Source organism: Planotetraspora silvatica (assembly GCF_016863315.1).
GTDB classification, from domain to species: domain Bacteria; phylum Actinomycetota; class Actinomycetes; order Streptosporangiales; family Streptosporangiaceae; genus Planotetraspora; species Planotetraspora silvatica.
The window spans coordinates 1-115,343 of the sequence record NZ_BOOQ01000026.1; the positions used below are offsets into that span (position 1 = coordinate 1).

Annotated in this window: 96 protein-coding genes (1 of these 96 running past the window's edge); 59 read left to right on the top strand and 37 right to left on the bottom strand. The window is 69.3% G+C overall.

What is annotated here, in order from left to right:
* Positions 1-142: 142 nt before the first annotated feature.
* From Psi02_RS19290 to Psi02_RS19300, 3 genes are all read right to left on the bottom strand, one after another.
* Positions 143-1,228 carry a Zn-dependent alcohol dehydrogenase gene (locus tag Psi02_RS19290; protein WP_203955701.1) on the bottom strand — a complete coding sequence of 362 codons (1,086 nt, stop codon included), beginning with the start codon at positions 1,226-1,228 and terminating at the stop codon, positions 143-145.
* Positions 1,229-1,278: 50 nt separating this feature from the next.
* On the bottom strand, positions 1,279-1,473 hold the full coding sequence (locus Psi02_RS19295; RefSeq protein WP_203976029.1) for a ferredoxin: 195 nt from the start codon (positions 1,471-1,473) through the stop codon (positions 1,279-1,281).
* 98 nt (positions 1,474-1,571) lie between these two features.
* On the bottom strand, positions 1,572-2,102 hold the full coding sequence (locus Psi02_RS19300) for a pyridoxamine 5'-phosphate oxidase family protein (protein ID WP_239094994.1): 531 nt from the start codon (positions 2,100-2,102) through the stop codon (positions 1,572-1,574).
* A gap of 148 nt (positions 2,103-2,250) precedes the next feature.
* On the opposite strand from Psi02_RS19300, the gene Psi02_RS19305 reads away from it, so the two are divergent.
* Positions 2,251-2,895, top strand: coding sequence for a class I SAM-dependent methyltransferase (locus Psi02_RS19305; RefSeq protein ID WP_203976031.1), 645 nt, complete (start codon positions 2,251-2,253; stop codon positions 2,893-2,895).
* Positions 2,896-3,156: 261 nt separating this feature from the next.
* Here Psi02_RS19305 and Psi02_RS19310 read toward each other — a convergent pair whose 3' ends face one another.
* The 3 genes from Psi02_RS19310 to Psi02_RS19320 form a co-directional block, all read right to left on the bottom strand.
* Complete coding sequence (locus Psi02_RS19310) at positions 3,157-4,218, bottom strand: glycoside hydrolase family 15 protein (RefSeq protein ID WP_203976033.1); 1,062 nt, start codon at positions 4,216-4,218, stop codon at positions 3,157-3,159.
* Positions 4,215-4,928: a class I SAM-dependent methyltransferase gene (locus Psi02_RS19315; RefSeq protein WP_203955697.1), complete on the bottom strand. Its 714-nt coding sequence runs from the start codon at positions 4,926-4,928 to the stop codon at positions 4,215-4,217. Before Psi02_RS19315 ends, Psi02_RS19310 begins: the two co-directional genes overlap by 4 nt.
* A 98-nt stretch (positions 4,929-5,026) precedes the next feature.
* On the bottom strand, positions 5,027-6,325 hold the full coding sequence (locus Psi02_RS19320; protein WP_203976035.1) for a glycosyltransferase family 4 protein: 1,299 nt from the start codon (positions 6,323-6,325) through the stop codon (positions 5,027-5,029).
* Between the two features lie 206 nt (positions 6,326-6,531).
* Between Psi02_RS19320 and Psi02_RS19325 the strand changes: the two genes are divergently transcribed.
* A complete protein-coding gene (locus Psi02_RS19325) occupies positions 6,532-7,557 on the top strand; it encodes a GDP-mannose 4,6-dehydratase (RefSeq protein ID WP_203976037.1) in 1,026 nt (341 codons plus the stop codon).
* Positions 7,558-7,770: 213 nt separating this feature from the next.
* On the opposite strand, the gene Psi02_RS19330 is transcribed toward Psi02_RS19325, so the two are convergent.
* Both Psi02_RS19330 and Psi02_RS19335 read right to left on the bottom strand, forming a co-directional pair.
* The gene (locus Psi02_RS19330) at positions 7,771-8,739 is read right to left on the bottom strand and encodes a type IV toxin-antitoxin system AbiEi family antitoxin (RefSeq protein WP_203976039.1); all 969 of its coding nucleotides are present in this window, start codon (positions 8,737-8,739) and stop codon (positions 7,771-7,773) included.
* 297 nt (positions 8,740-9,036) lie between these two features.
* Positions 9,037-10,239, bottom strand: coding sequence for a cytochrome P450 (locus Psi02_RS19335; RefSeq protein ID WP_203976041.1), 1,203 nt, complete (start codon positions 10,237-10,239; stop codon positions 9,037-9,039).
* Between the two features lie 256 nt (positions 10,240-10,495).
* Between Psi02_RS19335 and Psi02_RS19340 the strand changes: the two genes are divergently transcribed.
* From Psi02_RS19340 to Psi02_RS19365, 6 genes are read left to right on the top strand one after another with little or no spacing between them, the layout of a single operon-like run.
* Complete coding sequence (locus tag Psi02_RS19340; protein WP_203976043.1) at positions 10,496-11,353, top strand: fumarylacetoacetate hydrolase family protein; 858 nt, start codon at positions 10,496-10,498, stop codon at positions 11,351-11,353.
* Complete coding sequence (locus Psi02_RS19345) at positions 11,350-12,660, top strand: L-fuconate dehydratase (protein ID WP_203976046.1); 1,311 nt, start codon at positions 11,350-11,352, stop codon at positions 12,658-12,660. The genes Psi02_RS19340 and Psi02_RS19345 overlap by 4 nt, the downstream gene beginning before the upstream one ends.
* A 34-nt stretch (positions 12,661-12,694) precedes the next feature.
* Entirely contained in the window at positions 12,695-13,447 is a 753-nt protein-coding gene (locus Psi02_RS19350) for an SDR family NAD(P)-dependent oxidoreductase (RefSeq protein ID WP_203976048.1), read from the top strand.
* Between the two features lie 25 nt (positions 13,448-13,472).
* A complete protein-coding gene (locus Psi02_RS19355) occupies positions 13,473-13,778 on the top strand; it encodes an L-rhamnose mutarotase (protein WP_203976050.1) in 306 nt (101 codons plus the stop codon).
* Positions 13,775-14,689: an aldo/keto reductase gene (locus tag Psi02_RS19360; protein WP_203976052.1), complete on the top strand. Its 915-nt coding sequence runs from the start codon at positions 13,775-13,777 to the stop codon at positions 14,687-14,689. Before Psi02_RS19355 ends, Psi02_RS19360 begins: the two co-directional genes overlap by 4 nt.
* Before the next feature lie 44 nt (positions 14,690-14,733).
* Positions 14,734-15,606, top strand: coding sequence for an amidohydrolase family protein (locus Psi02_RS19365; protein ID WP_203976054.1), 873 nt, complete (start codon positions 14,734-14,736; stop codon positions 15,604-15,606).
* Here Psi02_RS19365 and Psi02_RS19370 read toward each other — a convergent pair.
* A complete protein-coding gene (locus Psi02_RS19370; protein WP_203976056.1) occupies positions 15,549-16,508 on the bottom strand; it encodes an AraC family transcriptional regulator in 960 nt (319 codons plus the stop codon). The genes Psi02_RS19365 and Psi02_RS19370 overlap by 58 nt on opposite strands.
* A gap of 106 nt (positions 16,509-16,614) precedes the next feature.
* Between Psi02_RS19370 and Psi02_RS19375 the strand changes: the two genes are divergently transcribed.
* Positions 16,615-17,655 carry an aldo/keto reductase gene (locus Psi02_RS19375; protein ID WP_275415213.1) on the top strand — a complete coding sequence of 347 codons (1,041 nt, stop codon included), beginning with the start codon at positions 16,615-16,617 and terminating at the stop codon, positions 17,653-17,655.
* A 3-nt stretch (positions 17,656-17,658) separates the two neighbouring features.
* Here Psi02_RS19375 and Psi02_RS19380 read toward each other — a convergent pair whose 3' ends face one another.
* Both Psi02_RS19380 and Psi02_RS19385 read right to left on the bottom strand, forming a co-directional pair.
* Complete coding sequence (locus Psi02_RS19380; protein WP_203955685.1) at positions 17,659-18,330, bottom strand: FadR/GntR family transcriptional regulator; 672 nt, start codon at positions 18,328-18,330, stop codon at positions 17,659-17,661.
* 158 nt (positions 18,331-18,488) lie between these two features.
* Positions 18,489-19,649 (bottom strand): steroid 3-ketoacyl-CoA thiolase, encoded by a 1,161-nt coding sequence (locus tag Psi02_RS19385; RefSeq protein ID WP_203976067.1) that lies wholly within the window; start codon positions 19,647-19,649, stop codon positions 18,489-18,491.
* A gap of 189 nt (positions 19,650-19,838) precedes the next feature.
* On the opposite strand from Psi02_RS19385, the gene speB reads away from it, so the two are divergent.
* Complete coding sequence (gene speB / locus Psi02_RS19390; protein WP_203976069.1) at positions 19,839-20,813, top strand: agmatinase; 975 nt, start codon at positions 19,839-19,841, stop codon at positions 20,811-20,813.
* 18 nt (positions 20,814-20,831) lie between these two features.
* Here the strand turns inward: speB and Psi02_RS19395 are convergent, their stop codons facing one another.
* The gene (locus tag Psi02_RS19395) at positions 20,832-21,434 is read right to left on the bottom strand and encodes a TetR family transcriptional regulator (protein ID WP_373317334.1); all 603 of its coding nucleotides are present in this window, start codon (positions 21,432-21,434) and stop codon (positions 20,832-20,834) included.
* Positions 21,435-21,746: 312 nt separating this feature from the next.
* On the opposite strand from Psi02_RS19395, the gene Psi02_RS19400 reads away from it, so the two are divergent.
* From Psi02_RS19400 to Psi02_RS19420, 5 genes are all read left to right on the top strand, one after another.
* Positions 21,747-22,817, top strand: a complete 1,071-nt coding sequence (locus tag Psi02_RS19400; protein WP_203976071.1) for an acyl-CoA dehydrogenase family protein — start codon at positions 21,747-21,749, stop codon at positions 22,815-22,817.
* On the top strand, positions 22,817-23,989 hold the full coding sequence (locus tag Psi02_RS19405) for an acyl-CoA dehydrogenase family protein (protein ID WP_203976073.1): 1,173 nt from the start codon (positions 22,817-22,819) through the stop codon (positions 23,987-23,989). Before Psi02_RS19400 ends, Psi02_RS19405 begins: the two co-directional genes overlap by 1 nt.
* 91 nt (positions 23,990-24,080) lie before the next feature.
* On the top strand, positions 24,081-25,004 hold the full coding sequence (locus Psi02_RS19410) for a Zn-ribbon domain-containing OB-fold protein (RefSeq protein ID WP_203976075.1): 924 nt from the start codon (positions 24,081-24,083) through the stop codon (positions 25,002-25,004).
* A complete protein-coding gene (locus Psi02_RS19415; RefSeq protein ID WP_203976077.1) occupies positions 25,004-25,429 on the top strand; it encodes a MaoC family dehydratase in 426 nt (141 codons plus the stop codon). Before Psi02_RS19410 ends, Psi02_RS19415 begins: the two co-directional genes overlap by 1 nt.
* Positions 25,430-25,556: 127 nt before the next feature.
* Positions 25,557-26,729, top strand: a complete 1,173-nt coding sequence (locus Psi02_RS19420; protein WP_203976079.1) for a lipid-transfer protein — start codon at positions 25,557-25,559, stop codon at positions 26,727-26,729.
* A 233-nt stretch (positions 26,730-26,962) separates the two neighbouring features.
* Here Psi02_RS19420 and Psi02_RS19425 read toward each other — a convergent pair whose 3' ends face one another.
* Entirely contained in the window at positions 26,963-28,216 is a 1,254-nt protein-coding gene (locus Psi02_RS19425) for an RNA polymerase sigma factor (protein WP_203976081.1), read from the bottom strand.
* Between the two features lie 323 nt (positions 28,217-28,539).
* Here Psi02_RS19425 and Psi02_RS19430 point away from each other — a divergent pair, with 323 nt between their 5' ends.
* The 5 genes from Psi02_RS19430 (at position 28,540) to Psi02_RS19450 (ending at position 32,780) form a co-directional block, all read left to right on the top strand.
* Entirely contained in the window at positions 28,540-29,616 is a 1,077-nt protein-coding gene (locus Psi02_RS19430) for an ABC transporter ATP-binding protein (protein ID WP_203976083.1), read from the top strand.
* Entirely contained in the window at positions 29,613-30,290 is a 678-nt protein-coding gene (locus tag Psi02_RS19435) for an ABC transporter permease (RefSeq protein ID WP_203955669.1), read from the top strand. Before Psi02_RS19430 ends, Psi02_RS19435 begins: the two co-directional genes overlap by 4 nt.
* Positions 30,287-30,949, top strand: coding sequence for an ABC transporter permease (locus tag Psi02_RS19440; RefSeq protein WP_203976085.1), 663 nt, complete (start codon positions 30,287-30,289; stop codon positions 30,947-30,949). Before Psi02_RS19435 ends, Psi02_RS19440 begins: the two co-directional genes overlap by 4 nt.
* A 36-nt stretch (positions 30,950-30,985) precedes the next feature.
* Entirely contained in the window at positions 30,986-31,900 is a 915-nt protein-coding gene (locus Psi02_RS19445) for an ABC transporter substrate-binding protein (RefSeq protein ID WP_203976087.1), read from the top strand.
* A 256-nt stretch (positions 31,901-32,156) separates the two neighbouring features.
* On the top strand, positions 32,157-32,780 hold the full coding sequence (locus Psi02_RS19450; RefSeq protein ID WP_239094996.1) for a flavin reductase family protein: 624 nt from the start codon (positions 32,157-32,159) through the stop codon (positions 32,778-32,780).
* A gap of 66 nt (positions 32,781-32,846) precedes the next feature.
* On the opposite strand, the gene Psi02_RS19455 is transcribed toward Psi02_RS19450, so the two are convergent.
* The 8 genes from Psi02_RS19455 to Psi02_RS19490 all read right to left on the bottom strand — a co-directional run bounded on the left by Psi02_RS19455 (position 32,847) and on the right by Psi02_RS19490 (position 44,396).
* Complete coding sequence (locus Psi02_RS19455; protein ID WP_203976089.1) at positions 32,847-33,698, bottom strand: hypothetical protein; 852 nt, start codon at positions 33,696-33,698, stop codon at positions 32,847-32,849.
* Positions 33,695-34,249 carry an RNA polymerase sigma factor gene (locus tag Psi02_RS19460; protein WP_203976091.1) on the bottom strand — a complete coding sequence of 185 codons (555 nt, stop codon included), beginning with the start codon at positions 34,247-34,249 and terminating at the stop codon, positions 33,695-33,697. Before Psi02_RS19460 ends, Psi02_RS19455 begins: the two co-directional genes overlap by 4 nt.
* A gap of 133 nt (positions 34,250-34,382) precedes the next feature.
* Positions 34,383-34,913: a GNAT family N-acetyltransferase gene (locus tag Psi02_RS19465; RefSeq protein ID WP_203976437.1), complete on the bottom strand. Its 531-nt coding sequence runs from the start codon at positions 34,911-34,913 to the stop codon at positions 34,383-34,385.
* A gap of 17 nt (positions 34,914-34,930) precedes the next feature.
* Positions 34,931-36,622, bottom strand: a complete 1,692-nt coding sequence (gene sppA / locus Psi02_RS19470; RefSeq protein ID WP_203976093.1) for a signal peptide peptidase SppA — start codon at positions 36,620-36,622, stop codon at positions 34,931-34,933.
* Between the two features lie 390 nt (positions 36,623-37,012).
* Positions 37,013-39,157, bottom strand: coding sequence for a 1,4-alpha-glucan branching protein GlgB (glgB, locus tag Psi02_RS19475; RefSeq protein ID WP_239094998.1), 2,145 nt, complete (start codon positions 39,155-39,157; stop codon positions 37,013-37,015).
* A 70-nt stretch (positions 39,158-39,227) separates the two neighbouring features.
* A complete protein-coding gene (locus Psi02_RS19480) occupies positions 39,228-40,577 on the bottom strand; it encodes a maltokinase N-terminal cap-like domain-containing protein (RefSeq protein WP_203976112.1) in 1,350 nt (449 codons plus the stop codon).
* Entirely contained in the window at positions 40,574-42,307 is a 1,734-nt protein-coding gene (gene treS, locus Psi02_RS19485; RefSeq protein WP_239094999.1) for a maltose alpha-D-glucosyltransferase, read from the bottom strand. The genes Psi02_RS19480 and treS overlap by 4 nt, the downstream gene beginning before the upstream one ends.
* 31 nt (positions 42,308-42,338) lie before the next feature.
* On the bottom strand, positions 42,339-44,396 hold the full coding sequence (locus tag Psi02_RS19490) for an alpha-1,4-glucan--maltose-1-phosphate maltosyltransferase (protein ID WP_203976114.1): 2,058 nt from the start codon (positions 44,394-44,396) through the stop codon (positions 42,339-42,341).
* A gap of 536 nt (positions 44,397-44,932) precedes the next feature.
* Here Psi02_RS19490 and glgP point away from each other — a divergent pair.
* The 15 genes from glgP (at position 44,933) to Psi02_RS19565 (ending at position 65,517) form a co-directional block, all read left to right on the top strand.
* Positions 44,933-47,530, top strand: coding sequence for an alpha-glucan family phosphorylase (gene glgP, locus Psi02_RS19495; RefSeq protein ID WP_203976116.1), 2,598 nt, complete (start codon positions 44,933-44,935; stop codon positions 47,528-47,530).
* A 1,105-nt stretch (positions 47,531-48,635) separates the two neighbouring features.
* Complete coding sequence (locus Psi02_RS19500) at positions 48,636-48,881, top strand: hypothetical protein (RefSeq protein ID WP_203976118.1); 246 nt, start codon at positions 48,636-48,638, stop codon at positions 48,879-48,881.
* Between the two features lie 16 nt (positions 48,882-48,897).
* Positions 48,898-50,418, top strand: a complete 1,521-nt coding sequence (locus Psi02_RS19505; protein WP_203976120.1) for an HNH endonuclease signature motif containing protein — start codon at positions 48,898-48,900, stop codon at positions 50,416-50,418.
* 557 nt (positions 50,419-50,975) lie between these two features.
* Positions 50,976-52,238: a glycosyltransferase family 4 protein gene (locus tag Psi02_RS19510; RefSeq protein ID WP_239095000.1), complete on the top strand. Its 1,263-nt coding sequence runs from the start codon at positions 50,976-50,978 to the stop codon at positions 52,236-52,238.
* A gap of 62 nt (positions 52,239-52,300) precedes the next feature.
* Positions 52,301-53,074, top strand: coding sequence for an enoyl-CoA hydratase/isomerase family protein (locus Psi02_RS19515; protein WP_203976121.1), 774 nt, complete (start codon positions 52,301-52,303; stop codon positions 53,072-53,074).
* 65 nt (positions 53,075-53,139) lie between these two features.
* A complete protein-coding gene (locus tag Psi02_RS19520; protein ID WP_203976122.1) occupies positions 53,140-53,637 on the top strand; it encodes a hypothetical protein in 498 nt (165 codons plus the stop codon).
* Between the two features lie 11 nt (positions 53,638-53,648).
* Positions 53,649-54,884 (top strand): DUF6395 domain-containing protein, encoded by a 1,236-nt coding sequence (locus Psi02_RS19525; RefSeq protein ID WP_203976123.1) that lies wholly within the window; start codon positions 53,649-53,651, stop codon positions 54,882-54,884.
* Positions 54,884-55,726 (top strand): M55 family metallopeptidase, encoded by an 843-nt coding sequence (locus Psi02_RS19530; RefSeq protein WP_203976124.1) that lies wholly within the window; start codon positions 54,884-54,886, stop codon positions 55,724-55,726. The genes Psi02_RS19525 and Psi02_RS19530 overlap by 1 nt, the downstream gene beginning before the upstream one ends.
* Before the next feature lie 155 nt (positions 55,727-55,881).
* Positions 55,882-57,447 (top strand): flavin monoamine oxidase family protein, encoded by a 1,566-nt coding sequence (locus Psi02_RS19535; RefSeq protein WP_239095001.1) that lies wholly within the window; start codon positions 55,882-55,884, stop codon positions 57,445-57,447.
* Between the two features lies 1 nt (position 57,448).
* A complete protein-coding gene (locus Psi02_RS19540; RefSeq protein WP_203976125.1) occupies positions 57,449-57,973 on the top strand; it encodes a YbaK/EbsC family protein in 525 nt (174 codons plus the stop codon).
* 105 nt (positions 57,974-58,078) lie between these two features.
* A complete protein-coding gene (locus Psi02_RS19545; protein WP_203976127.1) occupies positions 58,079-60,133 on the top strand; it encodes a serine/threonine protein kinase in 2,055 nt (684 codons plus the stop codon).
* Between the two features lie 11 nt (positions 60,134-60,144).
* Positions 60,145-62,112: a serine/threonine-protein kinase gene (locus tag Psi02_RS19550; protein WP_239095002.1), complete on the top strand. Its 1,968-nt coding sequence runs from the start codon at positions 60,145-60,147 to the stop codon at positions 62,110-62,112.
* Between the two features lie 36 nt (positions 62,113-62,148).
* Positions 62,149-63,489: a serine/threonine-protein kinase gene (locus Psi02_RS19555; RefSeq protein WP_203976130.1), complete on the top strand. Its 1,341-nt coding sequence runs from the start codon at positions 62,149-62,151 to the stop codon at positions 63,487-63,489.
* 283 nt (positions 63,490-63,772) lie between these two features.
* Complete coding sequence (locus tag Psi02_RS19560) at positions 63,773-64,552, top strand: electron transfer flavoprotein subunit beta/FixA family protein (RefSeq protein ID WP_203955650.1); 780 nt, start codon at positions 63,773-63,775, stop codon at positions 64,550-64,552.
* An 11-nt stretch (positions 64,553-64,563) separates the two neighbouring features.
* The gene (locus Psi02_RS19565) at positions 64,564-65,517 is read left to right on the top strand and encodes an electron transfer flavoprotein subunit alpha/FixB family protein (RefSeq protein ID WP_203976132.1); all 954 of its coding nucleotides are present in this window, start codon (positions 64,564-64,566) and stop codon (positions 65,515-65,517) included.
* A gap of 150 nt (positions 65,518-65,667) precedes the next feature.
* Here Psi02_RS19565 and Psi02_RS19570 read toward each other — a convergent pair whose 3' ends face one another.
* From Psi02_RS19570 to Psi02_RS19580, 3 genes are all read right to left on the bottom strand, one after another.
* Positions 65,668-66,393 (bottom strand): rhomboid family intramembrane serine protease, encoded by a 726-nt coding sequence (locus tag Psi02_RS19570; RefSeq protein ID WP_203976140.1) that lies wholly within the window; start codon positions 66,391-66,393, stop codon positions 65,668-65,670.
* Between the two features lie 75 nt (positions 66,394-66,468).
* Entirely contained in the window at positions 66,469-67,668 is a 1,200-nt protein-coding gene (locus tag Psi02_RS19575) for an MFS transporter (RefSeq protein WP_203976141.1), read from the bottom strand.
* A 152-nt stretch (positions 67,669-67,820) separates the two neighbouring features.
* The gene (locus tag Psi02_RS19580) at positions 67,821-68,312 is read right to left on the bottom strand and encodes a TetR/AcrR family transcriptional regulator (RefSeq protein WP_203976143.1); all 492 of its coding nucleotides are present in this window, start codon (positions 68,310-68,312) and stop codon (positions 67,821-67,823) included.
* A gap of 106 nt (positions 68,313-68,418) precedes the next feature.
* Between Psi02_RS19580 and Psi02_RS19585 the strand changes: the two genes are divergently transcribed.
* Entirely contained in the window at positions 68,419-69,588 is a 1,170-nt protein-coding gene (locus tag Psi02_RS19585) for a cysteine desulfurase family protein (RefSeq protein ID WP_203976145.1), read from the top strand.
* Positions 69,589-69,685: 97 nt separating this feature from the next.
* On the opposite strand, the gene Psi02_RS19590 is transcribed toward Psi02_RS19585, so the two are convergent.
* The gene (locus Psi02_RS19590; RefSeq protein WP_203976147.1) at positions 69,686-70,726 is read right to left on the bottom strand and encodes a DUF695 domain-containing protein; all 1,041 of its coding nucleotides are present in this window, start codon (positions 70,724-70,726) and stop codon (positions 69,686-69,688) included.
* A 102-nt stretch (positions 70,727-70,828) separates the two neighbouring features.
* Between Psi02_RS19590 and mnmA the strand changes: the two genes are divergently transcribed.
* The gene (mnmA, locus tag Psi02_RS19595; RefSeq protein WP_275415215.1) at positions 70,829-71,914 is read left to right on the top strand and encodes a tRNA 2-thiouridine(34) synthase MnmA; all 1,086 of its coding nucleotides are present in this window, start codon (positions 70,829-70,831) and stop codon (positions 71,912-71,914) included.
* A 24-nt stretch (positions 71,915-71,938) separates the two neighbouring features.
* Here mnmA and Psi02_RS19600 read toward each other — a convergent pair whose 3' ends face one another.
* Positions 71,939-72,571 (bottom strand): MBL fold metallo-hydrolase, encoded by a 633-nt coding sequence (locus Psi02_RS19600; protein WP_203976149.1) that lies wholly within the window; start codon positions 72,569-72,571, stop codon positions 71,939-71,941.
* 19 nt (positions 72,572-72,590) lie between these two features.
* Here Psi02_RS19600 and Psi02_RS19605 point away from each other — a divergent pair, with 19 nt between their 5' ends.
* From Psi02_RS19605 to Psi02_RS19645, 9 genes are all read left to right on the top strand, one after another.
* Positions 72,591-73,676, top strand: a complete 1,086-nt coding sequence (locus Psi02_RS19605) for a methionine synthase (protein WP_203976151.1) — start codon at positions 72,591-72,593, stop codon at positions 73,674-73,676.
* Between the two features lie 134 nt (positions 73,677-73,810).
* Entirely contained in the window at positions 73,811-76,000 is a 2,190-nt protein-coding gene (gene ligA, locus Psi02_RS19610; protein ID WP_239095003.1) for an NAD-dependent DNA ligase LigA, read from the top strand.
* A 273-nt stretch (positions 76,001-76,273) separates the two neighbouring features.
* A complete protein-coding gene (locus Psi02_RS19615) occupies positions 76,274-78,355 on the top strand; it encodes a putative bifunctional diguanylate cyclase/phosphodiesterase (protein ID WP_203976153.1) in 2,082 nt (693 codons plus the stop codon).
* A 105-nt stretch (positions 78,356-78,460) separates the two neighbouring features.
* Positions 78,461-78,760 (top strand): Asp-tRNA(Asn)/Glu-tRNA(Gln) amidotransferase subunit GatC, encoded by a 300-nt coding sequence (gatC, locus tag Psi02_RS19620; RefSeq protein WP_203976155.1) that lies wholly within the window; start codon positions 78,461-78,463, stop codon positions 78,758-78,760.
* Positions 78,757-80,247 carry an Asp-tRNA(Asn)/Glu-tRNA(Gln) amidotransferase subunit GatA gene (gatA, locus tag Psi02_RS19625; RefSeq protein WP_203976157.1) on the top strand — a complete coding sequence of 497 codons (1,491 nt, stop codon included), beginning with the start codon at positions 78,757-78,759 and terminating at the stop codon, positions 80,245-80,247. Before gatC ends, gatA begins: the two co-directional genes overlap by 4 nt.
* Positions 80,248-80,279: 32 nt before the next feature.
* A complete protein-coding gene (locus Psi02_RS19630; RefSeq protein WP_203976159.1) occupies positions 80,280-81,530 on the top strand; it encodes an AAA family ATPase in 1,251 nt (416 codons plus the stop codon).
* Positions 81,530-82,168 (top strand): DUF4276 family protein, encoded by a 639-nt coding sequence (locus Psi02_RS19635; protein ID WP_203976161.1) that lies wholly within the window; start codon positions 81,530-81,532, stop codon positions 82,166-82,168. Before Psi02_RS19630 ends, Psi02_RS19635 begins: the two co-directional genes overlap by 1 nt.
* Complete coding sequence (gatB, locus tag Psi02_RS19640) at positions 82,161-83,669, top strand: Asp-tRNA(Asn)/Glu-tRNA(Gln) amidotransferase subunit GatB (protein WP_239095004.1); 1,509 nt, start codon at positions 82,161-82,163, stop codon at positions 83,667-83,669. Before Psi02_RS19635 ends, gatB begins: the two co-directional genes overlap by 8 nt.
* Positions 83,670-83,920: 251 nt before the next feature.
* Positions 83,921-85,873: a VanW family protein gene (locus Psi02_RS19645; RefSeq protein ID WP_203976164.1), complete on the top strand. Its 1,953-nt coding sequence runs from the start codon at positions 83,921-83,923 to the stop codon at positions 85,871-85,873.
* 147 nt (positions 85,874-86,020) lie between these two features.
* Here Psi02_RS19645 and Psi02_RS19650 read toward each other — a convergent pair whose 3' ends face one another.
* Positions 86,021-87,184 carry a PQQ-dependent sugar dehydrogenase gene (locus Psi02_RS19650; RefSeq protein ID WP_203976166.1) on the bottom strand — a complete coding sequence of 388 codons (1,164 nt, stop codon included), beginning with the start codon at positions 87,182-87,184 and terminating at the stop codon, positions 86,021-86,023.
* A gap of 67 nt (positions 87,185-87,251) precedes the next feature.
* Here Psi02_RS19650 and Psi02_RS19655 point away from each other — a divergent pair, with 67 nt between their 5' ends.
* The 5 genes from Psi02_RS19655 to ilvC all read left to right on the top strand — a co-directional run bounded on the left by Psi02_RS19655 (position 87,252) and on the right by ilvC (position 94,953).
* Positions 87,252-88,184, top strand: coding sequence for a 2-hydroxyacid dehydrogenase (locus Psi02_RS19655; RefSeq protein WP_239095005.1), 933 nt, complete (start codon positions 87,252-87,254; stop codon positions 88,182-88,184).
* Positions 88,185-88,423: 239 nt separating this feature from the next.
* Positions 88,424-91,297: a putative bifunctional diguanylate cyclase/phosphodiesterase gene (locus tag Psi02_RS19660; protein WP_239095006.1), complete on the top strand. Its 2,874-nt coding sequence runs from the start codon at positions 88,424-88,426 to the stop codon at positions 91,295-91,297.
* A gap of 211 nt (positions 91,298-91,508) precedes the next feature.
* Positions 91,509-93,302 (top strand): acetolactate synthase large subunit, encoded by a 1,794-nt coding sequence (locus Psi02_RS19665; RefSeq protein WP_203976168.1) that lies wholly within the window; start codon positions 91,509-91,511, stop codon positions 93,300-93,302.
* Positions 93,303-93,351: 49 nt separating this feature from the next.
* Positions 93,352-93,876, top strand: a complete 525-nt coding sequence (ilvN, locus tag Psi02_RS19670; protein WP_203955636.1) for an acetolactate synthase small subunit — start codon at positions 93,352-93,354, stop codon at positions 93,874-93,876.
* A gap of 90 nt (positions 93,877-93,966) precedes the next feature.
* Entirely contained in the window at positions 93,967-94,953 is a 987-nt protein-coding gene (gene ilvC, locus Psi02_RS19675) for a ketol-acid reductoisomerase (RefSeq protein WP_203955710.1), read from the top strand.
* A gap of 105 nt (positions 94,954-95,058) precedes the next feature.
* Here ilvC and dacB read toward each other — a convergent pair whose 3' ends face one another.
* From dacB to Psi02_RS19690, 3 genes are all read right to left on the bottom strand, one after another.
* A complete protein-coding gene (gene dacB / locus Psi02_RS19680; RefSeq protein ID WP_203976455.1) occupies positions 95,059-96,606 on the bottom strand; it encodes a D-alanyl-D-alanine carboxypeptidase/D-alanyl-D-alanine endopeptidase in 1,548 nt (515 codons plus the stop codon).
* 96 nt (positions 96,607-96,702) lie between these two features.
* Positions 96,703-97,239, bottom strand: a complete 537-nt coding sequence (locus Psi02_RS19685) for an FHA domain-containing protein (protein WP_203976179.1) — start codon at positions 97,237-97,239, stop codon at positions 96,703-96,705.
* 86 nt (positions 97,240-97,325) lie between these two features.
* The gene (locus tag Psi02_RS19690) at positions 97,326-98,279 is read right to left on the bottom strand and encodes a CAP domain-containing protein (protein ID WP_203976181.1); all 954 of its coding nucleotides are present in this window, start codon (positions 98,277-98,279) and stop codon (positions 97,326-97,328) included.
* Between the two features lie 272 nt (positions 98,280-98,551).
* Here Psi02_RS19690 and Psi02_RS19695 point away from each other — a divergent pair, with 272 nt between their 5' ends.
* Genes Psi02_RS19695 through Psi02_RS19705 form a run of 3 tightly spaced genes read left to right on the top strand, consistent with a single transcriptional unit; the run spans position 98,552 to position 102,455 of the window.
* Positions 98,552-99,091 carry a PadR family transcriptional regulator gene (locus Psi02_RS19695; protein WP_203976183.1) on the top strand — a complete coding sequence of 180 codons (540 nt, stop codon included), beginning with the start codon at positions 98,552-98,554 and terminating at the stop codon, positions 99,089-99,091.
* Complete coding sequence (locus Psi02_RS19700) at positions 99,088-99,843, top strand: ABC transporter ATP-binding protein (RefSeq protein ID WP_203976186.1); 756 nt, start codon at positions 99,088-99,090, stop codon at positions 99,841-99,843. The genes Psi02_RS19695 and Psi02_RS19700 overlap by 4 nt, the downstream gene beginning before the upstream one ends.
* A complete protein-coding gene (locus Psi02_RS19705) occupies positions 99,840-102,455 on the top strand; it encodes an FtsX-like permease family protein (protein ID WP_203976187.1) in 2,616 nt (871 codons plus the stop codon). Before Psi02_RS19700 ends, Psi02_RS19705 begins: the two co-directional genes overlap by 4 nt.
* Positions 102,456-102,471: 16 nt before the next feature.
* Here Psi02_RS19705 and Psi02_RS19710 read toward each other — a convergent pair whose 3' ends face one another.
* Together Psi02_RS19710 and Psi02_RS19715 are read right to left on the bottom strand one after the other, a co-directional pair.
* Positions 102,472-103,857 (bottom strand): MFS transporter, encoded by a 1,386-nt coding sequence (locus Psi02_RS19710; RefSeq protein ID WP_203976189.1) that lies wholly within the window; start codon positions 103,855-103,857, stop codon positions 102,472-102,474.
* 76 nt (positions 103,858-103,933) lie between these two features.
* On the bottom strand, positions 103,934-104,797 hold the full coding sequence (locus tag Psi02_RS19715) for a hypothetical protein (protein WP_203976191.1): 864 nt from the start codon (positions 104,795-104,797) through the stop codon (positions 103,934-103,936).
* 312 nt (positions 104,798-105,109) lie between these two features.
* Between Psi02_RS19715 and serA the strand changes: the two genes are divergently transcribed.
* Complete coding sequence (gene serA / locus Psi02_RS19720; RefSeq protein WP_203976193.1) at positions 105,110-106,699, top strand: phosphoglycerate dehydrogenase; 1,590 nt, start codon at positions 105,110-105,112, stop codon at positions 106,697-106,699.
* A gap of 421 nt (positions 106,700-107,120) precedes the next feature.
* Positions 107,121-107,249, top strand: a complete 129-nt coding sequence (locus tag Psi02_RS40730; RefSeq protein ID WP_275409602.1) for a hypothetical protein — start codon at positions 107,121-107,123, stop codon at positions 107,247-107,249.
* A gap of 49 nt (positions 107,250-107,298) precedes the next feature.
* Here Psi02_RS40730 and Psi02_RS19725 read toward each other — a convergent pair whose 3' ends face one another.
* The 4 genes from Psi02_RS19725 to Psi02_RS19740 are packed head-to-tail and all read right to left on the bottom strand — an operon-like array spanning position 107,299 to position 111,355.
* A complete protein-coding gene (locus tag Psi02_RS19725) occupies positions 107,299-108,366 on the bottom strand; it encodes an ROK family protein (protein ID WP_203976195.1) in 1,068 nt (355 codons plus the stop codon).
* Positions 108,363-109,550, bottom strand: a complete 1,188-nt coding sequence (locus Psi02_RS19730; RefSeq protein WP_203976197.1) for a sugar ABC transporter permease — start codon at positions 109,548-109,550, stop codon at positions 108,363-108,365. The genes Psi02_RS19725 and Psi02_RS19730 overlap by 4 nt, the downstream gene beginning before the upstream one ends.
* Positions 109,547-110,266, bottom strand: coding sequence for an ATP-binding cassette domain-containing protein (locus Psi02_RS19735; protein WP_203976199.1), 720 nt, complete (start codon positions 110,264-110,266; stop codon positions 109,547-109,549). Before Psi02_RS19735 ends, Psi02_RS19730 begins: the two co-directional genes overlap by 4 nt.
* The gene (locus Psi02_RS19740; RefSeq protein ID WP_203976201.1) at positions 110,267-111,355 is read right to left on the bottom strand and encodes a sugar ABC transporter substrate-binding protein; all 1,089 of its coding nucleotides are present in this window, start codon (positions 111,353-111,355) and stop codon (positions 110,267-110,269) included.
* A gap of 433 nt (positions 111,356-111,788) precedes the next feature.
* Between Psi02_RS19740 and Psi02_RS19745 the strand changes: the two genes are divergently transcribed.
* The 3 genes from Psi02_RS19745 (at position 111,789) to Psi02_RS19755 (ending at position 115,057) form a co-directional block, all read left to right on the top strand.
* The gene (locus Psi02_RS19745; protein ID WP_373317637.1) at positions 111,789-112,727 is read left to right on the top strand and encodes an ROK family protein; all 939 of its coding nucleotides are present in this window, start codon (positions 111,789-111,791) and stop codon (positions 112,725-112,727) included.
* 46 nt (positions 112,728-112,773) lie between these two features.
* Entirely contained in the window at positions 112,774-113,820 is a 1,047-nt protein-coding gene (locus Psi02_RS19750; protein ID WP_203976212.1) for a 3-isopropylmalate dehydrogenase, read from the top strand.
* A gap of 145 nt (positions 113,821-113,965) precedes the next feature.
* The gene (locus Psi02_RS19755) at positions 113,966-115,057 is read left to right on the top strand and encodes a branched-chain amino acid aminotransferase (protein ID WP_203976214.1); all 1,092 of its coding nucleotides are present in this window, start codon (positions 113,966-113,968) and stop codon (positions 115,055-115,057) included.
* Positions 115,058-115,252: 195 nt separating this feature from the next.
* On the opposite strand, the gene Psi02_RS19760 is transcribed toward Psi02_RS19755, so the two are convergent.
* Positions 115,253-115,343, bottom strand: partial view of an O-methyltransferase gene (locus Psi02_RS19760; RefSeq protein WP_203976216.1) — the end only. It continues 563 nt past the right edge of the window; only the last 91 of its 654 coding nucleotides appear in the window; its start codon lies off the right edge, out of view — the gene reads right to left on this strand; its stop codon occupies positions 115,253-115,255.

Below are 115,343 nucleotides of genomic sequence, written 5' to 3' on the forward strand. Positions count from 1 at the left end.
AGTCCCGCTGGACCGAGGTGTGACCTCGGTCCAGAGCGTCACGGAGTGAGAAACGGCTCCGGTCCGGGTCCATCGGGACCCGGGCCGGAGCCGTTCTCATCGCTGCCGTGGGACGCGCCGGACGCCGGCACGTCGTACGGACTCAGTCGAACATGACGATCTGGCGGAGCACCTCACCGCTCTTGAGCGCCGCGACGGCGTCGTTGAGGTCGGCCAGCCGAATTCGCGAGCTGATCATGCTCTCGAGATCGAGCTTGCCTGCCTTGTAGAGGTTCGCGAAGAACGGGAAGTCCCTGCGGACGTCCGCGCCGCCGTACAGGGAGCTGAGGAGGTTCTTGCCCTCGAACAGCAGCCCGAAGGCGGTCAGCGGCACCTGGTCGTCCATCGCCCCCGCGCCCACGACGATGACGTCGCCGCCGCGCCGCGTGGCCTGCCAGGCGGTCATGATCGCGGCGGACTTGCCGACGACCTCGAAGCCGTAGTCGAAGCCCTGGCCGCCGGTGAGCGTGCCGATCGCGTCCATGAGCTGATCGGGCGTGCACGCGTGCGTCGCGCCGACCTTCTTGGCCAGCTCGTGCTTCGACTCGAGCGGGTCGATGGCGAGGATCGTCGTCGCCCCCGACACCCGGGCTCCCTGGATCACCGACAGGCCCACGCCGCCGCAGCCGACGACCGCGACCGTCGAGCCCGGCCGTACCTTCGCCGTGTTGATGACGGCGCCGACGCCCGTGGTGATGCCGCAGCCGATGAGCGCGGCGGCCTCGTAGGGGACCTCCGGGTCCACCTTGATGGCGCCCTGCCACGGGACGACGATCTCCTCGGCCCAGGTGCCGCAGCCCGCCATGCCGAACGCGGGCGTCTGGCCGCCGTAGAGGAAGCGGGCCTCCATGAAGCTCTTCATGACGTAGGTCGTGCAGAGATTGGGCTGGCCGACGATGCAGTTGGGGCAGTCCCCGCAGGCCGGAGTCCAGTTGATGATGACGTGGTCCCCTGGCTGGACGGAGGTCACGTGGTCCCCGACCTCGACGACCTCGCCCGCGCCCTCGTGGCCGGGGATCACCGGCAGCGGCATGGGCAGGACGCCTGTCAGGACGGAGAGGTCGGAGTGGCAGACACCCGTGGCCTTGATCTTCACTCGCACGTCGGACGGGCCGACGGGCGTGAGGGTGAAGTCGTCGCGGATGTCGAGTTTGTCGTCGCCGACCGCGTGCAAGAGAGCGCCGCGCATTGGACCTCCTGGGGGGTTACTCGTCTTCGAGTTATGAGTCTTCGAGCGACTTATGAGCCTTCGAGGGACAAGGCGGCCTTGGGGCACGACCGGACCGCGTGCCGCACCCGGTCCAGCATCTCGGCGGGGGGCTCCGGCAGCAGGACGTGCAACTGGTCGTCGTCGTCGACCTCGAACACCTCGGGCGCGAGGCCCATGCAAACGGCGTTCGCTTCGCAGATCAGATAGTCGACCTTGACCTTCATGTCCGGCTCTCCTTCGCACGGTGGCTCGTCCGCACTCTCAATCCGGCGGCCGGGATCGTGTCGTTCCACCGACCTCCCGCCGACCGGTGAGGTCGCGCTCACCCAACGCTAGCGCCGGGCAGCTTGCGATGATCCCATGAGACGACGCGGGACGGCTCGACGACATAGGCGATCCGCTTGCGGGCGGTGTGCGCGACGTACTCACGCAACGAGCCGTCCTCGCCGCCGTCGTTCTCGCCGGCGCCGTTCGAAGCCGTGCCGTCGGGGGCGGCCATGCCCGTCATCCGCCGGGTGACGTCCATCCCGACGTCGAGGACCTCTTCCGGGTCGTCGATGAGGCGGGCCGTGCCGTAGACCATGACACCGCGCAACTCGAAGTAGTCGTCGCCGGACTCGACGAGGCAGGTGACTCTTGAGTCGCGGTCGATGTTCTTCGCCTTCTGGGCCTTGCGGTACGTCCAGAAGGTGATCTTTCCGTCGCTCAGGCCGTAGAACATGGTGACGAGGTGGGGGGTGCCGTCGCCGTTGATCGTGGCAAGGTGGAGCTTGCGCGCGTCGCGCAGGAACCCGGCGAGCTCCTCGTCCTCCATCGCGATGCCTGCACGGCGGTTCACGCTGGGCTGGGTCACGCTGCAAAGTAGAACATGTTGCAGCAGTGCCGACAAGAGGCGAATGGAATGTTGTTCGGGTGCGTGTGCGGTGGTCGAGCGGGGGTCGGTAGGGTTCGACCGCGACGGCGAAACGGCCGTCCGCGATAGCCGTACAGAGGGACAGCACATGGCCGTCACGATGCCCGACGATCTTCGCCGCCTCGCCGAGGAGGCGAGGGGTTTCATGCCGCCCGCCGAAGGGCTGGCGCTGTTCGAGATCGCCGCCCAGTACGGCTCCCGCGGCCCGATCTGCGAGATCGGCACCTACTGCGGCAAGTCGGCCGTCTATCTGGGCGCGGGCGCGCGGGAGGCGGGCTCGGTGGTGTTCACCGTCGACCACCATCGCGGCTCCGAGGAGATCCAGCCGGGCTGGGAGCACCACGACGCCGACCTGATGGACCCCCGCTTCGGGAAGATGGACTCATTGCCGTTCTTCCGGCGGACCATCGCGGAGGCCGGGCTGGAGGACGAGGTCGTCGCGGTCGTGGGCGCCTCGGCGGCGGTGGCCCGATTCTGGACCACGCCACTGGCGATGCTCTTCATCGACGGCGGCCATTCCGAGGAGCCGGTCACGAGGGACTACGAGGGATGGGCACCCCACGTCCTGGTGGGAGGGGTCCTGGTGTTCCACGACATCTATCCCGACCCGGCCATGGGTGGCCAGGCTCCGTACCGCGTCTACCTGCGCGCGCTGGCCTCCGGAGCCTTCAAGGAGACCCGAGTGGTGGGCTCCCTCCGCGTCCTCGAACGCACCACCCCCTCCTTCGCGTGATCATGCACAGGTTCGGCGACACGCCGTCCTGCCTGCGCATCCTTCCCCCGTGATCATGCACAGGTTCGGGCACGTGCCGTCCCACCTGGGTGAACCACGAGCGTGATCATGCGCGGACTCGCGCACGTGCCGTCCCACCTGGGTGAACCGCGAGCATGATCATGCGCGGATTCGCGCGCACGCCCGATGACCTGCGGCTCGGCCGTACGTGATCAGGCAACCAGGCGATCACGCGATCACGGCGATCACGCGTGAGTGCGATCAGGCGTGAGCGCGCTCGCACCCGCACTCGCCGGTGATCCGCACCTGCTGGCTCCCCGCGTCGCGGAAGACGCCGGACCCGGGAGTGGTCCGCGAAAGGGCGTCGGCCGCGAGGATCACCGCGGCCGCGGTGTAGCCCGATCGCTCGTGCGGGAAGTGCTTGCCGTTCACGAACTGCCAGCCGGTCCAGTAGGACCCGTCCTCGTGCCGCAGATGCTGCATGTCCGCGAACACCGTCAGCGCCCGCTCGTCGTCCCCGAGCGCGTCGAGGGTCATGACCAGCTCGCACGACTCGGCCCCGGTGACCCACGGCTGATCGGACACGCAGCGCGCGCCGAGTCCGGGGACCACGAAGGTGTCCCACTCCAGATCGAGCCGCTGGACCGCCTGTGGGCCCCGTACGGCGCCACCCAGGATCGGGTAGTACCAGTCCATCGAGAAGCGGCTCTTGTCCGCGAACGCCTCGGGGTGCGCCGTCAGCACGTGCGCCAGCCGGTCGGCCGCCAACTCCCAGTCGGGTTGCGGATCGCCCAGCCGTTCCGCGAGCAGCACGCCGCAGCGCAGTCCCTGGTGGATGGACGAGGAGCCGGTGAGCAGGGCGTAGGGGGCGGGCTCGCCGGCGGTGTCCCGCTCCCACACGATCTCGCCCCGGGTGGTCTGGAGGTCGACGACGAAGTCGAGGGCCTTGGTGACCACGGGCCACATCGACCGGGCGAATTCCATGTCGCCCGTCACGAGGAGGTCGTGCCAGACGCCCACGGCGACGTAGGCGGCGTGGTTGGACTCCCCGCCCGTCTCGGCGGCCTCTCCGCCGACGAGCTTCATCGGCCAGGAGCCGTCGGGACGCTGGTGCCGTACGAGCCAGTCGTAGCCCCTGCGCGCCTCGTCGTGGAGCCCGGCCACGGTGAGGGCCATCAGACACTCGATGTGGTTCCAGGCGTCGACGTGACCCTCAGGCCAGGGGATGCCGCCGGTGGCGTCCTGGACCGCGGCGATGCTCCGCGCCGTCTGGACCACCTGCTCGGCGGTGATGACCCCCGGGACGGACGGCGCCGCCGTCATGCGGGCTTCCGGACGTAGACCACCACACTCTTCCCGATCAGAGGGTTGAGCACGGCTTCCGCGATCCGGGTGGCGGCGGGGCGCTTCATGATGTCCCACACCAGGAGTTCGTGGTACGCCTTGGCCAGCGGGTGGCCGTCGTTGTTCACGCCGACCGCGCATTTGATCCACCAGTACGGCGAATGCAGCCCGTGGGCGTGATGGTGCGGTCCGACCTCGAGGCCGGAGGACTTCAGCTTGGCCTGGAGCTCCGCCAACGTATAAATCCGGATATGTCCGCCAGGCGCTGTGTGGTAGTCCTCGGAAAGGGCCCAGCAGATGCGCTCGGGGATGAAGTTCGGGACCGTGATGGCCGCCTGTCCGCCCGGCTTGAGGACCCGGACGATCTCTCGCATGGCGGCCATGTCGTCGGGGATGTGCTCGAGGATCTCGGCGGCGATGACGCGGTCGAACGACGCGTCGGGGAACGGCATGCCGAGCGCGTCGCCGACGACCGTCTCCCCGGTGGCCCCTGCGGGGATCTGCCCTTCCTTGTCCATCGCCGCGAACATCGCGGCCACGCCCTCGAGCTCGGCGGCGTCCATGTCGAAGGCGACCACGTCCGCGCCCCTGCGCAGCACCTCGAAGGCATGCCGGCCCGCGCCGGCGCCGAGATCGAGAACGCGGTCACCCGGTCCGACGGGCAGCCGATCGAAGTCGACGGTCAGCACTCGCGCCACCTTTCGTATCGCAATGTCGTCTCGTATCGCAATGTTTTAGGCCGCCGCACGGCAGGGCCCCATGTTCAGCGGCCCGGTGGGGCCGGAGGTCAACTGGTGCGACCCGCGCGCGCTGCGATGGCCTCGCGGTAGGCCTCGACCGTGCGCTGGGCGACGACGGGCCAGGCGTAGCGCTCCATGGCCCGGTCGTAACCCTTGCGGCCCACGGCCTCGCGCTCCTCAGGGGAGTCCAGAAGGCGGCGCAGGACCGCGGCCAGTTCCTCGGGGTCGCCCGGCTCGACCTGGATCGCGGCGTCGCCGACGACCTCGGGGAGGGCGCCCGTCCTGGAGGCGACCAGCGGGGTGCCGGAGGCCATGTGCTCGACGGCGGGCAGTGAGAAGCCCTCGTACAGCGAGGGGACGACCGACACCTCCGAGGTGGCGATCAGCTCGGCGAGCGCCTCGTCCGAGATGCCGTGGACGAACGTGACGTGCTCACCCAGCGAGAGCTCGGAGACGAGCTTCTCCGTCGGTCCGCCGGGCGTCGGCTTGCTCACCACGGTGAGGTGGACGTCGCGCTCGGTGGCGAGCTTGGCGGTCGCCCGCAGCAGCGTCGCGACGCCCTTCATCGGGGAATCGGCGCTGGCCACGGCCACGATCGAGCCCGGTCGTTTGGGCAACTCCGGCCGGGGGTGGAAGAAGCGGGTGTCGACGCCGAGCGGGATCAGCCGCATGTTGGCCTCGGGAACGCCGAAGTCGCGGTGGATGTCGGCCAGCGACGACTCGCTGACGGTCAGAATCGGGCTCAGCCGCGGGGCGACGATGCTCTGCATGCGCACGAACCCATACCAGCGGCGCATGGAGAGCTTCTTCCAGCCCTTCGCGGCCTTGAGCTCGATCCGCCGGTCGACGCTGATGGGGTGGTGGATCGTGCCGACGACCGGGAAGAACTTCTTGATCCCGAGCACGCCGTACCCGAGGGTCTGGTTGTCCTGGACCACGTCGAAGTCGCCCTGGCGCTTCTCCAGCTCGCGGCGCGCGCGAAGGCTGAAGGTCAGCGGCTCGGGGAAGCCGGCCGTCCACATGGTGGCGACCTCCAGCACGTCGATCCAGTCGCGGTACTCGCGCAGCTTCGGCGTGCGGAACGGGTCGTCGTCGTTGTAGAGGTCCAGGCTGGGGACCTTGTTGAGGATCACGCCCTCGTCCAGCTCGGGGTACGGCTGGCCGGAGAAGACCTCGACGTGGTGGCCGAGGGCGACCAGTTCGCGGCTGATGTGGCGCAGGTACACCCCCTGGCCGCCGCAGGTGGGCTTGCTGCGATAGGACAGCAGCGCGACTCGCAGCCGTTCCGCCAAGGGGCACCTCTTTCCCGCTGTGCCCTCTAGGGGGCTGGCACCGAACCCTACCATTTGACCTTTGATGGGACAGCTGGGGTGGAATTGTTCCTCGCGTTGCCCGCACCACGCCGGAACTGCGAAGTTAGCTTACCCGAACGAGATTCGGTGTAACACGTTCTATCTAACGGCGGGCGACGATGGCATCCTGAGGCAGGCAGGGCGGTACATTCGCCTCGTATAGCTCTCATCGGGCTGGTCGGGCACAGCGAGGAGGACCGTTGGCCAAGCGCGCGCTTGTTACCGGCATCACCGGTCAGGACGGCTCTTATCTCGCCGAGCACCTGCTCAGTGAGGGCTACGAGGTCTGGGGTCTCGTCCGCGGCCAGGCCAACCCCCGTGTGTCGCGCGTACGGAAGCTCCTGCAGGATGTGCAACTCGTCCGGGGGGACCTGCTCGACCAGGGCTCGCTGATCTCGGCCGTCGAGAAGGTGCAGCCCGACGAGGTCTACAACCTGGGCGCGATCTCGTTCGTCCCGATGTCATGGGAGCAGGCGGAGCTCACGGCCGAGGTGACCGGCATGGGAGTGCTCCGGATGCTGGAGGCCATCCGGGTGTGTTCCGGGATCACCGGGTCACGGGGCTCGGCTGCTGACCAGATCCGCTTTTATCAGGCTTCGTCGTCTGAAATGTTCGGGCAGGTCAGGGAGACGCCGCAGACCGAGAGCACACCCTTCCACCCCCGCTCCCCGTACGGCGTCGCCAAGACGTACGGGCACTTCCTGACACAGAACTACCGGGAGTCGTACGGGATGTTCGCCGTGTCGGGCATCCTCTTCAACCACGAGTCGCCGCGCCGTGGCGCCGAGTTCGTCACCCGGAAGGTGACGCTCGGAGTGGCGCGGATCAAGCTCGGCCTCGCCACCGAGCTGCGCCTGGGCAACCTGGAGGCGCGGCGCGACTGGGGATACGCGGGGGACTACGCCCGTGCCATGCATCTGATGCTGACCGCGGCCGAACCCGAGGACTACGTGATCGGCACCGGGCGGACGAGGTCCGTACGGGAGCTGGTGGAGGCCGCGTTCACGGCCGCCGGGCTGGACTGGGAGCAGCACGTCGTCTGCGACCAGACCCTGCACCGGCCGGCGGAGGTCGACCTGCTGTGCGCGGATCCCAAGAAGGCCAGGACCCAGCTCGGCTGGGAACCGACGGTGTCGTTCGAAGAGCTCGTCACGATGATGGTCGAGGCCGATCTCCAACTCCTGGCGGACGGCCACGACCCCGATCACGACTCCTCCTGGCCCTGACCCCCCCTTTTCGGGCGTGATCATGCACAGGTTCGGTGATGTGCTGCACGACCTGCGCGTTTCTTGGGCGTGATCATGCACGGGTTCGGCGGCTTGCCGTACGAGCTGGGCTTTTCCCGGTCGTGATCATGCGCAGATTCGGAGAAACACCCTCCCAGCTGGGAAAACCTATTTCGTGATCATGCACTCGCGGACCACCGGCCTCGCTGGGCGTCACGCGGCATAACGGCGATGCCTTGCCTCGCGGTCGCGCAACATGCGCAGCTGCGTGAGGACGAACGTCATCTGCTCCCTGGATGGCCGCCACCCTCTGGAGAGGAGTTTCCCGGCCAAATCCTCCAGATACTCGGCGGGCCGTCCGAGAACATCGGATTTGCGGACGATGACGAGCTTCCAGCCGCACTCCCGAAGCTGAGCGCGCCGCCACGCGTCGTGGGCCCTGTCCTCGCTGCTGCTGTGATGTCTCGCCCCGTCGTATTCGACGCCGACCAGATGGCTCCGATAGCCCATGTCCACGAACACCTCCGCGCCCGACGGCAGGATGACGGGTATCTGCGTCTCAGGCCTCGGCAGCCCGGCGTCGATGATCAGCACACGGGTCCAGCTCTCGCTCGGAGCCTGCGCGCCCGCGTCGCCGAGTTTCAGGACCTCGCGCAGCCTCTTCGCGTTGCGCTGCCCGGCGAGCGCGAGGGCCCGGTCGTGCAGATGCTCGATCTCGACGCGTCGCCGGAGGAACTGGTCGAGCGCGGCCACGGCCTCCAGCCGCGGCAGATAGCGCGCGCAGTCGAGAGCCGTACGTTCCTGGGTGGTGATCGTCACGCCGCCCGCGTGCGTGAGGTCCGCGGCGGCGATCTCGGCCTCGTACCCCCGGCAGCCGGGACGCCGCGGCCGCGTCCTTTCGCCTGCGGCAACCAGGAGTTCCACCGGCCAGTCATGACTTTCTTTGCCCGGGGGCAGCACGTCGAGGCCCCACAACCACGCGGCCGTGCGGCGGCAGATGATCGCTGTCGGACCGCTCATCGCGGCGATGATCTGCGCTCGTACGGCCAGGGCACGCGGATGGTCGCCGGCGTAATAGGCCCCGAGCGCGAGCCGGTGAATCTCGCCCATGGCGACGAGCCTGGTGAGCTCGTCCTTGTCGATTCCCCGCGCCCTGGCGGCTGCCGTCGTTATGAGATCCATGGCCGCACAGCATGCGGCTTCGCGCGCAAGGCCGTACGCGATTCCGCCTGGCTGTGGATAACAAGGCACGCACCGACCCGGGGGCGGGGACGGCGCGTGCATGATCACGACGGGTGTCGATGCAGGTGGGCGGGTGTTGCGCCGAATCTGCGCATGATCACGAACAGCAAAAGGCCAGTTCGTACGGCATGCCGCCGAAACTGTGCATGATCACGCCCAAGGGTTGCGCTCACGCCGAAGGGTTGTGCTCACGCCGAAGGGTTGTGCTCACGCGGAAAGCGTCGGCGCCGAGGGGCGTTACAGGGTGACGGGGAGGGATTTGATGCCGTTGATGAAGCTGGACCGGAGGCGGGCGGCCTCGCCGGACTGCTGGAGGGTGGGGACCCGCTCCGCCAGGACCTCGAACAGGACCCTCAGCTCCAGCTTGGCCAGGTGGTTGCCGAGGCAGAAGTGGGCGCCGCCGCCGCCGAACCCGATCTGCGGGTTGGGGGTCCGGCCGATGTCGAAGACGTCCGGGGACTCGAACACGTCCGCGTCGCGGTTGGCCGAGGTGTAGAAGACGACGACCTTGTCGCCCTCGGCGATCTCCTGGCCCCGGATGACCGTGTCGGTCGTGGCCGTCCGCCGGAAGAGGTTGACCGGCGAGATCCACCGGACGATCTCGTCGGCCGCGGAGCCGGCCAGACCGCGGTCCGCGACCAGCCTGGCCCACTGATCGGGGTTCTCGAAGAGAGTGAGCATGCCGCCTGAGGCCGCGTTCCTCGTGGTCTCGTTGCCCGCCACGACGAGGAGCAGCACGAACAGGTCGAACTCGTCGACGGTCAGCGTCTCGCCGTTCTCGGCCGGCTGGAGCAGCTTGGTGACGATGTCGTCCTGCGGGTCGTCCTTGCGGGCCGCGGCCAGCGCGTTGGCGTAGGTGTAGACCTCCATGGCGGCGGTCTGGCCCTCGTCCGGGTCGGCGGCGTAGTCGGGGTCCTGGGCGCCGATCATCCGGTTGGACCACTCGAAGATCTTGTCCCGGTCCTCGATCGGAGCGCCGAGCAATTCGCAGATCACATACAGCGGCAGCGGGGCCGCGAAGTCCGTGACGAAGTCGACCGAGGACTTGGCCTTCGCCTCATCGACGAGCTGGTGGCAGATCTCCCTGATGTGCTCTTCCAGCTTGCCGATGGCGCGCGGGGTGAAACCGCGGTTGACCAGTGAACGGCGCCGGGTGTGCTCCGGCGGGTCCTGGTTGAGCATCATCATGCGCTGGAGCTCGCGCTGCGGCTCGGGCATCTCGTCGAACAGGGCGAGCTTCTTCGACGAGGAGAACAGGTCCGAGTGCCGGGACACGTGGACGACGTCCTCGTGCTTGGTGAGCGCCCAGAATCCGGGCCAGTTCCGCTCGGCGTCGCCCTCGTGCCAGAAGACCGGAGCGTTCTCGCGCAGCCAGCGGAGCTGGTCGTGCGGGGCCCCCTTGCTCGCGTACTGGTCCTGGTCGACGAGGTTGATATCCATGGGACCACCTAGTGTCGAGGGTGAGGCCGGGACTGGAAGATCGTTTATACACCAGCCGAATGACGAACCTCTTACTGAAACGTGTTCTATTACGGCTCCGGATCGTACGTCAAGGTGTGGCCGGGGTGGCCGGAGGGTGACAAGACGCACCTTCTCCCGCAGGTCATCCGATGTGTGTGCGGCCTCGCACTTGACATCGGCCCCAGCTGTCAGGAATCTTCTCCTTGAGAAAACATCGGATGTATGGGGGCCCCTTGTGAAGTTGCTCCGCGTTGGTGCGATAGGTGAGGAACGTCCGGCCGTGCTGGACGGCGAAGGCCGCGTCCGCGACCTGACCGGCCTGCTCGGGGGAGCGGACATCGACGGGCCGTTCCTGGCCGGTGGCGGCCTTGATCGGGTCCGCGCCGCGCTCGCCGGAGACGACCTGCCCGTCGTCGACACCGAGGGCCTGAGGATCGGGGCGCCCGTCGCCCGGCCGGAGAAGGTCGTCTGCATCGGCCTCAACTTCCGCGACCACGCCGCCGAGTCCGGCGCGGCCATTCCGGAGGAGCCGGTCGTCTTCATGAAGGCGCCGAACACAGTCGTCGGACCTTTTGACGAGGTGTTGGTTCCGAGAAAGAGCGTCAAGACCGACTGGGAGGTCGAGCTCGCGGTCGTGATCGGCAAGACCGCCCGCTACCTCGAGTCCCACGAGGAGGCGCTCTCCGTGATCGCGGGCTATGCGATCTCCAACGACGTCTCCGAGCGAGAGTTCCAGCTCGAGCGCGGCGGTCAGTGGGACAAGGGCAAGTCGTGCGAGACCTTCAACCCGCTCGGCCCGTGGCTGGTGACGGCCGACGAGGTCGCCGACCCCCAGGGCCTGGGCATGCGGCTGTGGGTCAACGGTGAGCTCCGCCAGGACGGCGACAGCAAGAGCATGATCTTCGGGGTGGCCGAGGTCATCCGGTACCTGAGCTGGTTCATGGTCCTCGAGCCCGGCGACGTGATCAACACCGGTACGCCGGCGGGGGTCGCCCTCGGCATGCCCGACCACCCGTACCTGCGCGAGGGCGACGTCATGGAGCTCGAGATCGACGGTCTGGGCCGCCAGCGCCAGCCGGTCGGCCAGGCATGACGGCCGAGCAGGTCGTCGCACGGGGCTCCTCTGTGATCACGGCGATGGAGACCCACGACATCCGCTTCCCGACGTCGAGAGAGCTCGACGGCTCGGACGCGATGAATCCCGACCCCGACTACTCGGCGGCCTACGTCGTGCTGCGTGACGGCGACGACGAGGGCCACGGGTTCGCCTTCACGATCGGCCGCGGCAACGACGTCCAGACCGCCGCCATCAAGGCGCTGGAGCCGTACGTCCTCGGGAAGAGCGTCGACGACCTCGGCGCGCTGTACCGCGACATGGTGGGCGACTCGCAGCTGCGCTGGCTGGGCCCGGAGAAGGGCGTCATGCACATGGCGATCTCCGCGGTCGTCAACGCCCTGTGGGACCTCAAGGCCAAGCGCGAGGGCAAGCCGGTCTGGCTGCTGCTGAGCGAGATGTCGCCCGAGGAGATCGTCGGCCTCGTCGACTTCCGCTATCTCTCGGACGCCCTCACGCGCGAGGAGGCCCTCGCCATCCTCCGCGCCGCCGAGCCGGGCCGCGCCGAGCGGATCGAGCGGCTCAAGGAGAGCGGCTACCCGGCGTACACCACCTCGCCCGGCTGGCTGGGCTACAGCGACGACAAGCTGCGCCGCCTCTGCAAGGAGGCCATCCAGGACGGCTTCACGCAGATCAAGCTGAAGGTCGGCGCCGACCTCGACGACGACGTCCGCCGCATGCGGATCGCCCGCGAGGTCTGCGGCCCCGGGTTCCGCATCGCCGTCGACGCCAACCAGCGGTGGGACGTCGGCGCGGCCGTCGCCTGGGTCAAGGCGCTCGCCGAGTTCGACCCGTGGTGGGTCGAGGAGCCCACGAGCCCCGACGACGTGCTCGGTCACGCCACCATCGCCCGAGAGATCGCACCCGTCAAGGTGGCGACGGGCGAGCACGTCCAGAACCGGGTGATCTTCAAGCAGCTGCTGCAGGCCGGCGCCATCTCCTACCTCCAGCTGGACGCCGCCCGCGTCGCCGGTGTGAACGAGAACATCGCGATCCTACTGCTCGCCGCCAAGTTCGGCGTCCCGGTCTGCCCGCACGCCGGTGGCGTCGGCCTGTGCGAGCTCGTGCAGCACCTGTCGATGTTCGACTACGTCGCGGTGAGCGGGTCCATGGACGACCGGGTCATCGAATACGTCGATCACCTTCACGAGCACTTCGTGACGCCCGTGGTGATCGAGAACGGCGCCTACCGGACGCCGCTCGCCCCCGGCTTCAGCGCCACCATGCACGCCGAGTCGATCGCGGACTACTCCTTCCCGGACGGGCCCGTCTGGAGATCCGCATGAGCCGCGCGGCCCACACACGTCAGGGATGTGACCGATGAGCACGGAATTCGACGGACTTACCGCACTCGTGACGGGAGGCGGCTCAGGGATCGGACTCGCCACGGCCACGCTGCTGGCCGAGCGGGGCGCCCGCGTGGCCTGCCTCGACGTCAACCCGCCGGGGGAGCCGTTCCTCGGGCTCAAGGCCGACGTCACCGACGACGCCTCCGTCCGTACGGCGGTGGCCGCGGCGGCCGAGCACTTCGGCGGGCTCGACATCGTCGTCAACAACGCCGGAATCGGGGCGGCGGGCACGATCGCGGACAACCCCGACGACGAGTGGCTGCGGGTCCTGGACATCAACGTCGTGGGCATGGTCCGGGTGGCCAGGGCGGCTCTGCCGTACCTGCGGCAGTCGAGTCACGCGGCCATCGTCAACACGTGCTCCATCGCCGCGACGGCGGGGCTGCCGAATCGCGCTCTCTACAGTGCCAGCAAGGGGGCCGTACTATCGTTGACCCTCGCGATGGCGGCGGACCATATCGAAGACGGCATCCGGGTCAACTGCGTCAACCCGGGCACGGCGGACACCCCGTGGGTGGGCCGGCTGCTCGACGCCGCGACCGACCCGGCGGCCGAGCGCGCCGCACTCGAGCAGCGCCAGCCGATGGGGCGGCTCGTGAGCGCGCAGGAGATCGCTCATGCCATCGCCTACCTGGCCAGTCCGCTCGGCTCCGCCACCACCGGTACGGCCATCGCCGTCGACGGTGGCATGCAGGGCCTGCGGCTCCGGCCCCGATCGAACTGACATCGAACCAGCAGGGAGTTCGCCCATGCAGAGGATCGCTCTGCGCACCCGGCTCAAGGCGGATGCCGTCGACGAGTACGAGAAGGTCCACGCGGTGATCCCGGAGGATCTGGACGCCGCCCTGCGAGAGGGCGGCGTGCACACCTGGCGGATCTGGCGTGACGGACTCGACCTGTTCCACTATGTGGAGGTCGACGACTACGAGAGCCTGCAGCGCTTCCTCCGGGACAGCCCCGCCGACCAGGCGTGGCAGGCCCGGATCAACCTGCTGCTCGACGCGGACTTCGACCCGGCGGCGACCGGCCTTCGCATGGTGTGGGAGCTTCCATGAACGTCACCCCCTACGGTTTCGGCTCCGCGCCGATCGGCAACCTCTTCACGGCCCTGTCCGACGAGGAGGCGGCCGCCGCGATCGACGCCGCGTGGGACGCCGGCATCCGCTACTTCGACACCGCCCCCCATTACGGCCTGGGCCTGTCGGAACGGCGGATCGGCGCGGCGCTGCGGGACCGCCCTCGGGAGGACTACGTCGTGTCCACGAAGGTGGGCCGCCTGCTCGAGCCGAGCTCGGCCGGCGGGCGTGACGACCAGGGCTTCGACGTGCCCGCGACTCACAGGCGTGTCTGGGACTTCTCCCGCGACGGCGTGCGGCGCTCGCTCGAGGAGTCCCTGGAGCGGCTCGGCCTCGACTCGGTCGACATCGCGCTCATGCACGACCCGGACGCCCATTACAAGGAAGCCCTCTCCGAGGCGTATCCCGCGCTGGCCGAGTTGCGCGCCCAGGGCGTCGTCAAGGCGATCGGCGCGGGGATGAACCAGACGCGGATGCTCGGCGACCTCGTCAGGGAGACCGACATCGACGTGGTGCTGCTGGCCGGGCGCTACTCGCTGCTCGACAGGTCGGGCGAGGAGGAGCTCCTGCCGCTGTGCCTGGATCGCGGCGTGTCCGTGTTCGTCGGGGGAGTGTTCAACAGCGGGCTGCTCGCCACCCACGACCCCGCCGGCACCTACGACTACGCGCCCGCACCTGCGGAGCTGCTGGAGCGGGCCAGGGCGATGGCCCGGGTGTGTGAACGGCACGGAGTCACGCTGCCGCAGGCGGCCCTGGCGTTCCCGCTCAGGCACCCGGCGGTGGCCTCGGTCGTCGTGGGCATGCGCTCGGCCGCGGAGGTCGAGCAGAACATGGCCCTGACCGACCTGTCCGTCCCCGACGACCTCTGGCCGGACCTCCTCTCCGTCTGACCGTCCGTCTGATCAAGCCGCGCACGACGACAAGGAGACGTGTCGTGATCGACGCGCACCACCACCTCTGGGACCCGTCCCGCCGGACCTACCCGTGGATGTCGGGGGAGGCCCTCGCGCCGGTGCGCAAGCCGTACGGGCTGGAGGATCTCAGGCGGGAGACGGCCGCGGCCGGGGTGAGCGGGACGGTTCTCGTGCAGACCGTCTCCGACCTCGGCGAGACGGTCGAGTTCCTCGGCACGGCCGGAGGGTCGGACGGGCTGATCGCCGGCGTCGTCGGGTGGGTGGACCTCACCGGCGGCGTGCCCGATCAGGTGGAGCGACTGCGCGGGTCGACCGGGGGAGAACTGCTCGTCGGCATCCGCCATCAGGTGCAGGACGAGGCGGACCCCGAGTGGATCGCCCGTTCCGACGTCCGCGCGGGGCTGCACGCGGTCGCCGCGGCGGGACTGGCGTACGACCTGCTGGTGCTGGTGCCGCAGATCCCGGCGGCCCTGTCCGTCGTGCGGGACATGCCCGGCCTGCGTTTCGTCCTCGACCACGCGGCCAAGCCGCCTGTCTCCTCCGGCGAGTTCGAGCCGTGGGCGAGCGGGCTCGCCGAGCTGGCCAAGCTGCCGAACGTCGCGTGCAAGCTCTCCGGGCTGGTGACCGAGGCGTCGTGGACGGACTGGGAGACCCCGCAGATCGCGCCTTACGCGGCCCACATCCTGGACTCCTTCGGCCCCGACCGGGTGATGTTCGGCTCCGACTGGCCGGTGTGCGAGCTCGCCGCGTCGTACGCGCAGGTGGTCGAGCTTGCGGGTGAGCTCACGTCGGGTCTGTCCGAGGCGGAGCGTGCGCGGGTCTTCGGCGGCACCGCTCAGGAGTGGTACGGACTGCCCGACATCGACGACCTGGACGCGTCCCTGCTCCGGTAGGCCCGGGGCGAGGTGCCCATGACCCGTTTGAACGCGTTGCTGAAGGAGCTCTCCGAGCCGTACCCCCAGTTGCCGGCGATCGCGTGCACGGTCCGGTCGGTCTCGCGCAACTCCCGCCCGGCCGCGTGCATGCGCCAGCGCATGAGGTAGTCGAGCGGGGAGGAACCGACGACGGCCTTGAACCTCTCCGCGAAGGTCGACCGTGACATGCCCACGGTGGTGGCGAGGTCGTCGACCGTCCACTTGCGTGCGGCGTCCTCGTGCATCAGCCGCAGCGCGCCCCCGATCTGGGGATCGAGCAGTGCGCTGAGCCAGCCGCCCGGCGACTCGCCGTCCGCCGCCATCGTGGCGGCGTAGGTGCGCAGGGCCTGCACGAACACCATGTGGACGATGCGTTCGGTCATGAAGGCGGAGCCGAGCGCGGGCGCGGCCGTCTCCTGGTTGAGCAGCCGCATCGCCATGTGCAGGACCTCCGCCTGATCGGTCGAGGCGGGGACGTGTACCAGCGGCGGCAGCACGTCGAGGAGCAGCTTGGCGTTGTTCTCGTCGAAGGTGAGGGCCCCGCCGAACAGAACGGTGTCGACGGTCGCGTCCCCGTACCGGACGCGGGCGACGCTCTCGGCCGCCAGGAACACCGGCACGGCGTCGACGACCCGCGTCTCCAGATCGCTGGACATGACGTACGGCCCGCCGCTGGTGACCATCCAGCAGTCCCCCTGCCGCAGCAGTGCCGGCGCGGCGTCCTTCGGCGAGATCCAGCAGGAGCCCGCGAGCACCACGCCGAACTTCGCGTACCGGTAGCCCCCCGGGAACCGCAGCGCCCAGGGGCCCCCGGCCTCGAAGCGGGAGGGCGCGGCGCTCTCGACGTTCAGCAGGGACAGGACGTGGGACAGGGCATCCACGGGGGAACTCCGGACGATCGATCAGGTAAATCGGACTTTCTCGCATAGATTGTCCGGATTTCCGTCTCTAGGGTGCAAGGGCAAGCTCGTAAAGACGGGGGAAATTATGAAATATCGCCTATTGGGTCGCACAGGGGTGCTCGTATCGGAGATCTGCCTGGGTGCGATGACCTTCGGCGGTGCCGAGGGTCCTCTCTACCGCATGCTGGGCAGCCTCGGGCAGGACCAGGTCGACCGCATCGTCGGCACCGCCCTCGACGCCGGGGTGAATTTTGTCGACACCGCGGACGTCTACTCGGCCGGCGAATCCGAGATCATGCTCGGCCAGGCGCTCAAGGGCCGCCGGGACGAGGTCGTTCTGGCGACCAAGCTGGCCGCCCGCGTGGGACCGGGGGTCAACGAGATCGGCCTGTCGCGCCTTCACACGGCGCGGGCCCTGGAGGACAGCCTGCGCCGGCTGGGGACCGATCACATCGATCTCTACCAGCTTCACAACGTCGACCCGCTGACGCCGATAGAGGAGACGCTGGGTGCACTGAACGACGCCGTACGGCAGGGCAAGATCCGATACATAGGATGTTCGAACCTCGCCGCGTGGCAGGTGGTCAAGGCGCTGGGTGTCTCGGCATTGCGTGACCTGGCGGGATTCGCATCGGTCCAGGCGTACTACTCCCTGGTCGGCCGGGACCTCGAGCACGAACTGCTGCCCATGATCGAGGAGTACGAGCTGGGCCTGATGGTGTGGGCGCCGCTCGCCGGAGGGTTCCTGTCCGGGAAGTTCGACCGTGCCGGAGCGTCCGACCCGGCCTCGCGGCACGCGCAGCAGGGCTACCCCGACTTCCCCCCGATCGACCGGACGCACGCCTACGACGTCATCGACGTGCTCAAGACCGTCGCCGCCCGCCACGAGGTCAGCGTCGCCCGCGTCGCGCTCGCGTGGGTCCTGGCGCGGCCTGCCGTCACCACGGTCATCGTGGGCGTCCGCAGGCCCGAGCAGCTCGCCGACAATCTCGCGGCGGCCGACCTGTCCCTCACCGAAGAGGATCTGGCTCGGCTCGACGAGGTGAGCCGGATCCCCGCGCCCTACCCCGCCTGGGTCCAGCGGAACAGCATCCTGGGGCGGGCGGCTCCCCAGCCGGTGAGGTAGGGCTCACAGGGCCTGGCGCAGCCACTCCTCGACCCCGGCCACGTGGACGGTCGCCCAGGCCATCGCGATGTCGGGCTGATGCGAGGCGATCGCCTCGTAGATGGCCACGTGTTGCTCGCGCGTCTTGCCCAGGGCGCCCTCCTGGGTGAGACCGCGCCACACCCGCGCCCGCGTGGTCGGCCCTGACAGGCTCTCGATCAGCGAGGCCAGGACGGCGTTACCCGAGCCGGCCGCGATCCGCTGGTGGAACTCCAGGTCGTTGGCCACGAGTTGCTCGACGCTCGGCTCCGCCGGGAGGGAGTCGAGGATCTTGCGCAGGTCCTCGATGTCCTCGCCGCCCATCTGGGTCGCCGCCATCGCCGTGGCCGCGGGCTCGAGGATCCTTCTCACCTGGAAGAACTGCAGGACCGTGTCGTCCAGGTGGAAGTCGACCACGAACGACAGCGCATCCAGCAGCAGATGGGGTTCCAGGCTCGTGACATAGGTGCCGTCGCCCTGCCGTACGTCGAGGACGTTGATCAGGGCGAGCGCGCGGACGGCCTCGCGGAGCGAGTTGCGGGACAGGCCGAGGCGCTCGGCCAGGTCGGCCTCCTTGGGCAGCCGGTCGCCGGGGGCCAGCTCGCCCGAAATGATCATGTCCTTGATGCTGTCGATCGCCGCGTCGGTGACTGCCACGCCATGCACTCCTTGGAGTCCTGTCAGCCGGGGCGATCCCTGCGTGCGTGGACTCTTAGACATCCGATGTCTAAGAGTGTATGACGCGAAGCCCTCCCGTAGATCCCGACCGGGGCCCCGACCTCCTGTGGATTCCCGGGTTTCGCCGGAGACGACTCTCAGACGCGCTCGAGAATGGTCGCGGTGGCCAGGGCTCCGCCGGCGCACATCGTGACGAGGGCGGTCGAGGAGTCCGACCGTTCCAGCTCGTGCAGCGCCGTCGTGACCAGCCGTGCACCCGTCGCGCCGACCGGGTGCCCCAGCGCGATCGCGCCGCCGTTCACGTTGACCCGGTCCATGTCGGGCCGGTGGACCGACGCCCACGACAACACGATGGCCGCGAACGCCTCGTTGACCTCGAACAGGTCGAGATCGCCGATCGACATCCCCGACCGGTCGAGCACCTTCGCCGTCGCGTCGACCGGCCCGTCGAGGTGGTAGTAGGGCTCTGAGCCGACCAGTGTCTGCGCGAGGATCCGGGCGCGGGGGCGCAGGCCGTGCCGTGCGGCCGCCTCCTCGCTCATCAGCAGCACCGCGGCCGCGCCGTCGGAGATCTGTGACGACGTGCCGGCCGTGTGCGCGGCGTTCTCTCCGAGGACCGGGCGCAACCGCGCGAGCCCCTCCGCGGTCGTCTCCCGCAGCCCCTGATCCCTGGTGACCGTACGGCTCTCGCCCGTCGGCTCGCCGTCCTCGCCGAGAACGGGAGCGGCCACGGGGAGCACCTCACGGCCGAACCTGCCGTCGGCCCACGCCTTGGCGGCCAACTGCTGCGAACGCGCGCCGAACGCGTCGAGGTCCTCGCGGGTGAGAGCGCGGCGGCCGGCGATCCGTTCGGCGGCGGTGAACTGGTCGGGCAGGTCGATCGACCAGTCGTCCGGCCGCGGTTTCGCGGGCAGCACGTTGCTGCCGAGCGGCTGGCGGCTCATGACCTCCACGCCGCACGCGATCCCGACGTCGATGACGCCCGCCTGGATCAGCGCGGCGACGAGATGCACGGCCTGCTGCGACGATCCGCACTGGGCGTCGACCGTCGTGACACCCGCCCCGTACGGCAGGCCCGCGTAGAGCCAGGCGTGCCGGCCCACATGACCGCCCTGCTCGCCCGCCTGGGTGACGCAGCCGGCGAAGACCTGCTCGACGGCCGTGGGATCGACGCCCGACCGGTCGACGAGCCCCTTCAGGGCGGCGCCGAGGAGAGCCTGCGGCTTGACGCCGGCGAGCAGGCCACCCCTCTTCCCGATCGGAGTCCGTACCGCTTCGACGATCACCGGGCTGCCCACGAGACCTCCGCCACGTCAGAACAATGTTCCAGCAAAATGTAACGCGTTCTACTCTCGTGGGGAAGATGAGGACGGGGACCCTCCCGGCGGCCGGCCCGGATGTACGGATCCGGGATGATGGCGACATCCACCCCAGTCTTCGCACCGGCCGACCGGTCTTCGCACCGCCTGACCGAAGGACGTATGACGATGCCCGAGCAAACCGACGGTGGCCCGATCGGCCCGGTCGACGCCTCTCTCGTGCCGCGATACGGCGGGGAGGCGACGTTCGCGCGGCTGCCGCGCCTCGACCAGGTCGCGCACGCCGACGTCGCCCTGCTGGGCGTGCCGTTCGACAGCGGGGTCAGCTACCGCCCGGGTGCGCGGTTCGGGCCGGGGCACATCCGTCAGTCGTCGCGGCTGCTCCGTCCGTTCGACCCCGCGTTGCGGGCGGAGCCGTTCGCCGAGCAGCAGGTCGTGGACGCGGGCGACGTGGTCTGCAACCCCTTCGACATCAAGGCCGCGATCGAGGCGATCGACCTGGCGGCGAGCGAACTGCTGGGCCGGGGCACGAAGGTGGTGGCCCTCGGCGGCGACCACACGATCGCGCTGGCGATGTTGCGCGCCCTGGCCCGGCGGCACGGGCCTGTGGCGGTCCTGCACTTCGACGCGCATCTGGACACGTGGGAGACCTACTTCGGCGAGCCGTACACCCATGGCACCCCGTTCCGCCGCGCGGCGGAGGAGGGCCTGCTCGACGAGCGGCGCTGCGCGCACGTGGGGATCCGCGGTCCCCTGTACAGCTCCCTCGATCTCGACCAGGACGAGCGGCTCGGCTTCCAGGTCTTCACGGCCGACGACGTCGAGGACCGGGGCGCCGCGGATGTGGCCCGCGGCGTCCGCGCGCGGCTCGAGGGCGGTCCGGTCTACGTCTCGATCGACATCGACGTGCTGGACCCCGCGCACGCGCCGGGAACGGGCACGCCCGAGGTCGGCGGCCTCAGCTCGCGTGAACTGCTGGTCATCCTGAGGAGGCTGGCCGGGCTGGAGATCGTCGGCGCCGACGTGGTCGAGGTCTCGCCGTCGTACGACCATGCCGAGATCACCGGCATCGCCGCGGCGAACGTCGCGTACACGTTGTTGTCCCTGCTGGCGCTGAACTCGCGGCAGGACTCCGGCGGCTGAACGCCTCCCGGGAGCGGGTCAGAAGTCGGAGAAGAGCCGGCCTGCGGCGATCTCGATCCTGCGCTGGACCTGCTCGTAGGTGCGGCGGCCGCGGAGCATCTCGAGCAACTCCTGCACCCAGACGCCGGACAACGACCCGGCCAGCGCGAACTGCTCCTCGGTCGCGCCCTCCATCGTCAGCCCGTCTCCCGCGACCCGCAGCAACAGCCCGGCCATCCGGTCGCCGAACGGTATGTCCACCTCGGCCATGATCAGCGAGCGGATCAGGGCGTCGGCGAGCTCCGGCTCACGCATCAGGCCCCGGGTGGCCCGCATCAGGATGTCGACGGCCCGGCCCGCGGGTGTGGCGGCGCTGGGCGGGCGGCGCTCGATGCTCGACTCCAGCGTGTCGATCTCCTCGCCGACCACGGCGACGACGAGATCCATCTTGGAGGGGAAGTAGCGGTAGAGGGTCCCGAGGGCGACGCCCGCACGCTCGGCGACGGTGCGCATCTGCATGGCCTCGACGCCGCCCCGTGAGGCGAGCGCGGCCGCCGCCTGGACGATGCGCTTGCGCCTTTGGTGCTGGCTCCGCGTCCGCACTCCCGGTGTGGGAGTGGGAGAGATCGGATGGCTGTCCACCACGGATGCCCCCTCGGAATGTGGCCCCGGGGCGTCCGCGCCGACAGGCGAGATACGCATAGGAACACGTTATCTGATTCCCGGTCTGACCCGGTGGTTACTCGCCAGTCACAAATACCGGGCCCCTTGCATGTCTTTTCATGTTTTATGGGGATGTGGGAGCCGGTCTGGGGGCTGCCCTATGGACACAGATTAGAATGTGTTCTAGTTTGCGGTTCTGCCAGGTGTGCGAGGAGGCGGGTCCGGGGCGTACGGCGACGCCCCGGGGGACAGCGCGGAAATCGGGACCGAGTTCGCCCTTCTGGAGGGCCAGTGGACTTCAATGTGGACGAGACCCAGGCAGAGCTGCGCACGCTTGCGTCGGACGTGCTCGACCGGGAGGCCGCGCAGGCGCGGATCGAGGCCCACGAAAAGGGCGGCCTGCCGTACGACGCGAAGACCTGGAAGGCGATGGCGCAGGCAGGCCTGCTGGGTGCGTGTCTTCCCGAGGAGGCCGGAGGGGCGGGCCTCGGAGCGGTCGAGATGGCGGTGATCCTCAGGGAGACCGGCGCCCGGGTGGCGCCCGTCCCCGTCCTGCCCAGCCTCGTCGCCGCCCTGACCGTCTCGCGGTACGGCACGGCCGCGCAGAAGGAGGCCCTCGCGCCGCTGGCCGAGGGGGAGGCGGTGCTCACGTTCGCCTTCAGGGAGCCGGGCGCGGATCCGGGCGAGCCGCCCACGGCCACGGCCGCCGGCGGAAGGATCACCGGGCGCACGGCCGTCGTCTCCCATGCCGCGGCGGCGTCGGGGATCCTCGTCCCGGCCCGGGTCGAAGGGGCGGGGGTCGGCCTCTTCCTCGTCGAACCGAGGGCCGTGGCCGTACAGGAGGTGACGCTGTCGACGGGCGAGCCGGGCGCGGTGATCACCATGGACGGCGCTCCCGGAGAGGCGGTCGGCGAGGCCGACGGTGCGGCGTGGGAGTCGCTCCGGTTGCACGCGCTCGCCGGCATCACCGCGACCGCGTCCGGCGTGCTGGCGGGGGCGCTCAAGCTGACGACCGAATACATCAGGACGCGCCGCCAGTTCGACCGGGTGCTGGCCGAGTTCCAGGCCGTGACCATGCAGATCGCCGACGTCTACATCGCGGGCAGGGCGCTCGACGTGGCCGTGTGGTCGGGCGCCTGGCGACTGGCCCAGGGGCTGCCCGCGGAGGAGGACCTGGCGATCGCCGCCTTCCACACCACCGATTCCGCCCTCAAGGCCCTCTACACCTGCCAGCACCTGCACGGAGGCATCGGCCTCGACGTGACCTATCCGCTGCACCGCTACTTCGCCTGGGGCAAGAACGCCGCCCACCTCCTCGGCGGCACGGAGGCCCAGCTCGACCTGATCGGAGCGCTGGTCTGATGTACATCGAACTGACCCCGGAGCAGCGGCGGCTCAGAGACGAGCTCAGGGAGTACTTCACGGCCTGCCTCACGGCCGAGGACCGGGCGAAGCTGGCCCAGGATCCGTTCGGCCAGGCGTACATGGAGCACTGCCGCAAACTGGGGCGGGACGGCAAGCTCGGGCTCGGCTGGCCGAAGGAGTACGGCGGCGGCGGGTTCGGGCCGCTGGAGCAGCAGATCTTCGCCAACGAGATCGCCAGGGCCGAGGTGCCCTACCCGATCATCACGCTGCAGACCGTGGGGCCGACGCTGATGCAGTACGGCACCCCCGAGCAGAAGGACTTCTTCCTGCCGCGCATCCTCGCGGGCGACTGCCACTTCGCGATCGGCTACAGCGAGCCGGGCGCGGGCACGGACCTCGCGTCGTTGCGGACGACGGCTGTGCGGGACGGCGACGACTACGTCGTGAACGGGCAGAAGATCTTCACGTCGGGGGCGCACCACGCCCAGTACATCTGGCTGGCCGCCCGGACCGACCCGAAGGCGAGCAAGCACCGCGGGATCACCATGATGATCGTGGACTGCGCGGACTCCGGCTTCTCCTGGACGCCGATCGTCACGATGGACGGGCGCCACCACACGAACTCGACGTACTACTCCGACGTCCGCGTCCCGGCGACCATGGTCGTCGGCACGGAGAACAAGGGCTGGGACCTCATCGTCAACCAGCTCAACCACGAACGGGTGACCCTCGGGCCCGCCGGCAACATCGCGCACACCCACGTCAGATTCGTGGCGTGGGCGAAGGGCAAGCCGGGCCGGGACGGCAGGCCGCTGTACGACAACCCGGCGGTCCGGCGGGCGATCGCCCAGGTCTACGCGTACTTCCGGACGAACGAGCTGCTGAACTGGCAGGTCGCCGCGAACATGGACCTCGGCTGGCTGGGTGCGCCCGACGCCTCCGCCACCAAGATCTACGGCTCTGAGCGCATGCAGGACGTGGGCCGGATCGTGGGCGACACCCTGGCCCGCTTCGGCGACCCCGGAGACGAGGAGACGCAGGACCTGATCGAGCGGGTCGACCGCGGCGTCAAGGGGGCGATCGTGCTCACGTTCGGGGGCGGCGTCAACGAGGTGCAGCGCGAGCTCATCGCCATGCTGGGTCTCCAGCTTCCGAAGCCGCCGCGATGAACCGACCGTCACGGGTCGGTTTCCGAAGGCCGGGACGAATCTGTTTTCGAAGGCCGGGACGGGTCTGTTTTCGAAGGGACGAGGAGGCGCGATGACCGAACTGCGGGACCATCTCATGGCGCTCGCGGACAAGGCGGTCGCGGCGGGGGACGGCCCCCGCCACCCGGCCCCCCACCCCGTGAACGCCATCATGACCAGCCACTGGACCGAGGCGATGGGGGACCGCAACCCCGCCTATACGGGCCAGGACGCGGTGGCCCCTCCGGCGATGATCCAGGTGTGGTCGATGGAGGGACTGAGCCGGGACCCGGCCAAGGAGTTCCGCAGGGCCATGGACGACGTCTTCGACGCGCTCGACCAGTCCGGATACACGGGCGTCGTGGCCACCAACTGCGAGCACACCTACCACCGCTATCTCTCGATGGGGGAGGAGCTGACCTCCAGCACCCGCATGCTGGACATGGTGGGGCCCAAGCGGACCGCGCTCGGAGAGGGCTACTTCGTCACCTGGAACGTCACATGGTTCTCGGGGGACGAACCGGTGGCCGAGATGATGTTCCGGCTGCTGAAGTTCCAGCCGCTTCGCCCGGTGGAGAAGGTGAAGCGGGAGCCGTACCCGCTGACGCCGGCCGTGAACGGCGACACCCGATTCTTCTGGGACGGCGTGCGGCAGGGTGAGCTGCGGATTCAGAAATGCGGCGCGTGCGGAGAGCTGAGGCACCCGCCGGGACCGGTCTGCCCGTCGTGCCGGTCGGCTGAGCGGACGCACATCGTGGCGGGCGGCACGGGGACGGTCTACAGCTACGTGGTGCACCACCATCCGGCCGTGCCCGGGCGGGAGACGCCGTTCGTGGTGGCCGTGGTGGAGCTTCCCGAAGGGGTACGGATGGTCGGAAATATCGTGCAATACCCCATCGAGGACGTGTATGTCGGCATGCCTGTGCGGGTGACCTATCAGGAGATGGACGACGAACTGACCCTGCCGATGTGGGTCCCGATCCAGGAGGCGGTGTGATGCAGGTCGTCGCCGGAAGCGCGCTGCCGCCCCTCACGATCGAGCTGACACCCACAGTCGTGATCTCGACCGCGATCGCGACCAGGGACTTCACGCCCGTCCACCACGACCCCGACCTCGCCAAGGCGCAGGGGTCGAAGGACATCTTCCTGAACATCCTCACGACGATCGGCCTGGTCGAGAGATATGTCAGCGACTGGGCCGGCCCCGAGGCCCTGTTCCGGGGCATCAAGGTGAAGCTCGGCGTACCCGCCTATGCGGGCGACACCCTGACCTTCTCCGGCACGGTGGCGACCGTCGAGGAGAACGAGGCCGTCATCGAGGTGACGGGCGCGGTGAGCCTCGGCCCCCACGTCACCGCCTCCGCCGTGATCATGCACAGGTTCGGAGAGTTGCCCGCCGACCTGGCCAACCCCCGCGCGTGATCATGCACAAGTTCGTGATCATGTCGCATGACCTGCGGCAACCCTCGCCGTGATCATGCACACTTTCGCGATCAACGTCATTGACCTGCACCGACCGTTTTCGTGATCATGCAGAAGGGGTGAGTCCATGAGCTCCCTGTCCGGCCGTACGGCTGTCGCGGGCATCGGCGCGACGGAGTTCTCCAAGGAGTCCGGGCGCTCGGAGTTGCAACTCGCCGCCGAAGCGGTGTTCGCCGCGCTCGACGACGCGGGGCTCTCGCCGTCCGATGTGGACGGCATGGTCACCTACACGCAGGACTCCAACGATGAGATCGCCGTCGCCCGCGAGGTGGGCATCGGCGATCTGTCCTTCTTCTCCCGAGTGCATTACGGCGGTGGCGCCGCCTGCGGCACGGTTCTGCATGCCGCAATGGCGGTCGCGACGGGGGCCGCCGAGGTCGTGGTCTGTTATCGCGCGTTCAACGAACGGTCGGGCCGGCGTTTCGGCCAGCCCAATGCGAGGCTCAGTGGCGAGCCGTCCTCTCAGGGGCTCGAAATGAGCTGGCACGTGCCGTACGGGCTGATAACGCCTGCGGCCTGGGTCGCCATGTTCGCGCGCCGGTATATGCACCAATATGGCGTTACGTCCGAAGATTTCGGCCGAGTGGCGGTGGCCATGCGGCGGCATGCTTCGACGAACCCGGCCGCCTGGTTCTATGGGCGTCCGATCACTTTGGCCGAGCATCAGGCATCGAAGTGGATCGTCGATCCGCTGCATCTGCTGGACTGCTGCCAGGAGAGCGACGGCGCCGTGGCCTTGGTGGTGACCGCCGCCGAGCGTGCCAGGGATCTTCGTCGCTCGCCCGCGGTGATCGCGGCGGCCGCCCAGGGGTCGGGTTCGGGGCAGATGATGATGACGAGCTATTACCGAGATGACATGAGCGGTCTTCCGGAAATGGGAGTAGTCGGCCGTAAATTATGGGAGAAATCCGGGCTTTCTCCATCAGAAATTCAGACGGCCATCATTTATGATCATTTCACGCCATTTGTTCTTAATCAGCTCGAGGAACTCGGATTCTGCGGCCACGGTGAGGCGAAGGATTTCATCCAGAACGGGGGCATCGAGATCGACGGCCATCTGCCCGTCAATCCGCATGGGGGCCAGCTCGGCGAGGCCTACATTCACGGCATGAACGGCATAGCGGAAGCTGTACGGCAAATCCGGGGGACCGCCGTAAATCAGGTCGCAGGCGTGCAGAACGTCCTCGTCACGGCCGGTACGGGGGTCCCCACGAGTGGCCTCATCCTGTCGCAGGGGTGAGGCGGCGGCGCGAAAGCCTTTCCGTGCATGATCACGAACATCATTGCCGCAGGTGCGGGGCCTTGATCGCGAACTTGTGCATGATCACGGCGGGTGTTAGCGCAGGTCATGTGACATGATCACGAAGCTGTGCATGATCACGCGTGGGGTTTGCGCAGGTCGGCGGGCAACTCTCCGAACCTGTGCATGATCACGCCGAGCTTGGATCGCGCTGGGCTTGGATCGCGCCGGGCTTAGTGGGTGACGATCGTGGGGACGCTGAAGAACACGATCAAGGCGATGGCCAGGCAGATCAGGAAGCCCACGAGCTCCCACAACCAGTCGTAGTGGCGTTCACCCGACTTGGCCTTCTTGCGCTTCTTGAGGCGAGCCCCGGGCTTGGTCGCCTGCTGCTCCGGTGTCTCGGCCTCCACGGTTGCCGCCGGCTCGTTTTCCGGCAGGTCCGTCTCGGCAGGGGCGGGGGGCGCCGGCGGCGCAGCCACCAGAGCCTCGGCCACCGGGGTATTCGAGATCTCGGTGTCCTGCGCGGCCTCCGGCTCGGCCGGGCGGAAGGCGTCGAAGGTCGCATCGGCCTGCACCGGGGCGGAAGCCGTCGGCACCGAGGCGGAAGCCGTCGGCGCCGGCTCGGGTGCCCGCCTCCGGCGCGTACGGCTGTCGCCGAGCGCGTTGAGGATCGACCCTCGCACCTTGGGCATGGGCTCGGTCATGGCCTCGTGCTTGGCCCTGCGCCTCGGCTCCGATGCCGGAGCCGGGTCGGTCTGCACCAGGACGGTGTCCGTCGCCTGGTTCGGGTTGCTCAGGGGCAACGGCCAGGTGGGAGTCGTGGGCCACAACTTCTTGGCGGACAGTTTGAGGGAGCCGTCGACCATGCCCGACTCTTCGAGGACCAGCGACGACAACACGCGGCCGCGTACGGCGGCGACCGGACGGCGCCAGGGCAGGCGGGCGAGGATGTCCGCGACGGGGGCCACCCCGATCGCGTCGTAGACCTCCGCCACGTCGGCGGCGACGTACGGGGCGGAGCGGGCGGCCGCCGTCGCGGTCTCGAGAGTCTGGACGAAGCGCCGCTGCGCCCCGAACGTGAGCTCCTCCGCGGTGTCGGCGGCGACGTCGAGGACGACGGCGATCTCAGGGGTGTCCAGCCCGCAGACGGCCGACAGCAGCAGCACCTCGCGCTGGTGGGGCCGGATGTCACGGAAGACCCGCTCGATCAGCGCGGTGGCCGGGTCGGCGACGGAGTCGACGGAAGGCAGGGCGTAGCTGACGTCCCTGCGGTAGATCTCGCGACGAGCCAGGGCGTACAGGGCGGCACGGGGTGGCGGTTCGGCCGTCGGGACGCCGGTGAACACCGCGACCACGGCGTCACCCGCGGATGTCGACTCGCCCAGCTGGTCGTGGCAGTACGCGAACAGCCCGGCGGCGTGACGCTCGTAGAGCTCGGCGATCAGCTCGCTCCGCGAGCGCTGACCGGTGAGCGATGAGGACACGACCGGCTCTCCTCTGATTCGTAGTGGAGGGGCTGGAGGGATTCTTGAGCGTAATCATGCCAAGACAACGTGGTCGAGCGCACTAATAGATGCCCTATTGATAGATATTCCGGTGTTGGAATTCTCATATTGATCATGTCGGTGAATCGTCGACTGGACGGGACAGATCGGACGAGTGCCCCGTAGGCTGACGGGCACGTCATGTGACCGGGCGGCACACGGTGGGCGCGGCGGCCGAGAAGGCCCACGGGAGTCGATCCCGGGAACACCGATGCCGCCCGGCCTGTTGTCGTGATCGCTTGCTGTCGAGGGACGAGGTACGTGTGATCACATTCGAAGGCGTGACCAAGCGCTACCCCGATGGAACGGTGGCGGTGGACGACCTCAGCCTCCAGGCGCCCACGGGCGCGATCACGGTCTTCGTCGGCCCGTCCGGATGCGGGAAGACCACCTCGCTCCGAATGATCAACCGCATGATCGACGCCACCTCGGGCCGGATCCTGCTCGACGACCAGGACGTCCGCGCGATCGATCCGCCGACGTTGCGCCGCGGCATCGGCTACGTCATCCAGCAGGCGGGGCTCTTCCCGCACCGCAAGATCGTCGACAACGTGGCGACCGTGCCGTACCTGCTGGGCTGGGACAAGAGGAAGGCCCGCGCGCGGGCGATGGAGCTGCTGGAGCTGGTCGGCCTCGACTCCAGGCTCGCCGGGCGCTATCCCTTCCAGCTGTCCGGAGGCCAGCAGCAGCGTGTCGGGGTCGCGCGCGCCCTGGCCGCCGATCCGCCCGTGCTGCTCATGGACGAGCCGTTCAGCGCCGTCGACCCCATCGTCAGGGCGAGCCTTCAGGAGGAACTGCTCCACCTCCAGTCGGAACTGCACAAGACGATCGTGTTCGTCACCCACGACATCGATGAGGCGATCAAGCTGGGGGACACGGTCGCCGTCCTCCGCGTCGGCGGGCACCTGGCCCAGATGGCCGGTCCGGCCACGCTGCTGAGCGAACCGGCCGACGACTTCGTCCGCGAGTTCCTCGGCAAGGACCGCGGCATCCGGCGGCTGTCGTTCGTGCCCGCCAAGGGGGTACGGCTCGGCTCCGCTCCCGCCGATCTCGTGGTGGACGACGACACCCGGCCTCTCGGATGGCGATCGAATGGCGGGCTCCTGCCGTACGGAATCTTCGACCCCGAGAGGGACTCGCTGCGCGCGGCGCTGGACGCGGCGCTGCTCTCGCCGAACGGCACGGCGATCGCCGTGGACGGCGACGGCCACGTGATCGGGGTGGCGACGCGGGACGCGCTGGACGAGGTCCTCCGCCGGCACGCCACAGGGCCGGACGAGCAGGCTCGCGAGTCTGACGGAGAGGTCCCGGTGACCGATCCGAGGCGGGCGGAGTCATGAACGACGAGCCGCTGGTCCGCTGGGACTGGATCGCCAGAAACTGGGACAACGGCGGCCCATCGGCCATCAAGACGCTTCTGGAGAGCCACGTCGTGATGGCATTGCTGCCGGTGGTGTTCGGGCTGCTGATCGCGCTGCCGCTCGGGGTCGCGTGCGCGCGGTGGCGCTGGCTCTACCAGCCGACGGCCGGGCTGATGAACGTCGTCTACTCCCTGCCGTCGCTCGTGTTGTTCTCGATCTTCCTGTCCGTCACCGGGCTCACGCAGTCGACGGTGATCATCCCGCTGACCTTCTTCACGCTGGCGGTTCTGATCCCCGCCGTGGTCGACGGGCTGGGCTCCGTGCCGGAGCATGTGCGGCAGTCGGCGGTGGCGATGGGCTTCCGGCCGCTGCGCCGCCTCCTCCAGGTCGAGTTGCCCGTCGCCGTGCCCGTGGTCCTCGGAGGCCTGCGCGTGGCGACGGTCTCCAGCATCAGCCTGGTGAGCGTGGGCGCGCTGATCGGCCAGGGTGGCCTGGGCAACCTCTTCATCGACGGATGGCAGCGGCAGTTCTACACGCCGATCGTCGTGGGGATCGTGCTCATCGTGCTGCTCGCCGTACTGTCCGACGGCCTGCTCGTGCTCGCGCAGCGGTTGCTCACCCCGTGGTCGCGGGCGAGGAGGAGGACGGCGTGAACTGGCTGATCGACTTCTTCGGCAACGCCGCCAACTGGTCCGGCTCCGACGGGATTCCCACGCGCATCCTCGAGCACCTCGAGTTCTCGGCCGCCGCGTTCCTCATCGCGGCGGTGATCGCCGCTCCGCTGGGTCTGCTGATCGGTCACACCGGCCGCGGCGCCTTCATCGTCGTGGTCTCGGCGAACGCCGCACGCGCCCTGCCCACGCTCGGACTCCTCGTGCTGGTCGTGCTGCTGATCGGGGTGGGGACCGTTCTGCCGGTCCTGATTCCTCTGGTCGTCCTGGCCGTCCCGCCGATTCTCGTCAACACCTACGAGGGCGTGCGGGGGGTCGACGCCGACCTGCGCGACGCGGCGTACGGCATGGGCCTGCGGGGGCGCCAGGTCCTGTTCAAAGTGCTGACTCCCAGCGCGCTGCCGCTGATCCTGCTGGGTCTGCGGCTGTCGGCCATCCAGGTGGTGTCGACCGCTTCCGTCGCGGCCTTCGTCGGCCTCGGCGGGCTCGGGCGGTTCATCATCGACGGGTTGGCGACCAAGACATATTCGGACGTGATCGGGGGAGCGGTACTCATCGCGCTCCTCGCGCTGGCCGTCCAGTTGGGCTTCACGCTGCTCAACCGGGTGGTCGTCTCCCCAGGAGTGCGACAGGTCCGCTAATCTCCCTATTACCTCCCGATTGTGAAGGGATTTTTGATGAAACGCATCCTCACCGCCGCCGTGGTCGCCGTGACCGCGGCGCTGACCCTATCCGCGTGTGGAGGTTCCGATCCGCTGACCTCCGCCACGCCGTCGAACGCGCCGGCGACTTCGGCCGGAACGTCGGCCAAGGTCGTCGTCGGCTCGTTCAACTTCCCCGAGAGCATCCTGCTCGGCTCGATCTACGCGCAGGCTCTCCAGGCCAAGGGCGTCACCGTCGAGGAGAAGCCCAACATCGGCACTCGTGAGGTCGTCTACGACCAGGTCAAGAGTGGCGGCCTGACGGTCGTGCCCGAGTACATCGGCTCGCTGCTGGCCTTCGTCGACAAGACGAGCACCGCGAAGACCAAGGACGAGATCGTCGCCGGGCTGCAGGCCAAGCTTCCGGCCGAGCTCGGGGTCCTCGACCCATCCGAGGCCCAGGACAACAACTCCCTGACGGTCACCAAGGAGACGGCGACCAAGGACAAGCTCACCACGATCGAGGACTTGGCCAAGGTGTCCAAGAACTACATCGTCGGCGGTCCGCCGGAGTTCAAGGAGCGGCAGGAGCAGAACTTCAAGGACGTCTACGGCCTGGAGTTCAAGGAGTGGAAGCCGACGGGTGACACCACCGCTGACGCGATCAAGAGCGGCACGATCCAGGTGGGCAACGTGTTCACCACCGACCCCAAGATCGTGCTGAACGACCTGGTCTCGCTGCAGGACACCAAGAACGCGTTCGGCTCCGACAACGTCACGCCCCTGGTCTACAAGGCCGGGGTCGACGGCACCGTCACCTCGACGCTCAACGCGGTCTCGGGCAAGCTCACCACGGACACCTTGTTGTCCCTGATGAAGCGGATCTCCGTGGACAAGGACGACCCGCCCGTGGTCGCCAAGGACTGGCTGACCCAGAACGGCCTTCTCTAACCGCACCCCTCCCTTTTTCCGCGTGATCATGCACAGGTTCGCGGAAAGGCGGCTTCACCTGCGTGAACACATTTCGTGATCATGCACGGATTCGTAAACTGGTCCGCCGACGTGGGGGAATGGCGTTCGTGATCATGCACTGTGCTGACAGTGCATGATCACGGGCACTGAAATCGCAGGCCGGGCCGTACGTCGCAGAACTTGCGCATGATCACGGACTGGAAATGCGCAGGCCGGGGCGCAAGTCTGCGAACATGTGCATGATCACGGCGCGGGTTCGGGCAGGTGGGAGTACATCCACCCGAACCTGTGCATGATCATCAACCTGTGGACCTGCACATCCATGAACCTGTGCATGATCACGACGGGAAGGGGCGGGGGTGTGTTCACCGAGGCCATGGGGCAGGTGCCCGCGGGGGTGGGGGTGGTCACCGTCAAGGACGGTCGCGACGACCTTGGCACCACCGTGGCCACGCTCCTGTCGGTGTCCCTCGCCCCGCCCCTCGTCCTGGTCAGCCTCGACTCCAGCAGCTACCTGACCGAGGTGCTGCTCCGCAACGACCGGTGGGCGGCCAGCCTCCTCGCGGACGGCCAGCAGGCGATCGCGTCGAGGTTCGCCACCCCCGGACGGCCCAGCGCCCGGCTGCTCCTCGCGAGCACTCCCCACCATCGCGGGGACCACAGCGAAGCCCTGGTCATCGATGGTGGAGTCACCGCGCTCGAGGTCGAGACCACGCGGGTCGTCCCGGCCGGCGACCACACGCTCTTCATCGGCCAGGTTCTCGGCGTCGCCTATGTCGACGTCTCGAAGGCCCCGCTGGTACGGCTCCGCGGCCGCTATCGGCCCGTGCCTGGGATCAAGGCCGCCCCGGAGGCCTAGCTCCGGAGCCCCAGCCCCGGAGGCCCAGCCCCGGAGCCCCAGCCCCGGAGCCCCAGCCCTGGAACCCTAGCCCTGGGGGTCGGGGCCGACGAAGATGATCACTTGGCCGTCGCTGCCCGCGAGCGCGTTGTGGACGTACCAGTCCTGCTCGACCTTGTCGGCCGGGATCCCGTTCGGGTACGGCTGGTCGGAGCCGTCCTCCTCGTAGCGGTACTCGATCCGGGTGATGTCCCGTCTGGCGGCCTCGGCGAGCACGTCGGCCACCGTGCGGCCCTGGACGTCGCTCAGTCCGACACCCTCACCGGGCACGTCTCCTTCGCCGGTGTTGTAGTGCTCGCCCGGCAGGGCGACCCGCCCGAAGACGACGCTGAAATGTCCCTTGAAGGACACCGGGATCTTGACGCCCACGCCACAGGTGTACGGCCCGCACGCGCCCTCCGCCGTGATCATCCGCACGTCGTTGCCTTCTTCGTCGCCCCCCATCATGAGCACCGAGCCGGCTCTGTTCGCGGAGGAGGGCTCCAGGGTGAGGTCGACGTCCAGTCCTCTTGCTGCGAACTCCCGCCGGTAGCGGGCCGGATCGGCGACCGGGTCCTTCACCTTCACGATCAGGTAGTCGCCATCGCGGCTGAACGACAGGGCCGCGGCCTGGGCGCTCGGCGGCCCGACCTGCAGGGGGCCGACCTTCTGGCCGGGGGTCGCGGAGGACGTCACGACGACCGCCGCGGCGGCCGTCACGCCCACCACGGCGACGCCCAGCAGCAGACGGCGCCGGGGCGACACTCTCCGGGGGGCCTCCTCGACGGTGGTGGCCATGATCCGTTCGGCCAGGTCCGTCCTCGTCAGAGGGCTGACCATGGTGGAGACCTCCTCGTCGGTCACGGGGGCGGCCTTTCTGATCAGCAGTTCGGGATTCATACGTGGTCTCCATTCGCCACCCGGACCTGGTGCATCGGCATTTCGAACAGGGCGCCGCGACGTTCCAGCTCGCGGGTGAAGCGCCGGCGGGCGCGGTGCAACCGGATCCGTACGGCGTTGCGCGAGCAGCCGAGCACCGTGGCGATCTGGCCGGCGTCCAGGTCCTCCCAGCCGACCAGCGTCAGGAGTTCCCGGTCGCGTTCGGGCAGGCAGTCCAGCGCCTCCATGATCGGGCGGAGGTCCGCGGGCACCTCGCCGGCATGCTCGTCGGCGAGATCGGACCTGAGCCGGTCGCCGAGCGCCAGGCGCCGTCGCTCGCCCCTTCGGTGATTGGCGAGCACACGCCGGGCCACGCCGTACAGCCATGGTCTGGTCTGCTCGTCAGGCGGCACGTCGTCCAGCCGCCGCCAGGCGGTCAGGAACGTCTCGGCGAGGACGTCGGCGGCGTCGTGGGGGTTGGCGGTGCGGCGTAACACGTACCCGAGCACCGGGTCGTGGTTGGCGGCGTAGATCGCCTCGAACCTGCGCCGTTTCTCATCAGGGGGCGGCATCTCTCTCCTTAGGCGTACGCCGGGTCACGGCGTCTCGCGCGGAAGCTGACACCGGGCACATGTCCGGCAGCCGGCGTGGCATTTCACCACCACGAAGCTGATCCCGCGCCGCGCGAAGGCCGAGGCCGCGGGGCTACCAGAGGTCGCCGTCCCGCCAGTCACACGTGAGATCGCCGGCCAGATCCGGTGCGACCGTCACCGGCAGGACGTAGACGCCGCCGTCGTTCTCCTCCGTCCGCCGGGCTCCGTCCGGCGTGAGCGCCCACGTCCGCCCGAGCCAGAGCCTCCAGCCGCGCGCGGCGTAGAAGCCGATGGCCTCGTCCGCGCTGCTCAGCGCACCCATGTCGTACGCGCCGCGGATCACCCGTTCCAGCGCGGCCATCACGGCCGCGCCGTACCCGTGCCTGCGCAGGTCCGCGCGTACGCCGACGGCCTCGACGTATCCCACGCGAAGTGCCCGGCCGCCGTGCATCAGGCGCCGTTGGACGACGGACCCGTGCGCGACCAGGTCCGTTCCCTCCCAGACCAGGGCGTGGACGCCGCCCAGGGAGTGATCCCAGTCGTGATCGTCCAGGTCTCCCTGGAAGACGTCGTCGAGGAGGGCGCGTGCCTCCCGCAGCGTGGCGGAGTCCAGGTCCGCGGTGTGTGTGGTGACGATCTTCATGGCACGCGGACGCCGGCTCAGCGGATCGTCCACCAGCCGGGAAGCACCAGCGGGCCGTAGGCCGGGAGGCCGAGTTCGCCCGCCAGACGGGCCATCGGGCCCCATGCCTCCAGCCGCACCTTGGCGAGCGCGGCGGACCTGTCCTCGCTGGACTCAGGCGGGCGCAGCCGCTCCAGCGGATGCATGCGCGGATATGTCCGTACTTGGGTGTCCTTCGACAACCCGGCCTTCTTACGGGCGAGGCTCAGCGCGTCCTCGACGCCGCCGAGCTCGTCCACCAGACCCGCTTCCCGCGCGTCGGCCCCCGTCCAGACCCTGCCCCTGGCGAGCTCGTGCGTCCGCTCCCTGGTCAGGCCGCGTCCCTGCGCCACCTTGCCGACGAAGTCGTCGTAGATCCGGTCCAGCCAGCTGTTGACCCTGGCCCACTGGGCGTCGGAGAACTCCCGTACCGGCGAGAACATGCCGGCGTTGGCGCCCTCGGAGACCGCCTCGGTGACCACGCCGAGCTTGCCCAGCAGCTCACCGACGACCGGCTTGCCGCCGAACACGCCGATCGAGCCGGTCAGCGTGCCCGGCTGCGCGACGATGACGTCCGCGCCCATCGCGACGAAGTACCCGCCCGAGGCGGCGACGTCGCCCATCGAGATGATCACCGGCTTGCCGGCCTGCCTGGCGAGGACGACCTCACGCCAGATCGCGTCCGAGGCGACGTACGACCCGCCGGGGCTGTCCACGCGGAACACGATGGCCTTGACCTTGTCGTCCCGGCGGGCGGAGCGGAGCGCCGCGCACATCGTGTCGGAGCCCATGGCGCCACCACCACCGAGCGGTGAACGGCCGCTGCGGCCGAGCCGGATGGCGCCGGTGCCGTGGACCAGCGCGATCACGTTCTCGCCGGGGTGGGGCAGCCGCTTGGCCAGCGCCGCCTTCGCGTACCTCGACACGTACAGCAGATGGGCGCCGTCCTTGACCGCCTCGGCGTACACCTCGTCGCGGTACTTGAGGGCGTCCACCAGGCCGGCCTCCACCGCCTCCGGTCCCAGGAACGGCCCCTGGTCGATGAGCTCGCGCACCCGCTGGGGTTCGAGCGAACGCGCCTCGGCGATGCCCGCCGTGATCTGCTCGGTCACCGACTCCGCGATGCGGGCCGTGGACTCGCGGTGCGCCTCGGTCATGCGGTTCTGCGTGAACATGTTGGCCGCGGTCTTGTACTCATGGCGCTGGCCGAGCTGATACTCCACCCCGGCCTTGGCGAGCGCGTCCCGCAGGAAGCGCTGTTCGAGTGCGATGCCGGTCAGGCCCACGTCGCCCGACGGCTGGAGGTACACCTTCTCGAACGCGCTGGCCAGGTAGTACGGAACGGTCCCGGCGCCGAACTCGCCGAACGTCTCCGCGAACGCGATGGTCAGCTTCCCCGCGGCCCTCAGCTTCAGTACGGCGGCGCGTAACTCCTGGACCATGCCCAGACCCAGCGGGTTGCCGCCGATCTTCACGATCAGGGCCTTGACCCGGGGGTCGGTTCGGGCGCGCCTGAGGCCGGACAACACGTCGGTCAGGCGGGCTCTGCGCATGGACAGCAAGGCGCCGAGCGGGTCGGCGGGCGGTCCCTCGGACAACCCCTCGGTGAGATCGAGCTCCAGCACGAGTGCCGCGGTACGGCGTTGCCGAAGCCTGTCGACGGTCTCCATGATGGCCTGTGTCGCGTCCATAAATGTCACCATAGGCGACGCCGCCGCCCCCGGCCTTGGTGGTGATCATGCACACATTCGTGGATCAGTGGCCGGACCTGGGCTTATCGCTTTCGTGATCATGCACGGATTCGCGTAGACCCTCCCTCGGCTGGGGTGACGCGTTCCGTGATCATGCACCCCGTTGTGTCGTGCATGATCACGTACGGCGAAGCGCCACGTCGGCCTGCCGCCCGCCGAATCCGTGCATGATCACCGCCAGGGTTTCCGCTGGTCGTACGGCATGCGCCCGAACTTGTGCATGATCACGGGCGGGGTTTCCGCTGATCGGACAGCATGTGCCCGAACCTGTGCATGATCACGCGGGAGGTTGGGGCTGGTCGGACGGGATGTGCCCGAACTTGTGCATGATCACGGGGTGGGGTGCTTCCTCAGCCAGACGGCGCCCAGTGGGGGGACACGCAGGCGGGCGGAGTACGGCAGGCCGTGGTGGGGGGTGTCCACGGCGTCCACGGTGCCGAGGTTTCCGACGCCGCTCCCCGCGTACTCGTAGGCGTCGGTGTTGACGATCTCCTCCCAGCGGCCGCCCACCGGGAGGCCGAGGTGGTAGTTCTCGTGTGCCCCACCGGAGAAGTTGGCGACGCAGGCCAGCATCGAGCCGTCCGTGCCGTACCGCAGGAAGGAGAAGACGTTGCCCGAGGCGTCGTCGGCGTCGATCCAGCGGAAGCCGTCCGGGGTGGCGTCCTGCGTGAACAGCGCGGGCGTGTCCCGGTAGACCCGGTTCAGGTCACGGACCAGGCGCTGCACACCCTTGTGGAAGTCGAAGTCGAGCACCCACCAGTCGAGCCCCTTCGACTCCGACCATTCCGCGCCCTGGCCGAACTCGCCGCCCATGAACAGCAGTTGCTTGCCGGGGTGGGCCCACATGAACGCGTAGAGCGCCCGGAGGTTGGCGAAACGCTGCCATTCGTCACCGGGCATCTTGCCCAGCAGCGACCCCTTCAGGTGCACCACCTCGTCGTGCGAGAGGGGCAGCACGAAGTTCTCCGAGTACGCGTACATGAGGGAGAAGGTCATCTGGTGATGGTGGTACTGCCGGAAGACCGGCTCGCGCGCCAGGTAGTTGAGGGTGTCGTGCATCCAGCCCATGTTCCACTTGAAGCCGAAGCCCAGCCCCCCGAGGTGGACAGGTCGTGACACACCGGGCCAGGCCGTCGACTCCTCGGCGATCGTCACGATCCCCGGCACCTCGCGGTAGCAGACGGCGTTCATCTCCTTGAGGAACTCGATCGCGTCGAGGTTCTCCCTGCCGCCGTGGATGTTGGGCGTCCACTCGCCCTCGCGGCGCGAGTAGTCCAGGTAGAGCATCGAGGCCACGGCGTCCACCCGCAGCCCGTCGATGTGGAACTCCCGCAGCCAGAACAGCGCGTTGGCGACCAGGAAGTTGCGGACCTCGCGGCGGCCGAAGTCGAAGACGTAGGTCCCCCAGTCGGGATGCTCGCCGCGCGCCGGGTCCGCGTGCTCGTAGAGCGGCGTGCCGTCGAAGCGCGCGAGCCCCCACTCGTCCATGGGGAAATGCGCGGGAACCCAGTCGACGATCACGCCGATGCCCGCCTGGTGCAGTTCGTCGACCAGATGGCGGAAGTCGTCGGGCGAGCCGAACCGCGACGTCGGGGCGTAGTAGGACGTCACCTGGTAGCCCCACGACCCCCCGAAGGGATGCTCGGCCACCGGCAGGAACTCCACGTGCGTGAAGCCCATGTCCTTCACATAGGAGACCAGCTCGGTGGCCAGTTCCCGGTAGGACAGGCCCGGCCGCCACGAGCCGAGGTGGACCTCGTAGGTGCTCATCGGCTCGGCCAGGGCGTCGCGGCCCGCGCGGTCGGCCAGCCACTCCTCGTCGCGCCAGGCGTAGTCCGGCTGCTCGACGATCGAGGCGGTCGCCGGGGGCACCTCGGTGCGGCGGGCCATCGGGTCGGCCTTCTCCCGCCACACGCCGTCCATCCCGAGGATCTGGAACTTGTAGCGGGAGCCCGTCCCGATGTCGGGGATGAACAGCTCCCACACGCCCGAACGGCCGAGCGAGCGCATCGGGTGCCCGCCGCCGTTCCAGTGGTTGAAGTCGCCGATCACCCGCACACCCTGGGCGTTGGGCGCCCATACGGCGAACGCCGTGCCGTCGGTGTCCTCGTGGCGCAGGACGCGCGCGCCCAGCACCTCCCACAGCCGCTCGTGGCGTCCCTCGCCGATGAGGTGCAGGTCGATCTCGCCCAGTGTCGGCCAGTGACGGTACGGATCACCCGTCTCGTACGGCTCGGCACCCGGATACGCGACCCGCAGCCGGTAGTCGGGGATCTTGTCCACACCGGGAAGCGTGACCTCGAAGACCCCGAAACTCGTGTGGTGCAGCTCGTGCGGCCGGCCGTCGATCAGCGCCTCGACCTTCTCGGCGAAGGGCCGGAGGGCCCTGATCGTCACGCCGTCCTGCTCGAGGTGCGCGCCGAGAATCGAGTGGGGGTCGTGGTGCGCCCCGCCGGCCAGCCGGTCCAAGTCCATTTCTTTACCCTGCCCTAGAACCATCCGAGGTCCCAACAAATCGGTAGATACGCAGAGATCCGTGACGATCTCAGCTGAACGCGGACAGGGGGATGGGCAACCACGAAGGACGGTTACGCGCCTCGTACACGACCTCGTACACGGCCTTGGTCAACTCGAGCGCCCGCAGGAAGACCGCGTCGTGGCCGCGGATCCCGCCGCCGGCCTCCGAGTAGCCCGCGAGGAACGCCGCCCGGTTCCGCGCCGCCCACTCCTGCGCCCGTCTCTCCAGGGAACCCGCGCGCGGGTGACCCGCCAGCAGGTGCCGGGCCGCGTATTCGAACGAGCGCAACATGCCCGCCACGTCGCGCAGGGGCGAGTCCAGAGCCCGGCGGTCGGCGAGCGGCTGGCCCGGCTCGCCCTCGAAGTCGAGCACCACCCAGTCGGCCGGCGTGCGCATGACCTGGCCGAGGTGATAGTCACCGTGCACCCGCTGGACCGGTATCTCCTGGTCGAGGTCGGCCAGCCGGTCGAACGCCTCGTAGGCCACGTGCGCGTGCCCGGCCAGCGCGGGCACCTCGACGACGGCCTTCTCCAGGCGCCGCCGGAAGCGCTCGGTCATCCGTTTGATCTCGGGAGGTTCGATCACTCCCGTGGGAAAGGCCCCGGCGAGCTCGGCGTGGACCTCCGCGGTCGCCGTCCCGAGGCGGAACGCCTCCGCGGCGAAGTCCCCGCCCGCGTCCTCCGCCGGCATGCCCTGCGCGGTGGCGTAGAGGTCGCGGACGCTGGTGAGCGCCATCGTCCAGCCCTCGTTGGCGTTGGACAGGTACTCCTGCATGATCGCCAGAGTCGTGGCCTCGCCGTCCAGCTCCGTCTCGATCCAGCCGTACGGCCTGGCGACGTGGGCCGATCCCGCTCCGGCGAGCGCGGTGATCACCTCGAGCTCGGGATTGAGGCCGGGCGTGATCTGGCGGAACAGCTTGAGGATGTACATGTCGCCGTAGACCAGCGACGTGTTGGACTGCTCGGCGGTCAGCACGAGGCTCCGCTGCGAGGTGTCGATCGAGGTGCCCGGCACCCGGTGGAACCCGAGCGGCCGCACCCGCAGCTCGGAGTCCATGCCGTTCAGCAGCCGGGACGTCAGCGACGCGTCGTGGGCGGCGTCGTAGGCGCACATCCGGCGGCCCTGCCAGTCGCACGACCCGATCAGGACGTGCTTCAGCCGGTCGGGCACCTGCGCCCGCAGGCCGAGCGGGATCTGGTACTGCGTGCTCCGCTCGCCCTGCCGTACGGACACGAGGGCGTGGACCAGCGCCGGGTCGCCCGGATCCAGCTCGGTCAGGGTGTCGACGGCCAGGTCATCGATCGCGCGCCCCTTGCCGGCGAACCACCGCTGTCCGGTGATCCAGCCGGCCAGGAGCTCCTGAAGTGAAGTCGTCACTCCTCCTTCGCGCCGACCGCCCTCGAAGGTACGGGCAGTGTGAACCAGTAGAACCCATGCCCCGGAAGCGTCAAAAGATACGGAAGCTCGCCAATCGGCGGGAAAGGAACTCCGCCCATGCACTCGACGGGCATCGATCCCTCGAACCTGCGCAGGTCGAGCTCCACCGGCTGCGGGAAGCGCGAGAGGTTGTTGACGCACAACACGCGGTCGTCCCCGAGCTCCCTGACGAACGCGAGCACGCTCGGGTTGGACGAATTGAGCTCGGTGAAGTCGCCCAGGCCGAACACCGGGTGGCGCTTGCGGATCTCGATCATGCGCTTGGTGAAGTGCAGCAGCGAGCTGGCGCTCTTCTGCTGGGCCTCGACGTTGATCGCCTGGTATCCGTATATCGGGTCCATGATGACCGGCAGGTAGAGGCGGCCGGGGTCGCAGTCGGAGAAGCCCGCGTTGCGGTCGGGGGTCCACTGCATCGGCGTGCGGACGCCGTCGCGGTCGCCCAGCCAGATGTTGTCGCCCATGCCGATCTCGTCGCCGTAGTAGAGCACGGGGGACCCGGGCAGGCTGAGCAGCAGGGCGGTGAACAGCTCGATCTGGTTGCGGTCGTTGTCGAGCAGCGGCGCCAGGCGGCGGCGGATGCCCACGTTCGCCCGCATGCGCGGGTCCTTGGCGTACTCCGAGTACATGTAGTCGCGCTCTTCGTCGGTGACCATCTCGAGCGTGAGCTCGTCGTGGTTCCTGAGGAAGATGCCCCACTGGCAGTTCTCGGGGATCTTCGGCGTCTGGGCCAGGATCTCCGAGATCGGGTAGCGGGACTCGCGCCGGACCGCCATGAAGATGCGGGGCATGAGCGGGAAGTGGAAGGCCATGTGGCACTCGTCGCCCCCGGTCACCGGGTCGCCGAAGTACTCCACCACGTCGGCGGGCCACTGGTTGGCCTCGGCCAGCAGCACGCGGTCGGGATAGAGCCGGTCGATCTCCGTGCGGACCCGCTTCAGGTAGGCGTGGGTCTCGGGCAGGTTCTCGCAGTTGGTCCCCTCCTGCTCGAACAGGTAGGGGATGGCGTCCATCCGGAAGCCGTCGATGCCGAGGTCCAGCCAGAAGCGCAGCACCTCCAGCATGGCCTCCTGCACGGCCGGGTTCTCGTAGTTGAGGTCCGGCTGGTGGTGGAAGAAGCGGTGCCAGTAGTACTGCTGCCGCACCGGGTCGTAGCTCCAGTTGGAGGACTCGGTGTCGATGAAGATGATCCGGGCGTCCTGGTACTTCTCGTCGGTGTCGCTCCAGACGTAGAAGTCGCCGTACGGGCCCTCGGGATCGTTGCGGGACGCCTGGAACCAGGGGTGCTGATCGCTCGTGTGGTTCATGACGAGGTCGGCGATCACGCGGATGCCGCGCTTGTGCGCCTCGTCGACCAGCCTGACGAAGTCGCCCAGGTCGCCGAAGTCAGGAAGGATCTTCATGAAGTCGGCGATGTCGTATCCGCCGTCACGGAGCGGGGACTCGTACAGCGGCAGGAGCCAGAGGCAGTCGACGCCGAGCCACTGGATGTAGTCCAGCTTGTCGATCAGCCCGCGGATGTCGCCGGTGCCGTCCCCGTTCGAGTCGGCGAAGCCGCGGATAAGCACCTCATAGAAGACAGCCCGTTTGTACCAGTACTGATCCCGCGGCTTCTCGTGCGTGAAGGTGTTCGGGATGGGCTGGTGCTGGCTGGGCTGAGGTGTCGAGCTCACCTGTGGACTCCCCGGATGTGCAGGGCCGCGCTCACGGGCGGAGCACTGACCCGTGGCGGAGCGTGAAGACGTGTGCGGGATTGACGTGCGGGTCGAGGCGCACGAAGTCGGCCTGCCCCCAGTGGTACGACTCGCCCGACAGTTCATCGTGGACGACGAACTGGTCCTGCCAGTCGAGACCGAGTGCGGGCATGTCCAGCCGGACAGTCGCCTCATGGGTGTTGTGCGGATCCAGATTGACGACGGCCAGTACCACATCGCCTATGCCGTGCCGTCGTGTGGCCGTGTCGTAGGCGCCGGGCAGTCGCTTGGAGAAGCAGATCAGATCCGGCTGGTCGACGCTATGAAACCGTAGGTTACGCAATTCCTGGAGTGCCGGGTGAGCTCTTCGCAACAAATTGAGTTGCGTGATGAACGGGGCAAGACTCCGTCCTTCACGCTCGGCCGCCGCCCAGTCCCGCACCTTGTACTGATATTTCTCACTATCGAGGTATTCCTCGCTGCCGGGCCGTACCGGGACGTTCTCGGCCAGCTCATAGCCAGAGTAGACGCCCCAGGTCGGCGCCATCAGCGCGCCCAGCACCGCCCTGATCTTGAAGGCGGGCATCCCGCCGTGTTGCAGGTACTCGTGCAGGATGTCCGGAGTGTTGACGAACAGGTTCGGGCGCAGGAAATGCGAGGTCTCGTGGGCGAGTTGCCCGAGGTAGTCCTCCACGTCGGTCTTGGAGTTCTTCCACGTGAAATAGGTGTACGACTGGTGGAACCCGATCTTGGCGAGCGTCTGCAGCATCGCGGGCCGGGTGAACGCCTCCGCGAGGAACAGCACGTCGGGGTCGGTGGCGTTGATGTCCGCCAGCAGCCGTTCCCAGAAGTTCACCGGCTTGGTGTGGGGGTTGTCCACGCGGAAGATCCGGACGCCGTGATCCATCCAGAGCCGTACCACCCGCTTGACCTCGGCGAAGATCCCCTCGGGGTCCTTGTCGAAGTTCAGCGGATAGATGTCCTGGTATTTCTTGGGCGGATTCTCGGCGTACGCGATCGTCCCGTCGGCCCGGATGTTGAACCATTCGGGATGCTCCTTCACCCAAGGGTGGTCGGGGGAGCACTGCAGCGCGAGGTCCAGGGCGATCTCCATGCCCAGATCCCTCGCCCTGGCCACGAAGTCGTCGAAGTCCTCGAACGTCCCGAGGTCCGGGTGGATCGCGTCGTGCCCGCCGTCCTCGGAGCCGATCGCCCACGGTGAGCCGGGGTCGTACTGCTCCGGAGTGAGGGTGTTGTTGCGTCCCTTGCGGAACTGCGTGCCGATCGGGTGGATCGGTGGCAGATAGACGATGTCGAACCCCATCTGGGCGACGGCCGGCAGTCGCTTCGCCGCACTCCGGAAATTTCCGGATTTGGGGGCGACCTTGGGGTCGCTGTCCCTTTCGGCCACCGCCCCCTCCGACCGGGGGAAGAACTCGTACCAGGATCCGAACAGCGCCCGACGCCTGTCCACCTGCACCCGGCCCCTGCTGGACCGTGAGACCAGGTCCCGCAGCGGATGCGCCGCGACCAGCGCGGCCGTCTCCGGCAGCTGCGCCACGGTGAAGCGCGCACGCGGATCGACGCGGTCGTCCCGCAGGCGTTCGGCGATCGCCAGCAGCGTGGCCCTGTGCCCACAGGGATCGGCCCCGGCCTCGTCTTTGCAGTCGACGGCGCGTACGGCTCTCGCCGCCCGCTCGAAGAGGCGGGCGCCCTCCTCGCACATGAGGTCCGCGTCCATGCCGCGCGGGATCTTGATCTCCGCGTCGTGCATCCACGTGGCGATGGGATCACTCCACGCCTCGACGCGGAACTGCCACAGGCCCTCGGCCGGCAGCGTCACCTCCACGCTCCACGTGTCGGTGCCCGGAGCGACCTCCCGCATGCGCAGCAGCCGCCTCGACGCCCCGCTCGGGTCGATCAGCACGACCCCGGCGGCCACGGCGTCGTGTCCCTCGCGGAACACGGTGGCGCTGATCTCGAAGGTCTCACCCGCGGCCGCCTTCGCGGGCCTGCGCCCGCAGTCGACGACGGGGTGGATGTCCTGGATTGGGATTCTTCCGATCATCGTCACTCACGTTAGCGACGGCACGCCCGGTGCCGCCGGATTTTCAAGATCTTCTCAATGGATCAATCAGGTCGATTTCCGGGGTTGCCCGAGCGTTCACGTGACGCGGCCGATCCGGCCGCGCGGGATCATTCTCAGGTGGTGCCGGGGTGGTGCGGTGTCCTGCTGGTCGTCCTGCTGGTCGTGCCGTCGCGCGCCTGTGCCGTCCGGAGGCGGCACATCGAGGAGCCCGTCACGGGGAACCTTCGCTCCTACAGGGAGTGCCCCAATAGTCCCCTCTTACCCCTGCCGACGGAAAGACTGCACGGCGTGTTCGGGTGGCCGCTCTGTGGTGAGCGAGCACACGTGGGCGGGCCGTAGCATCGCCGGTGGGATTCACCTGAGCCAGTGTAGTTTTGTGAGGTTTGAGCAGGTTTGTTAGTGGTGAGAGCGCTTATGCAAGAAACCCAGGGGAGTGTCGCGCCCGCGGGCATCCCCGCATCGGACAGAGTGTTTCGGTCGCGCGTCGTGGCGCTGAGTAACTAGGGTCTGGCCCCGTGAGAGCTATCCGCAGGTTCACCGTCCGCACCGTCCTTCCCTCGCAGCTCGAGCCGCTGGGCGAGCTGGTCCGGAATCTCCGCTGGTCCTGGCACCCGGAGACCATGGACCTGTTCGCCGAGGTGGACCCCGAGGTCTGGGAGCGAGTGGACCACGACCCCGTCGCCCTTCTCGGCGCGGTGGAGGCCGACCGGCTGCGCGAGCTCGCCCAGGACCGGCGCTTCCTCCGCCGGCTGGCCGACGCGGCCGACGACCTCCGTGAGTACATGACCGCTCCCCGGTGGTACCAGTCGCAGGAAGGCGGCCCCGCCGCCATCGGCTACTTCTCCCCCGAGTACGGCATCGCCGCCGCCCTTCCGCAGTACTCGGGCGGCCTGGGCATCCTGGCGGGCGACCACCTGAAGGCGGCGAGCGACCTCGGCGTGCCGATCCTCGGCGTCGGCCTGCTGTACCGCCACGGCTACTTCTCCCAGTCGCTCTCGCCCGAGGGGTGGCAGCAGGAGCACTACCCGTCGCTCGACCCCGGTGGCCTGCCGCTCACCCTGCTCAAGGAGGCGGACGGCACGCCCGCTCGGGTCGGGATCGGCCTGCCGGGCTCGCGCACGCTGCACGCCCAGATCTGGGTGGCCCAGGTCGGCAGGGTCCCGCTGCTCCTGCTGGACTCCGACATCTCCGACAACGACGCCGCGGCGAGGGACGTGACCGACCGTCTCTACGGCGGCGGCGGCGACCACCGGCTCATGCAGGAGCTGCTGCTCGGCGTGGGCGGCGTCCGCGCTCTGCGGGCGTACTGCCGGATCAGCGGCCACCCGGAGCCCGAGGTGTTCCACACCAACGAGGGCCACGCGGGATTCCTCGGCATCGAGCGGATCCGTGAGCTCACCGAGGCGCGCCTGTCCTTCGACGAGGCCCTCGAGGCCGTCAGGGCCGGCACCGTGTTCACCACGCACACGCCGGTCCCCGCCGGGATCGACAGGTTCCCGACCGAGATGATCGCCAGGCAGTTCGGCGGGTCCAACGCCTGGCCGACGGTGAGCGTCGACCGCATCCTCCAGCTCGGCGCCGAGCCCGAGGGCCCCGACTCCGACCCGGCCGTCTTCAACATGGCCGTCATGGGCATGCGACTCGCCCAGCGGGTCAACGGCGTCTCCGAGCTCCACGGCGAGGTCAGCCGGGAGATGTTCAAGGGCCTGTGGCCGGGCTTCGACGTCGAGGAGGTGCCGATCGGCTCGATCACCAACGGCGTCCACGCCCCAACCTGGGTCGGCCGCGAGGTCATGGAGCTCGCGGGCGACGAGCTGCCCTCCCTGATCGACATGTCGCAGGGCTGGGATGCCGTGCGGAAGCTCTCCGACGCCGACATCTGGTCGATCCGGGGCAGGCTCAGGGCCCACCTGGTGACAGAGGCCCGCAAGCGCATCAAGCAGTCCTGGCGGCAGCGGGGCGCCGCGGAGGCGGAGCTGGGCTGGGTCGACGAGGCGCTCGATCCCGACGCGCTGACGATCGGGTTCGCCCGCCGCGTGCCGTCCTACAAGCGGCTCACACTGATGTTGTCGGACCCGGAGAGGCTGAAGAGCCTGCTCCTCGACCCCGACAAGCCGGTCCAGATCGTGATCGCGGGCAAGGCCCACCCGGCCGACGAGGGCGGCAAGAAGTTCATCCAGCAGATGGTCCGGTTCGCCGACCAGGAGGACGTGCGGCACCGGATCGTCTTCCTGCCCGATTACGACATGACCCTCGGCCGGCTCATGGTCACCGGCTCCGACGTCTGGATGAACAACCCGCTGCGGCCGCTGGAGGCCTGCGGCACGTCCGGTATGAAGGCCGCGCTCAACGGCGGCCTCAACCTCTCCATCCGCGACGGATGGTGGGACGAGTGGTTCGACGGCAACAACGGATGGGCCATCCCCAGCGCCGACGGCGTCACCGACCCCGAGCGGCGCGACGAGCTGGAGGCGACGGCCCTGTACGACCTCATCGAGCGTGAGGTCGCCGACCGCTTCTACGACCGCGCCGCCGACGGCCTGCCCCGGCGGTGGCTGGAGATGGTCAAGCACACGCTCAGCTCGCTCGGGCCCAAGGTGCTCGCCGGCCGGATGTTGCACGACTACGTGGTCGGTCTGTACACGCCGGCCGCGAGCTCCGCCCGCGCGCTCGTGGCGGACGGGTACGAGAACGCCCGTCAGTTCGCCGCGTGGAAGCTGAGGCTCACCCAGGCGTGGCCCGGGATCCGCGTGGAGCACGTCGAGGCCGCGGGGATCGGGGACGCTCCCGAGCTCGGGGCGCGGCTGGAGTTGCGGGCGACCATCGCGCTGGGCGAGTTGTCCGCCGACGACGTCCAGGTGCAGGCGGCCTACGGCCGCGTCGGACCGCACGACGAGCTGATCTCGCCCACTTACGTGACCCTCAAGGCCGACTCGGTCGACGACGACGGCAGGGCGTACTACACCGGAGACCTGCCGCTGGACCGCACGGGGGCCTTCGGCTACACCGTCCGCGTGGTGCCCTTCCATCCGCTCATGGCGTCGCCCGCGGAACTCGGTCTCGTCTCCGCTCCGGAGGAGCCGGCGGGGATGACCAACGGAACCCTCCGCTAGAGGAGCAGATTCTGACCGCACGTCGGTCAGCGGCCGCCGTGTGACGTCGACGGGTGACCGGGTGGCGGGGCGGCGGTGCGTCGCCGGAGGTGGCGGTCTCGTCGTTGTGCGAGATCGCCACATCCGGTATGGGATGAGTTTGCGCGGGATCCGCCGTACCCGTGACCGGGGACGTCTATGCGAGCTCGCCGCACCTGTTCACCCGGGATGGGTTGTGGGGGATCGCCGTACCCGTCGCCGGGATGTCCATGCGAGATCGCCACACGTGCACATCGGGACGCTCACGCGAGATCGCCGCACCTGCTTACCAGGATGCTTGTGCGCGACCACCACACCTGCGACCGGGATGAATTTGTGCGGTATCCGCCGTACTCGACACCGGGATGCTCACGCGAGATCGCCGCACCAGCTCACTGAGGCGAATCGCCCATCACTGGCGCATGTTCCGGCTGGGCTCATACGTGCGGTTCCTTGCCGTGACGGATGAAGCCGCTTCGCGCCGTCCCCTCAACGGCGTGATCATGCACGAGCTCGCGTCTCACCGCCTCGACCGCACGCATCAGTGCCTGTATGCCAAGATCGACGCCTCGCAGTCGCGCCTGCGGCTATTGCCGCGCGCGGCCTCGATGGATGCGTGTCGACCAGTCGTAGCCGCGTTTGTGATCATGCGCGGCCCCGGCCGCATCCGAAGAGCGGTCGTTGTGCCCCGATGCGTCAATCGTGGACTCGCTAGACCCGGTCCATAATTCTCGGCCGTAGTCCGCTCCATCGGGCTGCACGTCGGGTCGTGTGCGTGCAGCCGTCCGACGACGGTGGCGAGCACGCCGAATCCCACCGCACTACCCGAACAAGCCGTCATCCACCAGATAGAAATTCTGTTCGAAAAATGTAGCCGAGCGATTACTCTCCGTGAGATTATTGGATCAGATTTTCGATTGCTGGAGGGGGTTGGCGTGGCTGAAACGCGAGGGGGGCACCCCTCATCTTCTTCCGGTGCAGGGGAAATGCCGTGCGGTTCGGAGTGGTGGGCCGAGGTGACGGCCCGGGCGAGGTCGTGGTCGTCCGACGGCAGTTCGGCATTGAGTTCCCCGCCGGTGACTGATCCGTGGCCGGATTCGGATGCCGCCGGCTCGTTCTTCTGGGACTCTCCCGGCTCCGACTCGACGGATTCGGAGCCGTCTGCGCCGGATCCTCCCGATGCGGTCTTTCCTGTGCCGGCCTCGTCGACCTCGGCCTCGTCCACCACCTCGGCCACCTCAAGCTCGTCTACCTCGGCCTCGGCCACCTCGAGCTCGCCCACCTCCGGCCCGGACCGCTCGTCCGACACGCGGGCTTCGGCTGCCGGATCTGAAGGGTCGGATGACCTTGTGGTCAGGGCTGTCGAAGTGTTGTCCGCGTTGGCGTTGGCTGAAGTGCCGGACTCGCCGTCGACCTGTCTGGAGCAATCACAGGAATTGCTTTTCGCGCGAGACCGATTGATTTCGGCGATCTCCGCCCGCGTGGGCCGGGTGCATCGTGCGGGCGAGGCCAAAGCTCATGGGCATGCCAGCACCCGGACCTGGCTTCAGGGAGCCTGCGGAACGAGCGTGGGATCGGCGTCCCACCTGGTCAAGCTTGCGACGGAACTGGCTCGTCTGCATGTGGTCCGAGTGAGATTCGCCGAGGGCAGTCTGTCGGAGGGGCAGGTCGGCGCGATCTGCGCCGCGACAAGTGGTCTCTCCGATGAGCAGGCGGAGATCGCCGAGTCGATCCTCGTCTCATTGGCGGACCGGGCGACCCCGGCCGAGGTGGCCAAGGCAGGCCGATATCTGCGGGAAATGCTGGACCCGGGGCAGGCAGGCAAGGAGAGGGACGCCGACTATGCGGGCCGGTATCTCCAGGTCCGTCCGACCGGTTCAGGCGGAATAGAAGGGGAGTTCCGGCTTCCCCGAGAGGCGGCGGCCCGGTTGCGGACCTGGCTGGACGCCTATGCCCAACCGAAGACCGATGATGATGACCGCCCGTTGCGGGTCCGCAATGCGGACGCCCTCATGGTCCTCCTCGAGAGCAAGATCACCACTGAGCTGCTCGTCCTGGTCAACGTGGAATCCCTCCCCAAGGATCACCCGTCTGACCCTGCCGCCGATCCCACTGGTGGTCCTGTTGGCAGACGAAAGGACGGCCCCGCAGACGGGCATGGCCATGGGGATGCTCCGCCGGCGGCTGATGCAGGCGACCCCGGAGAGATGAAGCCGTCTGGTTCCGCATTCAGGCATACACCTGGGGCCGCGTCTGGACGTGCCCCCGGAGGCGGTGCCACGAGCGGCTCTGGAGGCGGTGCCGGGAGTGGTCCTGGAGGTGAACGTGAATCTGGACCATGGCCGGCCCCTGGGGAGAGGCCATCGGGGCTGTCAGGTCTGGGGTGGGCGATGCCGGGGTTGCTTCTGGCCACGGGGGAGTTGTTGTCGTCTGATGATGTGGCTCGGCTCGCGCGGACCTCAGCACTGGTGCGGCTGGTGATGGATGCCGACGGTCAGGTCCTGGATATGGGTCGTACGGCGCGCCTGGCCAATTGGGCTCAGCGCAGAGCGGTCTTCGCCCGTTATGCCACTTGCTGGGTCGATGGCTGCCCGCTTCCGGCCACCATGTGCCAGATCGACCACGCTGACAACTGGATCGACGGCGGTAGGACGGACCTGCGGATGCTGGGTCCGGCCTGTCAGTTCCACAACCGTGATCGCTATCGCCGTCCTCACCGCTACGAGCGCCGTCCCGAAGGTAAGGACCGCTGGGCTTTCACCCGGACGGGACCTCGACACACCTCCCGCAGACCATCACCCGCACGAGCCGCATCCGCCGACGCCATGAACACCACAACGGCGGGCGCGCGCGGCCCGAACGCGCCTTGATCACGGGCATGGCGGGCTTCGCGTGCGCCGGCCCGCGCAGATCGGACACGCAGATCGGACACTAGGGCCAACCGGTGAGGTGGCGCTGTCATCGGCCGCCATCGTCCTGGGCCGCCATCGTCCTGGGCCGCCAGCGTCCCGGGCTAGCTCTGTGCTGGGCTAGCTCTGTGCTGGGCTGGCACCAGTCACCGAGGCCGCTCACATCGCTAGGCCTGCCCGGACGCCGCCCGTCCGGACGCCGCCTGTCGGATACCGCCCACCTGGATACCACCAGTCCGGACACCGTCCCGGACTGGCGCTGACCCCTGAGGCCCCCGACGCCACCGGGCCCACCCAGCCCACTCGCCCGCCCCCAGCTATCGCGGGTTCCCACTCACACGGCCCTTGTTTGGTCGGGCTCCGGTCCAGTGGGCCGCTGTGATCGTACGGATCTCCCTCTCCTTCGACCATGTCCGGGGCCTGACTTGGCGGCAAGGCGGGAACAAAGTGTGACGAAAGGGGCAAACGGTCTGATCTAGGGGGCGACCCCTTCTGCGGGGGCGGATTCTGGAGGCCCGATGGACTCGATAGACCCAATGGACCCGATAGACCAGATGGAGTTGATGGACCCGGACCCGATCGGCTCGGCCCAAGTTGGCTCGGCCCAAGTTGGCTCGGCCAAGGTCGTCGACTCGGCCCATGTCGACCCTCCGCGAATCGATCCTGCCGAAATCGACCCGGCGGAGCCGTCCGGTGCAGAGGGCAGCAACGAGGGCGGCGACGGGGGCGGGCTCCACATTGCGATGGTGGCGCCCCCCTGGTACGACATCCCGCCGAGAGGCTATGGCGGCATCGAGTCGATGACGGCCGACCTGGCGCGGGGCCTGACGCTGCGAGGCCACCGGGTAACGCTGATCGGCGCGGGTGCGGGCGTCGATCTGCGCACCTATGACGAGCCGCCGTCGGAGCGCATAGGAGAGGCGATCCCCGAGATGGTCCACGCGGCCCAGGCCGCACGGTTCCTCGACGACATCGAGGCCGACGTGATCCACGATCATTCGCTGGCCGGTCCTCTGGGCGCCCGTGGCAGAGGAGCACCGACGATCGTCACCTGTCATGGGGAGGTCACCGGTGAGTTCGGGCGGTTCTATCGCTCGCTGGCGACGACGGTCTCGCTCGTGGCCATCTCCTGGGCGCAGCGGGCCCTCGCGTCCGACCTGAACTGGATCGGCAGGGTCCACAACGCGGTCGACGTGAGCACGTTCCCCTATCGCGACCGCAAGGACGACTGGGTCCTGTGGCTGGGACGGTTCAACCCCGACAAGGGAGCCCACCTCGCGATCGAGGCCGCGCGGGCGGCCGGCCGCCGCATCCTGCTGGCCGGCAAGCGGACCGAGCGTGCGGAGCAGGCCTATTTCGACACCCACGTCGAGCCGCTTCTCGGTCCCGACGTCGAATACCTGGGGGAGGTGGGCGCGGAGCTCAAGCGAGAGTTGTTGTCCAAGGCCCACTGCCTGATCTTCCCTCTCCAGTGGGAGGAGCCGTTCGGCATGATCATGATCGAGGCCATGGCCTGCGGCACGCCCGTGGTGGCGCTGCGGCGAGGGTCGGTCCCCGAGATCGTGGTCGACGGCGTCACCGGATTCGTCCGGGACTCCCTGCAGGAGTTGCCCGCCGCGATCGAGGAGGCGGGCGGGCTGGACTTCGCCGTCGTCCGCGCCCATGCCGTGAGGCGTTTCGACGTCGCGATGATGGCTCGGGGATACGAGCGCATCTACCGCAGGGCCATCGCGCGTGCCCAGGCGCGTGAGCCCCAGCACCTGCTGCCGCTGGCCCGTTGATCTATGGTGTTACGGTCTCGGCGTCTGTTACAGGACCGGGCGGGCGGAAGGACGAGGGTGTCATGGGTGAGTTCGTCAGCGTGGAGATCGTGGACCGGATCGCGACCATTCGGCTCGACCGGCCGAAGATGAACGCCCTGAACCGGCAGGTTCAGGAGGAGATCGCCGAGTCGGCCCGGCTCGTCGACGCCGACCCCGGCGTGCACGCTGTGATCATCTACGGGGGCGAGCGGGTGTTCGCTGCGGGTGCGGACATCAAGGAGATGGCCGTCATGTCCTACGCGGACATGGCCGTTCACTCCAAGGTCCTCCAGAACTGCTTCACCGCGGTGGCCCGGATCGGCAAGCCCGTCATCGCCGCCATCACCGGATACGCCCTGGGCGGCGGTTGCGAGCTCGCCCTGTGCGCCGACTTCCGCGTGGCGGGGGAGAGCGCCAAACTCGGCCAGCCGGAGATCACCTTGGGCATCATCCCGGGCGCGGGAGGCACCCAGCGCCTGCCGCGGCTGATCGGTCCTTCGCGGGCCAAGGACTTGATCTTCACCGGACGGCACGTCGCCGCGGCCGAGGCCCTGTCCATCGGCCTGGTGGACCGGGTGGTGCCGGACGGCGAGGTCTACACGGCGGCTCTCGAGCTGGCCGCGACCTTCGCGGAGGGTCCCGTCGCGGCGGTGAGGGCGGCCAAACTGGCGGTCGACCACGGGCTGGAGACCGACCTCGACACCGGCCTGGAGATCGAGCGGCTCCAGTTCTCCGGGCTGTTCGCGACGGAGGACGCCAAGGAGGGGATGACCGCTTTCGCGGACAAGCGGAGGCCCACATTTACCGGCCGATAGACTCATTCGGTCGGATTTTCCCGTACGTGTGAGCGTGTGTGGTGATGGGTCTATCGTTGCGACCCATGATGCGGTTCGTTGGACGCGTTCTCGTCCCGGCCCGGGTTCGCCGGGCTTTTCTGTCTCGGCTGGACGCTCGATATGTCACGCAGGCCGACCATCGGCAGGACGTCAGAAACATCCGGGATGAGTTCCGGAGGCTCCATCGGGAGACCAAGGACGACCGCAGGGACGACGCGGCGGCGTACGCCACAAAAGAGTCCGCCAAGGACATTGCGAAGGCCATCGCGAAGGATGTCGTGAAGGACGTCGTCAGCGCGGCCGTCAAGGACGCTCAGCGGGAGAACCAGTCACTCCGCGAGGAGATCGTCGCACTGCGCGCCGAGGTTCGCGCGTTGAAGCAGCTCACGGCGACCGTCAACAAGGCCAACGATCAGGCGGTGAAGGGCCACCGGCTGGCTGAACGGACGGCGGAGGCGCTCGACCACGTCCTGCAGAACGAGGTGCGCGTGTGGCAGGCCATCGACGGCCTGTCCGCGCAGACCCCCGCCACAAATCTGTGAGGTAGAACCCTATGCGCGTCAAGTGGACCGTCGCCGACGGCATCTGGAACCTGACCTTCCTGCTCGACCCGGAAGATGACGTCACGGGCACCTGTACCGACGGGGCACGGCTGGAACTGCGCACCAACACCTGCCAGATACGGCTGCCCAAGGACAGGACGAGCGGCGCGGACGTCCATCCCGACCTCCTCGCCGTCGCCGCGTGGACCGTGGCCGCCCCGTGGACCAGGCAGAGGGTCACGTTCGACCGGCCGATCTCACCCGCGCTCGCGGAGGTGTTCCGTACCCACTGGAACGTGGACGCCGGCCCGGTCGGCGGGGACCCCCGATCGGGGACACGGCTGGCGGTCTCCTACAGCGGGGGCGCCGACTCGATGGCGGTGGCGGACGTCTTCCCGGACGCGCCGTTCGTCCACTTCCAGCGGATCAGGCACCCACGCGTGCCGAACCGGTGGTCCTTCTACCGCTCGGATGTGCTGGCGGGCCTCGCGGGGGAGACGGGGCGCGATGTCGCGATCGTCCAGTCGGATCTGGAGCTTCTCCTCCGCCTGCCCGGGCCGGGATATCCCGAACACCACGCCGTGACCGTCGGTGCCCTCCTTCTCGCGGACGAGATGGACTTGGGGGGGATCGCACTGGGTTATGAGCTCGGCTCACGCTGGCTCGGTGGCGGTCGGTACACCCACCACTTCACTCCCGACAACCCCATATGGTCGGGGCACGGCAAGTGGGGAAGCCTGTTCAAGGCAGTCGGGTTGCCGCTCGTGTTGCCCGTGGCGGGTATCAGCGAAGCCGTGACCATGCGGCTCGCCCTTGCGTCCGACCTTCGCGATCACGTCCGCTGGTGTCTGCGCGGATCCAAGGGCGGGGGGGCGTGCGGAGTCTGCGCGAAGTGCGTGTACAAGGAGCTGATTCAGGCAGCCATCGAAAGGCGCCCGCTCAACACGACGGTCACCGCTGACATGCCCATCGCCCGCAGGTGGCAGGAGCCGCCGCCGTACGGCGGACAGGAAATGATCGAGTACGGCGTCGCGCACGTGCCCGGCATCGAGCACACGATGTTCGCCAAGGCGGCCGCGTACCTCCAGGCGACGGAGGAGTCGACTCGCTGGCTGGAACACTGCTACGCGCCGGCGATCGACGAGGTCCCCGAACAGTGGCGCAAGCAGGTGGACGCCTACATGGTGGATAACGTCGGACTCATGACGGAGGACGAGGCGCGGCGGGTGGAAACCTGGGAGACGTGATGAAGATCTATGTGTCGGTGGACATGGAGGGTGTCTCCGGCCTGACCGATCCCGAGGAGATGCACGCCGGAGGCCGGGGCTACGAGCGCGGTTGCGAGCTGATGACCGGCGACGCGAACGCCGTCGTCGAGGGAGCCTTCGACGCCGGCGCCGACACGGTGCTGATCAACGACGCGCACGGGTCGACCAAGAACCTCAGGATCGATCTGATAGACCCGCGGGCCTCGCTGATCAGGGGGCCGGGCAAGCCGCACCGGATGGGGCAGGGCCTGTCGGGCGACTTCGCCGCGGCCTGCTTCGCCGGATATCACGCCCGGGCCGGTGTCCAGCACGGGGTGCTCAACCACACGTGGATGGGCAAGGAGATCCACGACGTCTACCTGAACGGCGAGATCTGCGGCGAGATACGCCTGGTCGCCGGCCTCGCGGGTTCCCTCGGAGTGCCCGTGGTCGTCGTCACCGGCGACGAGGCGGCGTGCGAGGAGGCTCGGGACCTGCTCGGCGACGTCGAAACGGTCGCCGTGAAGAAGGGGATCGACAGGTTCTCGGCCGAACTGCTGCCGCCGGGCGTCGCCCAGGCCCGCATCCGTGCGGCCACCGCCCGGGCGCTCGGCCGCCTGTCCGCCTTCCGTCCCTACGTGGTGAGCCCGCCGTACACGCTGGGTGTGGAGTGGAACTCCACCGACATCGCGGCGGGCTGTGCGATCGTCCCCGGGACCCGGTTGGTCGGGCCGAGGCACACCGAGTTCACCACAGACGACTATTGGGACATCATGGCCCTCTTCGGTATCTTCGCCACCATCGCCGGCCGGATCGCATGCGGCAGCGGGGTGTACGGCTGACCGCTGTGCATGATCACGTAACGCGTTGAGGCCGGTCGAATCTGGAAGGTTTGCATGATCACGCTTGCCGATGTGGCGGGTGGGACGGGATGTGCGAATTGCATGATCGCGTCCGACGATAGACCGGTTCAGGCGAGGCCCCCTGGAGTGCTCACATGAGCATGTCCAAGGGTGACGGGATCTCGCGAAGGGCCCTGCTGGTGGGGCTCGGCGTCGCCGGCGGGGCGGGGGCCATGTACGCGGCCATGGGCGCTCTCGGCCTCGCCCCCGATCGGCAGGAAAGCGACTACGCGCCGCCGCAGCGCTCCGACTTCGCCTTGAAGGGGAAGGCGGCCGCCAAGGTCGTGATCCTCGGCGGCGGCGTGGCGGGCCTGGCGACGGCCTACGAGCTCGGCAAGGCCGGCTACGACTGCACGGTGCTGGAGGCGCGCGACCGGGTGGGCGGGCGCAGTTTCACCATCAGGGGCGGCGACCGGGTATCTGAGCTGAACGGCGAGACGCAGGAGGCCCGATTCGGCGACGGCGTCTACTTCAACGCCGGTCCCGCGCGCATCGCCCAGTGGATGATCACGCTCGACTACTGTCGTGAGCTGGGCGTTCCCGTCGAGGTGTTCGTCAACGACAACCCCAACGCCTACATCTACAACCACACCATGAAGGCTCCCGTCCGGGCCCGCACGGCACGTGCCGACACCTACGGGTACGTCAGCGAGCTTCTGGCGAAGGCCACGAACACGGGCGCGCTCGACCGGACGGTGACCCGGGCGGACAGGGAGGTGCTTCTCGACTTCCTCTCGGAGTTCGGGGCGCTCGACGACGACCACGTCTACCGCGGGTCCTCCACGAGGGGTTACCGGACGAACCCCGGAGTCGACGCCGGAGTCGGCCTGGGCCCCGTGCCGTCCGTCTCCGAGGTGCTCCGCTACGGGCTCGGCCGCACGGTGGCCTTCACCTTCGACTACGACCAGTCCATGCCGATGTTCCAGCCCGTGGGCGGGATGGACGCCATCGCGCGCAAGCTCGCCGACGCCGTCGGACGGGACCGGATCACGACCTCGACCCAGGTCACGAAGATCACGAACGTGTCCGACGGCGTCGAAGTGGTCCACAGCGGCGGATCGATCACGGCGGACTACTGCGTCGCGGCCCTGCCGCCCCACATCCTCGCCCGGATCCCCGGCAATCTCGGCGCCGAGGTGCTCGGTGCGCTGCGGACCCCCAGGCCGTTGGCGGCGGGCAAGATCGGGCTCGAGTACCGCCGCCGATGGTGGGAGACCGACGACCGCATCTACGGGGGCATCACCGAGACCGATCTCGACATCTCGCACATCTGGTACCCGTCGTACGGGTTCCACGGTGCTCGGGGCCTGGTGGTGGGCTATTACAACCTCGATGCCGCCGCGAACTCCTACGCGGCGATGAAGCACGCGGACCGGCAGCGCCGGGCGATCGAGAACGGCGTGCGCATCCACGGGGACAAGTACCGGACCGAGGTGCTGAGCAGCGTCTCCATCGCGTGGCGCAGGCAATCGCACATCGAGGGTTCCTGGGTCGAGTGGCCCTCCTACGGCCCCCAGTTCAAGCTTCTTCAGGAGCCCGCCGGCCGGGTCTACTTCGCCGGGGACTGGCTCACCCACCTCATCGCCTGGCAGGCGGGCGCCCTCGGCTCCGCCCGTAAGGTGGTCACGGAACTGCACCAGCGCGTCTTGAAGGAGGGCTGAGATGCCGCTCGAGTGGACTCCTGCCGTGGACAGGCTCGACCTGGTCGCGGACCCGGTGGCCAAGGCGATCTCGGAGGCGAAGTCGCCGGGCTCGGCGCTCAGCGTCGCGGAGATCGATCCGGAACTGGCGGACACGGCCGCGTTCTGCGAGCGCTACGGCGTCGCCCTGGAGGACTCGGCCAACTGCGTGATCGTGGCGGCCAAACGGGGCGGCGAGACGCGATACGCCGCCGTCATGGTGCTGGCGACCGATCGTGCCGACGTGAACGGGGTCGTCCGGCGGCACCTGGACGCCCGCAAGGCGTCGTTCGCCCCGCAGGCGGACGCCGTGGCCATCACCGGGATGGAGTACGGAGGCATCACGCCCATCGGATTGCCCGCCGACTGGCCCGTCCTCGTTGATGAAAATGTGACTCGGCGCTCGTTCGTGGTGATCGGAAGCGGCGTTCGCCGCTCCAAGCTGGGGCTTTCCGGGGAGGCCCTGGTCGAGGCGACCGGCGCGGAGGTCATCGCCCTCACTCTGTGACCTTTCGTGGGAAACCACTTACCATTCTGTGGCGTTGTGCTTACTAGGAATGTGGCGCGATGGTTCACTCATGGACGGTGTTTTAGTCGGTATGGTGCTTAGGCCATGAATCAGGACGACCGACTGGGCCCATACCGGCTGCTGAAGCGGCTCGGAGAAGGCGGCATGGGTGTGGTTCACCTCGCCCTCGACGCCCGCGGCAGGCAGGTGGCCGTCAAGGTCCTGCGCCCAGAGGTGGCAGGCGACGACGTCGCGCGCAGGAGGCTGTCGCGCGAGGTCGAGACCATGCGCAGGGTGCGCGGCTCGCACATCGCCGAGGTCGTCGACGCCGACGTGACCGGGCGGCGGCCCTACATCGTCACCCGCTACGTCCCGGGCCGGGCCATCGACGAGATGGTCAAACAGGACGGCCCTTTCTCGCTCGACGTCCTGCTCAAGGTGGCCCGCGGTGTGGCGGAGGCCCTCGTCGCCGTGCACGCCGCCGGAGTGATCCATCGTGACCTGAAGCCCGGCAACGTGCTCATGCTCGACGACGAGCCGGTGCTGATCGACTTCGGCATCGCCCAGGCCGTCGACGCCACCCGGCTCACGCAGACCGGGATGTTCATCGGCACCCCCGGCTACCTGGCGCCCGAGATCATCGAAGGCCAGGAGGGCGGGTCCGAGGTCGACGTGCACGCCTGGGCCGGCACGCTGCTGTACGCCGCGACCGGCCAGCCGCCGTTCGGCAAGGGCACCCTGGAGATGATCTTCTTCAACATCACCTCCGGCAAGGCGAACGTGGAGGCCGCGCCCGAACTGCTCCGGCCCGTCCTGCGGGCCGCCTTCCACCGGGACCCCGCGAAGCGGCCGGCGGCGGCCGAACTGCTCCAGTGGATCGATCGTCTGACACCGCGTCGCACCGGGTTCACCCCTCCCGACGAGATCTCCACCGTGGCGGAGGTCGATGAGGGCCTGCCGTCAGGTGCATCCGGTCCTTCCGGGCGGCCCGGGCATGCGACCCCTCCTGCTCCCTCCGCTCACTCCGGTCACTCCGTCCCGTCAAGGCCGCGATGGTCACCGCCGTCGCCCTCGCAGCCCGGCGGGGAGTTCGTGTCGCTTCTCAACGACGGTCCAGCCGCCCAGCAGGGCGACCCGTTCCCCACCGTCCGGGTGACGGGGGAGGACCTGCGCAACGCCGGACTCCCGTCCGGCCCCTCGGGCAGGATTCCGGCCGAGGGTGACATCCCCACGAGGAGGGTCACCCCCGAGGAGCTCCGCGAGGCGGCCATGCCCAGCCAGGCCTTCTACGAGCAGGCTCCCGGCTCCAAGCCGGCGGAGACGCACGAACGGGCGCCCCGGGTCCAGCAGCACCCGGCGCCGTTCCCGCCGGCCGTCCGGGTCCCCCCGCACGAAGTGCCTCCCCATGGTGCCCCGCCCCATGGGGTTCCCCCGTACAGGGCGGCCCCGCACGTGGCGTCACCCGCCATGGGGGTCCTTCACGCGAGCACGCCGGGTACCCCGGGCACGATGCCGTCCGCCCGGGTGGCTCCGTCGACGGGCGGCGCGCTGCTGCAGCGACCCAAGGCGTACGGCGTGGCGAGCACGATGCTGCTGATCGCCATGACGGGCCTGGCGGTGATCGCGCCCGTGGCGGTGTGCCTGATCGCCCTGCCCGCGGTCGTCCTCCTGAGGGCCGCCGACCTCGCGCAGCCGCGCCTGAGCAGCCGCAGGCCCGCCGGCGCCGCCGCCGCGGACGTGGTCCGGGTGCTGGGCGAGCCGGCCTCGCTGATCAAGTCGATCGGCATCACGGCCCTGCTCGTGCCGCTCGCCGCGGTGCCGGGGACGTTCGTCACGGTGCTGCTCACCTTGATGGCGCGGTCGATGCCCGATTCCGCCGCGTGGGGCTGGGGCGTCGCCGTAGGCTTGCTGATCGTCTGCGCCGGGCCCGGAGTTCAGGGTCCCGGCCGGCAGATGCGGCGCACGCTCGCTTCGCTGGCGCCGGGCGGCGCGGCCGCGGTGAGGCTGGCCTGGGGCGCCGGCGTCCTCGCGGCCCTGGTGGGGCTGGTCGCGCTCACCAGTGTCATGGGTAGACCAATAGCAGGGCACTTGTGGGGTTCCGCCGACGTTCAACCTGTGGATCAACGCCTGACGGAGCTTCGCGGGACGGGGTATCGGTGACGGGGGACGACATGTCGGCTACTGAGGCTCCGGAACGGATCGGTCCCTATCGGCTGTTACGCCCGCTGGGCGAGGGCGGCATGGGAGTCGTCCACCTCGGGCTGGACGTCGAGGGCCGCGAGGTGGCCGTCAAGGTCCTGCATCCTCATGTGGCCTCCGACCTCAAGGCGCGCGACCGTCTCACCCGCGAGGTCGAGACCATGCGCCGCGTCCGCAGCAGGCGGGTGGCCGAGGTCCTCGACGCCGACCTGACCGGCGCCATGCCGTACATCGTCACCAGGTACGCGCCCGGCCGCACGCTGGAGCAGGCCGTGCAGGAGGACGGGCCGCTTCCGGACCGGGAGATCATCCGCCTCGCCCGGGGGCTGTGCGAGGCGCTCACGTCCATCCACGCGGCGGACGTCATCCATCGCGACCTGAAGCCCGCGAACGTGATGCTGGTCGGCGGCGAGCCGCTCGTCATCGACTTCGGCATCGCGCACCTGGTCAACGCCACCCGGCTCACGCAGACGGGGATGTTCGTCGGCACGCCCGGATATCTGGCCCCGGAGATCATCCGGGACTCGGAGATCACCCAGGCGGCCGACGTGCACGCTCTGGCGGCGACGGTGTTCTTCGCGGCGACGGGCAAGCCGCCGTTCGGCACGGGCACGTTCGAGGCGGTCTGCTTCCGCATCCTCGAGGGCAAGGCGAACGTCGACCAGGCGCCGGCGTGGTTGCGGGCCTGGCTCAGGCTCGCCCTGGCCACCGAGGTCGGAACCCGGCCGTCCGCGGGGTCGTTGCTCAGGCTCACCCAGACGCTCGACCCCTCCGTGACCGCGCTGCACGAGAACGCGCAGGACGGCGGCACCCGGGTGCTCGGGGCGGGTGGCAACGGGCGCGTCCCCGACGGCACGAGGATCCTCGACGACGACATCACCTGGCCGGGTCGTCCGGAGCGGCGTCAGGGGCCGGACGCCTCCGACGACAGTTACTCCGACCTGCTCCCTCCGGTGAACTACGTCAGGCAGGAGCGTCCGCGCCGTGAGCCGCCCGGGCCGCGCCAGGCCCCGCCCGGCTACGGAACGGCGCAGCCCCACCAGCCGCAGCCTCACCAAGCGCAGCCTCATCAGCCGCCTCCCTACCAGCCGGCGCCGTACCAGGCCGCGCCGTACCAGCCGGCCGCTTATCGGCCGTCGGCCGGTCAGCCGCCGCCACCGCAGCCCGACCAGCGAGTGGCCGGATACCCCGACCCGCAGGCGACCGTCCCGCCGCCCGGACAGGCGGGGGGCGGTGCGTCCACGCAGTCCCGGCCGCAGGCGGGTGAGCAGCACAAGACTCCCTACAGGGGCAGCCATCCGCTCGTGTCGGCGTCTCTGCTCGTCGCCCTGGTGGCTCTGGCCTGCATCCTCCCGGTGACCGCGGCCCTGGTCGCCGTCGCCCTGTCGGTGTGCCTGCGCGTGGCGCACTACCTCTTCGAAGGCGTCGCGGAGCGACGGTCGATCCGGGGCAGCAGCGGCGCCGACCCCCTTCTCGCCGTGGTCGGGGCGCCGTGGGCGCTGATCAAGGCCGCGCTCATGACCGTGGTCCAGGTGCCGCTCGCCGCGATGTTCGGCGTGTGCGTTTGGGGCGGCTTCTATTACCTCGGAGATCTCAGCACCGACCGATCGGCCGCGTACGCCGTCGCCGCCTTCGTGGCCGGGCTGTTCCTCCTACCCGGAGGTGGCGCGCCGCGCAAGGCCGTCGCGAGGACGCTGAGCTCCTCCATCCGCAGCCCGGGCGCCGCCATGGTCGTCACGATCGCCGTGGGCGCGCTGGCGTTCTTCGCCGTGCTGACGGCGATGTCCGCCAGCCCCGTCTGGACGCCGTGGCGGCCGCCGCACGAGGTCATCACCGAGCTGACCAGGCAGGGCAAGCAGACCGTCGCCAACCTCGTGGGCGGTCTCGTCGGGGATCTCCTGGACAAGCTCGGACTCGGGTTCCTGAGCTTCTGGAACTGACAAGACGGGACAGGACGCCGGCGCGAAGGGAGCGGGATGAGTTCGCAGGAAGACCTCGGCTCCTATCGTCTGCTCTCCCTGCTGGGCTCCGGCGGATTCGGCGAGGTGCACCTGGCGCTCGACCCCGGGGGGCACACCGTCGCGGTCAAGGTGCTCCATCCCCATGTCGCGTCCGACGCCTTCGCCCTCACCCGGCTCGCCCGCGAGGTCGAGACGATGCGCCGCGTGCGCGGACCCCACATCGCCGAGGTCCTCGACGCCTCGCTGACCGGGCCGCGACCCTACATCGTCACCCGCTACGTGCAGGGCCGCCCGCTCAACACGGTGATCGCGTCCGACGGGCCGGTCCGGGGCGACGAGCTCGTACGGCTCGCGCGGGGCCTGTCCGAGGCCCTCGGGTCGATCCACGCGGCGGGGGTCGTCCACCGGGATCTGAAGCCGGCCAATGTGATCATCGCCGACGGCGAGCCCTATGTGATCGACTTCGGGATCGCCTGCGCACTCGAGTCCGCCTCGGTCACGGCCTCGGGAGCCGTGATCGGCACACCGGGCTACCTGGCTCCCGAGGTGCTGGAGGGTCGCGACGCCGGCCCGGAGGCGGACGTCTTCGCCTGGGCCGCGACGCTGGCGTTCGCCGCGGCGGGGCGCCAGCCGTACGGGACGGGACCGGCGGCGGCGGTCGCCTACCGGGTGGTCCATCGCGAGCCGGACCTGTCCGGTGTCCCCTCCTGGCTCGGCCCGCTGCTCGCGGAGTGCCTGCGGACCGATCCGGACACCCGGCCGACCGCGCCGCAACTCGCCGCACGTCTCGGAGCGGCCGCGCCCGCGGTGGCCGAGCCGGCCGAGTCCCGTGGTGCGGGCAGGCGGCCGGCCCGGTCCGCCCCGTTGTACTCGGGCGAGCTTCCGTCCTTCCCCGGATACGCCGAGCCGGCCCCGCCGCGCGGACGGCACCCGCTCGACCACCGGGACGCCGAGGTGACCTCCGTCGGCGGGATCAACGATGCGCGGACCCAGGAGTGGCGGCCCACCGAGAAGAAGCGATCGATCGAGGACGCGCGAGCCCGGCACCGCCAGAAGCTGCACCGCCGCTGGGTGATCGGATCGAGTTTGGTCGTCGGGCTCTTCGCGGCGGCGGCCCGGCAGTACGTGCCCGAGGTCTCGCTCCTGATGCTCGTGCTGTACGGCATCGGGGTCGTCACCGACGCCGGGCTGGGGCTGCTCGCTCGATCGCGCTCCCGCGTGCTCGTGGACGTCATGGGCGGCGTCGGCGTCGTGGCCGTGTGGGCCCTGCTGAGCAGTTTGTTCAGCACGACGACGCTGCTGCTCGCCGTCGGCACGGTCCTGTTCCTGCTGATCGCCCTCGTCGTCGCCAGTTGACGGCTGCCGCGGGGGGGCGGCTTCAGCTTCTGGAATAAAGTTCGGTATCGTAGCGGGAGTGGACTTCCGGGTATGAGCACGGTCACGTCGCCCGTAGCCGGAGGTTTGCGACTAAGCTACCGATGGGTAACATGGCGTCTGGGGACCAGGGAGAACTCCGGGCCACCCGCTGTCATCGGGCTTGCGAGCTCCTGGCAGTCTGGCAAGACGTGCGCGTACCCCACGGGCGCGTCCGATAAATCGCGGCGTCAGCCGTACGGAAAGGGGAGGTCGGCTACCGGCCATGAACATCGTCGTCTGCGTGAAGCAGGTCCCCGACACGGCGACCGAGCGCAAGCTGAGGTCCGATGACAAGACGCTCGACCGCGACGCCGCCGACGGCGTCGTCAACGAGCTCGACGAGTACGCCGTCGAGGAGGCGCTGCGGCTCAAGGAGGCTCACGGGGGTGAGGTGACCGTCCTTTCCATGGGCCCGGCGAAGGCCACCGAGACCATCCGCAAGGCGCTCGCGATGGGCGCCGACAAGGCCGTCCACCTCAGCGATGACGCGCTGCGCGGGTCGGACGCCCTGTCGACCTCCTACGCCCTGGCGGAGACGCTCAAGAAGATCGGCTTCGACCTGGTGATCCTGGGTTCCGAGTCGACCGACGCCCGCACCGGCGTCCTCGCCGCGATGCTGGCCGAGCGGCTGGGCACGCCTCAGCTGACCCTCGCCAACAAGGTTGAGGTGGACGGATCGGCCATCGCGATCCAGCGGGTGACCGACTACGGCTACGACAAGGTGGAGGCCTCGCTGCCCGCCGTCGTGTCCGTGGTCGAGAAGATCAACGAGCCGCGGTACCCGTCCTTCAAGGGCATCATGGCCGCCAAGAAGAAGCCGGTCGAGACGCTCGCCATCGGCGACGCGGAGATCTCGGCCGACCAGGTCGGTCTGGCGAGCGCGTGGAGCGAGGTCGTGGACTTCGCGGCCGCGCCGCCCCGTGCGGCGGGCACCGTCGTCAAGGACGAGGGCGACGGCGGCGTCAAGGCCGCCGAGTTCCTCGCGTCGAAGAAGTTCGTCTGAGGGGCGTCGAGATGAGTGAGATTCTGGTGCTCGTCGAGCACGCCGACGGTGACGTCAAGAAGGTCACCCTCGAACTGCTGACCCTGGCACGGTCGCTGGGCGAACCGTCCGCCGTCTGGGCCGGCCCGGGTTACACGGACGCCGCGAAGGCCAAGCTCGCCGAATACGGCGCGGGCAAGATCTACGTGGCGGAGAGCGAGGAGATCGCCGGCTACGTCGTGGCTCCGAAGGCCGAGTTGCTGGCCAAGCTCGTGTCCGACGCCTCGCCGGCCGCGGTGCTCGTCGCCGCCACGGCCGAGGGCAAGGAGATCGCGGGCCGCCTGGCCATCAAGACCGACTCCGGTGTGATCACCGACGCGGTGGGTCTGGGCGAGGGCTTCGTGGCCGACCAGTCGATCTTCGGCGGTGGCGTCAACGTGCGCAGCCGCGTGACCAAGGGCACGCCGATCGTGGCGGTCCGCCCGAACTCCACCGCCCCCGTCGCCGAGCCCGGCGCGGGCGCCGAGGAGAAGGTCGAGATCGCCCTGTCGGACGCCGCTCGCGGAGCAAAGGTCGTCGAGCGGGTCAAGCAGGAGAGGGGCGCCCGTCCCGAGCTCACCGAGGCGGCGATCGTGGTCTCCGGTGGCCGCGGCGTCGGATCCGGCGAGAACTTCTCGATCATCGAGAAGCTGGCCGACTCGCTCGGCGCGGCGGTCGGCGCCTCGCGCGCCGCCACCGACGCGGGCTGGTATCCGCACCAGTTCCAGGTCGGGCAGACGGGCAAGACGGTGTCGCCGCAGCTTTACGTCGCGGCCGGCATCTCCGGCGCCATCCAGCACCGGGCGGGCATGCAGACCTCGAAGACCATCGTCGTGATCAACAAGGACTCCGAGGCCCCGATCTTCGAGATCGCCGACTTCGGCGTCGTGGGCGACCTCTTCCAGGTCGTCCCGCAGCTGACCGAAGAGATCGAGAAGCGCAAGTAGCCGGCGCGAATAGTCGGCGCGGATAGTCGGCGCGGATAGTCGGCGCGAGCAGGCGCAGGCACTGACGGGAACGGCGCCGCACGACATGTGCGGCGCCGTTTCCTCTTTCCCGGCCCATCCCGTACGGCTGTCGCCGTGCCAGGCCGTGCGTCAGCCCACCGCAGGGAGTTCCGGCCGCGTGGACCACACCCGGGTGAGGACGGCTCCGGCCGCCATGCCGCCCAGCAGCGCCGGGCCGTGGAGGTTGGACACGGCGGAAAGCCCGGCGCCCACCCCGAGCGCCACGAGAAGGAAGGCCCAGCGCGGCAGGCGGTCCCGATGGACGACGATCTGCGTTCCCGCCACGACGGCGACCGCACTGGTGACGATCCCGGCCGCCGAGTGGGTCACCGCGGTCGTCACGAGCACGAACGCCCAGAGCGCGGCCACCGACGCGGCGAGCCGGTCGGCCCGGGAGGTCGCCGACGCCGCGATGAGCCGGTCGGCTCGGAAGGTCGCCGACGCCACCACGAGCCCACCGGCGAGCCCGCAGACGGCGATCGAGTTGCCCGCCCCCGTCGTGCCGAACCACAGACCCGCCGCCTGCCCGGCTACGGCGCCGGCAAGATAGAGGGCGAGCATTCTCGCGGGACCGAGGGCGCGCTCCGCCAGGACGCCGAGCACGGCCAGGCCGGCGAGGTTGAACAGGGTCCCGATGACGCCGCCGTCCTGGAAGACGAGCGAGGTGCCCAACCGCCACCATTCGCCCGAGGCGATCTTCGAGGGATCTCGGGAGAAGGTGGCGAGCAGGGAGGGGAACATGAACTGCAGGATGCCGGGCACAGCGGTGACCACGAACAAGATCAGGGCAGCCGGGGGAATCGGTCTGACTTTCACATCGTCGATCGTCTCAAACCCCCGCCGGTGCCGGCAGGCGCATATGTCGTGCTTCTCCTAGGACGAATGTCATGGTCAGGCGGCGATCGCCATCGGCTCCTCCTCCAGCTCCGTCAGCGTCTCCGACCCGAGGACGACCGGGAGCGGCTTCGGCAGGAAGCGGGCGGCCCCGGCCACGAACAGGCCGAGCACGACCGCGGTCGCCATGGCGGCCCGCAGCGAGGTGAGCGAGGACAGCAAGCCGATCACGACCGGGCCGAGCAGCAGTCCCGCGTAGCCCATCGCCCCCGCCTGGGCGATCGCCGGACCGGGGTTCGCCGTCGCCGTGCCCGCGAGCGACAGGGCCATCGGCGAGATCGTCGCCACGGCCATGCCGACGAAGATCATGGCTCCTACGGCGGCGAGGGCGGACGGGGCGGCGACGACCAGCAGGAACGTGGTCGCGGTCGCTCCACCGGAGAACAGGATCAGCCCGCGTGCGCCGAACTTGCCGCGGAGCCGGTCTCCGGAGAGCCGGCCGAGCAGCATGCCCGCCTCGAACGCCGGGTAGCCGAGCGCGGCGAGAGCCTCCGGGGCGCGGAGCGTGTCGAGGAGGTAGAGCCCGTTCCAGTCGGCGACGATGCCTTCGATCATGAAGGCACCGAACGTGATCGCACCGAGAAGGTAGATCACACTGGGCAGCCTCTTGCGGGAGTGACCGGGCTCGGGCGCGCCGGCCGGGTCCGCCACGTAGGTGCGGCTCAGGACGGCCACGACGGGGAGCGAGATCAGCGCGATGACCGTCAGGTGGGCGGTGAGCGACAGGTCGGCCGCGATGGCGACGGTGCCGACGAGCCCCGCCGAGATCGCGCCCACGCACCAGCCCGCGTGCATGCCGCTCATCAGCGAGTGGCCGTATGCCTGCTCGACCGCCGAGCCCTGCGCGTTCATGGCGACGTCCACCGCGCCGAAGGCCATTCCGAAGGCGGCGGTGGCCAGCACCATGAGCGGGAAGGTGGGGGCGAAGGCGACGAGCATCAAAGTGACCGCGCAGACGGGCGCCGCGATCCTGAGGACCCCGCGGCTGCCGACTCTCGCCATGACCACCCGCATCGCCTGCATGCTCAGCAGCGCGCCGACGCCCCAGGCGAGCAGGGCCACGCCGACGGACGACTCCGGTAACCGGAGCCGTTCCGCCAACGCGGGAAGGCGCACGGTGAACGTTCCGCACATAAGGCCGGCCAGGACGAACGTGAGGACGGCACCGTAGCGGGCCTTCCTCAGGGCGCGGGTCATCACGGGTTCCTTTCCAGGGTTTCCGAGTCGGGTGAAGCGGGCAGACAAAAGCCGGTCGCCCTTACCGGCTGAACTGCCGGAAGGGGCGACCACCAAAAAGGGATCAGAAAACGGGCTCAGAAAAAGGGTCGGAGAAGGGTCGCAAACGGGGCTCAGAGCAGGGCGAGAAGTCCCTGCCGGACCGCGCCGTAGTCGACGATCGCGGGACAGTGGGTGGCGACCTCCCAGACGCCCTCGCACGCGAGCCGTACGATCTGGGACGTCTGCGGATGGGGCTCGTCGTCGAGGCCGTGCCGGTGCCAGCGGGCCATCGCCTCCCGCAGCGGTGCGAGGAGCGCCGGATCACCCGCCGCCCCCGTCACCACCGCCCAGCGTCTGAGCCTGCCGGTCTCGATGGCCTCGAAGGTCGCCTTCAGATAGGCCCGCGTGTACGTGCTCTCGCGCTGTGCCTCGATCATCGCGTCGAATTCGCCGATGAGGCGCTCGATCATGGCCTTGATCAGGGCTTCCTTGCCCGAGAAGTGATAGAGGAGGCCACCCTTGCTGACGCCGGCGCGCTCGGCCACGGCGGCCAGCGTGAGCCCCTGGGACCCCTGGTCCTCCAGCAGGCATTCCGCCGCGTCGAGTAGCTCGTCCCTCCTCATGGCCGTTACTGTACCGGCTGGACGGTTAAGTAGGCAAATCCGAGGATGGAGCGTCGCCGAACCCCGGATACGCTTGGTTGGCTGAGGTAAGGAATCTGGAGGGGCCGTGGGAACTGCGTATCTGGACCATGCCTCGACCACCCCGATGCTTCCCGAGGCGCTCGAGGCCATGACCACGCAGCTGGGACAGGTGGGCAACGCCTCCTCCCTGCACGCGACAGGCCGGCGCACCCGCCGCGTCGTGGAGGAGTCCAGGGAGACGATCGCGAGCGCGCTGGGGGCTCGGCCGAGCGAGGTCGTCTTCACCGCCGGCGGCACCGAGGCCGACAACCTGGCGATCAAGGGGTTGTTCTGGGCCAGGAAGCGGCCGAGGGTCCTCATCAGCGCGGTGGAGCATCACGCGGCGCTCGACCCCGCCCACTGGCTGGCCGACAACCACGGTGCGACGGCCGAACTCCTCGAGGTCGACGAGTACGGGCGCGTGCACCCCGACACTCTTCGCGCCGCCATCGAGCGCGACCCGGAGGGCGTCGCCCTGGTGAGCGTGATGTGGGCCAACAACGAGGTGGGAACCGTACAGCCGATCAAGGCGCTCGCCGCGATCGCGCACGAATACGGCATCCCGTTCCACACCGACGCCGTGCAGGCGGTCGCCCAGCTTCCCGTGTCGTTCGCGGAATCGGGCGTCGACGCGATGACGGTCTCCGGGCACAAGGTGGGCGGCCCCATCGGCGTCGGCGCGCTGCTGCTGGCACGCGGAGTCGACCCGGTGCCGGTGCTGCACGGCGGTGGGCAGGAACGCGACGTCAGGTCGGGCACGCTCGACGCTCCCGCCATCGCGGGGTTCGCGGCCGCCGTGCGCGCCGCCGTCGACCGCCGCGCCGACACCGCCGAGCGGCTGTCCATCCTGCGTGACGACCTGATCTGCCGGGTGCGGAAGGCCGTCCCCGACGTCATAGTGAACGGTCACCCCTCCGAGCGGCTGCCGGGGAACGCCCACTTCTCCTTCCCCGGCTGCGAGGGCGACGCGTTGCTCATGCTGCTCGACGCCAGGGGAGTGGAGTGCTCGACCGGGTCGGCCTGCTCGGCCGGCGTGGCGCAGCCGTCCCACGTGCTCCTGGCGATGGGTCAGGACGGCGCCCGCGCCCGCGGCTCGCTGCGGTTCTCCCTCGGCCACACCTCGACCGTGGCCGACGTGGAGCGGGTGGCCGAGGTCATCGGCATGGTCGTGGAGCGCGCCCGCCGCGCCGGGCTCACCTCGGTCTCCGGAGGCTGAGCCGGACCCAGGTCAGGGCGGACCAGATCAGGGCGGACCAGATCAGGGCGGACCAGATCGGGGCAGGCCAGATCGGGGCAGGCCAGATCGGGCCAGATCAGGTCAGGAAGTGCGCGACGGCGCTCCAGGACGGATCGTCGGACACGTCGACGCGCGCCCGGCCCTCCGTCCAGCTCAGGACGAGTTCTTTGATCACGAGTGCCGCGTCGCTCGACGGGTCGGCGTAGACGTGCAGCACACGCGTGCCCCCGGTGCTCAGATGCGCGGCCAGCACGGCCGAGCCGAGCTTGTCGAGCCGCTCGCCGAGACGCTCCTCGAAGGCGCGCAACGCCGGGAGGGACGCCCCGGACGGCTGTCCGTCCCCGTCCGCGTGTTCGTACGGCAGGCTGATCGCGATGTGCTGGTCGAAGAGCGGATGGTCGACGGGGCGCAGCGGGTAGCGGGCCGCCACCGTCAGGCGGGCGCCCTGTGCCGTCTGGCCTTCGAGCACCGCCCACTGGTCGGCCTTGAAGCCGTCGGCCACGTCGGCGACGACGGCGGGAAGGTGGATCGCGGGGATGGCGTCGATGGGTTCGAACTCGGCCGCGACGATGTCCCCCACCCAGCGGGCGACCTCGTCCTCGCCGAGGAGCCAGTCGAGGGCGAGGAGGGTCGTCTCCAGCCGGGTCTCGTCATCGATATCCGGAAATATCGGGTGGAAGGCGGAAACGTCGACCCGGGCCGTACCCGGCGGAACGCGCAGGCCCAGCACCAGCCGGTCGAGGCCGAATTCCCTGCCTGCGACGTCGACGGCCATCTCGGCCGCCCTCGGGTTGGCCTGGCGGGACGGGTGGAACTCCCAGAGATCGTCCGCCGGGGGCGCGGCCAGGGCCCACCTGTGCGCGAAGGAGCGCAACTCGGGATCGCCGGACGCGCTGACGACGAGGGCGTGTTGTGCCGTCCGGCCTGGTGCGATCTCCCAGATGAGGGCCGGATCAAGGGTGGTGACGGCGGCGCCGACGAGCTCGGAGAGCGCCTCGGTGTTCTCCGCCTCGATGTACGCGTCGATCTCGGGGCGGGTCTGCCGCCACCAGGTCCAGAAGTCCGCGATGGCCTCGGCCGGATCGACCGGCTGGCTCTTGCGCCCGAACAGTCGCATGACCCCGAATCCTCGCAGGTCGATCACCCGGGTGCCAACGCGGGCGCGAGAGCCGTCCACGGCGGCGGATCAGCCCTGCCGTACGGGTAATCTCGAAGTGTTATGAGTTCCACTCAGAGGCTTCGCGTGCTCGCCGCCATGTCCGGTGGCGTGGACTCCGCCGTGGCCGCCGCCAGGATCGCCGAGGCGGGGCACGACGTGACCGGCATCCACCTTGCGTTGTCGTCGAATCCCCAGTCCTATCGGACCGGGGCTCGCGGCTGCTGCACGCTCGAGGACTCCCGCGACGCCCGGCGGGCCGCCGATGTGATCGGCATCCCGTTCTACGTCTGGGACATGGCGGAGCGGTTCCACCACGACGTGGTGGAGGACTTCGTCAACGAGTACGCCGCGGGCCGCACGCCCAACCCGTGCCTGCGCTGCAACGAGAAGATCAAGTTCGAGGCGGTGCTCGACCGCGCGCTCGCCCTCGGATTCGACGCCGTCGCCACGGGCCATCACGCACGCCTTTCGGACGGGGTGCTCCGGCGCAGCGTCGACGAGGGCAAGGACCAGTCGTACGTGCTGGGGGTGCTCACGCGAAAGCAGCTCGCCCACGCGATCTTCCCTCTCGGTGACTCCACCAAGGCGGAGGTGCGGGCGGAGGCCGCGCGCCGGGGGCTGGCCGTGGCGGACAAGCCGGACAGCCACGACGTCTGTTTCATCGCCGACGGCGACACCCGCGCGTTCCTGTCCGAGCGCCTGGGCGCGTCGGAGGGGCCGATCGTCGACGCGCTCACGGGCCAGGTCGTCGGGAGCCACGAGGGGGCCTTCGGATTCACCATCGGCCAGCGCAAGGGGCTGCACATCGACCGCCCGGCCGGCGACGGACGGCCGCGTTACGTGTTGTCGATCGAGCCGGTCTCCAACACGGTCACGGTCGGTCCCCGGACCTCCCTGGAGGTGCGCGGCATCGTGGGCGAGCGGCCGGTGTGGAACGGGCCCGTGCCCGAGCCGTACGAGCCGATCCGCTGCATGGTCCAGCTGCGCGCGCACGGCGAGGTGTACGGCTGCCGAGCCCAGCTGTCCGGCGACCTGCTGCACATCGAGCTCGACGCCCCGGCCACGGGTGTCGCGCCGGGCCAGGGCGCCGTGCTCTACGACGGCGACACCGTGATCGGGTCGGCCACGATCGCCTCGGCCGTCTAGGACGGCTCGACTAGGAAAGCTCGACTAGGAAAGCTCGACCGACTCGCCGACGGGGATGCGGCGGATGTCGGCCTTCTGGCTGTCGGCCTCCATGCCCAGGAAGTTGTCGATCAGCATCAGGCCGATGTCGTTGGCAAGGCCGTCGTGCGTGGAGTACGCGCGGCCGGGACGCACGTCGCGGAGATACTGGACCGTCTCGGCGAGCTTGACCCAAGGTCCGGTCGTCGGCACGAGCAGCGTGGGCACGTCGACTCCGGGAACGGTCAGCGCGTCACCGGGGTAGAAGACCTCCTCGTCCACCAGGAAACCGACGTTCTGGATGGGATCCACGCCGGGCAGGTTGACGGCGTGCCACTCGCCGATCACCTTCACGTCGAACCCGGCGGTGCTGAAGGCGTCGGTGTTCCGCACGACCTGGACCTTCGCCGGGATGTCGCCGAGTTGGTCGGCGACCGCCTGGCAGGTCCAGATCTCGAGGCCGGCCGGTGCGCCCTTCAGCAGCTTCTCGTCGACGTGGTCGAAGTGCTCGTGGGTGATCAGAACCGCGTCGGCTCCGTCGAGCAGGCCCTCTCCGCTGAAAGATCCCGGGTCGATGACGACCGTCGAACCGTCCTTCTCCAACCGCCAGCACGCATGGCCCAATTTGGTGAGTTTCATAGTCCCTAAGCTAGTCCTCGTGAATGACTATCCGTGGGGCGAGGCCACGGCCACAGGCGTGGGGTCGTATCCCGAAGAGGATCACCTCGCAGCCCTTCGTGTGGCCTTCGACGAGTTGCCCATGCCGTATCTGCCCGAGCTTCCCGCGAGGGGCGTCGGCGCGGACATGATCGGCAGGGGTGCCGCGCTCCTGGTGGAGATGCCCGTCGAGGTGCAGCCCTCGGGATGGCGGTTCGCCGACAGGCCGGGGCGGGATTCGAAGCGCGCCCGCGACCATCTGATCCGTGACCTCGACGGGCTCGAGGAGTCCACCCAGGGGTACGAGGGCCCCCTGAAGATCCAGGTATGCGGGCCGTGGACCCTCGCGGGGGCGATCGAGCTCAGGTACGGGGACAAGGTGCTCGCGGACGCGGGAGCCGTACGGGATCTCACCGACTCCTTGGCGGAAGGGCTGGCCAGGCACGTCGCCGACATCCGCGGCCGGGTGCCGGGGGCGCGCCTCGTCGTCCAGGTCGACGAGCCGGGGCTGCCCGGAGTGCTCGCGGGAACCGTGCCGACGGCGTCGGGGTTCGGCCGTCTCCGCGCCGTGGAGCCGATGATCGCCCGCGAGCGGCTCGCCACCGTCCTGTCGGCCGTCGCGCCCAGCCCGCCGCGCCCCGGCACGCAGGCGTGGCTCGAAGGCCCGCGGACGGAGGAGACGCCGGAGGGCGAGACGGGTTCCGGGGTCTTCCCGATCGTGCACTGCTGCGCGCCGGGCACGCCTTTCGAGCTGCTCCGTACGGCGGGCGCGCGCGGCGTGTCCGTGGACATGTCGTTGTTGCGCCACCGGGACGAGGACGCGATCGGCGAGGCGATCGAGGCCGGCACGGCGCTGTTCCTGGGAGTCGTGCCCGGCACCGACACCCGTATCCCCGATGCGGGGGTGATCGCCAAGCCGGCGATCGAGCTGTGGCGGCGGCTCGGGTTCGATCCCACGCTGCTCGCCGGGCAGGTCGTGCTCACGCCCGCGTGCGGGCTCGCCGGAGCCTCGCCGCGGTACGCCAGGGCGGCCCTGGCCGCGTGCCGGGAGGCGGCCAAGGTGCTCAGGGACGATCCGCAGCAATAGGAGCAACAGCCGCGCGGCGCGTCCGCCGTGCCCGGGTCTGGCGATGACGCGCGTGCCGATGGAGGATGCCTGGGGAGATGTCGGTGGTCGGCGATACGGTTTCCACGGGTCGTTGACGAGGGGAGACGGGCGACGTGACCGATCAGGTGAACGAGGCGGCAGGCGCCCCCTCACAGGCGCGCGAGCGGCACGCTCAGCTCACGGAGCTGATCGAGGACGCCAACTGGCGCTACCACGTGCTCGACTCGCCGACGGTGAGTGACGCGGAGTACGACGGGTGGATGCGGGAGATCAGGGCGCTCGAAGAGGAGCATCCGGACCTGCGCACCCCCGACTCGCCCACGCAGAAGATCGGCGCGCCGATCTCCACCGAGTTCGCCGCCGTCGCGCATCTGCAGCGGATGGAGAGCCTCGACAACGCCTTCAACGACGCCGATCTGGCGGGCTGGCAGGCGAGGGCCGAGCGGCTCGCCGAGACCGACCCCGCGCCCTACCTCTGCGAACTGAAGATCGACGGGCTGGCCATCGCGCTCGTCTACGAGAAGGGGCGCCTGACCAGGGCGGCCACCCGGGGAGACGGCCGCACGGGTGAGGACGTGACGCCCAACGTGCGCACGATCGGCGACGTGCCCCAGCGGCTGGCCGGCGACGATGTCCCCGACCTGCTCGAGGTGCGGGGCGAGGTCTTCCTGCCCGTCGAGGGGTTCAAGAGGCTCAACGAGCAACTCCTGGACGCGGGGAGGGCGCCGTTCGCCAATCCGCGCAACTCCGCCGCCGGATCGCTGCGGCAGAAGGATCCGCGGATCACCGCCCAGCGGCCGCTCCGGATGATCGTGCACGGGGTCGGCAAGTGGGAGGGGACGGAGCCGCCGAAGACCCAGTCGGACACCTACGACCGGCTCGCGGCCTTCGGGCTTCCCGTCAGCGACCGCTACAAGGTCGTCGGGACGCTCGATGAGATCGCCGGCTTCATCGCCTATTACAACGAGCATCGCCACGACCCGGCGTACGAGATCGACGGCGTGGTCGTGAAGGTCGACCGGATCGTCGTGCAGCGCCAGCTGGGCTCCACGAGCAAGGCCCCCCGGTGGGCGATCGCGTTCAAGTACCCCCCGGAGGAGGTCACGACCAAACTCCTCGACATCCAGGTCGGCGTGGGCCGGACGGGGCGCGTGACACCGTACGGCGTGATGAGGCCGGTCGTGGTCGCGGGGTCGACGGTGGAGCGGGCCACGCTGCACAACGGCTCGGAGGTGGTCCGCAAGGGCGTGCTGATCGGGGACACCATCGTGTTGCGCAAGGCGGGCGACGTCATCCCGGAGATCGTGGGCCCGGTGGCCGACCTCAGGGACGGGTCGGAGCATGCCTTCGTCATGCCGACCCACTGCCCCGAGTGCGGCACCGAGCTCGCCTACGAGCGTGAGGGCGACGCCGACCTGCGCTGCCCCAATGCCCGGGCCTGCCCCGCGCAACTGCGCGAGCGCATCTTCTTCGCCGCCGGGCGCAACGCCTTCGACATCGAAGGGCTGGGATACGTCGCCGCCACGGCTCTCACACAGCCGCTTCCCCCGCAGGAGCCGCCGGTCCGGACCGAGGCCGACCTGTTCGATCTCACGATGGACCGGCTGCTCCCGATCAAGTCGGTGGTCCGCGACGTCGAGACCGGGCTCCCCAAGGCGGATCCGGAGACGGGAGAGCCCAAGGTCGTCTCGTTCTTCGCCACGATCGCGGGGGCGCCCAGCAAGAACGCGGAGAAGATGCTGGAGCAGATGGACAGGGCCAAGGCCCAGCCGCTCTGGCGAGTGCTGGTCGCGCTGAGCATCCGCCACATCGGGCCGCCGACCGCGCGGGCCCTGGCCGACGGGTTCCGCTCGATGGACGCGATCGCCGCCGCCTCAGAGGAGGAGCTGGCCGCGGTGGAGGGCATCGGTCCGCGCGTGGCCGCCACGATCAAGGAGTGGTTCGAGGTCGACTGGCACCGCGAGATCGTGGACAGGTGGCGCGCCGCCGGTGTGAGCATGGTGGACGAACCACCCGCCGATCAGCTGCCGCAGACCCTCGAGGGCATGAGCTTCGTCGTGACCGGGACGCTGGCGGGCTTCAGCCGCGACGAGGCGAGCGAGGCCATCACCAGCCGGGGCGGCAAGGTCTCGAGCTCGGTCTCCAAGAAGACCAGTTTCGTCGTGGTGGGGGACAGCCCCGGATCCAAGTACGACAAGGCGGTCAAGCTCGGCGTGGCCGTCCTCGACGAGGAGGGCTTCCAGACGCTCCTTCAGGACGGTCCGGAGGCGGCGGAGGCCGCTGCCGTCACGCCGGAGGCCTGATCGGCTGGTAAGGCTGGACGTCAAACGTAATCACCGCAGGAAGCCGGGCCTCCGGGCCGTCGGCGCGCAAAAACTTGCCCCCATTCCGATGGATCTGAGCCGCTTTTGTCAGTGGATCTCAGGAAATCTACCGTAACTGACCGTGCGCAACCGGTTTCGCGAAGTGGCCCAGAGGTCGTACCCTCCCATAGTGACCTCTTGGGGGGTTTCTGACCTATGGCGCTATCTAGCAATCTCTGGCCATGTGCAGAGATTGCCCGTTCTGGCAGTCTCATGGTGACTTCTGAGATTGCTCCGGCCGACGCGCGCGACACCGGGCCGCGTCCCGGCTCGCCCCTGTGGGGCTACCTCACGGCCGTCATCGTCGTGGGTTTCGCCGCGCTGATAGCGGCGCAGGTACGGCTCGGCACGGGCGACCTGGCGGACGCCACCCGGACCCCGCTCTTTTGGATGTTGTCCGTCCTCGTCGTGCTGGGTGAGCTGCGTCCCGTCATGGTCAGCTCCTCGACCGCGGTCGGCGGCACCCCGACCTCGGCGATGTTCACCTTCGCCGTCCTCATGCACTACGGCCTGCCGACGGCGGCGCTGATGCAGGCCGTCGCGGTGGTCGTCAGCGGTGGCCTGCACCGCAGGGCGTGGCACCGCGTGATGTTCAACATGGGGCAGGTGACGCTGGCCTGCACGGCGGCGGCCGTCGCGTTCGCCGCGTTCGGGATCCATCCGCGGCCCGACGCCCCTTGGACGCCCGACGGCATGGACATCCCGGCCCTCGCCCTGGCCGCGTTCGCCTACTTCGTGGTCCGGGCCGCGCTGGTCTGCTCGGCCGTCGCGCTCCACGAGCGCAAGCCGGTCCTGCGCGTCGTCAAGGCGTCGATCGGCCCGCAGGCCCTCGTCTACGGAGCGCTCCTCGGGCTCGCGCCCCTGGTCGCGGTGGTGATGTCGCACTCCTCGGCCCTGGTCCCGCTGTTCGTGGCGCCCCTCGCGGCGGTGCACTTCACCGCCACGCTGTCGTTGCGCCGTGACCATCAGGCCACCCATGACGGACTGACCGGACTGCCGAACCGGAAGATGCTCATCCTGCGCACCATGGAGGCGCTCGCCGAGGCGCGCGAGCATGAGCGCGTCGGCCTGCTGCTCCTCGATCTCGACCGGTTCAAGGAGGTCAACGACACGCTGGGTCACCCGGTCGGTGATCGTCTCCTCCAACTCGTCGCCCATCGGCTCAGCCACAGCGTGCGGCCGGGGGACGTGGTCGCCCGCCTCGGCGGAGACGAGTTCGCCGTGCTCCTGCCGTCCATCAGGGACGCCCACGCGGCCAAGGAGGTCGCCTCGCGGTTACGGGTCGCGCTCACCCAGCCCGTCCGGCTGGAGGGCATGACCTTCGATCTGGACGCCTCGATCGGCATCGCGCTCTATCCCGACCACGCGCCCGACTTCGAACTGCTGTTACAGCGCTCGGACGTCGCGATGTACCTGGCCAAGGAGCACCGGACGGGCGTGGAGTTCTACGTGGCGGACAAGGACCGCAACTCGCCCGAGCGGCTGAGCCTGCTCGGCGATCTCCGGCTGGCCATCGAGTCGGGCGACCTCGACCTCCACTACCAGCCCAAGGTCAGGTTGAGCGACGGCACGGTCGAAGGCGTCGAGGCCCTGCTGCGCTGGTGGCACCCCCTGCGCGGCCCCGTCTCGCCGGTCGAGTTCATCCCGCTCGCCGAGCAGTCGTACCTCATGCGCGAGATCACCCAGTACGTCATCAAGAAGGCGCTGGCCCAGGCCGGGCGGTGGTGGGAGGCCGGCATCGGCGTGCCGATCTCGGTGAACGTGTCGGCGCGCGACCTGCTCGACTCCAACCTGCCCGAGCAGCTGGAGGCGGGGTTGAAGGAGTTCGGCCTGCCGGTGGACGCGATCCGCCTGGAGATCACCGAGCGCGTCCTGATGACCGACCAGGCCTACATCGCCGACACCATCAAGACGCTGGCGGACATGGGGGTCCACCTCTCCCTGGACGACTTCGGCACCGGATACTCCTCCCTCGTCCGCCTCCAGCGGCTGCCCGTCTCCGAGGTCAAGATCGACGCGTCGTTCGTCCGGCGGCTGGCGGAGTCGGCCGACGACGAGCAGATCGTCCGATCCATCGTCGACCTGGTCGGCTCGCTGGGACTGCGGGCCGTCGCCGAGGGCGTGGAGTCCCTGGAGATCGCCACGATCCTGCGGGAGATGGGCTGTCCCGCCGGTCAGGGCCGGTGGCTCGCCAAGCCCATGTCGGCCACGGAGACGGCCGTCTGGCTGCGATCTCGCCTGAGTCCGGCCTTCGTGGCCCGCGCCGTCGACCAGGTGCGGCTCGCCCCCCATTGACCTGCCCGGCCTCGATGACCCGGCTTTAATGAGTCGGTCGCGCTCGGAGACGAGCCCTAGGATGGGAAAGTCCAATCTCCATCCATGAAACGGGTTCGACGACTCATGTCCGCCATAACCCGCGATGAGGTCGCTCACCTCGCCCGGCTGTCCCGGCTGGCGCTGGACGAGGGGGAGCTCGACCACTTCGCCGCCCAGCTCGACCAGATCGTCGGCGCGGTCGCCCGCGTCGCGGAGGTCGCGGCCGGAGACATCCCGCCCTCTTCGCACGCAGTGCCGCTGACCAACGTGTTCCGTCCCGACGAGGTACGGCCGTGCCTGACGCCGGAGCAGGCGCTCTCGGGCGCGCCCGCCGTCGAGGACGACCGGTTCCGCGTGCCCCGCATCCTCGGGGAGGAAGCATGAGCCTGATCCACAAGACCGCCGCGGAGCTGGGACGGCTCGTCGCCTCCCAGGAGGCCTCCGCCGTCGAGGTCACGCAGGCCCATCTCGACCGGATCGCCGAGGTCGACTCCAAGGTCTCCGCGTTCCTGCACGTGGACGCCCAGCGGGCGCTCGAGCAGGCGCGCACGGTGGACGAGCGGATCGCCAAGGGCGACAAGCTCGGCCCGCTGGCGGGCGTGCCCATCGCCCACAAGGACATCTTCGCCACCGACGACATGCCGACGACCGCCGGGTCGAAGATCCTCGAAGGCTGGCGTCCGCCGTACGACGCGACGGTGACCCGCCGCCTCCGCGAGGCCGGCCTGATCATCCTCGGCAAGACCAACCTCGACGAGTTCGCGATGGGCTCCTCCACGGAGAACTCGGCGTACGGGCCCTCGCACAACCCGTGGGACCTGTCCAGGATCCCGGGCGGCTCGTCGGGCGGCTCCTCCGCGGCGGTCGCCTCCTTCCAGGCGCCGCTGTCGACCGGCACCGACACGGGCGGCTCGATCCGCCAGCCCGCCGCCGTCACCGGCATCGTCGGAATGAAGCCGACCTACGGGGGATCGTCCCGATACGGCCTCATCGCGTTCGCGTCGTCGCTCGACACACCGGGCCCGTTCGCCCGCAACGTGCTCGACGCGGCCCTGCTCCAGGAGGCGTTCTCGGGCCACGACGAGTTCGACTCGACCTCGATCGACGCGCCGGTCCCGCCTGTGGTCGAGGCCGCCAGGCAGGGGGACGTCGCCGGGCTGCGCATCGGCGTGGTCAAGGAGCTCGGCGGCGAGGGGTTCCAGCCCGGCGTCCTCGCCCGGTTCCACGAGACGGTCGACCTGCTGGAGTCCCTCGGGGCCAAGGTGGTCGAGGTCTCCTGCCCGACGTTCGGTTACGCCCTCCCGGCGTACTACCTGATCGCGCCCTCGGAGTGCTCGTCCAACCTCGCCCGCTTCGACGCCATGCGGTACGGCCTGCGCGTCGGGGACGACGGCACCCGCAGCGCCGAGGAGGTCATGGCGCTCACCCGGGCCGCCGGTTTCGGGCCCGAGGTCAAGCGGCGGATCATGCTGGGCACCTACGCCCTGTCATCGGGCTACTACGACGCCTACTACGGCCAGGCGCAGAAGGTCCGCACGCTGATCTCGCGGGACTTCGAGGCGGCGTTCCACCAGGTCGACGTGCTGATCTCGCCGACCACGCCGACGACCGCGTTCCCCATCGGGGAGCGGGCCGACGACCCGATGGCGATGTACCTGGCGGACCTGTGCACGATCCCGAGCAACCTCTCGGGCAACGCCGCGATCTCGGTGCCGTGCGGTCTCGCCGACGAGGACGGCCTGCCGGTCGGCCTGCAGATCATGGCTCCGGTGCTCGGCGACGACCGGTGCTACCGCGTCGGCGCGGCGGTGGAGAAGGCGTTCACCGACCGCTGGGGCGGCCCCCTGCTGTCCAAGGCGCCCACGCTCTAGGCGCCCGTACCGAAGAGGGGAGGAACGGCGGCGTGATCACCCGCATCGAGATTGACGGCTTCAAGTCCTTCCAGGACTTCAAGCTGGACGTACCGCCGTTCCTCGTGCTCATCGGCACTAACGCCAGCGGCAAGTCCAACCTGCTCGACGCGCTCAACTTCGTCGCGACCGCGGCGACCCGCGGTCTGGACGCGGCGGTGGCCGAGGTCCGAGGCGATGCCCGTGGCCTTTTCCGTCGTCGTGGCGACGGCACCCGCGTCGACCGGATGAGTTTCGCCCTGGAGTTCCGCCGTTGGCGCTATGAGTTGCGGCTCTCTTGGGCCGTACCGGAAGGCGCCCTAGAGGGCATCGTGGTCGAGGCGCAGCGGCTCGTATCGCTGGAACGCCGGTTGCCGCGAGGGCGCGACGCCGAGTCCCGGCCCCTGCAAGGCGTCGAAATCGGCGAGCAGGTCATCGAGCTTCTTCCCACCTCGTCGGCAGAGCCGGTAGGCCTGTCCGGGCTGCTGGATTCACCCGTTCTGCGGCCCAAGGCCGATTCGAGAATCGTGTGGGACATCCGACGCGAGCTTTCCGAAGTGCGGTCCCTCCATCTCGAGGCAGGCTCCCTCCGCCGTGCGAGCGAGTTCGGCGGACCCAAGCGGATGCATTCGACTGGGCATAACCTGCCGAACTACCTCCGGTTCCTGGCGCGGGAGACGGCGTCCGAGAACCGGCCGCTCGGTGTGGTCGCTGAGATCAAGATGCACCTCGTCGGCCTGGTCAGGGAGATCAGCGATTTCGTGATCGTCGAGGACGAGCGTCGCAGAGACGTCAGGCTCGAGTTCGCGTCGCCGTACGACCAGAGTCTGGATGCGGAGTTCGCCTCGGACGGCACGCTCCGCATGCTGGCGATCCTGGCCTCCTTGCACGATCACGGGACGGTCGCCGTCGAGGAGCCGGAGAACGGAGTTTTTCCCGAAAGACTCCGGCAGATGCTCGGTCTAGCGCGGGGTCTTGTATCGGATCCGCGTGAGTCTCCCGAGCGCTATGGAATGGCTGAAGAGCGTCCTCGTCAGGCGATCTTCACGAGTCACTCGCCTGTGGTGCTTGAAGTGGTCCCTTACGAGAACATCGCCTTTCTCGACATGACCACCGCCCTGGAGAACGGGATCGCCAGCCGGGTGACCCGGGTCAGGCGGCTGAGAGAAGATGGCGGGCCTGTACGAATCACCGGTGAGAGGTGGCCTCGCATCACGGATTCGGAGCTCGACAGGTTCCGCGCCGGGGTCGAGGAGGCGGTCTGATGCGGAGCCTGAGCTGCGTGCTGGTCAGAGAGGGGCCGTCCGACGACTGGTTTCTGCCGATTCTGCTCCGGAGAGCGTTGGAGAACCTCGTCGTCGAATGTTTCCCGGCGTGTAGAGAGGTTCAAGAGGTGCGCAGCCTGACTCAGGCCGGCAACCAGCATCCCACGCCAGTTCTGCAGGCGCTGGAACAGGAGCGTGGAACCTTCGACGTGGTGCTCTACCACCACGACGGCGCACCGCCCGCCAAGTCCGACCCCGTCATCGAGCGGATGCGGCAGAATTGGGCGACCAGCGACTTCGTCGAGCCTCTCGTGGCCGTCGTTCCCATGAGGGAGACGGAAGCTTGGTTACTCGCTGATCATGTGGCTCTGGCGAAGGTGCTCAATGTGCGGAGGCTCACCAGGGCGCCGGCGTTCGGCTCAGAGGTGGAGTCCTGCCAGAGGCCCAAGGCGGTTGTGGACATGCTGCTGAGGGACGAGGCCGGAATCAACCCGAACAAGTACGGCGTGCTACAGAACTTCTATGTATCGGTGGCGGAGACCACTGACATTGGCGAACTGCGGAAGGTCCCGGCCTTCCAGCAATGGTGGAATGACATGATCGAGGCTTTGGAAGGACTGGGTTACCAGCATGGCTGAAACCGTGACGCTCATGCCGTACGACGAGGCGCTGGAGCGCTTCGAGCCGGTGCTGGGGCTGGAGACGCACGTCGAGCTCGGCACCGCGTCGAAGATGTTCTGCGGTTGCCCGACGACGTTCGGCGCACCGCCCAACACGCACGTGTGCCCGATCTGCCTGGCGCTGCCCGGCTCGTTGCCGGTGGCCAACGTCAAGGCGATCGAGTCGACCATCAGGATCGGCCTCGCGCTGAACTGCTCGATCGCGGAGTGGTGCAGGTTCGCCCGGAAGAACTACTTCTATCCGGACATGCCGAAGAACTACCAGATCAGCCAGTACGACGAGCCGTTGTGCACGGACGGCTACCTGGACGTCCAGGTCGAGGGCAAGACCGTCCGGGTGGAGATCGAGCGGGTCCACCTCGAGGAGGACACCGGCAAATCCACTCACGTCGGCGGCGCCACCGGCCGCATCCAGGGCGCCGACTACTCGATCGTCGACTACAACCGGGCGGGGATCCCGCTCGTCGAGATCGTCACCAAGCCCGTCGAGGGGACCGACAGGCTCGCTCCCGAGGTCGCCAAGGCGTACGTCACGGAGCTGCGCGAGCTCCTGCGCTCTCTCGGCGTGTCCGACGTCCGGATGGAGGAGGGCTCGCTGCGCTGCGACGTCAACGTGTCCCTGATGCCGCGCGGGTCCTCGACGTGGGGCACCCGCACCGAGACCAAGAACGTCAACTCGCTGCGTAGTGTCGAGCGGTCCGTCCGGGGTGAGATCGAGCGCCAGGCGGCGATCCTGGCGGACGGCGGGCGGATCATCCAGGAGACCCGCCACTTCCACGAGGACACCGGGGCCACCACGTCCGGCCGGTCCAAGGAGGAGGCGCAGGACTACCGCTACTTCCCCGAGCCGGACCTGGTGCCGATCGCGCCCGACCCCGCGTGGGTGGCGACGCTGAAGGCCGAGCTCCCCGAGCTGCCGTCCGTACGGCGGGCGCGTATCCAGGCGGAGTGGGGAGTCTCCGATCTCGACATGGCGGCCATGCACAACGCCGACGCCATCGAGCTGGTGGAGGCGACGGTCGCGGCCGGGGCCCCGGCCGCCGACGCGCGCAAGTGGTGGATGGGCGAGCTGGCCCGCCGGGCCAACGAGGCCGGTACGGCTCTCGCGGACCTGCCCATCACGCCCGGCGACGTCGCCAAGGTGACCGAGCTGGTGGCCTCGGGGGCGTTGAACGACAAGCTGGCCCGCCAGGTGCTCGAAGGCGTGCTGGCCGGAGAGGGCGCGCCGGAGGCCGTCGTCGAGAAGCGGGGCCTGCGGATCGTCAACGACGAGGGCGAGCTGTCCGCGATCATCGACCAGGTGCTGGCGGGCAACGCCGACGCGGCGGACAAGGTGCGATCGGGCAAGATCGCGGCCGTGGGCGCCCTGGTCGGCGGAGTCATGAAGGCCAGCCGCGGCAAGGCCGACGCCGGCCGGGCCCGCGAGCTCATCCTCGAGAAGCTCGGGGTCGAGGGATAGTTCTCCACTCGCCGCGCGCGGTGTGCCGGCGTCGCCTGACGGCGGCGCCGCGCGCGGCGGGAAGCCCGCTCTGGCGGGGCTTTCGTACCCGAATGAGAGATGCGCCGGCGAGGAGCCCGTGTGGCGTTCGGGGATGTCGTTGCGCCCGCGAGTTTCTGGCACACAGAACGTTGTTGTTTCATGACATATCTCGAAGGCAGGCTTTAGGGTTGGCTGAACGGAGTTGCCCTTGAGCAGGAGGAGACCGAGGCGTGCGGAACGCCGGAGCGTCCATCGATCCGCCGACAGATCCGCTGTCGGCGGTGCCCGCCTCCGATCCGCCCAAGAAGCATCCGGTCCGGTCGAACGCGTCCTCGCTGCCTCCCGGAGTCTCCGCCGACATCTTCGGTGAGAGGTCGGCGCAACCCGCGCCCGGGCCGTCGGCCTCCACGCAGGGCAGCAGCCTCCCTCCACCCGCGTCCCCGGTCGAGTTGTGGCCTGTGGTCGACACGACGGTCATCGAGGAGCCGGTCGCGCTGGAGCCGGAACCCGAGCCGAAGCGGCGGACCCTGCGCTACACGATCGTCGGCCTGGCCGTCCTGCTGCTGCTCGCCTACCTGATCCCCGCGATCTCCATGTCCGGCCGGATCCTGCCCGGCACCCTGGTCCTCGGCGTCGACATCGGCGGGCAGAGCACGTCCGACGCGGTGCTGAGCCTGCAGGAGAAGCTGTACACCCAGACCCGCTCGCCCATCGTCGTCCGGCAGGGCACCCACCGCATTCCCGTGGACCCCAACGAGGCGGGTCTCCAGTTCGACGCCGAAGCGACCGTACGGCAGGCGCCGACGGGGTTCCCCACCCCCGCGCAGGTCCTGGGGTCGATCTTCAGCGGCCGTGATCTCACGCCGGTCGTCTCGGTCGACCAGGTCAAGCTGGAGGCCGCCGTGGCCAAGGACATCGGCGCCTCCCTCGAGGACCCCGCCCAAGAGGGCGACGTCACGTTCAAGGGGACGACTCCCGTTCCGATCTACCCGCACCCGGGCAACGGGATCGACAAGACGGTCGTGGCCCGGGACATCCAGCGGGCCTACCTCAGCCCGAACGTCACGGTCATGGCCGCGGCGGTGAAGGACGATCCCCAGGTCGACCGGGCCGCCGTGCAGCGGGCCGTGGCCTGGGCGAAGCGCGCGGTCTCCGAGCCGATCACGCTGACCGTCGGCGCGAAGTCCGTCCAGCTTCCCCCGGACACCCTGGCCGGGCACCTGTCCTTCGTGCCGGAGGGACACTCCCTGAAACCGCGGTTCGACGCCGCGGCCGCCGCCGTCGGCTTCGAACACCGGCTGGTCGCCGCCGAAGCGGGAGCCAGGAACGCCACGTTCACGATCGAGGACGGCAAGCCGGTCCTGGTGCACGCCCGGGACGGCAAGAGGGTGGACACCGGACGGCTGGGCGTCGACGTGATCGCGGCGATGGAGGGCGGGAGCCGTACCGTGCCGGTGACGCTGGTCAGCGCGCCGCCGGTCGTGACGGACGACGAAGCGGCGAAGATGGGCGTCAAGGAGAAGGTCGGCGAGTTCACGACCTCCTACGCCTGTTGCCAGCCGCGGGTGGCCGACATCCAGGCCGCCGCGCGTGTGCTGAACACCCATCTGGTCAAGCCGGGGGAGACGTTCTCCTTCAACGAGTTCGTCGGGAGGCGGGACGTCGCCGGCGGGTTCAGCGGAGCCGCCCTGCCCACCTTGATCCGGGGGAAGGCCGGCTCGGACGTCGCGGGCATGACCCAGGTCGCCACCACGATGCTCAACGCCGTGATGCGCGCCGGGTTGGCGGACGTCGAGCGCACGGCCCCTGATGTGTACATGCCGCAGTATCCGGCCGGGATGGACGCCACGGTGTCCTATCCGGAGCCGGACCTGAAGTGGACGAACGACTCTCCGTACGGCGTGCTGATCCAGGCGTCGGCGAGCGACACCGCGTTGACCATCTCCCTCTGGAGCACCCAGCGGTACGACGTGCAGATCGGTGAGCCGGTCAAGTCCCGGTTCCTCCATCTCGCGCCGGTCGAGGGAGCGGGCCCGGACTGCGTGCCGGTTCCCGAGCAGCCGGGCTTCACGGCAGAGGTCACGCGGGTCATCAAGCGGGACGGGAAGGCCGACGACCGCCAGTCGTTCACGACCGTCTACAGGCCCCAAGCCGAGATCACCTGCCCCGCCCCTCCCTCGTGATCATGCACAGGTTCGGGTGTGGCCCACTTGACCTGCGCCGATCCAGTTCGTGATCATGCGCAAAGTCGAGATCACCACGCCTGACCTGCACCGACACCTGCCGTGATCATGCACAAGGCGCCCGCCCCCGAGGGCGCCCGCGCATGATCAGCCGGCCGAGTTCCCGGTCGGCACCACGAGAATGCGGTCGTCGCCCCGGCGGGGAGACCCACGGCCGTCCTTGTTGCTGGTCCCGACCCACAACGTCCCGTCGGGGGCGGTGGCCACCGCGCGCAGCCGGCCGTACTCCCCGGTGTAGAGGGCTTGCGGCCGTCCGGCCTTGCCGTCCGCGCTCAGCGGGATCCGCCACAGCCGCTGGCCGCGCAGTGCCGCCGCCCACAGGGAGCCGTCGGCGTAGGCGAGCCCCGACGGCGAGGCCTCGTCGGTCGACCAGGTGAGCAGCGGGTCGGTGTACTTGCCGTCCCCGCCCATGCCCTCGACGTCGGGCCAGCCGTAGTTATGGCCCTTCTCGATCAGGTTGACCTCGTCGTAGGTGTTCTGGCCGAACTCCGTGGCGTACATGTGACCGCTGGAGTCCCAGGCCAGCCCCTGGACGTTGCGATGGCCGTACGACCAGACCAGGCTGCCGAAGGGGTTGCCGGGCGCGGGCTTGCCGTCCACCGTCATCCGCAGGATCTTGCCGGCCAGGGAGTTCCTGTCCTGGGAGAGCCCGCGCTCGCCGGTCTCGCCGGTCGACGCGTAGAGGTAGCCGTCGGGGCCGAAGGCCAGGCGCCCCCCGTTGTGGATCGACCCCCTCGGGATGCCCGTGACGAGCGGGACGGGGTCGGACAGGCCGCCGTCGTACCGGTATCTGACCACCCGGTTGTCGCCGTCGGCCGAGAAGTACACGAAGACGTAGTGATCCGTCGCGAAGCCCGGGGACACGGCCACGCCGAGGAGGCCGCCCTCCCCACTCGGGGAGACGCCGTCGATCACGCCCACGTTCGTGACCTGCCCCTTCGGAGTGACCCGGACCACCTTGGCCGAGTCCCTCTCCGTCACGAGCGCGTCGCCGCCCGGCAGGAACGCGATGGCCCAGGGCACGGCGAGATCCGTCACCAGGGTGCGCGGCGCCCCGGAGACCTGCGCCGGCGCCGATCCGGTCAGCGGGCCGGGCGTCAGGGCCCCGCCCGCGTGTCCCGGCGTCGTGCCCTGACCCGGCGCGGCCCCGCCAGGCTGCTCCGGCGCAGCCGAGCATGCCGTTACCGCCGTGATCGCCACGGCCACCGCCACCGGCGACGCCCATCGTGCGAATCGGCCCGTCTTCACCATGTTTCGTGACCTCCCTCGTCCCTTCCATACTCGCGTTTCGCCGCGGAGGTTCCCTAGGTTTGTTCTTGTGAAGATCTGGGTCGCCTCGCAGGACCTCGCCGACGTGCTGTCCGATCTGCCCAAGGAGTTGCCGGACGATCCTCCGGAGATCGAGTGCGCCGTCTACGACGGCAGGGGAGCGCTGCCCGGCCCGCCCGATGAGGTGGAGATCTGGGTGCCGCCGCTCGTCCCGGTGCCCGGCACCCCCGGGCTGCTCGGCCGGATGACCGGACTGCGCCTGCTGCAGACCGTGACCGCCGGCGTCGAGGCGTACCTCCCGCATGTTCCGGAGCACGCGATGCTCTGCAACGCCCGTGGCGTCCATGACGCGGGGACCGCCGAGTGGATCGTCGGCGCGGCGATCGCCGTGCTCCGGGAGTTCCCCGGGTTCGCCGCGGCCCAGGCTCGGCGCGAGTGGACCTACCACCACACCGGCGTCCTCGACGGCGCCACCGTTCTCATCGTGGGGTACGGCTCGATCGGCGAGGCCGTGGAACGCCGCCTCGCCGGGTTCGAGGTCGACGTCGTCCGCGTGGCCAGGACCGCGCGCGAGAACGTCCACGGGGAGGACGAGCTTCCCGCTCTGCTGCCCTCGGCCGACGTCGTCGTCCTGCTCGTCCCGGTGACGGCCGGCACCGTGGGCATGGTGGACGCCCGATTCCTCGCGCGGATGCGGGACGGGGCCGTGCTCGTGAACGCGGCACGGGGCACCGTCGTCGACACCGACGCTCTGGTCGCCGAACTCGAGAGCGGGCGCCTGCGCGCCGCCCTCGACGTCACCTCCCCGGAGCCGCTGCCCCAGGACCATCCCCTGTGGACCGCGCCCGGAGCCTTCATCACACCGCATGTCGCCGGCAGCACCCCCGCATCCGTACGGCGGACACGAGAACTCGTGCGCTCTCAGGTCATCAGATACGTGACCGGCGAGAGACTCGCTAACATGATCACGGGTCATTACTGAGCGCTCGCCGTCGAGACGACACGAGCGACCAGGGACTTGACTGGCGGTCCTGACTGGTCCATTAAGGAATCCGGAACGTGGCTGCTCCGTGACCTGTAGTGCGTACGGTGAACCTCGTCGCGCGTGGCCGGTTATCAGATCGGTGACGACTCACTGGTTGTCGCCTTACGGATCAGGCGCTGTGCGCAGACTGGCCATGTGACATGGAGAGTAAAGCCGGGTCGAGGACGGGAGGGGCAGTGACGTCACACCCCGCCGGGCGCGACGACGCCGACGCGGCTCCATCTCCGGAGGCGACGGCGCCGGACGTACCGGCTTCGGACGTACCGGCACCGGACACGGAGCCACCGGGGACGGCGGAAGCGGACGCGGTGGCGTCCGACGCCGCCGAACCAGGCCATGAGGCGACGGCCGCGGAGACGGTTACGCAGACGGCCGCACAGACGGCCGCAGGGACAAGGGACACAGGGGCGATTCGCGTGGACGGCAGGCGCAACCCGAGGGGTTCGCTCACCGCCGCGGCCGGACTCGGCGCGGTGGGGCTCGCCGCTGCGTTGATCGGCGGAGGCTCCCCGTCCATCATCGCCGCCGTGGCCGGCGTCGCCGCCGGCCTTCTCGCCGCCTTCTCGCTGTTCCTGGCCGCCTTCCGTGCACAGCCGGGGCAACGGCCGCGGCCCGCCGCCTGGCGTTGGCTGGCGGTGGGGACGCTGACCTGGCTCGTCGGCATCGGCCTGCGCCCGGTGGCCGACGGCACCCCTTTCGTTCTCACTTTCGCTGACCTGCTGCTTCTCGTCGGATCCGTGTTGATGGCGATCGGTTGCGGGGTCGCTGTGACTCCCTCCGCCTACAGCAGGAGCGCGTTCCGGCAGGCCGCCGACGCCTATCTGGGCGCCGCGTCGATCTTCACCGTGGGCTGGGTCCTCCTCCTCGGCCCCGCCTTCCAGAAGGCGGAGGAGCCCGGAGCGTTCTTCTCCACGCTTGCGCTGCCGATCGTCTGCCTTTTCGCGGCCTGCGCGGTGGCGCCCGCCGTGGCCGCCGCCCGCTCGGGAGGCCGCGTCGTGGGTCTCGCCGGCGTGATCGTGCTCGGCGCGATCACCGTGGCCGAGGTGAGCACCGCCCTCGCCCGGCTCAGCGGAGACGACCCGCCTCTGGCGACGGTCCTCATCGCGCCGGCCGCCTTCCTCGTGCTCGCCGTCGCGCCATGGCTCGACCAGCGGCGCCTTCGCAGGCCTCTGCCGATCGCGCTCACGGCCGCCACGCCGCTCGTGCTCGTGGGCGTCGCCACCGTCGCGGTCGCCGTCCAGGCGATCAGCGGCAACCGGGACGCGGCCCTGTCCGCCATCGCCGCCTCCGTCGTCCTCGTCCTGCTCGGCCGGCTGTTCGTGCTCCTGGTGGAGACCGCGGGGATGCGCCGCCTCGTCGACGTCGGCGAGCGGCAACTGCGCCAGCTGGCGGAGAACACGGGTGACCTCGTTCTCGTGTGCGATCACGACGGCGTCATCAGGGAGATCGGCGCGGCCGTCCAGGAGACGTACGGCTACTGCCCCGACGATCTCGAGGGCCGCCCGATGTTCGACTACATCCACCCCGAGGACGTGCCCGGCATCCAGGCGCTGCTGCGGCGAATGACCTCCGAGGACGACGGGCCCGATGGGCCCGGGACCTGCCGGATCGCCTGCCGGGTCCGGGCGGCGGACGGCACCTGGCGGCCGACCGAGTCGGTCGCCACGCGAGACGTCAGGAACGAGGACCAGATCCTCGTCAGCGTCCGGGACATGAGCGACCAGGTGGCCCTGCGGAACCAGGTCACCCACCTGACCTTCCATGACGGTGTCACGGGCCTGCCCAACCGGGCCTACTTCGAGGAACGCGCACGGGAGGTCCTCGCCCGCCGCGGCTCTGGCCGTACCGCTGTGATCTTCCTGGACCTCGACGGCTTCACCGGGGTCAACGACTCGGTCGGCCACGCGAGCGGCGACTACCTGCTCGGCCAGGCCGCACGCAGGCTCCGCTCCGCCGTACGGGCCGACGACACGCTGGCCCGCTGGGGCGGCGACGAGTTCGCGGTGTTGCTGGAAGGCGGCGTCTCCACCGGCTCGGACGCCCAGACCGCGATCGACCTGGCGGAACGTCTGGTGCGCGCGGTGTCGTCCGAGCCCTTCCGGGTGGCGGACCGCGACATGGCCCTCACCGCCAGCGTGGGCGTCGCGTTCGCCGAGGACGGCCTGTCCGCGGGCGACCTCCTCCGCAACGCCGACGTCGCGATGTCCCGTGCGAAGGAACTGGGCGGCAGGCGGGTCGAGGTGTTCGCCGCGCACATGCACGCCGACGTCGTCCGCCGGCTGGAGATCGCGGCCGACCTCCAGAGGGCCCTGCTCGACAATCAGTTCGCCGTCGAATACCAGCCCGTCGTCGACCTGGCGACCTCCCGCGTCACGGCGGTCGAGGCGCTGGTCCGGTGGTGGCGGGGAAACACGTTCGTCCCGCCCGAGCAGTTCCTCGGGCCGGCCGAGGACACCGGCCTCATCGTTCCGCTGAGCGAATGGATCCTCCGCGAGGCGTGCAACGAAGTGGCCGCCTGGCGGGCCTCGTCGCTCGACATCGGCCTGTCGCTCAACCTGTCCCTGCGCCAGATCACCGCTCCCCGGTTCGTCGAGACCGTCTCCCAGGCGCTCGCGGAGAGCGGCCTGCCCGCGAGCGCGCTGACCCTCGAAGTCATCGAGGAGATGCTCGTCGAGGACGCCGAGGACACGATCAACAAGCTGTCGCAGCTACGGGCTCTCGGCGTACGGCTGGCCATCGACGACTTCGGCACCGGCTACGCGTCGCTGGCGTTCCTCCGCCAACTGCCCGTGGACATGATCAAGATCGACCCGTCGTTCGTCTCAGGCCTCGGACGGGACGAGACCCTCACCCTGCTGACCCGCACGATCGTACGGCTCGGCCATGATCTCGGCCTGATCGTCGTCGCTGAGGGGATCGAGCGCCCCGAGCAGCTCGAACTGCTGCGTGAAATGGGCTGCACCCGTGGTCAGGGTTACCTGGTCGGGCGCCCCATGGCGGCCCGCGGCGTCGACTCCCTCATGCGCACGCCCCTGCAGAACACCGCGTGACCTCTTGCCTCGCCTCAGGCGAGGCAAGAGCAGGCACCATCCCGGATGCTGAGATATCCGTCCCAGATGATTTGACGTGAGGGCCGGGGATCGGACATGGTGTAGCCATGCATCGCGATGGGATCCTCGTAGTACTTCGCAGGCGCGCAGCCTGACGAAGTCTCGGTCCTGCGCGCGCCCCAGCTCCGCTCAGCGGATTGGGGCGTTTTTTATGCCAGCGCAATCCCAGCAGACAAGCTCAGCCACAAGGAACGAGCCGATGACCGAACAGATGACAGGTGCCCAGGCCCTCGTGAGAGCCCTGGAACACGTTGGGGTCGACACGGTGTTCGGGATCCCGGGCGGCGCGGTACTCCCCGCCTACGATCCCCTCTACGACTCGGTCAAGGTCCGGCACGTGCTTGTACGGCACGAGCAGGGCGCCGGCCACGCTGCTGAGGGATACGCCCAGGCCACCGGCAAGGTGGGGGTCTGCATGGCGACCAGCGGTCCGGGGGCCACCAACCTGGTCACCCCGATCGCGGACGCCTACATGGACTCGGTGCCGATCGTCGCGATCACGGGCCAGGTGGCGTCCCAGCTGATCGGGACCGACGCCTTCCAGGAGGCGGACATCTCCGGCATCACCATGCCGATCACCAAGCACAACTTCCTCGTCACCGAGGCCGCGGACATCCCCAGGACCATCGCGGAGGCGTTCCACATCGCCTCGACCGGCCGTCCGGGGCCGGTGCTGGTGGACATCGCCAAGGACGCGCTGCAGGACATGATGGAGTTCTCGTGGCCGCCGGTCATGCAGCTTCCGGGCTACCGTCCCGTCACCCGGCCGCACTCCAAGCAGATCCGTGAGGCCGCGAAGCTGATGATCGAGGCCAAGCGCCCGGTCCTGTACGTCGGCGGCGGCGTGCACCGCGCGGGGGCGTCGGCCGAGCTGATCGAGCTCGCCGAGCTGACCGGCATTCCCGTCGTCACCACGCTGATGGCCCGGGGGACGTTCCCCGACAGCCACCCGCAGCACATGGGCATGCCGGGCATGCACGGCAGTGTCTCCGCGGTCGGCGCCCTGCAGCGCTCCGACCTGCTGATCGCGCTGGGCACGCGGTTCGACGACCGGGTGACCGGCCAGTTGTCCAGCTTCGCGCCGAACGCCAAGGTCATCCACGCCGACATCGACCCGGCGGAGATCTCGAAGAACCGCCACGCGGACGTGCCGATCGTGGGCGACTGCCGCGAGGTGATCGGCGACCTGGTCACGACCATGCGCAACGAGCACAACGAGGGCCGCAGGGGCGACTACTCCGAATGGTGGAAGCTGCTCAACGACTACAAGAAGACCTACCCCCTCGGTTACGAGCAGTTCGCCGACGGATCACTCGCTCCGCAGTACGTCATGGAGCGGCTGAGCGCCATCGTCGGCCCGGACGCGTTCTACGTGGCGGGCGTCGGCCAGCACCAGATGTGGGCCGCGCAGTTCATCGGATACGAGAACCCGGGGTCGTTCATCAACTCGGGCGGCGCGGGCACGATGGGCTTCGCCGTCCCCGCCGCGATGGGCGCCAAGATGGGACGGCCGGACGCCACGGTGTGGGCCGTGGACGGCGACGGGTGCTTCCAGATGACCAACCAGGAGCTCGCCACCTGCGCGATCGAGGGCGTGCCGGTCAAGATCGCGCTCATCAACAACGGTAACCTCGGCATGGTCAGGCAGTGGCAGACGCTGTTCTACGACCAGCGTTATTCCAACACCGACCTGCAGAGGGTCAAGAGGATTCCGGACTTCGTGAAGCTGGCCGAGGCATACGGATGCGTCGGTCTGCGCTGCGAGCGGCCGGAGGACGTCGACGCCACCATCCGCAAGGCCATGGAGATCAACGACGTGCCTGTGGTGATCGACTTCGTCGTCCATCAGGACGCGATGGTCTGGCCGATGGTCGCGGCCGGCACCAGCAACGACGACATCAAGTACGCCCGTGACATGGCGCCGAAGTGGGAGAGCGAAGAATGAGCGAGCGGGGCAACGGGGCCTGCGCCGAAGGCGCCATGAGGAGGGTGGCATGAGCCGTCACACGCTGTCCGTGCTGGTCGAGAACAAGCCGGGAGTCCTGGCGCGGGTCGCCGCGCTGTTCAGCCGGCGCGGGTTCAACATCGACTCCCTGGCCGTCGGCCCGACCGAGCACCACGACATCTCGCGGATGACCATCGTGGTCAACGTGGAGGACCTCCCTCTCGAGCAGGTCACCAAGCAGCTCAACAAGCTGGTCAACGTCCTCAAGATCGTTGAGTTGGACAACGTCCAGTCGGTGCAGCGCGAGCTGATGCTGATCAAGGTGAGGACCGACTCGGAGAGCCGGTCCCACGTCCTGGAGCTGGTGAACCTGTTCCGCGCCCGCTGCGTCGACGTGGCCCCGGACGCGGTGACGATCGAGGTCACCGGCACGACCGACAAGCTGGCCGCGTTCGTCAAGGTCCTCGAGCCGTACGGCATCAAGGAGCTTGTGCAGTCGGGCATGGTGGCCGTCGGCCGGGGTGCCCGTTCCATCACCGATCGTTCGTTGCGGGCGCTCGACCGCATCGCATAGCCGTACGCGCCGCACAGCCGTACGCACGTGGTCGGGCCCGTGCCGAGCGAGCGCGACCATCCGATTCCGAAAGGCAAGCAAGTGACTGAGATCTACTATGACGACGACGCCGACCTGTCGATCATTCAGGACCGCCACGTCGCCGTCCTCGGATACGGAAGCCAGGGTCACGCCCACGCGCTGAGCCTGCGTGACTCCGGTGTGGACGTCCGGGTGGGGCTGCTCGAGGGCTCGAAGAGCCGGGAGAAGGCGGAGGCCGACGGCCTGCGCGTGCTGACGCCCTCTGAGGCCGTCGAAGAGGCCGACCTCACGATGATCCTCGCGCCCGACCACATCCAGCGGCATCTGTACGCCGAGCATGTCGCGCCGAACCTGGTCGAGGGTGACGCGCTGTTCTTCGGGCACGGCCTCAACATCCGGTACGGCCTCATCGAGGCGCCGGAGGGCGTCGACGTCGCCATGGTCGCGCCCAAGGGCCCGGGCCACCTCGTCCGCCGGCAGTACGCGGCCGGCCGCGGCGTTCCGGTCCTCGTCGCCGTCGAGCGCGACGCCACCGGCAACGCGTGGCCGCTGGTCCTGTCGTACGCCAAGGGCATCGGCGGCACCCGCGCGGGCGCGCTGAAGACGACCTTCACCGAGGAGACGGAGACCGACCTGTTCGGCGAGCAGGCCGTGCTCTGCGGCGGCGTGTCCGAGCTCATCAAGGCCGGGTTCGAGACGCTGATCGAGGCGGGCTACCAGCCCGAGGTCGCCTACTTCGAGTGCCTTCACGAGATGAAGCTGATCGTGGACCTGATGTACGAGGGCGGCCTGTCCAAGATGTACTGGTCGGTCTCCGACACCGCCGAGTACGGCGGCTACACGCGGGGCCCGCGCGTGGTCAACCCGGAGACCAAGAAGGAGATGCGCCGCATCCTCGACGAGGTCCAGGACGGCCGCTTCGCCCGCGAGCTGGTCGAGGAGTTCGACTCCGGCCAGGGCAACTTCAACAAGTACCGCGAGGAGCTCGCCGGTCACCCGATCGAGCAGACCGGCGCCAAGCTGCGCCCGATGATGAGCTGGCTGAAGGGCGAGTAGCCCGCAGCGCCGGCGCTCGCGCCGGCAGCGTGACGCAGTGCGACGCGGCGCCGCCGACCTCGGCGGCGCCGCGTCGCGCGTTCACCCACCCCGCGCCGGTACGGCTCAGCACTGGACGGGCTTGAGCCACGAACACTCCAGGTCGCCACCCGCGGGCGGGTTCACCCGGAGGACCGAGGCGCCGTCGACGGCGGTCGACCGCTTGAACTCGGCCAGCCGGACGGCGATCTTGTCCTCCAGGTCCTTGGGCGCCCCGGAGAGGTAGCCGTTGGAGATCACGGAGAAGACGAGGGGCTCGCCGTCGGCGCTGGTCACATAGCCCGACAACGCCGAGACGCTGGTCAGCGACCCGGTCTTGGCATGCACGTTCCCCGCCGCGGGAGTGCCCACCATCCTGCTGCTGAGCGTCCCGCCGACGAACCGCTCGCTTTCGCCCGCGACGGGCAGCGCGTCGTACCAGGTCTGGAACCAGGGCTTGCCCTTGAGGGTCACGAGCAGTGAGGCGATGCCCGACGGCGTCAGGCCGTCGATCCTGGACAGGCCGGAGCCGTCGCGGAGCCGTGCCGTGGGAACCCCGTTGGCCTGCGCGAACGCCGAGGTGACCGCGAGTCCGGCGGGCCAGGTGCCCTGGCCGGACATCTTCCGGCCCATCGCCTTGGTCAGGATCTCCGCGTGCATGTTGTTGCTCAGCTTCATGAACGGGACGAGAAGCTTGCTGAGCGGCATCGATTCATGGTCGGCCACGGTCGTCGAACCGCTGGGGGCGGCCCCGCGAACGGTGGGACCGTGGACGCGCACTCCGTGCTCGGCGAGGGCGGCCCGGAACAGCGACGCCGTGTAGAGCGTGGGGTCCCACACCGAGATCCAGTCCTCGTACCGGTCGGCCACGGTGCCGGTGATCACGACGGTGTTGGTGCCGTGTTCACGGACGATGTTCGCGTCGGTGGTCGTCCCGGTGACCGCCTTGTTGACGATCTTCAGGTAGTCGGTGGCGGGCGTGGTGGAGATCTTGGCGGGCGTGCCCGGCGCGCTTCCCGGGTCCGCCGAGACGATCACCGATCCCGCGTCGTAGTCGGTGTCGGGCGAGGTGGTCAGTGCTGAGATCTGGCCCGCGTAGTAGTACGGCTCGTCGTCCCAGGTCCAGTCGGCGCCGAGCCGTACGTCGTCGAACCAGGTGTCGTCGGCGAGTAGACGGCCGGTGACCTCCTTGACCCCCGACCGGGCGACCTTCGCGGCCAGCGCGTCGTAGTCGGCGGCCAGCATGGTGGGGTCGCCCGTTCCCTTGAGCACGAGGTCGCCCTTGATCGAGCGCCCCGGCTTCGATGTCGTGAGGACCTTGGTGCTGAACCGGTAGTCCAGGCCGAGCGTCTCGACCGCGGCGGCCGAGGTGAGCAGCTTCGTGTTGGACGCCGGGATGAACAGCTTGCCCGGCCGCAGCGAGTAGAGGTCCTCGCCGGTCTCCGCGCTCTTCACGACCACCCCGGCCTGAGCGGTCGTGAGCCGGGGGTCGCTGAGGATCTGGTCGATGTCATGCGTCAGGTCGCTGACCCCGGGCGCCGGATCGAGAGCGCTCGCCGGAACGCCGGAACCCGCGATCCCCGCCACGAGAACCGCGCACGCGAGCACGATCGAGCTTCGTCGTGATGACCGCACGATCAACCCCCAATGATAGGTCTTTCGCGATCATTGAGAATTCTCGACTGCGCCTCAATACGGAAATATGCGTATCTGTTCCCGGATCAGGCGTGATCAGGCTTGGGCGGCCACCAGGAAGGCGCAGTCACCGAAGGCTATCTCGTCGCCCGTCCGAACCCTGGCAGGCCCGGCCAGCCGCCAGCCGTTCAGTCTGGTCCCGTTCATGGAACCCAGGTCGACGAGCATCCAGGAATCGTCGGAGTCCTTGCGCAACTCGGCGTGGACCCGCGAGACCGTCAGGTCGGTCAGCACGAGATCGCATCCCGTTCCCCTACCGACGACATACCGGGCGCGGTTGTCCACGGGCAGGGCCAGCCGGGGAAGGCGCGGCCGTCGCCACGCGGCCTCGACCCGGTGGGTGAAATCCGACACCGAGCCGACGGCCTCGGTGATGCGTCTGCGCCAGCGGCCGCGGTGAGGCAGGTCGGCGATCAGCTCGTCCAGCTCGCCGCGGCTCCGTGCCCGCAACGCCATGTCGACTCGGCCGACGAAGGTCTCCATGGACAGGCGTCCCTCGGCGGCGCGGTCGCGAAGCTCGCTGAGCGCGCGCTCGCGATCCCCGTCAGAGGCGCGGACCGGGGGAGAACTCATGACTGGAGTATCCGACGCATGCGCGCGGAGTGTCCAGAAGATCCCTGCATTCTCTCCTTTTTGGGGTGCTGTTACCCGCTGTTTGGTCAGGGCTTTCCGAAGTCCTGGGTCCAGTACGGCCCGCCGGCCTTGGCGTACCCGACGCCGATCTCCGTGTAGGTGCAGTTCAGAATGTTCGCCCGATGCCCGGAGCTGTTCATCCAGCCGTCCACGACGGCGGCGGCGCTGCTGTAGCCCTTGGCAATGTTCTCGGCGGCCGCGGAGAACGAGTAACCGGCCGCCTTGATGCGGTCGACGAACGTCCTGCCGTCCTTGGAGTCGTGGTCGAAGTAGTTCTTCGCGGACATGTCGGCCGAATGGCCGAACGCCGCGGCGCGGAGCTTCGCATTGGCCTTGAGCGGACGGCAGCCGGCCTTGGCGCGCTCGACGTTGGTGAGGCGCACGACCTCCTGCTCCACGGCCGTGCCGACGCCCGACGACGAAGATCCGCCCGAGGACCCGCCCGTCGACGATCCGCCCGATCCCGAGGTGCCGCCGGAGGTCCCGCCTGAGGGAGTCGAGCCGCCAGCGGAGCCGCTGCTCGCGGGAGGCGCGGGGCAGGCCACGCGGACCTGCTTCGACGTGCCCGTGTGTCCCTTGTGGTCGGAGACGGTCGTGTAGAACAGGCCGTTCGCGCAGGGGAGGGCGATCGTCACCCGCGCGTTCCGGATGACCTTGGAGCCGCTCTTCGTCATGCGGTCGTTCCCCGGCTGGACCTTCCAGACGCGAACCTGGAAGGTCGCCTTGTCGACGCAGCCGGCACGCGAACCCGCCGCACGGACCTTCCCGTCAGAAGCGCGGGACGGCACTCCCGCGAACACCCGGCAGTCCTTCCCCGCTGTCGAACTGGGGGAGGGAGAGGGGGACGGCGTCGGTGTGGGGGTGGCGGAGACCTCGGCCTGCGCGTTGGCGACGGGCGCCGTGGTGGGGGTGGAAGCCGCCTGGCCTCCACAGGCCGCGAGACTTCCGACGCACAGGATCGCTCCGAGCGCTCTCTTCACGATCTTTCTCCAGTGGGGGTTCGACGCTGGATGCAAATCGCCATTATGGGGCGCTCGGATGACGTTTGTCCTGCTAAATCACTCGTCTCTCTGAAATATCGCCCAAGTGGGACCGCCTCAGAGATCACATGAGCCACTCCGGACGCAGCCTCCGGATGGCTCCTGGAACGTTTTCTCCAGCGGTTGCACGCGTGGCCGTGGCGCGCGCGAAGGGGTGCCCGATCTCCTCGGGGGGTTGCCGAATGAATACTGAGTATGCATACTCAGTATTCATGTCGATCCGACACGGACTGCTCGCTCTGCTCAGCCAGGGGTCGCGTCACGGCTACCAGTTGCGCGCCGAGTTCGAGGCGTCGACGGGGGCGACCTGGCCGCTGAACATCGGCCAGGTCTACACGACGCTGGCCCGCATGGAGCGGGACGGTCTCGTCGAGCCCGGCGAGCAGGACGAGCAGGGCCGGATCGTCTACTCGATCACTCCGGACGGAGCGACGGAGGTCGGGCGGTGGTTCGCCACGCCCATCACGCAGACCGAGCGGCCGCGTGACGAGCTCGCCATCAAGCTCGCCATGGCGGTCACCACCCAGGATGTCGATGTGGCCGAGGTCGTCCAGGCCCAACGGACCGCCACCATGCGGACCCTGCAGGAACTCACCCGGAGCAAGCGCGGTCTGGACTCTCCGCTCGACGTCGCACAGACGCTGATCCTCGATTCCAAGATCTTCCAGGCCGAGGCCGAGTTGCGCTGGCTCGACCACTGTGAGGCCGTCCTCTCCCGTAGATCCCTTCAGCACCCCCAGGAAGAACCATGATCGATCGTGATCCGTCCCCCGTTCCATCTGTCGTCGAGGAAGATCCGGGTCGTGATCTTGTTGTGGAATTGGCCGACGTCGGCCGCGTTCACCAGGAGGGGGCGCAGGCCGTCCACGCGTTGAAAGAGGTCAGTCTGGAGATCGTGGCGGGTGAGCTCATCGCGGTGATGGGGCCGTCGGGGTCGGGGAAGTCCACGTTGCTCAACATCGTCGGCGGCCTCGACCGGGCGACGTCCGGACGAGTCGTGGTGGAGGGGGAGCCTCTCGACCTGCTGTCACCGCCTCGGCTGGCCGCCTTGCGCAGGAGGCGCGTGGGCTATGTCTTCCAGGACCTCAACCTCATTCCGTCCCTGACGGCGGTGGAGAACGTCATGTTGCCGAGGGAGCTGGACGGGGTCCGTACGGGGAAGGCGCGGAAGGAGGCACTGGCGGTGCTCGGCGAGATCGGCGTCGCGGACCTGGGCGACCGTTTCCCCGACGAGCTGTCGGGAGGTCAGCGTCAGCGGGTCGCCATCGCCCGCGCGCTGGTGGGGGAGCGTCGGCTGATCCTGGCGGACGAGCCGACCGGCGCGCTCGACACCGCGACGGGTGACGACATCTTACGCCTGCTCCGTGCCAGGGCCGATGCCGGTGCGGCCGTCCTCCTGGTCACTCATGAGCCTCGCTACGCCGGGTGGGCCGATCGGGTGGTGTTCCTGCGGGACGGGCAGATCGTGGACTCGGCCACGGCAGGACTGGTGACCGCGCGATGAGCGCATTCAGGGCCGCCCTCAGGATCTCCCGCAGGAACGCGTGGCGCTCCAAACGACGCAGCGCACTGATCCTCACGATGATCGCGCTGCCGGTCCTCATCGCGACTTTTGTGGCGAGCGCCGCGTTCGACAGCACGATCGATGACCACTCCGGCGTGCCTCTCGGCCAGGCCGACGCCGTGGTGTCGGGCTCCCCAGACCTGGCCCAGGCCGCTGAGGACGAGAGTGGGGACGCACCACCGAAAGCGAGGCCGTTCACGGCGGCCGAGGTCATCGAGATGTTCGGGCCCGGTACCCGGGCGGTTCAGATGGATCAAGGGTTCATTCGTTACCTGACGCCCCAGGGCTTCAGATCGGACATGGTCAATCAGGCGGACCTGCGTGATCCGCTCTTCCGCGGAACCTATCGCCTGCTCGACGGGCGGTTGCCCGCGGCGCCGGGCGAGATCGTCGTGAACACCGTCATGAACCAGGGACCTTCCAGCGCGCCGGGGATCGGCCAAACCTTCTTCGCCGGTCGGCAACGGGTGCCACTACGCGTCGTGGGGGACGTTCTCATGCCCCTGGGCTGGCCGCCCGACTTCGTCGGGTTTCCCGGCAGCCTGCCCGTCGGCATCCTGGATGACGCAGGGCCGGGAGGGACGACCTTTTGGATGGTCGACACCCCCAAGCCTGTGTCCCGGGCGGAAGCCCGGAGGCTCGCCGCGCGAGGCGCGGACGTCGTCAGCCCGGCCGCGCCCGATGAGTCGCAGCAGGTCGTGACCTCGAGCGATAACAGCGTAGATCTCGAGCCGGTTCCTTGGATCGCGATGATGCTGCTGGAGGTGGTTCTGCTCGCGGGGCCCGCGTTCGCGGTGGGCCAGCGGCGGCGGTCGAGAGAGTTCGCCCTCATCGGCGCGCAGGGCGGTTCGCCGCGGCAACTCAAAAGGATCGCGCTCGCCGACGGGCTGCTCTTCGGGGTCTGTGCTTCGATGATCGGTGCGGTACTGGGCATCGGCGTGGCGGCCCTCGTGAAGCCCTCGCTCGCGGTCGGTTCCGACAGCCTGGAGGAGTCGATCTCAGTCCCGTGGACGGTGGTCGCGATCATCATGGCGATGGGCGTCGCAGCCGGACTGCTCGCCTCTCTCGCGCCCGCACAGCGCGCGAGCCGGACGGACATGATCGCGGTCCTCACCGGCAGGCGGACCCCAGGCCGGGACCGGGCGGGCCGGCCGGTGCTGGGACTGGTGCTCATCGTCGCCGGCCTGACCGGCACCGCCGTGGGCGCACGGTACAGCGTCGCGTGGATCGCCAGCGCCGCTCTGCTCACCCAGCTCGGACTCCTCGCAGTACTGCCCTGGCTGATCGCCCAGGCGGGCCGTCTGGCGGGCGTGTTGCCGTTCTCGCTCCGATTCGCGGTGCGGGACGCGGCGCGCAACCGTGGCCGTACGGTTCCCGCGGTCGCCGCCGTCATGGCCGCCGTCACGCTGTTCACGGCACTGGGTGTGGCGTCGCGAAGCAACTTGTCCGCCCCGCCGGTCTTCGGCTTCGACTATCCCCAGGGTCCCCCGGGAGCGTTGTGGATCCGCGGCCAAGAACTGGGGCCAGAGCTGTGGGACCGCGTCCGTGCGCAAGTCCATGCCGCGCTCCCCGCCGGTGCGCCGGTCATCGAGGCCAAGGCCCTGGTGACCTCGTCGAGTGAGCTGTTTCTCGTCGACGTCCCGCCTCGCGATCCCGACCACCCTGAGTCGACAACGGGCATCGAGACGGTGGATCCCAGCGGCAACGGCGGCCTGCTCGTCGGTGACGAGCGGTTGTTGCGCTATGTGCTCGGCCGCGAGGACTCCTCCGCCGCGTCCGCCCTCCGCGCCGGGAAGGCCGTCGCGCTGAATCCGGGGGACGTCCGCAACGGGAAGGTGCACATCGGTCTCACGACCTCGGACTCCGACATCAATGATGCCGAGCTGACTCTGCCCGCCGTCTCCGTGCGGGCGACGGGGCAGGGCTGGGCACGCGTCGTCATCTCTCCCGAAACGGCCAAGAAGCAGGGTTACGCGACCGATACGGCGCTCCTCGTGGTCGATCCCGCAAGCTACCGCGTTGTACCCGCGGCGGCGCGTCGGCTGCTTTCCGACGTCGGCCAGATGAGTCCGCAGGTGACGGGCAGGCTTGAGGTGCCCCAACCTCCGGACGACAGGCCGATTCTGTTGACTCTGGGCGCGGCCGCGGCGGTCCTGGTCCTCGGCATGACCTTCGTCTCCACAGGCCTCGCGGCGGCGGAGGCCAAGCCCGATCTGGCGGTCATGTCGGCGGTGGGTGCCGCACCTCGCATGAGGCGGCGGGTGAAGGCCGGGCAGGCGTTGGTCATCGCGCTCGCGGGCGCGGTCATCGGGGTGCTCGCCGGGCTCGTGGCCGGCGTCGCGGCCGGATGGCCGCGGCCTCACGCGCGCGCGTCCCGGCCACTCTTCGGCGCCGACGGTCTCCCCCTCACGCCGCAACCGGCGACCCCTGTGATCATCGTCCCGTGGAGCCTGATCGCGCTGCTGGTGGTGGGGCTTCCGCTGCTCGCCGCGCTCGTCTGCGGCGTGTTCACCAGGTCACGGCTTCCGGCTCCCCGGCGCAGGCCGGCCTGACGGCCTGACGGCGGTGTCAGGCCTCCGGCGCCGCCGTCTCGGAGGTCTTCTCCGGTTCCGAAGTGGTGATCGCGGCCAGGCGGTCGGCGGTCAGGTCGTACTTCAGGGTCATCCAGATGCTCGCGATGGTGATCACGGCGGGGATGGCGGTGAGGCCGACGATGACGGCGGTGTGCGCGCTCTCCGGCTGGGTCACCGGGTTCTCGGGGTCGGAGGAGATGAAGCCGCCCACGGCGAGGGTGGCGCCGTAGATGGTCGCGCCGAAGGCGGCGACGGCGTTCTCGGCGGCGGTCCACAGGCCGGTGAAGACGCCGCCTCTGCGCTCACCGCTGACCGCTCCGTCATAGGCGATCACGTCGGCCAGCATGGAGAACTGGAGGAGTTGCAGCCCCGCGTAACCGACGCCGACCACCACCACGGCCAGGTGGGCGTACAGCGAGCCCAGAGCGGGGGCCCCGACGGCCAGGATGTCACCGATCGCGAACAGTGACGCGGCGAGGATCATCGCACCGCGCTTGTCGAGCCTGCGGGCCAGCCACACCCACAGCGGCATCGTCACCAGCATGGGCGCGACGAGAGCGGCGAAGAGGGTGACCTTCGCGTCCGGGTCGTCCAGTGTGTACGCCGCGAAGTACGGAGCGCCCGCCAGCATCACACCCGCTGCGAGGGTCTGAGCGGAGCTGAGCCCGAGCAGCCACATGAACGGCTTCGACGTCCGCGCGGCCCGCACCTGCGCCCGCAGTGTGCCTCCCGCCGACTGCTGCTGGCCGGTGAACGGGGCACGGGCCGTGCCGTAGAAGGAGCCGATCATGGCCGCGAGGAGGATCACCGCGAAGATGATCCCCATCATGCGGTAGCCGTCCACGGTGTGACCGGCGATGAGCGGCGCGACGATCCCGCTCAGCCCGATCGAGATGGCGATGAAGACCATCCGCCACTGCAGCAACGAGGTCCGCTCGTGATAGTTGCTGGTCATCTCGGCCGGCATCGCCTTGTACGGAACCTCGTACAGGGCGAACCCGGTGGCCGCGATCAGGAACATCACGCCCACGAAGATCCCGGCCGAGGTGCCCTTGAGCGGGGGGCCGAGGAACATCAGGGCGAAGAACAGCGGGAGGACGGCCGCGCCGGCGAGCAGCCACGGGCGCCGCGGCCCCCATCGCGACGTCGTACGGTCCGACCACTGACCGACGAGCGGGTTGGCGATCAGGTCCCATGCCTTGGGGAGGAAGACCACGACGCCGGCGAGCAGGGCGGGCACGGCGAGCACGTCGGTCATGTAGATCAGCAGCAGCAGACCGGGAATGGTCGTGAAGTTCGCCGAGCAGAACGAGCCGACGGCATACCCGAGGCGCACGCCGGTGGTCACGTTCGAGGGGGGCCTGGCCGTCGCGGAAACCATGCCGTCATTCAAGCCGAGCAAGCGCCCGACCGGAAGGCTTTCTAGATCGCAATCGGGGTACGAGAGAGGCGCGCCGTCAGTCCGTGACGTCGGCGCAGACGACGTGCGCGCCGAGTTCGATCATCCGGCGTTCGGTGTGGGAGTCCGCCACGCGGGCCATGAGCGCGGGCGCCTCGCTGGCCGCGAGTTGCGGCAGCTGGGCCCGGACCCGTCGGTGCAGGCTCTTGACGATGTCGTCCGCGGAGGGCGTGTGCACCTTGACGTGCAGCATGATCCCCGACGAGCCGGCGGCGGTGCGCGCCTCGGAGATCCACACGTGGTGGACCAGCGGGAAGTCGCGGAGCATCTCTCCGATCGCCACCCGGAGGGCGGGCAGGATCGGATGACTCGTCCGGCGGTAGCTGGGGTCGACCACGGGGGCGGCGCCCGACGTGTGCTGCCGCGGCGCGGGGACCCAGGACGAGGACACCGGAGCCGGGACGGGAACGGGAGCGCTCCGCGGCAGGTGCGAACTCGTGATCGCCGCCATCGCTCCCGTGGCGTACGCCGCGGGAACGGGGGCCGACTGCCTGTTCAGCGCGGGTGTCGGGCCGGTGCGGGTCGTCCGGAGATGCCGCTGGAGGTCTTCGATCGGCACGGCCGCCGCAGCGGGACCGGCCGCGTCGATGACGATTTCCCGGACTCCGGTGACGCGCTGGATGTCGAGGATGGTGTCGGCGTCGCAGACCGACAGTGAGTGGCTGCCGTTGTGGCGCGCGTAAGTCGCGGGCCCGGTGTAGCCCAGCAGAACCCGCTCGCCGTTCTGGGTCGTCCCAAGCACCACGGAGCGGTCTGGCCGTACGGCAACGAGGATGCCCCATTCCGCCAGAGCCGCAAGCAGCTCCTGGGGTCCGCCGTGCTGCGCGAGCACTTCGCCGAGGGAGGGGTTCCCGATGCTCATATGCTGAACGATAGGTAGAGAACCATGGCTTAAGCAGGCTAATCGTCAAGATTGGGTGCTATCAATACCAAGACGACCCTTGTACGGATAGGACCGGTCCAAGTTGGGTAAACAACCCCACTAGTGCCCACATCGGCATAGGTCTCACCCTTCTCTGTGGTCACACGAGCCCCCGTCTCCGTTCACGCGAAGCCCCGTCTTCGTGGAATCGACGCGGGTTCCGTCTCGGATGGCGGATCGCTCGTGAGAGCTTTCACAAGCTCCGGCTAGACTCGCGCGTGTCCGAGCCGTCGCACTTCGAAGGACTGACCAGTGAACAGGCCCGTCGTACTTGTCGCAGAAGAGCTCTCCGATGCGGGTCTCGCCGTCCTCGGCGCGGACTTCGAGGTCCGCCATACCGACGGCGCGGACCGGGCGCAGTTGCTGCCCGCACTCGCCGACGTGGACGCCGTGATCGTCCGCAGCGCCACCCAGATCGACGCGGAGGCCGTGGCCGCGGCGCCGAAGCTGCGAGTCGTCGCCCGCGCGGGCGTCGGACTCGACAACGTGGACGTCGAGGCGGCCACCAAGGCCGGTGTCATGGTGGTCAACGCCCCGACCTCCAACATCACCAGCGCGGCCGAGCACACCATCGCCCTCATCCTCGCCAGCGCCCGCAACGTCGCCCAGGGTCACGCCGCGCTCAAGGACGGCGAGTGGAAGCGCTCCAAGTACACCGGTGTCGAGCTCGACGGCAAGGTCGTCGGCATCCTCGGCCTCGGGAAGATCGGTCAGCTGGTCGCGCAGCGCCTGCAGCCGTTCGGCGTCGAGCTCATCGCCTACGACCCCTACCTGCAGCCGGCCCGCGCCGCCCAGATGGGCGTCCAGCTCGTCTCCCTCGAAGAGGTCCTCGAGAAGGCCGACTTCATCACCGTGCACCTGCCGAAGTCGAAGGAGACCGTCGGTCTCATCGGCGACCGAGAGCTGCACCTGGTCAAGCCCTCCGTGCGTCTGATCAACGTCGCCCGCGGCGGCATCATCGACGAGAACGCCCTCTACGCCGCCATCAAGGAGGGCCGCGTCGCCGGTGCGGGCATCGACGTGTTCGCCAAGGAGCCCTGCACCGACAGCCCGCTGTTCGAGTTGGACCGGGTCGTGGTCACGCCGCACCTCGGCGCCTCGACCCACGAGGCCCAGGAGAAGGCCGGCACTCAGGTCGCCCGCAGCGTGAAGCTCGCCCTCGCCGGCGAGTTCGTCCCGGACGCCGTGAACGTCCAGGGCGGCGCCGTCGCCGAGGACGTCAAGCCGGGCCTGCCGCTCACCGAGAGGCTCGGCCGCATCTTCACGGCCCTCGCGGGCGAGGTGGCGACCAGGCTCGACGTGGAGGTGCGCGGGGAGATCGCCTCCCAGGACGTGCGCGTGCTGGAGCTGGCCGCCCTCAAGGGCGTCTTCACCGACGTCGTGACGGACGCGGTGACTTACGTCAACGCCCCGCTGCTCGCGAAGGACCGCGGCGTGGTGGTCGAGCTGGTGACCAGCGGGGAGAGCCCCGACTGGCGCAACCTCATCACCGTCAGGGGCGTGCTCGCCGACGGCCGCACGGTGTCGGTCTCCGGCACGCTGTCCGGCCCCCGGCAGATCACCAAGATCGTCGAGGTCAACGGCTTCGCGATGGAGATCGAGCCCACCGACCACCTGGCGTTCTTCACCTACACCGACCGGCCCGGCATCGTGGGCATCGTCGGCCGCCTGCTCGGCGAGCACGGCGTCAACATCGCCTCCATGCAGGTCTCCCGGAACGTGAAGGGCGGCAAGGCCCTCATCGCGCTCACCGTCGACTCGGCCATCCCGTCCGACGTCGTGGAGCAGATCGGCGCCGAGATCGGCGCCGACAGCGGCCGTACGGTCGACCTGGAGGACTGAGCACGGCCGGCGGCCGCGCGGTCGCCGGAGAACACATGGGACAGGGAGCCGATCGCCGATCGGCTCCCTGTTCGTTTTTCTCCGCTCGTCTTCCCATGGGGTGCGGCCGAGGCTCGGGATGCGAGGGTTCCTGATGTGGCTGGTCAGGCCGGTGATGCCCCAGGGATTTCGTCTCAACAAGTGAGATGCTAGGTCGTCCTACAAGATACTGGGGTAACCTGGCTGGTGATGACGCGCCAGGTGTTCGTACTCCTTACCTGCCGCGGCGGGGCCTGATCATGGCAGGCCGGCGACCCGCCGCGGTGTGCGGCGTGTGCCGGCCGATGGCTTCTCGGTTCCAAGACGCGTGATCCGCGCCGGAGCCCGAAAGTCATGAGCCCCCCGGGTTCGCGACCGGAATCCGCCTCCCAGCATTCCTTTCTTGGAGATGAGATCCGCCATGTACGAGATGTATCCCTGGAACCGCCCGGAAGACGCCGAAGACGAGGCCACCGCAGCGCTGCAGACCGCCCTCGACCGGCGTGACAACGGCGGCTCGCCGCAGCGCTGAACGTCTCACCCGATCGAGGGGTGGTCATCACGGGGATCGGCCGGCCGGTCTAACCGGCCGGCGTGTCCCCGTCCAGTGCCAAGGCGAGTGCCCCGTAGAGGGGTGCGTCGTCCACGAAACGGGCCGCCACGATCTCCGGCGGGTACGGCACGGCCTGCCGTACGGCCTCGCGCAGGTGGGGCATGATCAACGAGGCCGCGCCCATCATGCCGCCCCCGACCACGACGCGGGACGGGTCGAGCGCGACGCAGAGATTGGCAAGGGCGAGCCCCAGCGCGTCGAAGGCGTCGTCGAGCAGGGTCCGCACGCGTGGCTCGTCGCCGCGCTCGAACAACTGGGCCGCGGTCACCGGACTGCCGAGCAGTTCGGTGCCGCGCTCGGCCAGCGCGACCCCGGAGATGTACTCCTCCAGATGCGCCCGGGCCGCGGCGGGCTCGGACACCTCCTGCTGCCGTTCCGTCACCCCGCCGGGTCCTGCGGCCGGCCGTGGCACGCGCAGGTCGTCCGCATGGCGGGCGAGGTAGGCGATCTCGCCTGCGGCGCCGTGCGCACCCCGGGTCACCCTGCCGTCGACGACGAGGCCGGCCGCGAGCCCGGTGCCGAGGTTGAGGTAGATCCCGTCACGTACTCCCGCGAGGTTGCCCCACCGGAGCTCGGCGGCCGTCGCGGCCTTCACGTCGTTGGCCACGAACACCGGCGTCCCGCCGAACTCCTCCCGCAGCAGACCGGGCAGCGGCAGCCCCTCCCATCCCGGCACGTTGGGCGCGAGCCGTACGACGCCGTCGCGGACGATGCCGAAGGTGGACACGCCGACGGCGACCAGGTCCCCGGGCTGCGAGGCGAGCAGGGAACGGCAGGCCAGCACGGTGCGGCGCACCACCTCGGCCGCTCCCTCGAAGCCGCGGGTCTCCAGGCGCGTCACGGGCAGAGCCGTTCCACGCTCCGTTCCCGGCGCGGCATCAGGAGCCGCTCCGGAAGCTCCGGAAGCTCCGGAGACCCCGGAAGCGACCCCGGGGGGCACTCCCGCGGCACTCAGCGGTGCCACGGTGAGCGCCACCTTGGTGCCCCCGAAGTCGATGCCCAGCACGTAGGGAAGCGGTTGCGTGCTGTCGCTCACGGAGTGCTGCCGCGCCGGGCGAGCGAGTCGATGGCCACGGCGAGGGCGAGGACCGCCGCGGTGACCATGTACCGGACGGAGGAGTCCACGCTCAGCAGGTACATGCCGTTCGTGATCGACTGGATGACCAGGATGCCCAGCAGCGCCGCGTAGGTCCGCCCCCGGCCGCCGAACAGCGACGTGCCGCCGATGACCGCCGCGGCGATCGCCATGAGGAGGATGTCGCTGCCGCCGGAGCCCTGGTTGACGGCCGACAGCCGGCTCGCCGACAGGATGCCGCCGAAGGCCGCCAGTGTGGAGGACAGGACGAACGCCAGCACCCGGATCCGGGTGACGCTGATGCCCGCCCGCCGGGCCGCCTCGACGTTGCCGCCTACGGCGTACATCCACCGGCCGAACGCCGTGTGCCGGAGCACGAGGTCGAAGGCGACCACGAGCGTCCCGAAGATCACCAGCAGGAGCGGCACGCCCCGGTCGGCCGACATGACCAGGACCGCTCCCGCCAGCACCAGCGTGAGGCCGCCGATCTTGACGGCGGTCCACCACGCCGGCGGCACCGGAAGCTCCGCCGCGAGCCGCAGTCGCCGGTTGATCAGGCTCGACCCTCCGGAGACCAGGACCAGCATCGCGACGATGAGCCAGGCCAGCCAGGGCGGCAGCCACGTGTCGCTCAGCTTCGCCACGAAGCCGTCGAAGGGCAGGTTGACGATGCCGCCCTCGCCGAGCAGGTAGAGCAGCAGGCCCTGCCAGCCGATCAGGCCCGCGAGCGTCACGACGAACGACGGCATCCTGAGCCGGGTGAACATGATCCCGTGCAGGAGGCCGACCAGAGCCCCGGCCGCCAGGGCGACGACGATCGCCAGGATCGGGTTCCAGCCCTGCCGTACGGACAGGATGGCCATGACGACGGCGCACAGGCCGCTGACCGAACCCGCGGACAGGTCGATCTCGCCCAGCAGCAGCACCATGATGATGCCGAGTGAGATCGTCCCCGTCGCCGCCATCTGCAGCGCCAGGTTGGTGAGGTTCTCCGGGGACAGGAAGTGCTCGTTGAGGGACCCGAAGACCACGGCGATCGCGATCAGGGCGCCGACCACCGGCCAGGCGCCGAGATCCCCGTGCCGCAGGCGCTCGACCGCCTCCTTCGGTGTGTACGGCTTGCGCGTGACCGTGGCGGCGTTCATGCGGCGGCTCCGGTGATGGCGGCCACGATCGACTCCTGGGTGGCGTCGGCCGTGCGGAACTCGCCGGCGTTGCGGCCGAGGCGCAGCACGACGACGCGGTCGCTGACCGCGCGGACGTCGGCGAGGTTGTGGGAGATGAGCAGCACGGCGAGGCCGCGCTCGCGCAGCCGCCTGATGAGGTCGAGGACCTGGGCGGTCTGCTCGACTCCCAGCGCGGCGGTCGGCTCGTCCAGGATGACCAGGCGAGGCTCGCCGATCAGCGCGCGGGCGATGGCCACCGACTGGCGCTGGCCGCCGGAGAGCATCGCCACGGGCACCCTGATGTCGCGGATGCGCACGTCGAGGGAGGTCAGCAGGTCGCGCGCGGATCGTTCCATCCGGATGTGGCTCAGCACCGACCTCTTCCGCAACTCGGAGCCGAGGAAGAGGTTGGCCACGACGTCGAGGTTCTCGCAGAGCGCGAGGTCCTGGTAGACGGTCGAGATGCCGAGCCGCTGCGCGTCATGGGGGTCGCCGATGTGCGCGGGCTCGCCGTCGATCGCGACGCCCCCGGAGTCGGGGCCGATCACGCCGGCGATGACCTTCACCAGTGTCGACTTGCCGGCGCCGTTGTCCCCGACCAGGGCGACCACCTCGCCGGGGTGCAGGTCCAGGCTCACGTCCTGGAGAGCCTGGACCGCGCCGTAACGCTTGGACACGTCTTTCGCGGAGATCATCTACTGGATGCCCGCCTTCGCGCACGCGTCCTTGAGCTCCGGCGTGCAGATGTCGGACGCCTTGTAGAAACCGTCCTTGACGATGGTCCCGGCGATCTTGTCCGCGGTGACGGGGATGGGGTCGAGCAGGAACGACGGGACACTCGCCGTGCCGTTGTCCACGGTCGTGGGCGCCGCGGGCTTCTCGCCCTTGGCCACCGCGACCGCCAGCTCGGCCGACTTCTCCGCCTCGGCCCTGATGTCGAGGTAGATGGTCATGTACTGGTCGCCGCTCAGGATCCGCTGCACGGCAGCGAGCTCGGAGTCCTGACCGGTGATCGGCGGCATGGAGCTGTAGCCGGCGCGCTTCATGGCGGCGATCGCGCCGCTGGCCATGCCGTCGTTGGCGGACAGGACGCCCACGATGCTGTCGCGGCCCAGGGCGGTGATGGCCTGCTCCATCTCCTGCTGCGCCTTGTCGGGGCTCCAGTCGGGGGTGTCGAACTCCCGGCCGATCTTGACCTTGCCGTCGAGGACGTTGTGCGCGCCCTTCTTGTAGTCGGCCGAACTGGGGTCGGTCGGCGAGCCGTGGATCATCACGATCTGGCCCTTGTCCACCGTCCCCTTCGCGGTCAGCGCGTCCAGCAGGCCCTGCCCCTGCATCTCGCCGACCCGGACGTTGTTGAACGACACGTAGTACTCGTAGCCGATGCCGGAGATCAGCCGGTCGTACGCGATGACCGGCACGTTCTTCTGCTTGGCCTGGTTGACCAGCGGCGCCACGGCCGCGGCGTCGACCGCGTCGAGCACCAGCACGTCGGCGCCCTGGGTGAGGGCGGCCTCGACCTGCTGCTGCTGTTTGGTGGCGTCCTGGTCGGCGTTGGAGTAGAGGAGTTTGCAGTCGGCGCAGAGCGCCTTCACCTTCGCCTCGAACAGCGGCCGGTCGAACGCTTCGTAGCGGGTCGTCTTCGACTCGGGCAGGAAGAGGGCGATGGTCTTGCCGTCGCCGCCCTTCTCCCCGGACTGCGTGGCGCCCGTGGTCGAACCGTTCCCGCAGGCCGCGGCGAGCAGAAGCGCCGCGGCGGATATGGCCAGCATTCCTCGACGCATTGGACACGATCCTTTCTCACGACCCGGAGGGTTGATAAGAAAGGTAATTTACTATCAGGTGGAATGACTAGGGGTTGGGGAAGATCACGTTCGCGGAGGCCGCATGGTGCAGGGCGATCCATTGATGATCAACTGGCCCGCCTTCCGCGGCGGGTATGTCAACCTTGGGAACGTGGTGAGTATGAGCGGCGGGACCGCCAACACGACCAGCCTGCTCAGGGTGATGAACGAGCGGGCGGTGTTCGGCGAGATCTTCCGGCTCGGCAAGGTCTCCCGGCCCGAGCTCGCTCAGGCCACCGGGTTGTCCAAGCCGACGATCTCCGTGGCGCTCGCCGATCTGGAGCGTGCCAAGCTGGTCCGCCCTGTCGGCCTGCGCACCGGCAACGCGGGCCGTGCCGCGCTGCTCTACGAGATCCGCCCACAGGCGGGCTCGGTGCTGGCGGTCGACATCGGCAGGGCGTACGTCCGGCTCGCAATCGCCGACCTGGTCGGCGACATCGTCGCGCGCAAGGACGAGCCGTCGCGCGCGGAGAGCTACGACGAGGTGCTCTCCCAGCTCTCGGGGATCGTGGACCAGCTCACCGCCGAGGCCGGCATGACCCGCGCGGACATCACGCTCAGCGTGTTCGGCACCCCCGGCATCCATGACAAGGAGACGGGCATCCTGCGGCTCGCCCCCAATCTCCCCGGCTGGGAGCAGCCGGGCGCGGTCGAGCGGCTCGCCGACGTGACCGAGTCGCCGTACGTCGTGGAGAACGACGTCGACCTCGCCGCGGTGGGGGAGGGCGCCTACGGCCTCGGCCAGGGCGTGTCCCACTTCGTCTACGTCTCCATCGGCACGGGGATCGGCATGGGCGTCGTCATCGACGGCAAGCTCTACCGCGGCTCCCAGGGGGCGGCGGGGGAGATCTCCTACCTGCCCGTCGGCGAGGGGGACCCGCTGGTCAACCCGGGGCGCGGCATGTTCGAGTCCGTCGCGTCGGCCGACGGGGTCGTCGCCGCGGCGGGACGGCTCGGCATGGTCGCGGCCACCGCCAAGGAGGTCTTCGACGCGGCCAGGGCGGGCGACGAGACCGCCGTGAAGGTCGTCGCCGCCGAGGCCGATCACGTGGCGCACGCGCTCGCGGGCGTCACCGCCGTCCTCGACCCCGAGTTGGTCGTGCTGGGCGGGGGGATCGGCGCCCAGGCGGGTGACCTGCTGATCGAGCCCGTCGCCGGGCGGCTGGAGTCGCTCGTCGCCCTCAGGCCGCCGCGGATCGAGAGCTCCACCCTCGGGTCGGACGCGGTGCTCCTCGGCGCTCTGGCCTTCGGGCTCACCACCGCGCGCGACCTCGTCTTCGAGCGTGCGGTGGCCATGACGCCGCTCGGATAGTGAGACCGTTTGTTCGAGCTCCGAGACGAGCCGGTAAGGTACACGCATGGAGTCGAGCAGCATCCGCCTGGCGGTGATCCCCGGTGACGGGATCGGCACCGAGGTCGTCGCCGAAGGCCTCAAGGTCCTTCACGCAGCGGGCGTCAAGACGGAGACGGTCGAGTACGACCTGGGAGCCAGGCGTTACCACGCGAGCGGGGAGACCCTCCCCGACGGTGTCCTCGAGGAGCTTCGCGGCTTCGACGCGATCCTGCTCGGCGCGGTGGGCGACCCGAGCGTCCCGCCGGGCGTCCTGGAGCGCGACCTGCTGCTGCGGCTGCGCTTCGAGCTCGACCACTACGTGAACCTGCGCCCGGTCAAGCTCTTCCCGGGGGTGGAGACCCCCCTCGGCGGCGTCCGTCCCGAGGACATCGACATGATCGTCGTCCGCGAGGGCACCGAGGGCCTGTACGCCGGAGCCGGTGGCGTCCTGCGCCGCGGCACGCCGCAGGAGATCGCCACGCAGGAGTCCCTGAACACGGCCTTCGGCGTCGAGCGTGTCGTCCGTTACGCCTTCGACAAGGCGCAGGCACGGCCGCGCCGCAAGCTCACCCTGGTCCACAAGACCAACGTGCTGACCTTCGCCGGCGACCTGTGGGCCCGTACGGTCGACCGGGTCAGCGTCGAGTATCCCGAGGTCACGACCGACTACTGCCACGTCGACGCGGCGTCGATGTTCTTCGTGAACCAGCCGCAGCGGTTCGACGTGATCGTCACCGACAACCTGTTCGGCGACATCCTCACCGACATCGGCGCGGCCGTCGCGGGCGGCATCGGGCTCGCGGCCAGCGGCAACGTCAACCCGTCCAGGACCACGCCGTCCATGTTCGAGCCGGTCCACGGCAGCGCGCCCGACATCGCGGGCCAGGGCAAGGCCGACCCCACGGCGACGATCCTGTCGGTCGCCATGCTCCTCGATCACGTGGGCCTCGCCGCCGCGGCGGCCCGGGTGGAGCAGGCGGTGGCCGACGACCTGGCCGGGCGTCAGGTGGCCGGATCGGACAGGCTGACCCGCGAGATCGGCGACGACATCGCCGCACGAGTAGCCGGCTGAAGCCGGGCCGCTCACCCCCTTCACAGCGCATGGCGGCCCGGTTAGGGCCACCATGCGCTTTTTCATACCCATCGGATGCCCTAGGTTTTCGTTAGCCGCTTCGTCGCACAATGAAGATGACGACGTAGAGAGAAGGATCCTCGCCATGACCACCCAGCTCAGCTTCGACGTGCAGCTCAACCAGCAGGCCCGCACCGTGGCCGAGCGCGAGCAGGTACTGGCGAGCCCCGGCTTCGGGCAGACGTTCACCGATCACATGGTCTCCATCGACTGGACCGAAGGACGCGGCTGGCACGACGCCAGGCTCGAGCCGTACGGGCCGCTGGTCCTCGACCCCGCCACCTCGGTGTTCCACTACGCCCAGGAGCTTTTCGAGGGTCTCAAGGCCTACCGGCAGTCCAACGGGTCGATCGTCACGTTCCGCCCGTACGCCAACGCCGCCCGCTTCAACCAGTCCGCCCTTCGCATGGCGATGCCGGAACTGTCCGAGGACACCTTCGTCGAGTCGCTCGAACTGCTCGTCCAGACCGACCGCGACTGGGTGCCGACCACCGAGGGACACAGCCTCTACCTGCGCCCCTTCATGATCGCCACGCAGGCCGGGCTCGGGGTGAACCACCCGTCGCGGAACTACCGGTACATGGTGATCGCCTCACCGGCGGCGTCGTACTTCTCCGGGGGCGTGCGGCCGGTGTCGGTCTGGTTGTCGACCGAATACACCCGGGCGGCCCCCGGCGGCACCGGGTTCGCCAAGTGCGGCGGCAACTACGCGGCGGCCTTCGTCGCCCAGCGCCAGGCCGTCGAGGAGGGCTGCGACCAGGTGGTCTGGCTCGACGCCTTCGAGCACCGCTGGGTCGAGGAGATGGGCGGGATGAACCTGTTCTTCGTCTTCGGCGACCGACTCGTGACCCCGGCCCTGACCGGCACCCTGCTCCCGGGCATCACCCGCGACTCGATCCTGAGCATGGCGGGCGAGCTCGGCGTCAAGGCCGAGGAGGGCAAGATCTCCATCGAGGAGTGGCAGTCGGCCTGCGAATCGGGGGAGCTCACCGAGGTCTTCGCGTGCGGGACGGCCGCCGTCGTCACGCCCGTGGGCAAGGTCAAGGGATCGGACCGAGGCTGGACCATCGGCGACGGCACCCCGGGCCCGGTCACCCTCAAGATCCGCGAAGAGCTCATGGGCATCCAGTTCGGCACGCGCCCCGACACCCACAACTGGGTCCACAAGATCTGCTGACCCCACAACCCTTGTGGTGATCATGCACAGGTTCGTGGCGAGGGCGGCTGAGCTGCCACAACCCATGTGATGATCATGCACGGGTTCGGGAAAAGCCACCGCGACCTGCGCCTTGACGATGTGTGATCATGCACGAATTCGGTGGAAGGCCGCCGACCAGGCCTTCCACCGTTCGTGATCATGCACCCGCGGGGGTCAGCTCTTGCGGACCAGGGTGAGCCCATCGGCGATCGGCAGCAGCACGCTCGTGACTCGCGAATCACCCGCCACGAGGTCGTTGAACGCA

What these genes read in the sequence shown, in the direction of transcription:
- speB (WP_203976069.1), top strand. Translation starts at nt 19,839, where the DNA reads ATGCCCGAGCAAACCGACGGTGGCCCGATCGGCCCGGTCGACGCCTCT.
- Psi02_RS19360 (WP_203976052.1), top strand. Translation starts at nt 13,775, where the DNA reads ATGAACGTCACCCCCTACGGTTTCGGCTCCGCGCCGATCGGCAACCTC.
- mnmA (WP_275415215.1), top strand. Translation starts at nt 70,829, where the DNA reads ATGAGTTCCACTCAGAGGCTTCGCGTGCTCGCCGCCATGTCCGGTGGC.
- Psi02_RS19345 (WP_203976046.1), top strand. Translation starts at nt 11,350, where the DNA reads ATGACGGCCGAGCAGGTCGTCGCACGGGGCTCCTCTGTGATCACGGCG.
- Psi02_RS19575 (WP_203976141.1), bottom strand. Translation starts at nt 67,668, where the DNA reads ATGACCCGCGCCCTGAGGAAGGCCCGCTACGGTGCCGTCCTCACGTTC.
- Psi02_RS19525 (WP_203976123.1), top strand. Translation starts at nt 53,649, where the DNA reads ATGCGCGTCAAGTGGACCGTCGCCGACGGCATCTGGAACCTGACCTTC.
- Psi02_RS19405 (WP_203976073.1), top strand. Translation starts at nt 22,817, where the DNA reads ATGTACATCGAACTGACCCCGGAGCAGCGGCGGCTCAGAGACGAGCTC.
- Psi02_RS19740 (WP_203976201.1), bottom strand. Translation starts at nt 111,355, where the DNA reads ATGCGTCGAGGAATGCTGGCCATATCCGCCGCGGCGCTTCTGCTCGCC.
- Psi02_RS19520 (WP_203976122.1), top strand. Translation starts at nt 53,140, where the DNA reads ATGATGCGGTTCGTTGGACGCGTTCTCGTCCCGGCCCGGGTTCGCCGG.
- gatB (WP_239095004.1), top strand. Translation starts at nt 82,161, where the DNA reads ATGGCTGAAACCGTGACGCTCATGCCGTACGACGAGGCGCTGGAGCGC.
- Psi02_RS19705 (WP_203976187.1), top strand. Translation starts at nt 99,840, where the DNA reads ATGAGCGCATTCAGGGCCGCCCTCAGGATCTCCCGCAGGAACGCGTGG.
- Psi02_RS19295 (WP_203976029.1), bottom strand. Translation starts at nt 1,473, where the DNA reads ATGAAGGTCAAGGTCGACTATCTGATCTGCGAAGCGAACGCCGTTTGC.
- Psi02_RS19350 (WP_203976048.1), top strand. Translation starts at nt 12,695, where the DNA reads ATGAGCACGGAATTCGACGGACTTACCGCACTCGTGACGGGAGGCGGC.
- Psi02_RS19650 (WP_203976166.1), bottom strand. Translation starts at nt 87,184, where the DNA reads ATGGTGAAGACGGGCCGATTCGCACGATGGGCGTCGCCGGTGGCGGTG.
- Psi02_RS19420 (WP_203976079.1), top strand. Translation starts at nt 25,557, where the DNA reads ATGAGCTCCCTGTCCGGCCGTACGGCTGTCGCGGGCATCGGCGCGACG.
- Psi02_RS19700 (WP_203976186.1), top strand. Translation starts at nt 99,088, where the DNA reads ATGATCGATCGTGATCCGTCCCCCGTTCCATCTGTCGTCGAGGAAGAT.
- Psi02_RS19335 (WP_203976041.1), bottom strand. Translation starts at nt 10,239, where the DNA reads ATGGATATCAACCTCGTCGACCAGGACCAGTACGCGAGCAAGGGGGCC.
- Psi02_RS19460 (WP_203976091.1), bottom strand. Translation starts at nt 34,249, where the DNA reads ATGCCGCCCCCTGATGAGAAACGGCGCAGGTTCGAGGCGATCTACGCC.
- Psi02_RS19510 (WP_239095000.1), top strand. Translation starts at nt 50,976, where the DNA reads ATGGACTCGATAGACCCAATGGACCCGATAGACCAGATGGAGTTGATG.
- Psi02_RS19305 (WP_203976031.1), top strand. Translation starts at nt 2,251, where the DNA reads ATGGCCGTCACGATGCCCGACGATCTTCGCCGCCTCGCCGAGGAGGCG.
- Psi02_RS19455 (WP_203976089.1), bottom strand. Translation starts at nt 33,698, where the DNA reads ATGAATCCCGAACTGCTGATCAGAAAGGCCGCCCCCGTGACCGACGAG.
- Psi02_RS19465 (WP_203976437.1), bottom strand. Translation starts at nt 34,913, where the DNA reads ATGAAGATCGTCACCACACACACCGCGGACCTGGACTCCGCCACGCTG.
- Psi02_RS19445 (WP_203976087.1), top strand. Translation starts at nt 30,986, where the DNA reads ATGAAACGCATCCTCACCGCCGCCGTGGTCGCCGTGACCGCGGCGCTG.
- Psi02_RS19530 (WP_203976124.1), top strand. Translation starts at nt 54,884, where the DNA reads ATGAAGATCTATGTGTCGGTGGACATGGAGGGTGTCTCCGGCCTGACC.
- Psi02_RS19290 (WP_203955701.1), bottom strand. Translation starts at nt 1,228, where the DNA reads ATGCGCGGCGCTCTCTTGCACGCGGTCGGCGACGACAAACTCGACATC.
- ilvN (WP_203955636.1), top strand. Translation starts at nt 93,352, where the DNA reads ATGAGCCGTCACACGCTGTCCGTGCTGGTCGAGAACAAGCCGGGAGTC.
- Psi02_RS19685 (WP_203976179.1), bottom strand. Translation starts at nt 97,239, where the DNA reads ATGAGTTCTCCCCCGGTCCGCGCCTCTGACGGGGATCGCGAGCGCGCG.
- Psi02_RS19410 (WP_203976075.1), top strand. Translation starts at nt 24,081, where the DNA reads ATGACCGAACTGCGGGACCATCTCATGGCGCTCGCGGACAAGGCGGTC.
- Psi02_RS19320 (WP_203976035.1), bottom strand. Translation starts at nt 6,325, where the DNA reads ATGGTAGGGTTCGGTGCCAGCCCCCTAGAGGGCACAGCGGGAAAGAGG.
- Psi02_RS19435 (WP_203955669.1), top strand. Translation starts at nt 29,613, where the DNA reads ATGAACGACGAGCCGCTGGTCCGCTGGGACTGGATCGCCAGAAACTGG.
- Psi02_RS19665 (WP_203976168.1), top strand. Translation starts at nt 91,509, where the DNA reads ATGCCAGCGCAATCCCAGCAGACAAGCTCAGCCACAAGGAACGAGCCG.
- Psi02_RS19545 (WP_203976127.1), top strand. Translation starts at nt 58,079, where the DNA reads ATGAATCAGGACGACCGACTGGGCCCATACCGGCTGCTGAAGCGGCTC.
- Psi02_RS19555 (WP_203976130.1), top strand. Translation starts at nt 62,149, where the DNA reads ATGAGTTCGCAGGAAGACCTCGGCTCCTATCGTCTGCTCTCCCTGCTG.
- Psi02_RS19715 (WP_203976191.1), bottom strand. Translation starts at nt 104,797, where the DNA reads ATGAGCATCGGGAACCCCTCCCTCGGCGAAGTGCTCGCGCAGCACGGC.
- Psi02_RS19695 (WP_203976183.1), top strand. Translation starts at nt 98,552, where the DNA reads ATGTCGATCCGACACGGACTGCTCGCTCTGCTCAGCCAGGGGTCGCGT.
- Psi02_RS19490 (WP_203976114.1), bottom strand. Translation starts at nt 44,396, where the DNA reads ATGATCGGAAGAATCCCAATCCAGGACATCCACCCCGTCGTCGACTGC.
- Psi02_RS19550 (WP_239095002.1), top strand. Translation starts at nt 60,145, where the DNA reads ATGTCGGCTACTGAGGCTCCGGAACGGATCGGTCCCTATCGGCTGTTA.
- Psi02_RS19600 (WP_203976149.1), bottom strand. Translation starts at nt 72,571, where the DNA reads ATGAAACTCACCAAATTGGGCCATGCGTGCTGGCGGTTGGAGAAGGAC.
- Psi02_RS19755 (WP_203976214.1), top strand. Translation starts at nt 113,966, where the DNA reads ATGACCACCCAGCTCAGCTTCGACGTGCAGCTCAACCAGCAGGCCCGC.
- Psi02_RS19515 (WP_203976121.1), top strand. Translation starts at nt 52,301, where the DNA reads ATGGGTGAGTTCGTCAGCGTGGAGATCGTGGACCGGATCGCGACCATT.
- Psi02_RS19565 (WP_203976132.1), top strand. Translation starts at nt 64,564, where the DNA reads ATGAGTGAGATTCTGGTGCTCGTCGAGCACGCCGACGGTGACGTCAAG.
- Psi02_RS19560 (WP_203955650.1), top strand. Translation starts at nt 63,773, where the DNA reads ATGAACATCGTCGTCTGCGTGAAGCAGGTCCCCGACACGGCGACCGAG.
- Psi02_RS19735 (WP_203976199.1), bottom strand. Translation starts at nt 110,266, where the DNA reads ATGATCTCCGCGAAAGACGTGTCCAAGCGTTACGGCGCGGTCCAGGCT.
- Psi02_RS19330 (WP_203976039.1), bottom strand. Translation starts at nt 8,739, where the DNA reads ATGGATCTCATAACGACGGCAGCCGCCAGGGCGCGGGGAATCGACAAG.
- Psi02_RS19580 (WP_203976143.1), bottom strand. Translation starts at nt 68,312, where the DNA reads ATGAGGAGGGACGAGCTACTCGACGCGGCGGAATGCCTGCTGGAGGAC.
- Psi02_RS19310 (WP_203976033.1), bottom strand. Translation starts at nt 4,218, where the DNA reads ATGACGGCGGCGCCGTCCGTCCCGGGGGTCATCACCGCCGAGCAGGTG.
- Psi02_RS19540 (WP_203976125.1), top strand. Translation starts at nt 57,449, where the DNA reads ATGCCGCTCGAGTGGACTCCTGCCGTGGACAGGCTCGACCTGGTCGCG.
- gatA (WP_203976157.1), top strand. Translation starts at nt 78,757, where the DNA reads ATGAGCCTGATCCACAAGACCGCCGCGGAGCTGGGACGGCTCGTCGCC.
- Psi02_RS19730 (WP_203976197.1), bottom strand. Translation starts at nt 109,550, where the DNA reads ATGAACGCCGCCACGGTCACGCGCAAGCCGTACACACCGAAGGAGGCG.
- Psi02_RS19375 (WP_275415213.1), top strand. Translation starts at nt 16,615, where the DNA reads ATGAAATATCGCCTATTGGGTCGCACAGGGGTGCTCGTATCGGAGATC.
- Psi02_RS19415 (WP_203976077.1), top strand. Translation starts at nt 25,004, where the DNA reads ATGCAGGTCGTCGCCGGAAGCGCGCTGCCGCCCCTCACGATCGAGCTG.
- Psi02_RS19615 (WP_203976153.1), top strand. Translation starts at nt 76,274, where the DNA reads ATGGTGACTTCTGAGATTGCTCCGGCCGACGCGCGCGACACCGGGCCG.
- Psi02_RS19590 (WP_203976147.1), bottom strand. Translation starts at nt 70,726, where the DNA reads ATGCGACTGTTCGGGCGCAAGAGCCAGCCGGTCGATCCGGCCGAGGCC.
- Psi02_RS19750 (WP_203976212.1), top strand. Translation starts at nt 112,774, where the DNA reads ATGGAGTCGAGCAGCATCCGCCTGGCGGTGATCCCCGGTGACGGGATC.
- gatC (WP_203976155.1), top strand. Translation starts at nt 78,461, where the DNA reads ATGTCCGCCATAACCCGCGATGAGGTCGCTCACCTCGCCCGGCTGTCC.
- glgB (WP_239094998.1), bottom strand. Translation starts at nt 39,157, where the DNA reads ATGGACTTGGACCGGCTGGCCGGCGGGGCGCACCACGACCCCCACTCG.
- sppA (WP_203976093.1), bottom strand. Translation starts at nt 36,622, where the DNA reads ATGGACGCGACACAGGCCATCATGGAGACCGTCGACAGGCTTCGGCAA.
- Psi02_RS19635 (WP_203976161.1), top strand. Translation starts at nt 81,530, where the DNA reads ATGCGGAGCCTGAGCTGCGTGCTGGTCAGAGAGGGGCCGTCCGACGAC.
- Psi02_RS19535 (WP_239095001.1), top strand. Translation starts at nt 55,882, where the DNA reads ATGAGCATGTCCAAGGGTGACGGGATCTCGCGAAGGGCCCTGCTGGTG.
- Psi02_RS19710 (WP_203976189.1), bottom strand. Translation starts at nt 103,857, where the DNA reads ATGGTTTCCGCGACGGCCAGGCCCCCCTCGAACGTGACCACCGGCGTG.
- Psi02_RS19355 (WP_203976050.1), top strand. Translation starts at nt 13,473, where the DNA reads ATGCAGAGGATCGCTCTGCGCACCCGGCTCAAGGCGGATGCCGTCGAC.